Below are 114198 nucleotides of genomic sequence, written 5' to 3'. Positions count from 1 at the left end.
AAGCCGGGCACGCGGATCATGACGGTGCGGAATGGGACGTGCGGCGTGCAGACGGTGCTCTTGGAGCGCTCGCCGAAGCCGGTGGAGTGAGTTGTCATTCCGGGGCGTCGCGAAGCGACGAGCGCGGAATCCGTTCATCCGCCCGTTATGAGGCTCGATGGATTCTGGGCTCGCGCCCAAGAGGGCGCGCCCCGGAATGACGGAGCCAACCGGCAACCTTGCGTTCTCAAACGCGCGCGCGCGTGCTACACGCGTCTTGTCAGCACCCCAGCGAGCACCCGGTTTGGCGAAGGCAAAGCGAACTCTGAAATGGCAGCGCGATCCCGAAGGGATGCGGCTGCGCATTCTCGAAGCCGCCAAGCAGGAGTTTTCCGCCCATGGTCTCGCCGGTGCGCGGGTCGACCGCATTGCGGCCAAGGCCGGCGCCAACAAGCGCATGCTGTACTATCACGTCGGCAACAAGGACGAGCTCTACCTCGCGGTGCTCGAAGGCGCCTATGACAAGATCCGCAGCGAGGAGCGGGGGCTCGATCTCGAACATCTCGATCCGCCCGAGGCGATCAGACGCCTGATCGAGTTCACCTGGAATTACTTCCTTCGCAATCCCGAATTCCTGTCGCTGCTCCAGACCGAGAACCTCGCGCGCGCCAAGCACCTGAAGAAGTCGACCAAGGTCAAGTCGATGCACTCGCCCTTCGTCGAGATGATCCGCACCGTGGTGCGGCGGGGCGTCGAGTCCGGCGACTTCCAGGTCGCGGTCGACCCGGTGCAGCTCTATATCTCGATCGCGGCGCTCAGCTTCTTCTACCTCTCCAATTCGGCGACGCTCAGCGTCATCTTCGGCCGCGATCTGCTGGACAAGAAGGCCAAGGACGAGCGACTGGCGCACATGGTGGGCCTCGTGCTGGCTGCGCTGACGGGACAGTCCGTGGCCTTGTTCGAGATCGCGAAGGCGCCGAAGTCGCGCGCTGCGGTGCCGCAGACGGCTTAGCCAAGCTCCTCGCTGTCATTGCCCGCGAAGGCGGGCAATCCAGTATTCCCGAGACGCCGGCGGTTTACGGAGAAGCCGCGGCGTACTGGATTCCCCGCTTTCGCGGGGAATGACACTGAGGTGGGGCGGTCTCGTGCCCCGGACGCAGCGCAGCACGCAAGTGATGCGCTGCTGAGCCGGGGCCCATGTCACTATCGAGTACGCCGCCGCTGGGTCCCGGCTCAGCGCAGCAACGCTTCGCATCGCAGCGCGTCCGGGACATGGAGGCGATAGTCCCGTCCCCCCAACAGCCCGCACCCCCGGCGCAAAACGTCACAGGGAAAGCTCTGGACAGTATTTATCCAACGGGTTAATTTCTCCCCACAACGAAGAAGACTGCCGGGAGTGAAAATTGGCCGAGCCGAAGCCGCAAAACGCCGTTTCCAAGGTGCTGAATGCAGCCTGGGTTCGGCCGTTCTTGTTCCTGGTCTTCATCGTTGTCGCCTGGGATCTGGCCATCCGGCTGTTCAGGATCCCCGCCTACCAGATCCCGTCGCCGCTCGATGTCGTTGCCGTGCTGCGGACCGAGTGGCCGGAACTGCTGCGGCAGTCCTGGCCGACGACCTATGCGACCGTCTGCGGCTTCCTGCTGTCGGCGCTGTTCGGCATTCCCGTCGCGATGCTGATCGCGGGTTCGAAGACGGTGGAGAGCTATGTCTATCCGCTGCTGGTGTTCTCCCAATCCGTACCGAAGATCGCGATCGCGCCGCTGTTCGTGGTCTGGTTTGGCTTCGGCATCATTCCGAAGGTGATTTCCGCGTTCCTGCTCGGCTTCTTTCCCGTGGTCGTCTCGGCCGTGCAGGGCTTCAAATCGGTCGACCCGGACATGGTCGATCTCGCCCGTGCCATGCAGGGCAGCCGTTTTCAGGTATTCCGCGCGGTGAACCTGCCGCATGCGCTGCCGGCGATCTTCTCCGGCCTCAAGGTTTCGGTGACGCTCGCCGTGGTCGGCGCTGTCGTCGGCGAGTTCGTCGGCTCCAATTCCGGCATCGGCTACGTCATGCAGCGCTCGATCGGCACGTTCGACCTGCCGACGATGTTCGCGGCGCTCGTCATCCTCGCGCTGCTCGGCGTGGTCCTGTTCTGGATCGTCGACCGGGTCGAGAAGCTGGTCATTCCCTGGCATGTCAGCCAGCGCGAGGACGTGATCTTTGCATCCTGACTAGGACAACGAACGGCCACCAACGGCCGACGTAACAGACGGCAAGGGAGAGAAGCGATGAAGCGGTTGATCGGGGCTGTCTCAGCGGTGCTGATGGTTCTTGCGGCCATGCCGGCGCAGGCGGCCGACAAGGTTGTGCTGATGTTGAACTGGTACGTCTATGGCGAGCACGCGCCGTTCTATTACGGCAAGGCCAAGGGCATCTATGCGGCCGAGGGCATCGAGCTCGAGATCCAGGAAGGCCGCGGGTCGGCCGCCACCACGCAGGCCGTCGCGGCGAAGACCGCCGATTTCGGCTATGTCGACGTTCCCACCATGATGCGCGCCGCGATCAAGGGCGCGCCGGTGATTGCGACCGGCGTGCTGCTGCAGACCTCGCCGATGTCCGCGATGGGCTTCGCCGACAAGAACATCAGGAAGCCCGAAGACATCAAGGGCAAGACGGTGGCGATCACGCCGGCGGATTCCATGACCCAGATCTGGCCGCTGTTCCTGAAGAAGACCGGCCTGAAGGAGAGCGACTTCCAGACGGTGGCCGGCGACGGCCAGACCAAGCTCAACGCCGTCATCAACGGCCAGGCTGATCTGCTGCTCGGCTACGTCATGGACCAGTCGATGAAGATCAAGGACGCCACCGGCAAGGACGTTTATCCGATCAAGTTCGCCGACTACGGCATCAACATGGTCTCCTCCGGCGTCATCGCCAACACCGACTACCTGAAGGCCAATGCCGACCTCGTCCGCCGCTTCATGTCGGCGACCACGAAAGCGGTCGAAGCCGCCGAGAAGGAGCCGAAGGCGGCGGCGCAATCGATCCTCGATGCCAACCCCAAGGGCGGCAAGATCGACACGCTGACGCAAGGTTTCGAGCTGACCATTCCGCTCTATCGGACCGCGGACACCAAGGGCAAGCGTCCCTTCCAGGTCACCGACCAGAACATGACGGACTCGGTCAATCTGATGGTCGAATATGGCGGTCTCGACGCCAAGGCCAAGGACAACCCGAAGTCCTTCTACACCAACGATTATCTGCCGAAGAGCGGCTCGTGAAAGCAAAAACCGCCGTCATTCCGGGGCGCCCGAAGGGCGAACCCGGAATCTCGAGATTCCGGGTTCGATGCTTCCGCATCGCCCCGGAATGACGGTTCACACTCAGTGGGCTTGATTGAATGAACTTAGCAGCAATGGCGGCATCTGACGCGCAGCCTGCCGCGCATCTGAGACTGGTGAGCGACCGGGCGGGCGATGCATCAGGCATCAAGCTGTCCGGCGTGTCGAAGACCTATCGGACCCGCGACGGCGACGTGCCGTCGCTGCGGCCGCTCGATTTCCACATCAATGACGGCGAGTTCTTCGTCGTGGTCGGCCCAAGCGGCTGTGGCAAGTCGACCTTGCTCAAGCTGATCTCGGGATTGCTGGCGCCGACATCGGGCGAGATCCTGGTCGAGGGCGAGAAGGTGACGGCGCCGCACGGCAATGTCGGCATCGTGTTCCAGAACGCGCTGCTGCTGCCATGGCGCAACATCCTCAACAACGTGATGCTGCCGATCGACATGAAGCGGCTGCCGCGGCCGCAATATCTCGATCGCGCCAAAGCGCTCTTAAGACTGGTTGGGCTCGAAGGCTTCGAGAAGAAGCTGCCCTGGCAGCTCTCCGGTGGCATGCAGCAGCGCGCTTCGATCTGCCGCGCGCTGGTGCATGATCCCAAGATCATGCTGATGGACGAGCCGTTCGGTGCGCTCGATGCGTTGACGCGCGAGCGCATGAATGTCGAATTGATGCGGATCCAGCGCGAGACCAGGAAGACGGTGCTGCTGATCACGCATTCGATTCCCGAGGCGGTGTTCCTCGCCGACCGCGTTCTGGTCATGACCGAGCGCCCCGGTGCGGTGGCCGCGATCTACGACGTGCCGCTGCCGCGCCCGCGCTCGCTCGACGCGATGGCCGATCCTGTGTTTACCGAGCTCGTGCAGCGCATCCGCAAGCACTTCTTCTCGCAAGGTACGTTGGATTAGGCGATGCGACTGGTTTGGGCTGCAACCGCGACGACGGTGCGCTCCCTCCCCCGCCTGCGGGGGAGGGTTAGGGAGAGGGTGTCTCCGCTGGAAAGACTCCCCCAGAGGATAGAACCCTCACCCGGCAATTCGTGCCGACCTCTCCCGCAAGCGGGAGAGGTGCACCGCATCCGCGGCCAGCTTTGTGGGACCAACTAGCACCATGTCCCCCCGCCTGAAGCTGCGAGACATCGCCTTGTTCGAACGTCCCGTGCAGTTCGCGCGGCCGTTCCGTTTCGGCGCGGTGACCATCAGCGCGACGCCGCAGCTGTTCGTGCGGGCCGAGATCGAGGTCGAGGGCAGGGGTGTTGCGGTCGGTGCCAGCGCCGAGCTGCTGGTGCCGAAATGGTTCGACAAGCGGCCGGAGCTGTCGCCGGAGCAGACGGTCGATGGGCTGCGACGGTCGCTGGAGATCGCGCGTGGGCTCTATCTGGCGCGCACCGGCTACCAGACCGCGTTCGATCTGCATGCCTCCTGCATCGGGGCCCAGGTGGCAACCTGCGCGAAGAAGAACATTCCGTCGCTCGCCGCCGCCTATGGCCCGGCGGAGATCGACAAGGCGATCCTCGATGCTCTGCTGCGCGGCGTCGAGGCCAGCTTCTTCGACGGCATGGCTGCGAACATCGCCGGCATCGATGCCCGGCTTTCTCCTGACCTGAGCGAGAGGGACATCAGGACGTTTCTCTCCGGCCGGATGCCGCTGCAGCGCGTTGCCATCAGGCATACGGTCGGCCTTGATGATGTCGTTGAGGGCGAGGGCGGCGTTGCCGATCCGCGCGGGAACGCTGGTGCACGCTACTTCAAGCTCAAGCTGTCGGGCGATCCCGTAGCCGATGCCGCGCGCCTGGTGCGGATCGGCAAGGAGCTCGATACGCTCGGTCGCGACACCAGGGTAACGCTCGACGCCAACGAGCAATATGCCGACCTCGCCGTGCTACAGGCGCTGATGGACCAGCTCGATCACGATCCCGCATTGCGCCCGATCGCTTCGCGCCTGCTCTATGTCGAGCAGCCGATGCCGCGCGACATCACGCGGCAATCGCCGCTCGGCTCGCTCCGCGCCCGTGATTTTATCATCGACGAAGCCGACGATTCCTACGATGCTTTTCCGGCGGCCCGGGCCCTCGGCTATCGCGGCATCTCATCGAAGTCCTGCAAGGGCCTCTACAAATCCATCATCAATGCCACGCGCGCCGCAAGATGGAGCGCGGAAGGCGAAGCGTTCTTCATCACCGGCGAGGACCTCACCTGCCAGGCAGGGCTTGCCGTGCAGCAGGACCTCGCACTCGGCGCCTTCATCGGCGTCACCCATGCCGAGCGCAACGGCCACCACTATGTCGACGGCTTTGGCGAGACGCCGGCCGCGGAAGCACAAGCCTTCGCGGCCGCGCATCCCGATCTCTATTCCGATGCCGGACAAGGCATCCGCCTTTGCATTCACGACGGCGATCTCCTGACGGGATCGCTTCATGCTGCGGGCTTTGCGACCTCGGTCCATCCGGACTGGTCGGCGCTTCGCCCGCTCCAACAGCCAAAATCACTTCAGGAGTATCTGGCATGTCCACCCAACGCCTCGGCCTCATCATGAACGGCGTTACCGGCCGCATGGGGCTCAACCAGCACCTGATCCGCTCGATCGTCGCGATCCGCGACCAGGGCGGCGTCCGCCTGAAGAACGGCGATCGCGTGATGCCCGATCCGATCCTGGTCGGCCGCAGCGCCGAGAAGGTCGAGGCGCTCGCCAAGCGCTTCAACATCACGCGCTGGACCACCGATCTCGATGCCGCGCTCGCGGACAAGAATGACACCATGTTCTTCGATGCCGCGACCACGCAGGCGCGGCCGGGACTTCTGACCCAGGCCGTCAATGCCGGCAAGCACGTCTATTGCGAGAAGCCGATCGCGACGAATCTCGAGGAAGCCGTCGAGGTCGTCAAGCTCGCCAACGCCAAGGGCGTCAAGCACGGCACGGTGCAGGACAAGCTGTTCCTGCCCGGCTTGAAGAAGATCGCCTTCCTGCGCGATTCCGGCTTCTTCGGCCGCATCCTGTCGGTGCGCGGCGAGTTCGGCTATTGGGTGTTCGAGGGCGGCTGGCAGGAGGCGCAGCGGCCGTCCTGGAACTATCGCAGCGAGGACGGCGGTGGCATCATCCTCGACATGGTCTGCCACTGGCGCTACGTGCTCGACAACCTCTTCGGCAACGTCCAGAGCGTGGTCTGCATCGGCAACACCGATATCCCCGAGCGCTTTGACGAGCAGGGCAAGAAATACAAGGCGACGGCCGACGATTCCGCCTACGCGACCTTCCAGCTCGAAGGCGGCGTCATCGCGCACATCAACATGTCCTGGGTGACGCGCGTCTATCGCGACGACCTCGTCACGTTCCAGGTCGACGGCACCCACGGCTCGGCGGTCGCGGGCCTCACCGACTGCATGATCCAGGCGCGGCAGGCGACCCCGAGGCCGGTGTGGAATCCGGACGAGAAGCGGCTGCACGATTTCTACGGCGACTGGCAGAAGCTGCCCGACAACGTCAGCTATGACAACGGCTTTAAGGAGCAGTGGGAGATGTTCATCCGCCATGTCTACGAGGATGCGCCCTACAAGTTCACGTTGCTCGAAGGCGCCAAGGGCGTGCAGCTCGCCGAATGCGCGCTGAAGAGCTGGAAGGAGCGGCGCTGGATCGATGTCGCCCCGATCAAGGCGTGAGCTCTGCTGGAAATGGCCCCGATGTCTGCCAATCCGTCATTGCGAGGAGCGAAGCGACGAAGCAATCCAGACTGTTGCCGCGGAGGCATTCTGGATTGTTTCGCTTCGCTCGCAATGACGGGGAGAGGTTTGAAATCATGAACAAGCCCGTCCAACCCATGTCGTCATTGTCGCTCAAGCTGCCGAAGGCCGATCGATCGATCGAGACCTACCGGCTGGCGGCCTCGCGCACGTTCCCGGAGAAGCTCGAGGGACCGCTGAATCGCATCGCCTTCTCCGCTGTGCACACGGTGGCCGATCCCTTCGCGGACAACGATCCCTGGCTCTCGGTTGCTGTCGACTGGGACAAGACCATCGCCTTCCGCGAGCACGTCTGGGACCTCGGCCTCGGTGTTGCCGAAGCCATGGACACCGCGCAGCGCGGCATGGGACTGGACTGGCCGACCTCGCTGGAGCTGATCACGCGCTCGGTCGGTGCCGCCAAGCGTCGCAATGCGCTGGTGTTCTCGGGTGCTGGCACCGACCATCTCGCGGTCGAGGACGCCAAGAGCCTTGACGACGTCATTCGCGCCTATGAGGAGCAGATCTCGGCGGTCGAGAAGGTCGGCGGCCGCATCATCCTGATGGCGTCGCGCGCGCTGGCGAAACTCGGCCGCAATGCCGACGATTACGCAAAAGTTTATGACCGCGTGCTGTCGCAGGTCCGCGAGCCCGTGATCATCCACTGGCTCGGCGACATGTTCGATCCGGCGTTGACGGGCTATTGGGGCACCAAAGACCTCGACAAGGCGATGGACATTTCGGTCGCCATTATCAACGGCAACGCAGCCAAGGTCGACGGCGTCAAGGTTTCGCTGCTCGACAAGCAGCGCGAGATCGATATGCGCCGGCGCCTCGACAAGCGCATCAGGATGTATACCGGCGACGACTTCAATTACGCGGAGCTGATCGCCGGCGACGAGCAGGGGTTTTCGCATGCGCTGCTGGGCATCTTCGATGCGATCGCGCCGGCGGCGTCCTATGCGCTGTCGCGGCTGGCGGCCGGTGACGAGGCCGGCTTCCACGAGGTGCTCGGCCCGACGGTGCCGTTGTCGCGCCACATCTTCAAGGCGCCGACGCGCTTCTACAAGACGGGCGTCGTGTTCATGGCCTATCTCAACGGCCATCAGGATCATTTCACCATGGTCGGGGGACAGGAGAGCACGCGCTCCACGCTGCATCTGGCCGAGCTGTTTCGTCTCGCCGACAAGGCCGGCCTGCTCGCCAATCCCGAACTCGCGACGCGGCGGATGAAAACCGTGCTCGCCACTCACGGTATCGAATCCTGATGCGCGACTTCTCGTCCGATCACCGCTGGCTGTCGCTGAACACGGCGACGGTCCGCAAGCAGGGTGACCTCGCCGCGATCATCGATGCCTGTGCGAAGCACGGCATCCGTGCCATCGATCCCTGGCGTGACCAGGTCGCTGCCGTCGGCCTCGATCGCGCCGCGCGCGCGGTGCGCGAGGCTGGCCTCGATCTGTCGGGTTATTGCCGCGGCGGCATGTTCACCTCGGACGCATCGCGCCGGGGCGAGGTGCGCGACGACAACAGGCGCTGCGTCGACGAAGCCAAGGCGCTGGGCGCGCCGTGCATCGTGCTGGTCGTCGGCGGCCTGCCGCAATATTCGCGGCCGGGCAGCGAGGCCTCGAAGGATCTCGTGGCGGCGCGTGGGCAGGTCGAGGAAGCGCTGGCCGACATGCTCGACTACGCCAGGCAGGCGAAGCTGCCGCTGGCGATCGAGCCGTTGCATCCGGCCTATGCGGCGGACCGGGCCTGCGTGAACACGACCAAGCAGGCGCTCGATATCTGTGACCGGCTCGACCCTGATCGCACCGGCATGCTCGGCGTCGCGCTCGACGTCTATCACATCTGGTGGGACCCGGAGCTGATGGGCCAGATCGTGCGCGCCGGCCAGGATCGCCTGCTCGCGTTCCATGTCTGTGACTGGTTGGTGCCGACGAAAGACATTCTCAACGACCGCGGCATGATGGGCGACGGCGTCATCGACATCAAATCGGTGCGTCAAGCGGTCGAAGCGCAGGGCTTTGCCGGCTATTCCGAGATCGAGATCTTCTCCAACGATTGGTGGGGCAAGCCGATGGACGAGGTGCTGCGCACCTGCATCGCGCGGCACAAGACGGTGGTGTAGTCACAGGTCCGCTGGCCTCGCGGGCTTAGGGACATTGTTGGACTTGCTGGTGCGGGGACGGATCTGTCCTCGTTAGACCCCCGGTGTTGAATAGCCGCCTGGTTCCCGCACGTTTCCGATGTCGCGCACCGCCCAGGAGTGATAGGATGGGGCAATCACGAAGGTCAAAATGAGGGAGGGAATCATGACGAACTTGGCGCCTTCCACGAGCTTCGACCTCAGAGACGAAATTACTGCGGCTTATGTCGCCTGGGATTCGGCGTTCAACAAAGCCGACTCTAAAGCGGTTGCCGCAGCCTATGTTTCGAACGCTAAAGTACTACCACCAACGCATCAGGTCATATCGGGTCCGGAAGAAATCGAAAATTTCTTCGCTGGACTGTTTTCAGGCGGCTTCACCGATCACAAACTAACGATCATGGACGCGGGTGGAGACGAGAAGGTCGTCTTCAGTACGGCAAAATGGACGGCCGACGGCAGGGGATCGGATGGGAGCCGTCAAAGCGTCGGCGGCCTTGCTGCCCATGTGTTCGAGCGTCAAGCGGACGGCTCACTGAAGCTGAGGTTACATACCTTCAACTGAGCTCGCCGTCCAATCGCTGGGCGCCGCGCGAGGAGACTTCGCGTGGATATAGCGGAATGGCTTCGCGGTCTTGGGCTGGAGCGCTACACTCAGGCTTTCCAGGACGCCGAAGTCACGCCTGATGTCCTGCAAGAGCTGACTGAAGCCGATCTGCGAGAGCTTGGCTTGCCGCTCGGCCCGCGGAAGACGGTGCTGAAAGCGATTCAAGCGCGCTCATCATCGATTGCTGCCGCCCTCATTGGTGCTGGTGAACCAGCTGGACAGGTAAGGCCGTTACTACCGTCAGAGGCGGACCGTCGGCAGCTAACAGTCATGTTCGTCGACTTGGTCGGTTCGACCGCCCTCGCCTCGGGACGCGACCCCGAGGAGGTGCGTGAGTTCATGCAGGCCTACCACAACACCGTGGCGGGTGAGATCGCTCGGTTCGAAGGCCACATAGCCAAATTCCTGGGTGACGGCGTTCTCGCGTATTTCGGTTGGCCGCGGGCGCATGAAGATGAGGCGGAGCGTGCCATCCGGGCTGGACTTCGGGTGACGAAGGCGGTCGCGTCCCTGACGGGCCCGGGCGGCTTAGCGCTTGCCGCTCGCGTCGGCATTGCAACTGGTCTGGTCGTGGTCGGTGAACTGGTCGGCGAGGGAGAGGCTCGCGAGCGCGCTGTGATCGGTGAGACGCCGAACCTGGCCGCACGCCTGCAGGGGCTGGCCGAGCCCGGCGACGTCGTGATTGCCGAGTCAACGCGCCGCCTACTCGGCGAGGCTTTCATGTACCGCGACCTCGGCACGGTGCCTCTCAAGGGCTTTCCCGGACCGGTACAGGCCTGGCTCGTCACTGGGGAGGGCGAAGCCGAGAGCCGTTTCGACGCCCAGCACGGTATGGCCACGACCGCGCTGATTGGACGAGACCAAGAACTTGCGTTGCTCTTGGACCGGTGGGAGCGCGCAAAGGAGCGAGAGGGACAGATCGTGCTGCTCGGCGGCGAAGCAGGGATTGGCAAGTCACGACTCGTGCGGGCCCTGCGCGATCACCTCGCAGGTGCGCCGCATACGCCGCTGAGCCATTTCTGTTCGCCATTCCATGCCAACACTGCGTTGTACCCGGTTATTGGCCTTCTTGAACGGGCGGCGGGAATAAGACGGGAAGATGCTCCCGAAGAACAGCTAGATAAGCTCGAAGCCATGCTCGCTCTTGCGACAAGCGACGTGCATGAGAGCGCACCGGTTCTTGCCGACCTCTTGGCAGTTCCAGCAGGTGGGAGATACCCGCCACTCGCGCTCAGTCCACACCAGAAGAAAGAGCGAACGTTCCAAGCCCTGCTGGAGCAGATCCAAGGCCTGTCGGCAAGGCAGCCGCTTCTTGCCATATACGAGGATGTCCACTGGGCAGATCCTACCATGCTCGAATTCCTCGACCGGGCTGTTGACGAAGTGCAGGGTCTTCCGATTCTGATGATTATTACCTTCCGGCCGGAGTTCCTTTCGCGCTGGACAGGCCATGGACACGTGACGGCGCTTTCTTTGAGCCGACTCGGCCGGAGGCAAGGGGCGGCTGTGGTCGATCGGGTCACGGGCGGCAAAATGCTTCCACAAGAGGTGCTTGAGCAGATCTTGGCCAAAACCGATGGCGTGCCGCTATTTGTCGAGGAGCTCACCAAGGCCGTCATTGAGTCCGGACTGCTCAAAGACCACGGCAGCCACTATGAGTTGATAGGTCCGTTGCCGCCGCTGGCGATCCCGACGACACTGCAGGATTCGTTGATGGCGCGCCTCGATCGGTTGGCGCCGGTCAAGGAGGTCGCCCAGATCGCAGCTTGCATTGGGCGCGAATTTGGGCACGACCTTCTGCGATCAGTTACAGCGCTCGACGAGCATGCGCTGCAGCGTGCTCTCAATGAGCTATTAACAGCCGAGCTCATATTCCGGCGTGGAGCACCTCCGGATATTGGCTACAGCTTCAAACACGCGCTGGTCCAAGATATCGCGCATGAGAGCCTCTTAAAGGGCAAACGGCAGCAGATCCATGCCCGCATCGCTGCAGCTCTGGAAGAACACTATCCTGCCCGTGCGGAGGCGGAGCCGGAAACGATTGCTTCGCACTTTACGCAGGGTGGGTTGGCGGGAAAGGCAGTCGGCTATTGGCTGCGGGCCGGCCGGATTGCAGCGGAACGTTCCGCCAATCTCGAAGCGATCACTCATCTCACAAGGGGACTGGAGGCACTGAAGTCCAGTCCACAAGGACCCGAGCGCGATCGCCAGGAACTCGCGCTGCAAACGGCGATCGGAGGTCCGCTGATCGCTATTCACGGATACACGGCTCCGCAATTGGGCACTGCCTTCAGCAGGGCTCACGCGCTCTGTTATGAACTCGATGACACGGGTGCCTTGTTCGCTACTCTTAGCGGGAAGTTTATTTTCCACTTCGTGCGCGGCGACTTTGGTGCCATGCAGATCCTTGTTGCCGAGGCGCAACGCGCCGCCGAGCGGACCGGCGACACGGCGCTTGATCTAGCTGCACATCGTATGGCGGCGCTCACCGCCATGCATGCCGGCGACTTTCTTACGGCTCGCTCGGAGTTCGAAATGATCTTGAGTCGTTATCAGCCGGACACGCATCGGCCGCCGCCAGTTCACTATGTACATGACCCGAAGGCGTCCGCATTACCCTATTTGGCAATTGTGCTTTGGATGCTTGGCTACCCCGAACAGGCCCAGAGGACCAGCCGCGCGGCGTTTGAATACGCTGCGGAGCTGAATCAGACGAACCTTACCGCGCACGTGCAGGTCTATGGCGGAGCGGGGCCTGCGGAGCTGATGGGCGACACGGCGGCTGTGCATGCGCACGCCGATGCAATCATCGATCTCGCCGATCAGCACAGCTTGAACTATTGGCGCTTGAGCGGCCTCATCCTGCGGGGTTGGGCGATGGCAAAAGAAGGTAACGTGCAGGGCGGCCTGCCGCTCATGCGCCTCAGTCTGAACGAGCGAGCCAGGCTCGGAGCCAGTTGGTACCAGGTCCGTTACTTGTGGATGCTCGCGGCAATGTACCGCCAGTTGGGCGACGACGAAAACGGGCTGGCCACCCTCGCGGAAGCGAAGGCCATTGCTGCGCGCAACGAAGAACATATTTGGGAGGCGGAGCTTGCATGCATCGACGGCGAACTGCGTCGTATTGGCGGTGCTTCAGCTGAGGAGGCCGAGAATTGTTTGCAAGCTGCGCTCATAATTGCTCAACGCCAAAGCGCGAAATCCTTCGAATTGCGTGCGGCCATGAGTCTGGCTCGGCTCTGGCGCGACCAGGGCCGGGTGGCCGACGCGCGGGGCCTCCTTGGTTCCGTTTATGGCTGGTTTACGGAAGGTTTTGAAACAGCAGACCTTCGTTCCGCCAAGGCGCTGATGCAGGAACTTGCTGAGGTCTGATTCCTTCTCGTCGTCGCCCACGATGGCGCATCAACATTGACCTCAAACCCCGGCTTATCAATCGCCAATTCAATCTGCGAAGCTGTGGCAATACGAATGCGATTTTCTTACTTCCCACATTCCAATGCCATTAACTCGAAGGAGATGGAGCAGTCTCAAGCGATCACGAACACAAATGATGCTCGGCGGGAGACGAGGTCCGCCGCGGAAGGAGGAATGAGACTGTCGTTTGCATCAGCGCCACACTTCTCGCAGGGAGCTCCGACTCGAGCATGCATGTTCTCGTCTTGCTCTGGGGCAGGAGGTAACGTCACCCGCGTCGTTCGGCCACTGCACAGCGAGAACGCGATGCTGTCTCTTAGGGGCTTGCGACCTGTTGCAGCGTGTTGAAGCGCGCCTTCTGCTCGCTGCTCAGCGTGGCATAGAACTCGTCCAGGGCGGGTTCGACCAGCTTGGCGGCCGTCAGCATGGCCTCGAGCCGGTGCTGCATCGCCTCCAGCCGTCCGACGGGCGTCAGCGGCACGTCGTTCGGACAGGCCGCCTGCAGGCCCGCAACGCCCTTGGCCGTCGCTTCGCTCAGACGGTCGAGCGCCTCCTTCTGTTTGCCTGCGGGGTGGAGCACAGCCTCGACCCTCTGGATCGGCAACTGCGTTAGGCTGAACTTCGGATCGCCGCAGCCCTCGGCACTGGCTTCCTGCGGCTGCGATGATCGCTCGCCGACATTGGGGCCGAGCGCACTGAAGCGGGCCTGCTGTTCGTCACTGAGCGAGTTGTAGAAATTCTCCAGTGCCGGTCGCACGATCTTGACGGCTTCCAGCGTCGCGCTGATGCGGTTCATCATCGCGCGCAAGCGGCCAGGGGGTGTCAATGCATAGGTCTCAGCGCAGGAGTCCTTGAACACGCCGGCAGCGTTGGCGGCTGCGATCTTCAACTCGTCGAGCAGTGCGCGTTGCTCCGGCGTCGGCTGCACCGCGCGCGCGATATCGGCAAGCGGCCAGGCGGTCACGCCCTTGTCCGGTGCGCCGCACAATTGCTGGAGCGTTTGTCGGCTCACGCTGGCGCGTGGACGCGCGCGGTCGCCGCGGGCTTGCGGATAGTCATACGGGTTGGTGCTGGCATAGGCGGAGTAGGGGCTATCACCACCCCAGAACACGGTATCGACGAAATCGTCGTAGGCGTAGGCCCAATAGCCGGGCTCGTAGGCATAGGACCAGAACGTGTAGTTGAAAATGTCAGAATAAGCGTAAGGCCAGAACACGGGCCCAAGCCAGGCCACGAACACCGCGGGATGGCGATGTCGCCAGGCCTGCCGGGGAGCCCAGCCGCTCTGGCGGGTGGTGAGGGCCGCCTGGGCTTGCGCAGGGGCCTGCTCGCGGAAGCGCTCGGCAAACCGCCCGCGCTGGGCGGCCTGGGCAGCGGCCGCAACAGCTGGCGCCCGCCCGGCGGGAGCTTGCAGTCCAAGCTGCTGCTGACGCGCCAGGTCACTTTGTTGAGCGCGCTGTTCACGCTGAAGCAAGCGATTCTGCGTCTGGAGCGTCCGTTGCTGCTCGCGCAACGCCCGCGCGCCTTCCGGTTTCTGCGACTGGAGTTGCTGCACGCGCTGCTGCAGGCGATCGATGCGGGTCTGGCGCTCCGTCGTCTGGCGCGACAGCATCTCGCGCTGCCGCTGCTGCACCATCTGCTCGCGCTGCTGGACTTGCTGCTGGCGCTGTTGCGCGCGCGGTTCGATCTGATCTCGCCGCGACATCCGCTCGCTCGCGGCCGGCGGTCCGCTGGGCCGGGAGGGGGCGGCGATGTGCGGCGTCGGCCGGGGCGCCATGGCCGGACGTTGCGGTGCTGCCGGCGTCCGATGGAGTTCAGGTCGCGGCGCCGACACGTGCGGAGCTGCCCGCGGTGGCGGTGCAGCGGAATGTGGGGTCGGGCGCGGTGGCGGTGAGGCGATGCGCGGCGCAGGATGTGGCGCCATAGCCGGCCGCTGCGGGCTGGCCGGGGGATGGAATGCCGGCGCGGCGGGACGTGCCATGGCAGGCGGCGCAGCCGGACGGGACATGGCAGGTGGCGCAGCCGGACGGGCCATGGCCGGTGGTGCTGCTGGCTGAGGTGCCGGCGCTGCGGCTGGACCCGGTGGCCCGCCCCTTCCATGTCCATGGCCATGTCCCTGGCCGGGTCCTTGGGCGAGCGCGCCGACGCTCGGCGCCAGCATCGAGATACCAACTAAAACGGCCGTAAGGCAAACGCCACGCGGAAGCATGATCCTAGCTCCCAGCTCGTAATCGCCCACGACGTTTCAACGCGCAGATTGCGGAATCGTTCGTTGCTGGCGGCGGCCGGCATGCGATCTTCGGACGCAGGCAGTCTCAGGAGAAGTCCTGCGTCAGGATGGTGGCGAGCCGCTCCAGCGCCCAGTCGACCTGGTCGCTTGTGATCACCAGCGGCGGAGCGATCCGGATCGTTTGCTCATGGGTATCCTTGGCGAGGATGCCCTTGCCCCGAAGCGCCTCGCAGTAGCGGCGCGCGCGGCCGGCCTCGGGATGCAGCTCGACCGCCAGCATCAGGCCGCGCCCGCGCACTTCGCGGATCGTGTTGGCGCGGATGTCTTTCAAGCCTTCGAGAAAGCGCATGCCCTGCCTGGCCGCGTTCTCGATCATGCCTTCCTCGACCAGCACGCGCATCGCGGCGCGCGCCACTGCGCAGGCAAGCGGGTTGCCGCCGAAGGTCGAACCGTGCTGCCCGGGCCTCAATGTCCCGAGCACGTCGTTGTTCGAGAGCACGGCCGACACCGGATAGAAGCCGCCGGACAGGGCCTTGCCGAGCAGCGTCACGTCGGCCTCGATTCCCTCGTGCTGCTCGGCGAGCAGCTTGCCGGTGCGGCCGAGGCCGGTCTGGATCTCGTCGAGCACGAGCATCACGTTGTTGTCGGTGCAGAGCTGGCGCACCTCGGTGAAATAACCGGCTGGAGGAATGATGACGCCGGCTTCGCCCTGGATAGGCTCGACCAGAAAGGCGACGGTGTTTGGGGTGATTGCGTCTTGCAATGCCGCGGCGTCGCCGAAAGGGATGATCCTGAAACCCGGCGCGAACGGCCCGAAATGTGTGCGTGTCTCGGGGTCGGTCGAAAAGCCGACGATGGCAAGCGTGCGACCGTGGAAATTGTTGGCGCAGACGATGATCTCGGCCGCACCATCCGGCACGCCTTTCACCTCATAGCCCCATTTGCGCACCGCCTTGATCGCGCTTTCGACTGCCTCGGCGCCGCTGTTCATCGGCAGCACCTTGTGGGAGCCGGTGAGCGCGGCGATCTCTTCGTAGAACAGGGCGAGCTGGTCGTTGTGGAAGGCGCGCGAGGTGAGTGTCAGCCTGTGCGCCTGTTCGACCATTGCCGCCAGGATCTTGGGGTGGCAGTGGCCCTGGCTGACCGCCGAATAAGCCGAGAGGCAATCGAGATAGCGGTTGCCTTCGGTATCCCAGACCCAGACACCTTCGCCGCGCGACAGAACGACCCCGATCGGCTCGTAATTATGGGCGCCAAAGCGTGCTTCTGTCGCGACGAAATCAATGATCGACGAGCTCATCTGTCGTCACTCCATTGCTGCGCGGCGGCGTCCGCCGACTAGTCCGGAGCCGTCAACTCTGATGTGGGTGTCAGCCAACCGTCTTGGAAGCCTGCCTGCGCCCGATGGCGGGGCCCGGCCTGATTTGGCTGAAATGTCAGATGGTTCTGCGGAACCACAGGGCCTCGTTCGCCAACCCGGGCTCTACTGTGCATGGGGTTGTTTTGGCGTTTTTGTTTTGGAGGCCTCAGCCGATCGCGCACGGCACGCTCAAAAAGCCGCGAAATCGCACCCGGCCGCCCCGCACCGGCTTGCCGCTCACAGCATAGTTCGGGAAACGCGCCAGGAAGCGTGAGATCGCGATCGCCCCTTCCAGCCGCGCCAGCGCCATGCCGGCGCATTGATGCGCGCCGGTGGCGAAGGCGAGATGCCGGTTCGGCGCGCGCGCGATATCGAAGCTCTCGGGGTCGGGAAACTGCGCGGGATCGCGGTTGGCCGCGCCAATGCACAGCGTCACCGACGTGCCGGCCTCGAGCACGACGCCGCCAAGCTCGACCCGCTCGGTGGTCATGCGATTGCCGAGCTGGTTGGAGCTCTCGTAGCGCAGCATCTCCTCGACCGCGGTCCTGATCATGTCGGGGTTGTCGATCAGCCGCTGCTTCTGGTCCGTATGCTGGTCCAGCGCCACGAGGCCGTTGCCGATCAGGTTGGTGGTGGTCTCGTGGCCGGCATTGAGCAGGAAGATGCAGTTGTGCAGCAGCTCGTTCTCGGTCAGCCGCTCGCCGTTCTCCTCACCCTGGATCAGGCGCGTCAGCACGTCTCGCTCGGGATTGCCGGGCTTGGCGCGCCGTCGCGCGACCAGCGTTTCGAGATAGGCCAAAAAATCTTGCACCGCCTTGTTGCCGCGCGCAGCCGCGTCGGGCGACACCACGGGTTCGAGCGCGCCGAGGATCGCCAGCGACCAGTCGCGCAGCGGCCCGCGCTCGTCATGGGGGACGTCGAGCAGATTGCCGATCACCTCGATCGGGATGGACGCGGCGAAATCCTCGATCAGCTCGCATTGTCCCTTGGCCGCGATGGCGTCGAGCAGACCGTCGACAAGCCTGATGAGATCGCCCTCCATGCCGGCGATCGCCCGCGGCGACAGCGCGCCCATGATCAGGCGGCGCACGCGGGTGTGCGACGGCGGATCGTTGAACACGAGGCTGGTGGTGTGATGCTCGTAGAGCGGGGTGTCGCCGTATTTCGGCGCGAACTCACGCTTCTTGTCCGAGCTGAACGATTTGGTGTTCTTGTAGGTGGTGACGAGATCGTCATAGCGGGTCAGAAACACGGTGCCGCTGCGCAGGCGCTTGACCGGCTCGTTCTCCCGCAGTGCACGATAGGTCGGATAGGGGTTGTCGTAGAACTCGGGGGTCAGCTTCTGGAGATCGAAGCTTGCCGCCAGCTCCTTCGCATTTGCGTTCATCCCGTTATACTCGCCGGTTAAAGCCGTTATGCCGTTTTTGTTGTTCTGATCGGCGCATGCATGCGTCTACAGTCTGCGCACCTTGCTAGCCGACCGGACAGGAAAATGCACGCCCACGCTGACGCTGCCGACACGGCCCCGACTTGGCCCGACGATATTTTCGCGGCCTTGCAACGCTTCGACGTCCGGCAGGTGCCTTACGTGCCCGATGCAGGCCATGCGAAGCTGATCAATCGCGTGCTGACCTCATCCACGATGCGCGGCATTCCCCTGACCACGGAGGAGGAGGGCGTGGCGCTGCTTGCGGGCGCCTGGGCCGGCGGACAGCGCGGCGTGCTGCTGATGCAGTCGAGCGGCGTCGGCAATTGCATCAACATGCTGTCGCTGATCCCGATCCTGCGCTTTCCCTTCCTCACGCTGGTGACGATGCGCGGCGAGTGGGGCGAGTTCAATCCCTGGCAGGTGCCGATGGGATCGACCACCCAGGGCGTGTTCGAGCTCTCGGGCGTCCAGGTGCTGCGTGCCTCGAACGCGGCCGAGGTGCCGGCGGTGCTCGAGGCCGCTGCATCGCAAGCCTACAACGCGCTGACGCCCACCGCCGTCCTTCTGTCGCAGCGCCTGATCGGCGCCAAGGTTTTCACCAAATGAGCAAGGCCAATCTCCTCGACCGCCGTCAGGTGGTCTCCACGCTGCTCGCGAACCGCAAGGACGTTGTCGCGATCGGCGGCCTCGGTGCCTCCACCAACGACATGTGCGCGGCCGGCGATCACGCCCGCAACTTTTACCTCTGGGGCGGCATGGGCGGCGCGGCGATGATTGGCCTCGGCCTCGCACTGGCGCAGCCGACACTGCCGGTATTGGTCATCACCGGCGACGGCGAGATGCTGATGGGCATGGGCAGCCTTGCCACTATCGGCCTGCAGAAGCCGTCCAACCTCTCGATCGCGGTGCTCGACAATGAGGCCTATGGCGAGACCGGCGGCCAGACCAGCCACACCTCGGCCGCCGCCGATCTCGTCGGCGTCGCCCGCGCCTGCGGCATCAACGACAGCCGGGCTGTCACGACCATGGCCGAGGTCGAGGTCTTCGCCAAAGCCGTCCATGACGTCTCGGTCGGGCCGCGCTTTGCCAATGTGAAGATCGACAGCGCCGGCCTGGAGCGGATTTTGCCGACCCGGGACGGGACTTACATCCTCAACCGGATTCGCGGCGACCTCGGCTTCCAGCCGATCTAGGACGGGGCTTTCCGCCTCATCCGGCGCCAAGGTCCTGCACGCGGCCCGTGCAGACGGGCCAATTTGCACTGAATTTACAACGCACTTAGGTTGCGCTGCAATATAATGCTTGACTTCTGCGTGGGTGAGTGCTTACTCACCCAGCATGAGCTCATTGCGTATGACGAGCGACCTGAGGCGTCAATTGATCCTCGGTGCCGCGAAGCGCTGCTTTGCCCGACATGGCTACACCGGCACCACGACGAAGAGCGTGGCGGCCGCCGCTGCCATTTCCGAGGCGCTGCTGTTCAAGCATTTCCCCTCCAAGGCGGCGCTCTACGCCGAAATTCTCAGCGACGAATGCGAAGCGGATCCGGCGTTCATCGAGCTGCTCGAGCGGGAGCCCTCGACCGCCACGCTGGTCGAGGTGATCCGCAGGATGGTCGCGCATTTCCTGCGCATTGCTGATGGTCCCGATCAGGAAGAGGCGCAGCGCCTGCGACTGATGGCCACGAGCCATCTGGATGACGGCGAATTCGCGCGTTTGCTATATGCCAAGATCGAGACACTGATTGGGGCGGCTTTTGTCGGCTCGCTTGAGCGTGCCGTGGCCGCCGGGGATGCGCGGCCCTACGCTGGCGATCCGCTCAACCTGTTCTGGTTTGCGCATCATGCGGTGATGACCGCGGCGCTGACCAGGCTGCCGGCCACGCCTTGTCTCGCTTACGGCAAGGCGAACGACCTCGAGCGGCAGCTGTGTGAGTTTCTCCTGAGGGGTATCGGACTTAACGACGCCGCAATTGCTTCGCATCTGGGCCACGATCAGGCCGCGGATGCCGGCAAGGCGGCGATTGCAGAAAGTGCATGAAATGAACATCGTAACCGAGCACAAGATTTCGGGCGAACCGATCGACACCAAGGCTCCCAAGCGTCCGGTCCGTCCGGTGCTGTGGTTCATCATCGTCGGCACGCTGCTCGCCGCGCTGGTCGGTGGCCTCGTCTGGTTCAACTATTTCCGCGGCCAGATGATCAAGCAGTTCTTCGCCAACAACAAGCCGCCGCCGACAGCCGTCAGCGCGGCGGAAGCGAAGTCCGAGGTAGTGCCGAACCTGCTCACCGCGGTGGGCAGCCTCGTCGCCGTGCACCAGGTCGACGTCAGTGCCGACGTCAACGGCCGCGTCACCGAGATCAAGTTCCAGCCGGGCACGCGTGTCGAGGCCGGCACGCCCCTGGTGCAGCTGTTCGATGCGCCGGAGCAGGGCGACCTCGCCAACTACAAGGCCCAGGCGACCGTCGCGCAGCTGTCGCTCGACCGTGCCAAGCAGCTGGCCTCGCGCCAGTTCGGCCCGCAGGCGACCGTCGATCAGGCGCAGGCTGCCTACGACCAGGCGCAGGCGGGCATCGCCAAGACCGAGGCGCTGATCTCGCAAAAGCTGGTTCGCGCACCGTTCGCCGGCGATCTCGGCGTCCGCAAGGTCGAGGTCGGTCAATACCTGACGGCAGGTACGGCGATCGTATCGCTGACCGATCTGTCGGAGCTGTGGGCCAACTTCACGGTGACCGAAAAGGATTCCGGCAACCTCAAGGTCGGCCAGACCGTCCGGCTCAAGGTCGACGCCTATCCGGGCCGTACCTTCGAAGGCAAGATCACCACGATCGAGCCGCAGATCGCGGCCGACACCCGCAACATCCGCGTGCAGGCGACGATCGCCAATCCCGAGAAGATCCTCAAGCCCGGCATGTTCGTGACCACCACGGTGGTGCTGCCGGACAAGCCGGCCGTGATCACCGTTCCGGAGACTGCGGTCGACTACACGCTGTATGGCGACTCGGTGTTCGTGATCACCGAGAAGAAGGAAGAGGATGGCAAGACCAGCCTCTCCGCGGTGCGGACCTTCGTGCAGACCGGCAACCGGGTCGAAGGTCGCGTCGAAATCATCAAGGGCCTGAAGGCTGGCGACAAGGTCGTCGCCGTCGGCCAGCTCAAGCTGCAATCCGGCGCGGCGGTGTCGATTTCGACCGACCCGGCTCCGCAGATCCCGGCGCAGCCGCCGCGCTACTGATCATGACATTCAAGTGATCCGGCTTGGCCGGATCACTTCTCTTGAGACAAAGAAATCGAGATCGCCGCGATGGCCTTTACCGATATTTTCATCAAGCGCCCGGTTCTGTCGGTCGTCGTCAGCCTGCTGATCCTGCTGATCGGCCTGCGCGCGGCGATGGTGCTGCCGATCCGGCAATATCCCAAGCTGTCGAACACGGTCATCAACATCACGACCGTCTATCCGGGCGCATCCGCGGACCTGATCCAGGGCTTCATCACGACGCCGATCGAGCAGGCGGTCGCCTCCGCCGAAGGCGTCGACTACATCACCTCGTCCTCGGTGCTCGGCACCTCGACGATCCAGGTCTACATCAAGCTGAACTTCGATCCGAACCAGGCGCTCACCGAGGTGCTGGCGAAGACGAATTCGGTCAAATATCTGATCCCGAAGGAATCCAACGACCCGATCGTCACCAAGACCACGGGCCAGACCACGGCCGTGATGTATCTCGGCTTCTCGTCCGAGGAGCTGTCGGGCTCGGCGATCTCGGATTATCTGACGCGTGTGGTGCAGCCGGTGCTGTCGACCGTCGATGGCGTCGCCTCCGCCGACATTCTCGGCGGGCAGACCTTCGCGATGCGGCTGTGGCTCGATCCCGAGAAGATGGCCGGTCGCAATGTGTCGCCAGCGGACGTGGCTGCGGCGATCCAAGCCAACAACTTCCAGTCTGCGGCGGGTCAGGCCAAGGGCTATCTGATCGTCTCGAACGTCTCGACGAACACGGGTCTGACCAACGTCGATCAGTTCAAGAAGATGATCGTCAAGGCCAAGGACGGCGGCTTCGTGCGGATGGAGGACATCGCCACGGTCGAACTTGCCGCCCAAAGCACGGATGCGAGCGTCGCCTTCAACGGCGAGCACGCGATCTTCATCGGCGTGCAGGCCACCCCGCAAGGAAACCCGCTGACGCTGGTCAAGGGCGTGCGGGCACTGTTCCCGGAGCTCGAACGCAATCTGCCGCCGTCGATGAAGATGAAGGTCGCCTACGACTCGACCAAGTTCATCCAATCCTCGATCGAAGAGGTGGAGAAGACGCTGGGCGAAGCCGTGATCATCGTGATCGTGGTCATCTTCCTGTTCCTGGCCTCGCTGCGGTCGGTCATCATTCCCGTCGTCACGATTCCCTTGTCGATGATCGGCGTCTGCACGCTGATGCTGGCGCTGGGATTCAGCTTCAACCTCCTGACGCTGCTGGCGATGGTGCTGGCGATCGGCCTCGTGGTCGACGACGCCATCGTCGTGGTGGAGAACATCCATCGCCATCTGGAGGAGGGCAAGACGCCGGTCCAGGCGTCACTGCAAGGCGCCCGCGAGATCGTCGGTCCGGTGATCTCGATGACCATCACGCTCGCCGCCGTGTACGCGCCGATCGGCTTCCTTGGCGGCCTCACCGGTTCGCTGTTCCGCGAATTCGCCTTCACGCTGGCGGGCTCGGTGATCGTGTCGGGCGTGATCGCGCTGACCTTGTCACCGATGATGTGCTCGGTGCTCCTGAAGAACACCGAAGAGGGCCGCTTCGCCAAGCTCGTCAACAGGGTGTTCGGCGCGCTGACGCGCTGGTACGGCCGCAGGCTCGACCGCTCGCTCGACTACAAGGCGATCACCGGCCTGTTCGCTGTGACCATCCTCGGGCTCGTCGGCTTCCTCTACATGCACACGTCGAAGGAGCTGGCGCCGGAGGAAGATCAGGGCATCGTGTTCGCGGTGACCAAGGCGCCTAAATACGCCAATATCGATTATGTCGATTTCTACGGCGAGAAACTCGACGAGAAATTCCAGCAGTTCCCCGAGACCGATCTGCGCTTCGTGCTGAACGGCATCAACGGCCCGCAAGGCGGCATCGCCGGCATGCTGCTCAAGCCCTGGGACGAGCGTAAGCGCTCCTCGATCCAGCTGAAGCCGCTGGTGCAGGCCGAGCTCTCCAAGATCGAGGGCGTGCAGGCCTTCGCGTTCAACCTGCCGCCGCTGCCGGGCGGGCCGGGCGGCCTGCCGGTGCAGATGGTGATCAACTCCACCGCCGGGTTCCAGACGGTCTATGAGCAGATGGAGAAGCTGAAGGACGCTGCGCGCAAGAGCGGCATGTTCATCGTCTCCGACAGCGATCTCAACTTCAACCAGCCGAATGTGAAGGTAACGATCGACCGCAGCAAGGCGCAGGATCTCGGCATCAACATGCAGAACCTCGGTGCCACGCTCGCTGTGCTGCTCGGCGGCAATTACGTCAACCGTTTCAATCTCGAGGGGCGGTCCTACCAGGTGATCCCGCAGGTGCCGCGCGCCAAGCGACTGTCGCCGGAATCGCTCGGCGGTTACTACGTAACGACCAATACCGGCCAGCAGCTTCCGCTTTCGACGGTGGTGTCGATCCAGACCAAGACCGACCCGAATTCGCTGACGCATTACAATCAGCTCAATTCGGCGACGTTCTCGGCGGTGCCGATGCCCGGTGTGACCGTCGGCGCGGCGGTCGACTTCCTCGAAAGCGAGGCCAAGAAGCTGCCGCAGGGCTTCAGCCACGACTATCTGGCGGACTCCAGGCAATACGTTCAGGAAGGCAACCAGCTCGCGATCACCTTCGGCTTCGCGCTGATCATCATCTTCCTGGTGCTGGCAGCGCAATTCGAGAGCTTGCGCGATCCGCTGGTGATCATGATCTCAGTGCCTATGGCGATCGTCGGCGCGCTGATCCCGCTGTTCTTTGGCGCCGCGACCATGAACATCTACACCCAGGTCGGCCTGCTGACCCTGGTCGGCCTGATCACCAAACACGGCATCCTGATGGTGGAATTCGCCAACGAGCTCCAGGTCAACGAGCGGCTCGACCGCCGCTCGGCCATCGAAATGTCGGCCCGCATCCGCCTGCGGCCGATCCTGATGACGACGGCCGCCATGGTGACCGGCCTGATCCCGCTCCTGACTGCGACCGGCGCGGGCGCGGCCAGCCGCTTCTCGATCGGTCTGGTCGTCGTGGCCGGCATGTCGATCGGCACGCTGTTCACCCTGTTCGTGCTGCCGGCGGTGTACGTGGTGCTCGCGACCGACCACCGCGCGGCGGCCGATTCCGATCGAAACAAGCAGATCAACGAGCTCGATCTCGGCGCCGAGGCCCTGCGGCCGACCTGAGACGGCTCGCACGCGAACCAGAGGGCTGCAGCGGCTAAAACCGTTGCCGCCCTTTTTTCGTTGTGCCACGGCATCGGCCGTTCGGCGCCGCAGCCGCGGGGCCTTCTCGCGCCTGCGAAAGACAAGGCCCGTCCTTCTTGCTAGGTTCCGCGGGATGAGCCTTTCCCTCCATCCCGACATCCCACAAGCCAGGACGCTGCCGGGCGCGGCTCAAGCTGGCGCTGTCTCCGGCACGGCTGCGGGACGGGGGATCAGGATGCGGCTTTTCACCAAATATGTTGCGCTGTTCGTGGCTGTCGCACTGCTGGCCAACGGCCTGTTCGAGGTCTTCTTCTATTATCGTGAGCACAAGGCTTCGCTGATCGGCTCCCATCGAGCCGCGGCACTGGACTATGTTCGTCGAGCTTCCGGTCGAGGAGGGCTATGCTTCGTCGAGCAGCGGACCTCCCAACTGCGGCAATCGCTCAACACCATGATATCGTCTTGAAGCAGCACCATCGACGTGAACACCGAGCCCGGTGTATTTACCGAATTCATCATCACCCTGCCGCGCGCGATGGCGGCGGGCGGCACGTCCGGAGGCAAGTCGTGAACGTTTACATCCTGGTCGTCGACGACGAGCCCGACGTCGAGGCGCTGTTCCGGCAGCAGTTCCGGCGCGAGTTGCGCGCAGGCCGCTTCCAGATGGAGTTCGCCACCTCCGCGCCCGATGCGCTCAAGCGCGCCGCCGAGGTTCGCGCCCCCTCGTTGATCCTGATCCTGTCCGACATTAACATGCCCGGCATGAGCGGGCTGGACATGCTGCCGAAGGTGCGTGCCGCGCACCCGGACGTTCCCGTCATCATGATCACGGCCTATGGCGATGCCGAGACGCGGCGGAAGGCGATCGAGCGCGGCGCCGTCGGGCTGCTCACCAAGCCTATCGACTTTGCCTTGCTGCGACAGGAAATCGACACGAGGCTCGAGCAAGCCGCATGAGCACGACCCTCCTCTTCGTCGACGACGAGCCGGATCTCGAGGCGCTGGTCCTGCAAAAATTCCGCAGGCGGATCCGCGACGGAGAGGTGACCATCATTTTTGCCCGCGACGGTCTCGAGGCACTGGCTGCGCTCGAGCAGCACCCGCAGGTCGACATGGTGGTTTCGGACATCAACATGCCCCGGATGGACGGGCTGTCGCTGCTGACGAAGCTCCAGGAGGCCGAGGACAAGAAGTCGACCATCATCGTCTCCGCCTATGGCGACATGAGCAACATTCGAACCGCCATGAACCGCGGCGCGTTCGACTTCCTGACCAAGCCGATCGACTTCGCCGATCTGGAAGCCACGATCGGCAAGACCATCCGGCACATCGAGATGCTGCGCGAGGTGCGGCGACGGCAGATGGAAGCCGAGCGCGCCCATGCCGCGCTGTCGCGTCATTTCTCGCCCGAGCTGGCCAAGCGTCTGGCCGCCAGCGGCGAGGGCGAGGGAATCGAAGTGCAGTGGCGAGATGTCGCCACCATTTTCACCGACATTACGGGCTTCACCTCGCTGGTCGAGACCGCCCCGCCCGAGGCATTGGGCAAGCTGCTCAACGAGTATGTCGGCGGCATGACCGAAATCGTCTTCGCGCATGAGGGGACGGTCGCAAAGATCATTGGCGATGCGATCCAGGTGCTCTTCAACGCGCCAGGGGATCAGCCGGATTATGCCACGCGAGCGGTCGCCTGCGCCCACGCGCTCGATGCCTGGGCGCAGGAGTTCCGCGCGCGGCAACGTGCGACGGGCATTACATTTGGTGCGACCCGCATCGGCATTCACGCCGGGCCGGCGCTGGTCGGTAATTTCGGCGGCAACCGCTACTTCGACTACACCGCGTATGGGGATTCCATCAACATCGCGGCGCGGCTGGAGGCCGCCAACAAGCATCTGGGGACGCGCATCTGCGTCAGCGCCAGCGTCGCCGAGGCGGCTGAGAATTTTCAAGGGCGCCCTGTGGGTGAGCTGATGCTGCGCGGACGCAGCGAGCCGTTGCGCGCGTTCGAGCCGTTGCCGCCGGAAAAATATCAGGCGCCGGAAACCGCGCTGTATGCGGAGGCTTTCGCCAAGATGGCGGCCGGCGACGCCGCGGCCATGCCCGCCTTTGCCGCGCTGGTCGGCATGCATGCCGACGATTCCCTGGCCGGCTTTCACCTGAGGCGCCTGCTCAACGGCGCCAAGGGCATTCGCATGCAGCTTGAATAGGAGTACGTCATGATCCGCGATTTCCCCTCCGGCAATTACCGCTTCATTCCGTCGGTGTTTCAATATTCCGCAGGTGCAGCCGCGGATGACGGTTACGAAATCGAACGCGTCCGCTTCGATCGTCTGGTGCCGCTCGCAGAAGGGTTCGCGCTGGCGGCGAAGTTCATCCAGGAAGCAGGGCGTCCGCTGACGGCGTTCTGTGCCTGCGAGCTGCGCTCACCGGCGGCCTTCAGCGAGGAGGGCTTTCGCGCGTTCAACCTGCACTATGTGAAGACGCTGTCCGAATGGGGCATCTTCGACGGCACCACCAATCCCGTGGCGCGCAGCAATGTTTGTCCCGAGATCGAGCCGCCGTCCGAACCATCGTTCTATGCATTCTCGTTCACGCGGCCGACCCGCTCCAAGGCCCCGTCTTTCGTCATCGCCGGCGGCGCCGAGGCGCGCGAGGGCAGCGGGACCTATGTCGAGCGCACGGTGCGTTATCGCGATCTCAGCCCGGATGGCCTGCGCGAGAAGGTGCGCTTTACCACCTCGCAGATGGAGACCCGGATGGCGGCGTTCGGTTTTGGATGGAAGGACACCACCGGCGTCCAGGCCTATTCCGTCCACGACTTTCATCACGCGCTGGCCGACGAGCTGGTTCGGCGCGGCGCGCTGCGCTCCGGCCTGACCTGGCATTTCGCCCGGCCTCCGGTGGTCGATCTCGAATATGAGATGGATTGCCGCCGCGTGATGCGGGAAGCCGTGATCTGAGATCCTCATCCTGGTGGCGGCCGTCAGGCCGCGTCTTCCAGGATGGCCGAGGCGACAACGGGGCCTTCATGGTTCGAGACGCGCGCGAAGGGCGCGCTCCTCACCATGAGGAACGACTACCGCTGCCTCGGGTCGAGCGCATCGCGCAGGCCGTCGCCGAGCAGGTTCAGCGACAACACCACAAGGAAGATCGCAAGTCCGGGCCAGATCGCCATCCACGGCGCCTGCGTCAGGAAGCGTTGCGCGGCGTTGAGCATGCTGCCCCAGGACGGTGCCGGTGGTTGCTGGCCGAGGCCGAGGAACGACAGCGCAGCTTCGGCGATGATGGCGGCGGCGATCGAGAGCGTCGCCTGCACCAGCAGCGCGGGCAGGATGTTCGGCAGGATATGCGAGAGCGCGATCCGCCACGGCGGATTGCCGAGCGCGCGCGCCGCCTCGACATAATCCTCGGCCTTGACCACGAGGACCTGACCGCGGGTCAGGCGGATGAAGATCGGGGTTGCCGAAATGCCGATCGCAATCATGGCATTGCCGAGGCTCGGCCCGAGGAACGCCGCCAGCGCGATCGCCAGGATCAGGAACGGGCACGCCAGCATCGCATCCGTAACCCGGCTGATCAGCGCGTCGAGGAAGCCGCCGCGATAACCGGCGAGGAGGCCGAGCGGAACGCCGATGCCGAGCGCAATCGCAACCGAGATGAGGCCCGCCAGCAGCGAGGCGCGCGCGCCGTAGACGATGCGGCTGAGGATGTCGCGGCCGAGCTCGTCGGTGCCGAACCAGTGCGCCGCATTGGGCGGCTTGCGTACCAGGCTCCAGCTCGTCGCGATGGGATCATAGGGCACGATGAGCGGGGCCAGCACGGCGAGCAGGATGAACATCGTGAGCACGATGAGCCCGAACACCGCCGCCTTGCGCTTGAACAGGCGCCGGCGCGCGCGGCGGGCCGGGCTGTCCAGCTCGTCGGCGTGCGTAAGTGGGCTCGGCAGCGCGGCGTCGGTCATGAATCTAGCCCCGAAGCCTTGGATTGACGAGAATGTAGGCGATGTCGGCCACGAGGTTCAGCGTGATGTAGATCGTGGCGGTCACCAGCACCACGCCCTGCACCACGGCATAATCGCGGTTGAAAACGGCATCCACGATCAGCTTGCCGAAGCCGGGAATGGAGAAGATCTGCTCGGTCAGGACGGCGCCGGACAGCAGTGTGCCGAGCTCGAGCGCGCCGAGGGTGATGACAGGGGTCAGCGCATTGCGCATGGCGTGCTTGAGGATCACCGAGCGCTCCAACAATCCCTTGGCGCGCGCAGTGCGGACGTAATCGCTTTCCAGCACCTGAAGCATGGCGCTGCGCGTATGCCGCATCAGGACCGCGGCAATCGCATTGCCGAGCACGAAGGCCGGCATGATGGTGACAGCCAGGCTGGCGCGCCAGTTCTCGGTGAGCGGCACGTAGCCGGACGCCGGCAGCCAGCCGAGCTCGATCGAGAACAGGAAGATCAGCATGATCCCGAGCCAGAAGTTCGGCGTCGAGATGCCCCACAGCGCAAACAGGTTCGCGCAATAGTCCCAGGCCGACCCCTTCTTCACGGCGGCGACGATGCCGGCGGGAATGCCGATCAGGAAGGCGATCAAGATCGCCATCGAGCCCAGCTGCAGCGTCACCGGCAGCTTCTGCGCGATCAGCTCGCGCACCGGCATCTTGTTGCGCAGCGACTCGCCGAAATCGCCCGAGAGCACGCCCTTGATCCAGTAGACGTACTGCACCGGCACGGGCTGATCGAGCCGGTACTGGCGGCGGATCTGCTCGATCACCGCGGGGTCGCGCTCTTCGCCCGCCATGACCAGCGCGGGATCGCCCGGCAGCAATTGCTGCAGCGAGAAGATCAGCACCGAGACGAAGAACAGCGTCGGCACGATCTGCGCAAGGCGGCGGGCGAGGAAGTTCAGCATGGTCGCACCTGTGTCCCGGGCGCGGCGCAACATGCAATGTTGCGCCGCTGAACCGGGACCCAGCTGCCACGGTTCGTCGTCGCCGTGGGTCCCGGCTCTGCGGAGCAGCGCTTCCGCGCTGCGCCGCGTCCGGGACACGGACTGAGCTTCAGATCGATCACTTCAGCTTCAGCCCGATCACGCGCACGAGGCCGTCGGGCATCTGCTTGTAGCCTTCGAGCCTGGTCGTATGCGCGATGATGATGCGGCGGTGGTAGAGGTAGAGCAGCGGCTCCTCCTCCTGCACCAGTCTGGCGAGCGTCTCGTAGCTCGCCTTGCGCTTGGCGGGATCGGTGACCAACCGCGCATCCTCCAGCGCCTTGTCGGCCTGCGGATTATTCCACCCGCCGTAGTTCTGCGGCGCGCCATTGTGCAGGAACACGAAAGTGTTCCCATCCGGATCGACGCGGCCGCTCCAGGCGAGCATGTAGGCCTGGTAGTCGCCGGTCTCGGCCTGCTTCAGCCCGGTTGCGAATTCGGTGAGGCGTATCTTCATGTCGAACCCGGCTTCCGCCGCCATGGACTGGATCACCTGCGCCGGTGTCTCGGTCTCCGCGCCCTTGGGCACCAGGAAATCGACGCTCACCGGCGGTGTCACGCCGGCTTCCTTCAGAAGCGCCTTGGCCTTCTCGACGTTGCGGGGACGGATCGGAAGCGATTTCTGATAATAGGGGTGATCAGGGTTGACCCATTGATTGCCGACCTGAAACTCGCCGTTGAACACGACCTGGTTGATCGCCTCGCGGTCGATGGCGAGGTCGAGCGCCTGGCGCACCTTGGCGGATTGGCTGAGCGGTCCCTTGGCCTTGTCCTTGCCGATGTTGAGCGTGACGCCCTGATAGCCGAGCTCGATGGCGGTCGCGACCTTCAGACGCGAGTCGGCGCGCACCTCCTTCAGATCAGTGGCGAGCACCCGCTCGATCAGGTCGAGGCCGCCGGATTTCAGGTTCGCCAGCCGCACGGTGGCATCGACGATCGGCTGGAACACGATCTTGTCGATGAAGACGTTGTCCTTGTTCCAGTAGCCCGCGAACTTCTCGAACACGATGCGGTCCTGCTGCACGCGCTCGACGAATTTGTAGGGGCCGGCGCAGACCGGACGCAGGCCGAACTTGTCGCCGGCCTCTTTCGCCGCCTTCGGCGACATCATCATCCCGGCACGGTCGGTGAGCTGGGCGAGCAGCGGCGAGAACGGCGACTTCAGCACCAGCTTGACGGTGAGGGGATCCATGACCTCGATGTGATCGACCGAGGCCAGCTCCGGCTTGCGAAACGAGCCGGGGAACGTCAGATGGCGTTCCAGCGAGAACTTTGCAGCCTCGGCATCGAGCGGCTCGCCGTCGTGGAATTTCACGCCGGGACGCAGCTTGATGACGAGGCCCTTGCCGTCGTCGACGGTCTCGCTCGACAGCGCAAGCTGCGGCACGATGTTGAGCTTCTCGTCGATGTCGAACAGCTTGTCGCAGAAGGCGGAGAACACGATGCGGCCGACATAGGTGCGCGCCATCGTCGGATCGAGGATATCGGGATCCTCGGCGAGGCCGATGCGAAGCGTGGTCTGAGCCTGCACGGCTCCGATCGACACCAGGAGGGCGGCGGCCGTTGCGGCCAAGCGTAACATCTTCATCGGACAATCCCCATTGCTTCGGCTATTTCGTTGTGGATACGGCGTCTTGTATACCAACCCCGGTGAAGCTCCCGCCTTCCGTCTTTTGGCTGAAGGCCGCGACCAATTTTGCAAGCGCCGGCGAAAATCCGCCCGCTACCGGCAGAATGGCATCGGCAGACGGCAGCTCTGCCGTGCGGTGACAGGCGGTGGCGTGGCCGGTGCCGTCCGCCACGAGCTTCGGCGCCTCGCTCCGGCAACGCTCGATCACGAACGGGCAGCGGGTGTGGAAGCGGCAGCCGGCCGGAGGATTGAGCGCGCTCGGGATCTCGCCCTCCAGCAGGACCGTCGTTCGTTTCGCCTTCGGCTGTGGCAGCGGGATCGCGGACAGCAGCGCGCGACTATAGGGGTGGTGCGGCGCGGCGAACAGCGCGTCGGCTTCCGCCGTCTCGACGATCTGGCCGAGATTCATCACCGCCACATGGTCGGCGATGTGCTTGACCACGGCGAGGTCGTGCGAGACGAAGATGTAAGCGAGGCTGAGCCGGTCCTGCAGCTCGCGCAGCAGGTTGAGGATCTGCGCGCGGATCGAGACGTCGAGCGCCGAGACCGGCTCGTCGCAGATGATCAGCTTCGGCTCGACCGCGAGCGCACGGGCGATGGCGATGCGCTGGCGCTGGCCGCCCGAGAATTCGTGCGGATAGCGCCGGGCCAGTCGTGGTTCCAGCCCGACCAGCCGCAGCAGCTCGGCGACGCGCGCGCGGCGCTGTGCCGGCGGCACGAGATCGTGCAGCGCCAGCGGTTCGGTCAGGATCTGGCCGACCGTCATGCGCGGATTGAGCGAGGCGTAGGGGTCCTGGAAGATGATCTGCGCCTCGCGGCGGAAGGCGCGCAAGCCGCCGGCGTCGAGCGCGAGCAGGTCGCGGCCATTGAAGCGCACCGTGCCCGCATCCGGCTCGATCAGCCGCAGCACAAGACGGCTGACGGTGGATTTGCCGCAACCGGATTCGCCGACCAGCGCCAGCGTCTTGCCGGCCTCGAGCGAGAAGGAAACACCATCGACCGCCTTGACATGCGCCAGCGGCCGGCCGAACAGCGAGCGCTGGGCGACGAAATGCTTGACCAGGCCGTTGACTTCGAGGAGAGAGCTCATTGCTTCTGCACCCCGCAAGTACCGATCTCGTGTCCCGGGCGCGGCGCAGCACGAAGTGTTGCGACGCTGAACCGGGACCCAGATTGCCGCCACATGGGCCCCGGTTCAGCAGCGCACCACCGCGCTGCGCTCGTGCTGCGCTGCGCCCGGGGCACGAGAAGGGAGAACGAGACCATCACGCCACCAAACCTTCGAGCGGCGCGCGGATGCAGCGCGAGAGGTGGCCGGGGCTGACTTCGACCAATGGCGGCGGCGCGTGGGCGCAGGCGTCCAGCACGAACGGGCAGCGCGCCGCGAAGCGGCAGCCTGCCGGCGGCTGCGCCATGTTCGGCACCATGCCTTCGATCGTCGCAAGCTGCGCGGCGCGATGGTCGAGCCGCGGGATCGAGCCGAGCAGGCCTACTGTGTAAGGATGCTGCGGGGCGGAGAACAAGTCGTCCACCGGTGCGCGCTCGACGATCTCTCCGGCATACATCACCGCGACCTCGTCGCAGACTTCGGCGACGACGCCGAGATCGTGGGTGATCAGGATGATGGCGGCGCCGCTGGCCTCCTTCAGCTCGCGCATCAGCTCCAGGATCTGGGCCTGCAGGGTGACGTCGAGCGCCGTGGTCGGCTCATCGGCGATCAAGAGGTGCGGATCGCAGGCCAGCGCCATCGCGATCATCACGCGCTGGCGCATGCCGCCGGACAGCTTGTGCGGATATTCGTCGATGCGCCGTTCGGGCGAGGGGATGTGAACGCGGCGCAACAGCTCGATCGTCCGCTCGCGCGCGCTGCGACGTGAGCCGCCGCGATGGCGCAAGATGGTCTCGATGATCTGGTCGCCGATCGTGAAGCTCGGATTGAGCGAGGTCATCGGCTCCTGGAAGATCATCGCGAGCCGGTTGCCGCGCAGGTCGCGCAGGGTCTGATCCGGCATCTGCAACAGGTCGAACCCGTCGAAGCGGATCGCGCCGGATATTTCCGCGCTTTGCTTCGGCAAGAGGCCCATGATCGCCAGCGACGTAACGCTCTTGCCGCAGCCGGACTCGCCGACGAGGCCAAGCGTCGCGCCGTTGGCAACGCTGAGATCGACGCTGTCGACCGCGTGGGTGATGCGGCCGTCGTCGCCGTGGAAACGGATGCGCAGGTCGCTGATCTCGATAAGAGGGCTCGCGTTCATGAGCGTCTTGCGCGGCTTGCGGCGATGCTGGCGTCGATGACGCTGCGATCGGTGTTGCCGGCCGGGTTCTTTCGCGTCGGCATGGAGGGCCGGAAGTGCACCCAGAGCTCGTGGCTGACGCGTTCGAGCCGCTCGAGCTCGCCGAGCGGGTCGGGATGATCGTCGGCGCGAATGTCCAGCGCCGGCCATTCCTCCTCGCCGTGGATTAGCAGCGCGGCGGACTGCTTGCCGCGCTTGTCGCCGCCGGCGGCCTCCCCTGCGCGCATCGCCGCGAGCAGGCGGCGCGGGAAGGGCAGGCTGTCGTTGGCAAGATAGGTCTTTGCCGTTTCGGCGAGCACGTCGGCGCCTGCGAGCATGTTGCCCGCGATCGAGAAGTCGCTGCCTGCGACGTGCCCGCACCAGTCGATGCAATCGCGCCCTGTATGCGCGGCGATCTCGCCGCTGGCATCCATGATGTGGACCTGGCGGCTTTCGCGGCCGTCGTCGGTCGCGAGCAGGGTGGCGAGCACGTCGTGCGCGTTCAAACCTTCGCGCAGCAGCTTGACGCCGTCGATGCCGTAATAGGGGTTGACGAAGGCCTGCGTTGCGATGGCGCCGACGCCGGCGGCAATGTACGGAACCCGCGCGCCGACGGCGAAGAAGCGGGTCGCGACCGCGATGCCGAACTGGCCGGTGGCAGGATCTCGCGCGATGATCGACCAAGTCATGTGCTGCCTATCAGCGCCCCGCCGCGTAACCTTGCATGCCGCGCGGATTGGCGGCGGCGCGCCGGCGCGGACCGACACGCGAGGCCGCGGTGAGGCGGCCTTCGGACCAGTCGGGGCCGACCTCGACGATGTGTCCGCGCTCGCGCAGATTCTCGATCGTCGCCTTGGGCACGCGGTTCTCGACCACGAGCACGCCGGGGCGCGCGGTGCGTGGCCAGAACGAGATCGGGAAATGCTCGGAGTGCCAGGCCGGTGCGTCGATCGCCTCCTGGAGATTGAGATTGCAATGGACGTGTCGCAGGAAGAACTGCGTGATCCACTGATCCTGCTGATCACCGCCGGGCGAGCCCCAGGCGAGGTAAGGCTCGCCGTCGCGCAGTGCCATGGTCGGCGACAGCGTCGTGCGCGGCCGCTTGCCGGGCGCAAGCGCCGCCGGATGGTCCTCCTCCAGCCAGAACATCTGAGCGCGGCTGCCGAGGCAAAAGCCGAGCTCCGGAATGATCGGCGAGGATTGCAGCCAGCCGCCCGACGGCGTCGAGGACACCATATTGCCGGCCTTGTCGATGATATCGAAATGCACGGTGTCGCCGCGCACCTCGCCGAAGCGCCCGACGGTCGGCTCGCCGGCACCGAGCGCGCCGACGGCCTCGCGCTGACCCTCGGCGCGGCGCAGCTTGACGACGCCGCCAAAGCCCTCCACCGCGCCGGGGCGGAAGTCGAGCGAGGCGCGGTCGGTAACCAGCTTGCGGCGTTCGTCGTTGTAGGCGTCCGACAGCAGCGTCGTGATCGGGATCTCGTTGAACTTAGGGTCGCCGTAGAATTTTTCGCGATCGGCAAATGCAAGCTTGGCGCATTCGATCTGCAGATGGATGAACTCAGGCCCGGTCGGGTCGAGCCCATCGAGCGCAAAGCCCTTCAGGAGCGCGAGCTGTTGCAGCGTCACCGGGCCCTGGCTCCAGACGCCGGCCTTGCAGACGGTGTAGCGGCCATAATCGTAGGTGAGCGGCGCCTCGATCGTCGGCTGCCAGCGCGCCATGTCGTCGGCGGAAAGCACGCCGCGATGCGGCGAGCCGCTGACGTCCATCACGTCCTGGGTCCGGCAGAACCTGTCGATGGCCTCGGCGACGAAGCCTTGCGACCAGGCTTTGCGCGCCCGCTCGATCTCGGCGTCGCGGCCACCGCCGCCGCTTTCCGCTTCGCTGAGGATCCGGGCGTAGGTCGCGGCCAGCGTCTTGTTGGTGAACAGCGTGCCGGGCTTCGGCACCTCGCCGTTCGGCAGGTAGACGGCGGCGGAGGTCGGCCAGTGCTTGCGGAACAATTGCTCGACGGTCTGGATCGTGGCGCAGGCGCGCTCCACCAGGGGGTAGCCGTCGCGCGCATAGGAGATCGCAGGCTCCAGCACGTCGCGCACGCGCATCGTGCCGTAGTCGCGCAAGAGCATCATCCAGGATTCGAACGTGCCGGGGACACAGGCCGCGAGCAGGCCGGTGCCTGGCACCATATCGAGGCCCTCGCTCCTGTAGTGCGCGATGGTGGCGCGTGCCGGCGCCGGGCCCTGGCCGCAGATCACCTCGGTGCGGCCGCGCTTCACATCGTGCACGATGACGGGCACGTCGCCGCCGGGGCCGTTCAGATGCGGCTCGACCACCTGGAGCGTGAAGGCGGTGGCGACGCCGGCGTCGAAGGCGTTGCCGCCCTTTTCGAGGATGGCCATGCCGATGGCGGTCGCGATCCAGTGCGTGGTGGCGACGACCCCGAACGTTCCCTCGATCTCGGGGCGCGTCGTAAAGGGATCGGGATTGACGTTGCTGGCCATGGGCTACCTCATCTGCGGCGCGCGCAATTGATCACAGGGGCAGGCCGTCGCCAAATGCGCAGGCTGCATGGCACGCGCGCGTCACGCCGGGACCGGCGCGGTGTTGACCGCATGGCAGGCGACGCCGCCGATCAGTTCCGGGGCCTCCTTGCGGCAGAGCTCGAACGCCAGCGGGCAGCGCGGATTGAAGGCGCAGCCGGAGGGCGGGTTGATCGGGTTCGGAATCTCTCCCTTCACCGGAATACGCTGGCGGCCGCTCATGGCAAGGTCGGGCACGGCGCCCAGCAGCATCTTGGTGTAGGGCATGCGCGGATTGGCAAACAGCTCGCGCCCCTCCGCGATCTCGACGATGCGGCCGAGATACATCACGCCGACGCGGCTCGCCATGTGGCGGACCACGGCGAGGTTGTGGCTGATGAACATGTAGGTCAGGCCGAACTTGTCCTGGAGGTCGCGCATCAGGTTGAGGATCTGCGCCTGCACCGAGACGTCGAGCGCGGAGGTCGGCTCGTCGCAGACGATGAACTCGGCATCCGAGGCAAGCGCCCGCGCAATCGCGATCCGCTGGCGCTGGCCGCCGGAGAATTCGTGCGGAAACTTCAGCCGGTCGTCGGGATGCAGGCCGACCAGGGTGAGCAGCTCGGCGACGCGGGCCTGGATGTCGCGCTCGCCCTGGATCAGGTCGAAGGCGCGGATCGGCTCGGAGATGATGGCGTCGACGCGGAAGCGCGGGTTCAGGCTCGCATAGGGATCCTGGAAGATCATCTGGATGCGGCGGCGCAGCTTTCGCCGCGCTGGCGCCTGCCGCGGATCAGTCATCGAGACGCCGTCGATCAGGACGTCGCCCGCGCTCGGCGGCAGCAGCCCCACGACCATCCGTGCCACCGTGGTCTTGCCCGATCCGGATTCGCCGACCAGCGCAAAGGTCTCACCCTTCCTGATGTCGAAGGTGACGTGATCGACCGCCTTGAGATATTCGAGGTGTCCGCCTTCGAGCACCCGGTTGAGCCAGGGTTTCGAGACGTCGAACACCCGGCGCAGATTTGTGGCCTGAACAAAGGGGGCGCTCATGCCGCGCTCTCCGCCGGCACGTTGTCGTAGAGGTGGCAGGCGACCGATTGCGCGCCGCGCGGCTGCGGCTCCGGCCGCTCGACCCGGCAGCGGTCGAAGGCGAAGGCGCAGCGCGGATTGAACGAACAGCCGCGCGGGATCGCCGAAAGGCGCGGCATCGAACCGGGGATCTGCTGGAGGCGCTTGTCGTCGCCGGCCAGCGTCGGGATCGCGCCCATCAAGCCCTTGGCGTAGGGGTGCAGCGGATTTCTGACGACATCCTGCACCGGACCGATCTCGGCGACACGGCCGGCATACATCACCGCGACGCGGTCCGAGGTCTCCGCGATCACGCCCATGTCGTGCGTCACCAGCATCACGGCGGTGCCGTGGTCGCGCCCGAGCCGCTTGATCAGTGAGATGATCTGCGCCTGCACGGAGACGTCGAGCGCGGTGGTCGGCTCGTCGGCGATGATCAGCTCGGGCTCGGCGCAGATCGCGAGCGCGATCACGACGCGCTGACGCATGCCGCCGGAGAATTCGTGCGGATAGCCGTCGATGCGCCTGTCCGGCGCGGGAATGCCGACCTCGGCGAGCAGCTCGATGGCGCGGCGGCGGGCGGCGGATTCGGACAGGTCCAGGTGGGTCCTGATCGTCTCGATGATCTGGTCGCCGACCCGGTAGAGCGGATTGAGCGAGGTGAGCGGGTCCTGGAAGATCATGCCGATCCGCTTGCCCCGGATGCGGCGTATCTGTTCCGGCGGCAGGTGGTCGATGCGCTGGCCGGCGAGCCGAATCTCGCCGCCGGCGATGCGGCCGGGGGGATCGATCAGCCCGATCACGGCGAGGCCGGTGACGGATTTGCCGGCGCCGGATTCGCCGACCACGCCCAGCACCTCGCCCTTGGCGATGTCGAAGGAGACGCCGTCGATAGCGCGCAGCGTGCCGCGGCGGGAGGCGAACTCCACCTGGAGGTTGCGCACGGAGAGAATGGGTTCGGTCATGACCGAGGCGTACTCATCGAAGTGTTGCTCATCGGAGTTTCGGATTGAGCGCGTCGCGCAGCCAGTCGCCGAGCAAATTGATCGACAGGATCAGGCCGGCCAGCGCCAGGCCCGGGAAGGCGACGATCCACCATTCGCCCGCGAACAGGTAATTGTTGCCGATGCGGATCAGCGTGCCGAGCGAGGGCATCGTGTCGGGCAGGCCGACGCCGAGGAAGGACAGCGTCGCCTCGGTGATGATGGCGAGCGCCAGGTTGATGGTGGCGATGACGAGGATCGGGCCCATGGTGTTGGGCAGCACGTGGCGCAGCATGATCTTCGGTGCGGGCAGGCCGATCAGCTGCGCGGCAGCCACGTAGTCCTTGTTCTTCTCGACCATCACGGAGCCGCGCACCGTTCGGGCATACCCCACCCAGAAACTCAGGCCAATCGAGATCACCAGCACCACAAGCATGCTGGTGGCATCCAGCCGGTTGCCGAAGATGGACTTGGCGATGCCGTTGACCAGCAGCGCGATCAGGATGGCGGGAAAGGTGAGCTGCACGTCGGCGATCCGCATGATCACGCCGTCAACCGCGCCGCCGAAATAGCCGGCGATCAGGCCGAGCGCGATGCCGAGCGCGCCGGCGAAGATCACGCCGGCGACGCCCACCATGAGCGAGATGCGCATCCCGTAGAGGATGGCGGAAAACACGTCACGGCCCTGCTCGTCGGTGCCGAGCAGGAACGGGCTCTGGCCGTCGGCGGTCCACAGCGGCGAGATGCGCGAGTTCATCAACTGGAGCTGCGCCGGATCGAACGGGTTCTGCACCGCGAGGGCGGATGCAAAGATCGCGAGCAGGAAGAACAGCATGGTAATGGCCGCCGCCACCATGGTCAGCTTGGAACGGCGGAACGAATAGAAGATGTCGCTGTCGAGCGCGCGGCTCAGCCAGCTGCGGCCGGCCTGGGCGGGCGGCGCGCTCTGCTTGTCGGGATTGGAGGCGACTGCGTCGGACATGCAGGGCTGCCTTATGAGGCGCGGCCGACGGTCGCGCGGAGGCGCGGATCGACCACGGTGTAGAGGATGTCGACCACCAGATTGATGGTGACGAAGATTAGCGAAACCATCAGCAGGTAGGCGGCCATGATCGGGATGTCGACGTTTTGCACGGCCTGCACGAACAGAAGTCCCATGCCCGGCCATTGGAACACGGTTTCGGTGATGATCGAAAATGCAATAACCGAGCCAAACTGAAGTCCGGCCACCGTGATCACGGGAATCAGCGTGTTCTTCAGCGCGTGGCCGAAATGGATGGCACGGGTGGTCAATCCCCGGGCGCGAGCGAAGCGGATATAGTCGGTTCGCAGCACCTCCAGCATCTCCGCGCGCACCAGCCGCATGATCAAAGTCATCTGGAACAGGCCGAGGGTGATCGAGGGCATGATCAACGCCTTCAGTCCCGACAGCGTGAGCAGGCCCGTGCTCCACCAGCCGAGCTTGACCACCTCGCCGCGACCGAACGAGGGCAACCAGCCGAGTGTCACGGCGAACAGATAGATCAGCAGAATGCCGATCAGGAAAGTCGGCAACGAGATGCCTATCAGCGAAACCGCCTGGAACAGCTTGGCCAGCACGGTGTCGCGCCTGAGCGCCGAATAGACCCCCATCAGAATCCCGAACACCATTGCAAAGACGGTGGCGCAGATCGCAAGTTCCAGCGTGGCGGGCATCCGCTCCATCAACAGCGTGGAGACCGGCTGGCGGAACTGATAGGAGACGCCGAACTTGAACTGCGCGGCATCGGCGAAGTAGCGCACGAACTGCACCGGCACGGGATCGTCGAGGCCGAGCGATTTACGTACGATTTCGCGTTCGGCCGCCGATGTGTCGATCGAGACGATCTGGTTGACGGGGTCGCCGGCGAAACGGAACATCGAGAAGGCGATGATGCCCACGGCGAACATGACGCCGATGGCCTGAACGGCGCGGCGAAGCGTGAAAGCAAGCATGCCTTCCACTATCCTTGAGTGTGCGTGCGGCCGACGACTTTGTCAGCCGGAAAAAGGAAAGGTCCCGGACGCCTGATGCGCCGGGACCTCGTATTCAGCTGACGCTATTCCTTCTTGGTCGCCCAGTGGAACATGACCAGGTTGTCGGCGCGCTGCGGCAGGTTGACCTTTTTCGATACGCCCCAGGCCAGTGCCTGCTGATGCAGCGGAATGTAGGCCCAGTCCTTGATGCTGATGTCGTAGGCCTGCTTGATCAGCTGGTTGCGCTTGGCGGTGTCGGTCTCGACCAGCACCTTGTCGGTGATGGCGTCGAACTCCTTGTTGCAATAGCCGCCGAGATTGGCCTCGCCACGCGAGGATTTCGCATCGTCGCGGCAGCCCATGATGTCGTACAGCACGTTGTGCGAGTCCATCGTGCTCGGCGTCCAGCCCAAGAGGTAGAACGAAGTCTGGTAGCCGCCTTGCTTGAGCACCTTGGCGAAGTACTGCGCCTTCGGCTGCGCCAAAAGATTGATCTTGACGCCGATGCGGGCGAGCATGCCGACGACCGCCTGGCAGATCGCCGCGTCGTTGACGTAGCGATCGTTCGGGCAATCCATCGTGACCTCGAAGCCGTCGGGATAACCCGCTTCGGTCAGGAGCTTCTTGGCGCCGTCAGGGTCGAATTTCGGTCGCGTGAATTCCTTGGACAGCACGAACAGTTCCGGCGCGATCATCAGGGCCGACGGCGTCGACAGCCCGCGCATCACGCGCGTCTTGATCAACTCGATGTCGATCGCCTTGTAGAAGGCTTCGCGAACGCGGGCGTCCTTGAACGGATTCTTGCCCTTGATGTTGGAGTAGAGCAACTCGTCACGGGTCTGGTCGAAACCGATGAAGATGGTGCGAAGCTCAGGTCCCTTCAGCACCTGGGCGTTCGGGCTGGAATCGACACGGGAGATGTCCTGGATCGGCACGGGTTCGATGACATCGACTTCGCCCGAGAGCAGTGCGGCGACGCGGGTGGCGTCGGAGGAAATCGGGGTGAAGACGATCTCCTTCAGGTTACCTTCCATCTTGCCCCAGTAATTGGGATTGGCCTTGAACACGGTCTTCACGCCGGGCTGATGGCTGTCGATGATGAAGGGACCGGTGCCGTTCTCGTTGAGTGAGGCGTAGCTCGGCGTGGTCGCCGCCACCGGCGTCGGATCGACGACGTTGTTCTCTTCGGCCCACTTCTTGTTCATGATGTACCAGACATCCCACGAATTATGCAGGATGGGATTGGGCGAGGGTAGGACGAAGTCGACGGTGTAGTCGTCGACCTTGATGACCTTGACGTCGGGCGCGAGGCGGGTCTGCATGTTGGACCCCTTCTTGCGGACGCGATCGGCGGAGAACAGCACGTCGTCGGCGGTGAAGGGATTGCCGTTGTGGAATTTCACGCCCTTGCGCAAATGGAAGCGCCAGCGGGTCGGCTCGGGAGTTTCCCAGCTCTCCGCCAGCGCCGGAATGATCTTGAGGTCCTTGTCGCGCGCGGTGAGGCCTTGGTAGACGTGACCGAGATGCGCGTGGGTCGTGCTCTCGTTGAGCGTGTAGGGATCGAGGGACTTCAGGTCACCCTGGTTGGCATAACGGAGCGTCTGGCTCGATGCCGGCGTGACCGCCAACGCAAGCGTACCGGCGAGCGTCGCCGCAAACAGACTTCGACCTAATGACATTCTTGACCCTCTCCACTGCCATGCCGATGATTTTTGATTGTTCGGCGGGGCTGATTGATCCATGTTGCCCAGAGTTCTCGACCGGTGCAAGCGCCATTCCAGCAAGGATCGCGCCAAGTTGCGCCGCTGTGCAGCAATGCAGACCATGCCGCCCGGCATGGAAGATCGCCCCTTTCGACTTTGGTTGACCATATCGGCGGGTTGCGGGACGGGGCGCGCCGCGCCTGCATCAGGTCGCTTGCGTCGCACCACAACTCGCGGCGATACTCCGCCAGGCCGCTCGAATCTCAATCTGGAGGGGACATGAAGGTAAACATCGAAATCGACTGCACCCCCCTCGAGGCCCGCCAGTTCTTCGGTCTGCCCGACGTAGGGCCGATGCAAACGGCAGTGATGGACAAGCTGCAGCAGCAGGTGCTCAGCAACATCGAGAAGGTCTCGCCGGAGTCGCTGATCCAGAGCTGGTTCACGTTCGATCCGAAGATCGCCGAGCGGTTTCAGGATATGTTCGTCACGATGGCCGGCCTCGGCGGCACGCGTAGCAGCGACAAGAAAAAATAGTGTCACCCGGGCAGGAGGGGGCGCTGGAGAGAGGCCGGCTTCGTCCGCCGGGTCTCGGCCTGTTGCTCGCCGAAGCCCGTGGCCTGCTCGAACTCAATGCAAGCCTCTTGCTGTCGCCGCTCCTGATGCGGGCGCCGAGTGGCGACGGCCATCCGGTGCTGGCGCTGCCAGGCTTTCTCGCCAGCGACCTCTCGATGGCGCCGATGCGGCGCTATCTCAGCGAGCTCGGCTATGAAGCACATGCCTGGCGGATGGGCCGCAATCTCGGCGGCCTCGGGCGGATGCGGGACGCGCTGCGCGCCCGGCTTGCCGAGATTCATGCAGCGAGCGGGCGCAAGGTCAGCCTGGTCGGATGGAGTCTCGGCGGCGTCTATGCCCGCGATCTTTCGCTTTGGGCGCCCGATATGGTTCGCTACGTCATCACGCTCGGCAGCCCTTTCGCCAATGACGTGCGGGCGACCAACGCCACGCGGCTCTACGAGGCGCTGTCGGGCGAGCGGGTCGAGGATTTTGCCGAAGCGCGCGCGGCGATCGCCGGCGATCTGCCGGTGCCGACAACCTCCATCTATTCGCGGGCCGACGGTGTGGTTAACTGGCGGACCTGCTTGTTGCGTCCCTCCGACCGCGCCGAGAATATTGAAGTGCTCCTGGCGAGCCATATCGGGCTCGGGGTGAATCCGGCGGCGCTGTGGGCGGTGGCCGACCGGCTGGCTCAACCGGAGGGGGAGTTCTCGCCATTTGACCGGGCAGGGCCGTTTGCCATTGCATATCCCCCGCCGGAACAGGCAATATCGGCCTGACGAGAAGCGCCGGCTAAGGCGCCCGTCCAATCTCTGCGGGAGGGAACTATGGCTGACGGTAAGAAGCTGTCGTCGCTGGACGCGTCGTTTCTCTATCTGGAAACGCCGGAAATGCCGATGCATGTCGGAAGCATGGCGATCTTTCGCCTGCCCGACGACTACAAGGGCGACTTCTTCGAAGACTTCAAGGCGATGATCGTCTCGCGGCTGCACATCGCGCCGATCCTGAAGGCGCGGCTGGAGAAGGCGCCGCTCGACATCGACCATCCCTCATGGGTCGAGGACGATCAGTTCGACATCGACCGTCACATCTTCCGGGCCAGCCTGCCGCAGCCGCGCGACCGCGCCACGCTGGAGCGCATCGTCGGCTGGGCCCATGCCAAGCTCCTGAACCGCGCCCGGCCGCTCTGGGAGTTCTACGTGTTCGAGGGCATGAAGGACAACGAGGTCGGGCTCTATTCCAAGATGCACCATGCCGCGATCGACGGCGGCGCCGGCGCGGCGCTGACCAGCATGATCTACGATATCTCGCCGATCCCGCGGAAGATCGAGCCGCCGGCGGCGGGATCCAAACCCGGCCAGGAGCCGCGCGACATCGCCGCCAACCTGCTGGATTCCTATCAGCAATTGTTCAGCCAGTCGCTCGACGCCTCGGCGGCGAAGAAGCTGCAATTGCCGCGCACCGGCAAGAGCGATATCGGCTCGATCCTGTTCGACAACGCGATGTACCAGATCGAAAGCGCAGTGCGCTTTGCCGGCAACATCCCGACCGTGCTCAAGAGCGTGTCCGACGTGCTCGCGAAGGTCGCCGATCCCAGATCGCGCGAAAGCCTTGTCAGCATGGTGTCGCCGCCGACCATGCTCAACAAGAGCATCTCCTCGGAGCGCAGCTTTGCCGGCGTGTCGATCCCGCTGTCGCGGGCGAAGGCGCTGGCCAAGCAGGCCGGCGGCAAGCTCAACGACGTCGTGCTGGCGCTCGCCTCGGGCGTGGTCCGCCGCTATCTCCTGCAATATGGCACGCTGCCGGCGAAATCGCTGACGGCGGCGGTGCCGATCTCGCTGCGCGAGGAGGGCAACACCGAGGCCAACAACCAGGTGTTCGGCATGATCTGTGCGATCGCGACCAACGTCGACGATCCCAAGGCGCGGCTCGAGGCCATCATCGCGCAATCGACCAAATCCAAGGAGATGTCGCATCCCCTGCGCGCGCTGATGCCGCAGGTCTCCAACATCTCGATGCTGGGCGCGCCGATCATGGTGCAGATCCTGGCCTTGCTCTACAGCCGCTCGAACCTCTCGGACGTGCTGCCGCCGGCCGCCAACATCACGGTGTCGAACGTGCCGGGACCGCGGCAGACGCTCTATGCCGCGGGCGCCGAGCTGCTGCACATCTTCCCGGTGTCGATCTCGACGCACGGGCAGGCGCTCAACATCACCGTGCAGAGCTACCGCGACCAGCTCGATTTCGGCTTCATCGTCGGCGCCAACATCGTTCCGCATGTGCAGGTGATGTGCGACATGCTGCCGGAGGAATTCGCCGCACTGGAAGCGGCCTACGCGCCTCCGGCGGCGGACATCAAGGGCGCTGCGGAATAGGGAACTTGTGATGATCGAAATGCCACCACTTCAGTTCGCGACGACGAACGGAATCCGCATGGGCTATTACGAGGCGGGCCCGGCCGACGACAAGCCGCCGGTCGTGCTGTGCCACGGCTGGCCCGAGCTCGCGTTTTCCTGGCGCCACCAGATCAAGGCGCTGAGTGAGGCCGGCATCCGGGTGATCGCCCCGGACCAGCGCGGCTATGGCGCGACCGACCGGCCCGAGCCGGTCGAGGACTATGACATGGAGCATTTGACCGGCGATCTCGTCGGTCTGCTCGATCATCTCAGCATCGACAAGGCGATCTTCGTCGGTCACGACTGGGGCGGCTTCGTCGTCTGGCAGATGCCTTTGCGGCACCCCTCGCGCGTCGCTGGCGTGGTCGGGGTCAACACCCCGCATTGGGACCGCGCGCCGATCGATCCCATCGCGCTGTTTCGCCAGCGCTTCGGCGATCAGATGTATATCGTCCAGTTCCAGGATCCTGCGCGCGAGCCGGACAAGATCTTCGGCAGCCGGGTCGAGCAGACCTTCGATGCCTTCATGCGCAAGCCGGCCACGCGCCCTCCGGGTGCGCCCGAGGAACAGCCGATTGCCGGTATTGGTGCTTCGCCCCGCATCAACCTGGCGTTCCCGCAGATGATCGCGAATTACGACGCCAGACATGATCCGCGCACGCCGATCCTGTCGGCCGAGGAGAAGAAGGTGTTCGTCGACACCTTCACGAAGACCGGCTTCACCGGCGGCATCAACTGGTATCGCAACTTCACGCGCAATTGGCAGCGGGCGAAGGGACTGGATCATCACGTCCACGTGCCGTCATTGATGATCATGGCCGAGAACGACGCGGTGCTGCCGCCGTCTGCGGCGGACGGCATGGAGAATCTGATCGGCGATCTCGAGAAGTATCTGGTGAAGGACAGCGGCCACTGGACGCAGCAGGAGAAGCCGGAGGAGGTCAGCGCCAAGCTGATCGAATGGCGTAGAAGGCGGTTTGGGTGAGGATCCGGTCGTCCACGTAAGTCAGACGTCATTCCGGGTCCGATGCTGCGCATCACCCCGGAATGACGGCAAGAGGGGGAAGCGTAGTTAAATGTCATCCACGAATCGTCTGGAGCCGATCCCGCATCCGCCGACCAAGCCCGTGGTCGGCAACATGCTGTCGCTGGATTCGGCTGCGCCCGTGCAGCACCTGACAAGGCTCGCCAAGGAGCTCGGCCCGATCTTCTGGCTCGACATGATGGGCTCGCCGATCGTGGTTGTCTCCGGCCACGATCTCGTCGACGAGCTTTCCGATGAGAAGCGCTTCGACAAGACGGTGCGCGGCGCGCTGCGGCGCGTGCGCGCGGTCGGCGGCGATGGCCTGTTCACGGCCGATACCAAGGAGCCGAACTGGAGCAAGGCGCACAACATCCTGCTTCAGCCGTTCGGCAACCGCGCCATGCAGTCCTATCACGGCAGCATGGTCGATATCGCCGAACAGCTGGTCCAGAAATGGGAGCGGCTCAACGCCGACGACGAGATCGACGTCGTGCACGACATGACCGCGCTGACGCTGGACACGATCGGCCTGTGCGGATTCGACTATCGCTTCAATTCGTTCTATCGGCGCGACTACCATCCCTTCGTCGAGTCGCTGGTGCGCTCGCTCGAAACCATCATGATGACGCGCGGCTTGCCGTTCGAGCAGCTCTGGATGCAGAAGCGGCGCAAGACGCTGGCCGAAGACGTCGCCTTCATGAACAAGATGGTCGACCAGATCATTGCCGAACGGCGCAAGAGCGCAGAGGCCATCGACGACAAGAAGGACATGCTCGCCGCGATGATGACCGGCGTCGACAGGGCGACCGGCGAGCAGCTCGACGACGTCAACATCCGTTACCAGATCAACACGTTTCTGATTGCGGGCCACGAGACCACCAGCGGCCTGTTGTCGTACACGCTCTATGCGCTGCTCAAGCACCCGGACATCCTCAAGAAGGCCTATGACGAGGTCGATCGCGTTTTCGGCCCCGACGTCAATGCGAAGCCGACCTATCAGCAGGTGACGCAGCTCACCTACATCACGCAGATCCTGAAGGAGGCGCTGCGGCTTTGGCCGCCGGCGCCGGCCTATGGCATCTCGCCGCTGAACGACGAGACGATCGGCGGCAGGTACAAGCTTCGGAAGGGCACCTTCACCACGATCCTGGTGACCGCCCTGCATCGCGATCCCTCCGTCTGGGGTCCGAATCCCGATGCCTTCGATCCCGAGAATTTCAGCCGTGAGGCGGAAGCGAAGCGCCCGATCAATGCCTGGAAGCCGTTCGGCAACGGCCAGCGCGCCTGCATCGGCCGCGGCTTCGCCATGCACGAGGCCGCGCTTGCGCTCGGCATGATCCTGCAGCGCTTCAAGCTGATCGATCACCAGCGCTACCAGATGCATCTGAAGGAGACACTGACGATCAAGCCGGAGGGCTTCAAGATCAAGGTGCGTCCGCGCGCCGATCGCGAGCGCGGTGCCTATGGCGGACCGATTGCGGCCGCCGGTTCGGCGCCGAAGGCCCCGCGCCGGCCGACGGCCCGGCCCGGCCACAACACGCCGATGCTGGTGCTCTATGGCTCCAATCTCGGCACCGCCGAGGAGCTCGCGACGCGCATGGCCGACCTTGCGGAGATCAACGGCTTTGCCGTGCATCTCGGCCCGCTCGACGATTACGTCGGCAAGCTGCCGCAGGAGGGCGGCGTGCTGATCATCTGCGCCTCCTACAACGGCGCGCCGCCCGACAATGCGACGCAGTTCGTCAAATGGCTTGGCGGCGATTTGCCGAAGGATGCCTTCGCCGGCGTGCGCTACGCCGTGTTCGGTTGCGGCAACAGCGACTGGGCCGCGACCTATCAATCGGTGCCGCGCCTGATCGACGAGCAATTGTCGAAGCATGGCGCCCGTGCGGTCTATCCGCGCGGCGAAGGCGATGCGCGCAGCGATCTCGATGGCCAGTTCCAGAAATGGTTCCCCGCCGCCGCCCAGGTCGCGACCAAGGAATTCGGCATCGACTGGAATTTCACCCGCACCGCGGAGGACGATCCGCTCTATGCGATCGAGCCGGTCGCGGTCACCGCCGTCAACACTATCGTTGCCCAGGGCGGCGCGGTGGCGATGAAGGTGCTCGCCAACGACGAGCTTCAGAACAAGAGCGGGCCCGATCCGTCCGAGCGCTCGACGCGCCACATCGAGGTGCAGCTGCCGGCCAACGTTAGTTACCGGGTCGGCGATCACCTCAGTGTCGTCCCGCGCAATGATCCGACGCTGGTGGATTCGGTGGCCCGTCGCTTCGGGTTCCTCCCGGCCGACCAGATCAGGCTGCAGGTTGCCGAGGGGCGCCGCGCCCAATTGCCGGTCGGCGAGGCCGTGTCGGTCGGCCGCCTGCTCAGCGAGTTCGTCGAGCTGCAGCAGGTCGCAACCCGCAAGCAGATCCAGATCATGGCCGAGCACACCCGCTGCCCGGTCACCAAGCCGAAGCTGCTGGCCTTCGTCGGCGAGGAGACCGAGCCGCTCGAGCGTTACCGCGCCGAGATTTTCGCCAAGCGCAAATCGGTGTTCGACCTGTTGCTCGAATATCCGGCCTGCGAATTGCCGTTCCACGTCTATCTGGAGATGCTCTCGCTGCTGGCACCGCGCTATTATTCGATCTCGTCCTCGCCATCGGTCGATCCCGCGCGTTGCAGCATCACGGTCGGCGTGGTCGAAGGGCTGGCCGCCTCCGGGCGTGGGGTCTACAAGGGCATCTGCTCGAACTATCTCGCCAATCGCCGCGTCGGCGACGTCGTCTACGCCACCGTGCGTGAAACCAAGGCCGGCTTCCGGCTTCCCGAGGATCCGTCGGCGCCGATCATCATGATCGGCCCGGGCACGGGCCTCGCGCCGTTCCGCGGCTTCCTCCAGGAACGCGCCGCGCGCAAGGCCAAGGGCGCGACGCTTGGGCCATCCATGCTGTTCTTCGGCTGCCGCCATCCCGACCAGGATTTTCTCTACGCCGACGAGCTGAAGGCGCTGGCCGCAAGCGGCATCACCGAGCTGTTCACGGCGTTCTCGCGCGCCGAGGGACCGAAGACATATGTGCAGCACGTGCTGGCCGCACAGAAGGACAAGGTCTGGCCGCTGGTCGAGCAGGGCGCGATCATCTATGTCTGCGGCGACGGCGGCAAGATGGAGCCCGACGTCAAGGCGGCGTTGGTCGCAATCCACCGCGAGAAGAGCGGCGGTGACGCGGCCGCCAGTGCCCGCTGGATCGAGGCGATGGGCACGAACAACCGCTATGTGCTCGACGTCTGGGCGGGTGGGTGATTGTTCGTCCGATCGTGCTAAACGTCGGGGATGATTCCCTGGGAAAAGATCGACACCGCCAGGATTCCCGGTTCCGACGAGGAGCTCCGGCTGATGCGGCGGGGCAAGGAATTCTCGATCAAGCTCGGCACCAACGAGCTGATGAACAATCGCTTGTCCGGTTCGGAAGCCGCGCTCGCAACGCTCGCGGCGAAGCAGATCGAGAAGGTCAAGAAGCCCGTCGTCCTGATCGGCGGCCTCGGCATGGGCTTTACGCTTCGTGCGGCGCTCACCGTGCTTGGGCCCAAGGCGAAGATCGTGGTGTCCGAACTGGTGCCGGCGGTGGTGGCCTGGGCGAAAGGTCCGATGGCGGAGGTCTTCGGCGACAGCCTCGATGATGTCAGAGTGAATATCCGGGAAATCGACGTCGGCGAAATCATCCGCGCGCAGCGGTCGGCCTTCGACGCCATTCTCCTCGACGTCGACAATGGGCCGGAAGGGCTGACCCGCAAGGGCAATGACGCGCTCTACAGCACGAGCGGGCTCTCGGCAGCGAAGACGGCGCTGCGCCCGGGCGGCGTGCTCGCGGTCTGGTCGTCGGGACCCAACCCCGCCTTCACCAGGCGTCTCCGCACCGCCGGCTTCGACGTGAACGAAGTCAATGTCCGCGCCACCGGGCGAGGCGGTGGCGCGCGCCATGTAATCTGGATCGCGAAGAAGAGTTAAGCGGCCTGCGCGGCCGCGCCATGGGCGTGCTTGTCGATGGCGTCGATGATCTCCGGCCAGAACCGCATCGGCAGCGCGTGGCCCATGCCTTCGATCATCAACAATTTGGCGTTCGGGATTGACGCCGCCGTGTCCTTGCCGCCTTCGGGGCGGACCAGCGGATCGACGGTGCCGTGAATGACCAGTGTCGGTGTCATCACCGCGTGCAGCCGCTCCTTCCGGCTGCCGGACGCCAGCACGGCGCGGAGCTGACGGCCGACGCCGGCCGGATTGAGTCCGCGCGCGAACACGCGCTCGGCACGCTCGGGGTCGAGCGCTTCCTCCTCCGGAAAATGTCCGGCGCGCAACACCTTCCAGGTCTGGCCATAACGGACGATGAACTCCTCCTTGCTGCGCGGCGGCGGCGCCATCAGCATTGCGGCGGCTTCGCGCGACGGCGGCGGGATGCGCGGATTGCCTGTGGTCGACATGATCGATGTCAACGAACGGACGCGGTGCGGAAACGACAGCACCACCTCCTGGGCGATCATGCCGCCCATGGACGCGCCGACCAGATGCGCCGACTTGATGTCGAGCGCATCCATCAAGGCGACCGTGTCCTTCGCCATGTCGATCAGCTTGTAGGTCGCGGCGACGGGAATCCTGAGGAAGCGCAGCTTCAGCAGCTCGAGCGGCGTCAGGCGCTTGCCGCCGGTGAGATGGCTCGACTTGCCGATATCGCGATTGTCGAAACGGATCACGCGGAAACCCCGCGCGGCAAGCTGCTCGCAGAACGCATCGTCCCAGTGGATCATCTGCGCTCCCAAACCCATGATCAGCAGCAGCGGTTCGGCATTGTCGTTGCCAAAGATCTCGTAGCAGATGTCGATGCCGTTGGCGCGGACGGTCTGGGGCGGCTGATGGGTGGTCACGGATCCCTCCTGCTGATCGGTGTTGTATCGCACGGTTTCCCGCCGCAAAGAAGCGGCGCGCCGAGCAGCGAGTGCGCTTGCCGGTTGACCGGCACCGCGCAACGGTGTGGTATGGCGGGAAAAGAAGGGCATCGCAGCTCTCGATTTCAGGAGGACGCCGATGACCGACAAGACCAACGACCCCGTTGCCACGTGGCAGAAGATGGTCGGCGAGATGGAGAAGGGGTTCAACTCTTTCGCCAACCAGGCCATGTCGTCGCCGGAATTTTCACAGGCGATGAACCGCGCCGGCGGAGTTGCTGCAGGTGCTCAGAAGCAGCTCGGCGAACTCATGGAGAAATATCTCGTTACGATGAACCTGCCGAGCCGGGAGCAGGTCACTGGTCTTGCGGAACGGCTCCAGTCGGTCGAGGCGCAGATCGGCGAGATCAAGGCGATGCTGAGCCAGATGGCGGCGAATTCCGGCATCACGCAAGGCTTCGATAGCACCCCGCGGCCGCCTCGGACGAAGCGCCCGCCTTCCGAGCCCGGAGAGCCGACATGAACGGGCCGGCGGGACTTGATCTCGCGTCCATCCCGGAGCGGATCCAGACCGAGGTGCAGCGCGCCATCCAGCGCAGCATCAAGGGCGTTGAATATTTCTCGACCTCGGGCCCTTCGCTCGGCTCGACGCCGAAGGACGTGCTGCATTCGCGCGGCACCATGAACCTTTATCACTACCGGCCGATGTCGGACGAGATCTACCGGGTGCCGGTGCTGATCGTGATGGCGACCACCAATCGCGGCTACATCCTCGACCTCGTCCCCGGGCAGAGCTTCATCGAGTTCCTGCTCAAGCGCGGTTTCGACGTCTACATGCTCGACTGGAGCGCGCCGCGGCCGGAGGAGAAGAGCCTGCGGATGGAGGACTATGTCCTCGACTTCATCCCGGACTGCGTCCGCCGTGTGCAGGCCGATTCCGGTGAGCAGGACGTCTCCGTCATCGGCTATTGCTTCGGTGGCGTGCTGTCGCTGCTGTACGGCTCGATCCACAAGGACGGGCCGATGAAGAACCTGATCTGCTTCACCACGCCGATCGACTTCCGCGAGATGAAGTTGTTCTCGAACTTCTCCGACCGTCGTTATTTCGACGTCGACCGTCTCGTCGACAGCGTCGGCAACGTGCCGCCGGAAATGATCCTGTCTTCGTTCGAGATGCTGCGCCCGGCCTCGCGCACGGTGAGCCAGATCCAGCTCTGGGAGAACATCTGGAACGACGAGTTCGTCAAATCCTACCGCATGTTTGATCGCTGGGCGACCGACACGCTGCCGCTGGCCGGCGAATATTTCCGCACCATCACCAAGGACCTGATGTGGGACAACAAGCTGTTCAACGACGCCATGTCGGTCGGCGGCCGTGCGGCGAAGCTCGAGAACATCAAGGTGCCGATCCTGCATGCGGTCGCCGAGCACGACCACATCGTGCCGTATGAGGCCGCCAAGCACCTGATCGCGAAGATCGGATCTGCGGACAAGGAAGAGGTGATCCTGAAAGGCGGTCACGTCTCGCTGGTCGCGGGCGCCAACGCCGTGAAGCGGCTATGGCCGAAACTGGATTCCTGGCTGGGAAAGAGATCGATATGAGCGAGCAACGTTCCTATCCGCGTCACGTCAAGACGGACGCCGGCGATATCGAGATTCGTCTGATGGCGCCCGCGGACGAGGCCGCGGTGCTCGCCTTCGGCAAGGGTCTGCCAACCCACGATTTGCTGTTCCTGCCCCGCAATATCAGCGAGCCGAAGGTGCTGTCGGCCTGGGTCAAGGAGATCGAGCGGGGCGCGATCACGAGCCTGCTCGCGGTCAGGGACGGCAAGGTCGTCGGCTGCGGCACGCTGGTGCGCGATCCCCATTCCTGGTCGCCCCATGTTGGCGAGATCCGGATGGTGGTCTCGCTCGAAGTGCGCGGGAAGGGAGTGGGGCGGGCGCTGTCGCAGGAGACCTTTGCGCTCGCACTCGGGGCGGGCCTGGAAAAGCTCTCGGTCCAGATGACGGTCGACCAGCAGGCGGCGATCGCCGTGTTCGAGAGCCTCGGCTTCAAGGCCGAAGCGCTGCTGCGGGACCACGTTCGGGACGTCGACGGCAAGACCCATGACATCGTCGTGCTCGGTCACAACATCGCGCAGGTCCAGGCCCAGATGGAGGCCTATGGGCTGCCGGGGGCGGTGCAGCACTAGGGATCGCCAAAAGGCGGTCGATAGGGGTCGAGTGGCCAAGGAGGCATCAGGATGCCTCTTATTCAGCTTCATCACCATTTCGTGATATCGCAGTGCAATATGGATGTTGCATCGCACAATTAATTATGCCATATAGGTCGTGCCCCGGGCCAATGCGGACGGGGTGAGCCCATAGCTCAGAGCAATGAGGATGGAGAGAACCCCATGACCACTGAAACCAACACCGCTTTCGAGGGCTTCAAGGACGCTTTCAAGAACATCCAGAATCTGGAAGTTCCCGAGGCTGCCCGCGAGTTCGTCAAGAAGACCGCCAACACCGCCAAGGACCGTGCTGCCGAGGCTTTCGCAGGCTCCGAGCGCGTGACCGCCGCCGTCGAGAACGCGGTGACCGAATCCGTCGCTGAAGCCGGCAAGATCAGCCGCAACATCCAGCAGGCGATCTACGACGACGCCGAGGCGTTCCTCTCGAGCATCGACAAGCTCGCGTCCGCCAAGTCGTTCAGCGAGGCCGTCGAGATCCAGTCGGGCCTGCTCCGCTCGCGCGGCGAAGTGTTCGTCTCGCGTGCCAAGGCGACCGCCGACTATTTCGGCAAGCTCGCTGCCAATGGTGCGAAGTCCGCGCAGGACAATTTTGCCAAGGTCTACAACAAGACCGCCTGATCTGGCGCCTGAGCAGAAACTGAATTTGAGGCCCGCTTCGGCGGGCCTTTTGTTTCTTGCGCAGCAGCCGCCATCGTCTCCGCCGTCATTGCGAGGAGCCCTTGCGACGAAGCAATCCAGAGTCGTTCCACGGAAAGATTCTGGATTGCTTCGCTTCGCTCGCAATGACGAGTACTGTGACGCAGTGATGACTCCACCCGCCACCTTCACCTTCGACAGCCCCGGCGACGCCGAACGCGCGGCCGAGCTGCGCCGCGTCAAGGCGCTGGCGACGCTGGTGCTTGCCTCGACGCTTGCGCTCTTCATCGTGGCAAAATGGCTCCTGCCGGTGCATCCGTTGTTCGGCTTCATCGCCGCCTTCGCGGAAGCCGCGACCATCGGCGGCCTCGCCGACTGGTATGCCGTGGTTGCCCTGTTCAAGCGGCCGCTCGGCCTGCCGATCCCGCATACCGCCATCATCCAGAGCAACCAGGCGCGCATCGCGGACAAGCTCGGCGAGTTCATCCAGGTGCATTTCCTCGAGGCCGGTCCCGTCGAGGCCAAGCTGAAGGAAATCGATTTCGGCTCCTTCGTTGCCGACTGGCTGCGCGACCGCAAGCGCAGCGATGATCTGGCTCGCTTCGCGCTCCGCCTGTTGCCCGAGGCCTTCTCGGCGACGGAGACCTCAGGCTTGATGACCTTCATCATCCGCCGCATGTCATCGCAGCTCCAGGCGATCGACCTTGCGCCGCTTGCCGCCGGTACGCTGCGCGGCTTCGTGGCGGAGGGACGCCACCAGATCCTGTTCGACGATCTCCTGCGGGTGATGCACGAGACGCTGAATCAGAAAGAGACGATGGCGATGATCCGCGAGAAGGTGCGCGCGGAATTGCCGACCCTGCTCAGGCTCTACCGTGCCGACAAGTTTCTGGTGAACAAGATCGTCGCGTCCGCCACCGCGTTCTTCAACGAGGTGCGCAGCGATGCCAAGCATCCGTTCCGCAGCGAGTTCGATCGCATGGTGCTGAGCTTCGTCGACCGGCTCGGCACCGATCAGGCCTATATCGACCGCATCGCCGGTTTGAAGCGTGACCTGCTGGCGCGGCCCGAGCTCGCCGAACTTGCCCGCACGGTCTGGGCCAATACACGCTCGTTCATCGAGCGCAGCGCGAGCGGCGAAACGCAGGTGCTGCAGCATCATCTCGCCGGCATGTTCGTCGCGGCAGGCGAAGCGCTTGCCGGCGATGCCGAGCTGCGCGGCGAGATCAACAAGGGCCTGGTGACGGTGTTGCGCAGCTTCATTGCCGATCAGAAGAGCGGCGTATCGATCTTCATCTCCGATCAGGTCAAGGCATGGGATATGGCGCAGCTGATTTCGCTGATCGAAATCAATATCGGTCGCGATCTGCAATACATCCGCTTCAACGGCTCGCTGATCGGCGGCCTCGCCGGCTTGGCGCTCTACTCCGTAGAATTCCTGCTCCGATGGCTGTGACTTTTGCGTCACGGCTTCCGGCATTAGCACACAAGCCTATTGTCGCCTGAGGTCTGCCCGGCTTCAATGCCGGGAACCGGCTGCGCAGCTGATTCATGTTGCAGTGCGGAACGATCAAGAAGCCGGAGAGTTGGAATTCAGATTTGCCGGCCTCATCCCGGCGTCCTTTATCCAGTTCTTCCCAGGGGAAACATTGATGACCGCTACTGCCCAGACGCTGCGTCCGCCGTCCCGCACCCTGATGTTTCTGGAGGGACGCGCGATCCACGAGTTCGGCGCATTCCTCGGCGCACTTCCGCTGCTGAGCCTCGCGCCGCGCGGCGATGGGCACCCCGTGCTGGTGTTGCCGGGCCTCGTGGCTTCGGACGCGTCCACACGCGCGCTACGTTCGTTTCTGACCAGCAAGGGCTACGCGGTGAGCGGTTGGCGCCAGGGCCGCAATTACGGCCTGCGCGACGGCGTGCAGCACGCGATGGTCGATCTGGTCGAGGAGCTCAGCGAAACGCACGGCCGCAAGCTCAGTCTGGTCGGCTGGAGCCTCGGCGGCCTCTATGCCCGTCAGCTCGCCAAGATGATGCCCGACCGCGTGCGCCAGGTGATTACGCTCGGCAGCCCCTTCGCCGGCAATCCCCGCTCCACCAATGCCTGGCGCGTCTATGAATGGGCCAGCGGACGGAAGGCCGATGAGGTCGATCCGCGGTTTGGCGGCGAGCTTGCCGTGCCGCCGCCGGTGCCGACCACCGCCATCTTCAGCCGCACCGACGGCGTCTGCGCCTGGCAGGGCTGCATGGAGAAAACGGGAGCGCAGACCGAGAGCATCGAGGTCGAGAGCAGCCATTGCGGCATGGGCCATCATCCGGCCGTGGTCTATGCAGTGGCCGATCGCCTCGCGCAAAAGGAAGGCCAATGGCGTCCGTTCGATCGCAGCGGCTGGCGCAGTGTGGTCTATCCCGATCCGCATCGGTAGTCGGGCCTGCATGGTTCGAGACGCGCGGCTTTGCCGCGCTCCTCACCACGAGGGTCGAAATAAGTGATGCCGCGCAAAGACGGGCAGACCTCATCCTGAGGAGGCGCGAAAGCGCCGTCTCGAAGGATCGAGCCCGGCTCCCTGCTTCGATGGTCGCCCCGTCCATTGTCGCGCCGGCGCCAAACGCGCTATGCCTGCCGCATGGCGCATCCGCTCTCCCGCATCATCGACCAGCTCAAGCGTGAACCGTCGCGCACCGGCTCCATCGTCATCACCGTGTTCGGCGATGCCATCGTGCCGCGCGGCGGCGTGGTGTGGCTCGGCACGCTGCTGAAATTCTTCGAGGGTCTGGACATCGACAGTGGGGTTGTCCGCACCGCGATGTCTCGGCTTGCGGCCGACGGCTGGCTCACCCGGGAGAAGGTCGGCCGCAACAGTTTCTATCGACTTGCCGACAAGGGACGCCAGACATTCGAAGCCGCCACGCGCCACATCTACGACCCGCCGCCGTCGGACTGGACCGGGCGCTTCGAGCTGCTGCTGATCGGCAACGGCGAGGATCGTGACGTCTCGCGCGAGGCGCTTCGCAACGCCGGCTTCGGCAGTCCGTTGCCGGGGGTGTGGGTTGCGCCATCGGGCCTGCCGGTGCCGGATGAAGCTGCGGGCGCCATCCGGCTCGAAGTCTCGGCGGAGGATGACAGCGGCCGCCGCCTCCTCAGCGCGAGCTGGCCGCTGCAGCGCACTGCGGACGCCTATCTGAAATTCATGAAGACGTTCGAGCCGCTGCGCGCCGCGATTGCGCGCGGCACGGAGCTGTCCGAGGCCGACGCCTTCACCGCGCGCATCCTGCTGATCCACTATTATCGCCGTGTCGTGCTGCGCGATCCGCTGCTGCCTGAAAGCCTGTTGCCGGCGGATTGGCCGGGCAGGGCGGCCCGCGAGCTTTGCGGCGAAATCTATCGCGCGTTGCTCGCTCCGTCCGAGCAATGGCTCGATGGTCATGGAACCAATGAAAAGGGGCCATTGCCGCCGGCGCGAAAACTCCTGGAACGGAGGTTCGAAGCCTGACCTTTATGTTACAGAAATATCTTGCATGAGATAGTTCTTGTTATATATTGCCTCTCAATCAAATGGGAGGATGCGCATGTATACTCAGGCGCTGAACACGGTCGAGACCGACGACCGCGGTCTTGAGGATGCGGCCAAGGCTGCGCAATTCCAGGCCCGCATCGACGCCGAGGAGCGGATCGAGCCGAACGACTGGATGCCGGCAGCCTATCGCAAGACGCTCACCCGCCAGATCTCCCAGCACGCCCATTCCGAAGTCGTCGGCATGCTGCCGGAAGGCAACTGGATCACGCGCGCGCCGACCCTGCGCCGCAAGGCCGCGCTGCTCGCCAAGGTGCAGGACGAGTGCGGCCACGGCCTCTATCTCTACGCCGCTGCCGAGACGCTTGGCGCCTCGCGCGAAGAGCTGGTCGACGCGATGCTCGCCGGCAAAGCCAAGTACTCCTCGATCTTCAATTATCCGACGCTGACCTGGGCCGATATCGGCACCATCGGCTGGCTTGTCGACGGCGCCGCGATCATGAACCAGATCCCGCTGTGCCGCTGCTCCTACGGCCCCTATGCGCGCGCGATGATCAGGGTCTGCAAGGAGGAGTCCTTCCACCAGCGCCAGGGCTACGAGATCATGCTGACGCTGTGCCGGGGCTCGGACGAGCAGAAGGCGATGGCGCAGGACGCGCTGAATAGATGGTGGTGGCCGGTGCTGATGATGTTCGGCCCGCCCGATGCGGCGAGCCAGCACAGCGACACCTCGACGAGGTGGAAGATCAAACGCTTCTCCAATGACGAGCTGCGCCAGAAATTCGTCGATGCCACCGTTCCGCAGGCGCAGTATCTCGGCCTCACCATTCCAGATCCCGGCATGACGCAGGATGCCGAAGGACACTGGCGCTACAGCGAGATCGACTGGGCCGAATTCAAGCAGGTGCTCGCCGGCAACGGCCCCTGCAATCGTGACCGCATCGCCGCGCGCCGCAAGGCCCATGCGGAGGGCGCCTGGGTGCGTGAGGCGGCCGCAGCCTATGCGGCGAAGCGCGCGCAACGCCAGACCGCGCAAGCCGCGGAATAGGGAGACCAATATGGCCACGCCGAACACGCCGCTGTGGGAAGTCTTCATTCGCAGCCGCAACGGGCTCGCGCACAAGCATGTCGGCTCGTTGCATGCGAGCGACGCCACCATGGCCCTGCAAGCCGCCCGCGACATCTACACCCGCCGCGGCGAAGGCCTGTCGATCTGGGTCGTGCCGTCGAGCGCCATCACCGCGAGCGATCCCGCCGAGAAGGGCATGATGTTCGAGCCGGCGGAATCGAAGATCTATCGCCACCCCACATTCTACGAGGTGCCCGAGGAAGTGGGGCATATGTAGCGCTCTCTCCCCTCATGGTGAGGAGCGCGAAGCGCGTCTCGAACCATGAAGGCCCGTGAACTGCAGCCATCCTTCGAGACGGCGCTGCGCGCCTCATCAGGGTGAGGTCGGAACAAGTGGCAAGATGGATAGGACAGATGCCCGTCGCCAACATCCAGGTTTCAGAAACGCCGCTGGTGCTCTACACGCTGCGCCGCGCCGACGATGCGCTGATCCTCGGCCATCGGCTGTCGGAATGGTGCGGACATGCGCCGATGCTGGAAGAGGACATGGCGCTCTCCAACATCGCGCTCGACCTGATCGGCCAGGCGCGCGAGCTCTACAGCTATGCCGCCAAGGTCGAAGGCAAGGACAACGACGAGGACAAGCTCGCTTACTTGCGTGACGTCAGGCAGTACCGCAATCTGCTGCTGGTCGAGCAGCCCAACGGCGATTTCGCCCAGACCTTGGTGCGGCAGTTCTTCTATTCCGCGTTCGCCGACCTCTCCTGGCGCGCGATGATGACCTCGCGCGATGCGACGTTGGCCGCAATCGCCGCCAAGTCGGAGAAGGAGAGCGCCTACCATCTTCGCCACGCCTCGGAGTGGCTCATCCGGCTCGGCGACGGCACCGATGAGAGCCACGCCCGCGCGCAAGCCGCAATCGATCACCTCTGGGCTTTCACGGGCGAGATGTTTGATGTGGACGAAGGCGAGCGCGCCCTGATCCATGCCGGTATCGCCATTGATCCCGGGCTATTGCGCGGCCGCTGGCTGCAGACGATCTCCGATGTCGTCAGCGAAGCCACGCTCGTCCTGCCGCAGAACAACTGGATGCAGCAGGGCGGCCGTACGGGCCGGCACAGCGAACATCTAGGCCATCTCCTCTCCGAGCTGCAATCGATGCAGCGCACCTTCCCGGGGCTAACATGGTGAGCGCGCTGGAGCGCGATAGCGAGCTGCGCACGCGCGCCTGGGCCGCGGCGGCGAGCGTGGTCGACCCGGAGATTCCGGTCTTGACCATCGCCGATCTCGGCGTGCTCCGTGAGATCGTTCTCGACGGCGACCAGGTCGAAGTCAGAATCACCCCGACTTACTCGGGTTGTCCGGCGATGAACATGATCGCGCTGGAGATCGAGCTGGCGCTGGAGCGCGCCGGTTTCCGTCATCCGAAGGTGCGAACCGTGCTGTCGCCGGCGTGGACCACCGACTGGATGAGCGAGGACGGTCGCCAGAAGCTGCGTGCCTACGGCATCGCGCCGCCGCAAGCGTCGAGCTCGCGCCGCGCGCTGTTCGGCGCGCAGGCCGTGGCCTGCCCGCAATGCGGCTCTGAGAACACCGAGCTGCTCTCGGAATTCGGCTCGACCTCCTGCAAGGCGCTGTGGCGCTGCAAGTCCTGCCGCGAACCTTTTGACTATTTCAAGTGTCATTGATCATGTCAGCAGCCGCACCACGCTTCCATCGCCTGGCCGTCAGCGACCTCCGCCGCGAGGCGTCCGACGCCGTTTCGATGACCTTCGCCATTCCCGGCGAGCTCGCTCGCGATTACGCCTTCACGCCCGGCCAGTACCTCACGCTCCGCACCACGCTGGACGGAGAGGAGGTGCGCCGCTCCTATTCGATCTGTTCCGGCCCTGACGAAGGCGAGATCCGCATCGCCGTGAAGAAGGTCGACGGCGGCGCGTTTTCGAGCTGGGCAGCCGAGGATCTCAAATGCGGCGACGAGCTCGACGTGATGACGCCGACCGGCCGCTTCGGCGTGGTTCCCCCGGCAGACCAGGCGCGCATTCATGTCGGCTTCGCCGCAGGCTCCGGCATCACCCCGATCCTGTCGATCGTGAAGGGCGTGCTCGCGCGCGAGCCGGACAGCCGCTTCTTCCTGTTCTACGGTAACCGCACCACCGACAACATCATGTTCCTCGAAGCGCTCGAGGAGCTCAAGGACCGCTTCATCGATCGGCTCTCGCTGTTCCATGTCATCTCCGGCGAGGAGCAGGACATCCCGATCCTGCATGGCCGGCTCGACGGCGACAAGGTGAGGGTGTTGCTGCGCTCGCTGGTGCCGGCCGCAAGCGTCGATCATGTCTATATCTGCGGGCCCCTTGGCATGAGCGAGGACATCGAGGCCACCTGCCGCGCGCTCGGCATCGTGCAGGACCGCATCCACGTCGAGCGCTTCGTTTCCGAATTCGGCGGCAAGCCGCGGCCGAAGAAGGAGGTTGCTCCCGACGCGCCGCCGAAGGCGATCGCCTCGCTGATCATCGACGGCAAGCGCCGCGAGGTGCCGGTGGCCGAGGACGAGGCGATCCTCGATGCCGCGCTGCGCGCCGGCGTCGATCTGCCCTTTGCCTGCAAGGGCGGCATGTGCTCGACCTGCCGCGCCAAGCTGGTCGAGGGCGAAGCCCCGATGGACATCAACTATTCGCTGGAGCCGTGGGAGCTCAAGGCGGGCTTTGTCCTGACCTGCCAGGCCAAGCCGTCATCGGAGCGCGTCGTGGTCGATTATGACCATGTCTGAGCGGGCGCATCAGACGCCAGCGATGCAAATGCGTCGCATTATTTGACAGTTTTGGCCAACCAGCAGAACATCATATGCAAGCATTTGACCGGGAGAGGCGCGTGAACCTCAAAGCCGCTTTGTCGCCTGACAATGTTGCCCGCGCCTGCGCCGACGCGATGTGGGCGGAGGACGACGCCTCCAAGGGACTCGGCATGGAGATCGTCGAGATCGGTCCGGGCTTTGCGACGCTCGCGATGACGGTGCGGCCGGACATGGTCAACGGCCAGCGCATCGCCCATGGCGGCTTCATCTTCACGCTCGCCGATTCCGCCTTCGCCTTTGCCTGCAATTCGCACAATGACCGCGTCGTTGCGGCGCAGGGACAGATCACCTTCATCAAGCCGGGCAGGCTCGGGGATCGCCTCGTCGCGAAGGCGCGTGAGATTACGCGCAGCGGGCGCTCCGGCATCTATGACGTGCGCGTCACTGTCGGCGACTCCGTCATTGCGGAATTCCGCGGACATTCACGCGTCATTCCCGGAACCTGGCTGCCGACCCAGGAACCGTAAGCCCAATAAGACAATAAAAAAGAAAACCGATGATGTGGGGAAACGAAGATGAACCTGACGAGGCTCAAGCAAGGTGGCAACGCCTATAGTCCCGAGATGGACGCGCATGAGCGTGCCTCGCGCGACGAGATCATGGCACTGCAGACGCAGCGGCTGGCCTGGTCGTTGAAGCATGCCTACGACAACGTCGCGCATTATCGCAAGGCCTTCGACAAGGCCGGCGTGCACCCGTCCGATTTCCGGGAACTATCCGATCTCGCGAAATTTCCGTTCACGGTAAAGACCGATCTGCGAGACAATTATCCGTTCAACATGTTTGCCGTGCCGCGCGAGAAGCTGGTGCGCGTGCATGCCTCCTCCGGCACGACGGGCAAGCCGATCGTGGTTGGTTATACGCAAGCCGATATCGACACCTGGTCCGAGGTGATGGCGCGTTCGATCCGCGCCGCCGGCGGCCGCACCGGCATGATCATCCACAACGCCTACGGCTATGGCCTCTTCACCGGCGGGTTAGGGGTGCATTACGGCGCCGAGAAGCTCGGCTGCACCGTGGTGCCGATCTCCGGCGGCATGACCGAGCGGCAGGTGCAGCTCATCAACGATTTCCGGCCCGACATCATTACGGTGACGCCGAGCTACATGCTGGCGATCCTCGACGAGTTCAAGCGCCAGAAGCTCGATCCGCGCCAGTGCTCGCTCAAGGTTGGCATCTTCGGCGCCGAGCCCTGGACCAACGCCATGCGCGGCGAGATCGAGGACGCCTTCGACATGGACGCGACCGACATCTATGGCCTCTCCGAGGTGATAGGCCCCGGCGTCGCGCAGGAATGCATCGAGACCAAGGACGGCCTGCACATCTGGGAGGATCATTTCTACCCCGAGGTGATCGACCCCGAGACCGGCGCGGTGCTGCCCGACGGCGAGAAGGGCGAGCTGGTCTTCACCTCGCTCACCAAGGAGGCGTTCCCGGTGATCCGCTATCGCACCCGCGACCTGACGCGGCTTCTTCCCGGCACGGCACGCCCCGGCATGCGCCGCATGGAGAAGGTGACCGGGCGCTCCGACGACATGATCATCCTGCGCGGCGTCAATTTGTTCCCGACCCAGATCGAGGAGGTGCTGCTCGCGACCGATTGGTGCGGCGGCCACTTCATTCTGGAGCTGACCCGCGAAGGCCGGATGGACGAGCTCACCATCATCGCCGAGGCGCGGCCGGAGAGCTGGGACGGCCGGGGTCTCGTCGACCACGCCGACCGTATCTCCACCCACATCAAGAACACGATCGGGATCAGCTCGAAGGTGAAGGTGGTCGCGCCGGCCACGCTGGAGCGCTCGCTCGGCAAGGCCAAGCGGCTCTACGACAAGCGGCCCAAGGACTAAGTCTCGCCCCTCATGGCGAGCAGGCGCGTTGGCGCCGTCTCGAACCATCCAGGCCCGGCTCGCGCTGCGGGCCTTCATCCTTCGAGACGCCTGCTTCGCAGGCTCTTCAGGATGAAGGGAGGCGGTTGACTCGCCCGGCCCCAAAGGCGACAAGGCCCGCGAGAAATCGCGGGCCTTTTATGTCGTCACTAGATGCCAAATCCGTCGAAGCGCGCTGCGTGCGCCTCAATGCCAAGGCTGAAAACGCCGCCGCGCTTGCGCCGATGGTCGAGCGTCACGCGCTGACGCGCGGTCCGAACGATCTCCTGATCGAGGTGAAGGCTGCCGCCGTCAACCCATCCGACGTGAAGGCCGCGACCGGGCTGATGCCCTATGCGGTGTTCCCGCGCACGCCGGGCCGCGATTATGCCGGCATCGTCATCGACGGGCCGGCCGGCACGGTCGGCCGCGAGGTGTTCGGCTCCTCCGGCGATCTCGGCATCCGCCGCGACGGCACCCATGCCAGCCATCTCGTCGTCGAAGCCGATGCCGTGGTGGAGAAGCCGGAGACGGTGTCGTGGGAGGAGGCCGCCGGCATCGGCGTTCCCTTCGTCACCGCGATGGAAGGCTTTCGCCGCGCGGGCTTGCCGAAGAAGGGCGATACCGTGCTGGTGTTCGGCGTCAACGGCAAGGTCGGCCAGGCCGCGGTGCAGATCGCGACCTGGCAGGGCGCAAGCGTCATCGGCGTGGTCCGCAAGGCGGAGGCCTATGAAGGCCACGCCAATGCGTCGATCGAGGTGATCGATGCCTCCGCGACCGACGTTGCCGCGCGCGTGCGCGAATTCACCGGCGGCAAGGGCGCCGACATCGTCTTCAACACGGTGGGCGATCCCTATTTCGAGGCGGCGCACAAGTCGCTCGCCTTGCGCGGTCGCCAGATCCTGATCGCCGCGATCGAGCGCATCGTGCAGTTCAACATCCTCGAATTCTATCGCGGCCAGCACACCTATGTCGGCATCGACACGCTCGGCCTGTCCTCGGCGGCCACCGGCGCGGTGCTGCGCGACCTCGGCCCGGGCTTTGCGAGCGGCCACCTCAAACCGTTTCCGATCAAGGCGAATGCCGTCTATCCGCTCGAGCGCGCCAAGGAGGCCTATGTCGCGGTCGCCGGCTCTTCGCGCGACCGGGTGATCCTGAAGCCGTAATCATGGAATCGTCCGCCCTCGTCATCCTCGCCGGCCTCGGCATCGGTCTCGTCTACGGCGCCGTGGGTCTGCTCAGCGGCTTCTGCCTGATGAGCAGCATGCGCGGCTGGCTGGCCGAGGGAGACGGACGGCTGGTGCGGACCTATGCACTGGCGATCGCGGTGGCAATCGCCGCGAGCCAGTTCCTCGCCGGCAGCGGCATGGTCGATCTCGGCAAGACGATCTACCTGCAACCATCCCTCTCGGCGCCGGTGCTGTTCCTCGGCGGCCTGCTGTTCGGTTACGGCATGGTGCTGTCGAACGGCTGCGGCTCGCGCGCGCTGGTGCTGCTCGGCCGCGGCAATCTCCGCTCGTTCGTCGTCGTGATCGTGCTCGCCATCGCCGCCCAGATGACGCTCAAGGGCCTGATCGCGCCGGCGCGCATCGCGCTGGTTCAGGCATCGCAAACGACAGTCAACCCGAACTCGCTGCCGTCCTTGCTGGCGACGCTCGGTCTGACGGAATCGCTCTCGCGTGTGGTTGCCACCGTGCTGATCGTGCTTGCATTGATCCTGTTCGCTTTCGCACACCCTGGGTTCCGCCGCTCGGCAGGCCAGATCGCAGCGGGGATCATCGTTGGCCTCCTCGTCGCCGGGGGCTGGTACGTGACCGGCCATCTCGGCGCCGACGACTTCAATCCGATCCCGGTGACCTCCCTGACATTCATCGCGCCGATCGCCGATAGCCTGCAATATGCCATGCTATCGACCGGCCTGACGCTGAACTTCGGCATCGCCACGGTTGCCGGCGTCTTCGCCGGCAGCCTGGCGACGGCGCTCGCAACGCGCCGCTTCAAGCTCGAAGGCTATTCCTCGCCGCGCCACATGCTGCGCTCGGGCAGCGGCGCCGCACTGATGGGGATCGGCGGCGTGATGGCGTTCGGCTGTTCGATCGGGCAGGGGCTCACCGGCGTATCGACGCTCGCACTGGGCTCGTTCGTCGCGCTCGCCGGCATCCTGCTCGGCACGACGGCGGGCTTGCGCGGAGCGCTGCGGGTTCAGCCGGCCCAGAGCGCCGAAGCGGGCTCGACGGCCGCTTGAGCTAATCCGCCGCCTTCGTCACGATGCGGATCTCCGACGTCAGTGTCCGGTGCACCGGGCACTTGTCGGCGATCTCCATCAGCTTCTTGCGTTGCTCGGCATCGAGCGCGCCGTCGATTGTGATGTCGCGTTCGATCTGGTCGAGCATGCCCTCGCGGGTCTCGCATTCTTCGCAGTCTCTTGCGTAGATCTTGGAATGCTTCAGCGTGACGGTGACGCGGTCGAGCGGCAGCGACTTGCGGTCGGCATAGAGGCGCATGGTCATGGAGGTGCAGGCACCGAGGCCGGCAAGCAGGAAGTCGTAGGGCCCGGGGCCCGCGTCCTCGCCGCCGGCCGCGACCGGCTCGTCCGCCACAAGCCGATGCGGGCCGACGGTGATGATCTGGTTGAACTTGCTCTTGCGGGTCTCCTGCACCACGACCTGCCGCGGCGCCTCGGGCAGATCCATCGCCTTCGCGGGCTTTGCGGTGTCGATGTAGCGGCCCGCCCAGGCCGCGATCACGTCGGCCGCGTAGAGCGCGTCGGCGGGCTTGCTCAGCAGATGATCGGCGTGATCGAGCGAGACGAAGCTCTTGGGATGCTTCGCCGCAACGAAGATCTTCGTCGCGTTGTCGATACCGACGGTGTCGTCGACAGGCGAGTGCATCACCAGCAGCGCCTTGTGCAGGCCGGTGATATCGCTCATCAGCTCGTGCTCGGCGATGTCCTCGAGGAATTCGCGCCTGATCCGGAACGGACGTCCAGCAAGCGAGACCTCGACCTCGCCCTCGGCGCGGATGTCATCGAGATGCGCTTTGAAGAGGCCGGTTACGTGCGCCGGGTCGGATGGCGCCGCGATGGTCGCGACGGCCCTGGCTTCCGGGATCTGTCCGGCGGCCGCAAGGATCGCGGCGCCGCCGAGGCTGTGCCCGATCAGGACCGCCGGCGCCTTGCGGACGCTGCGCAGATGGTCGGCGGCGCGGACGAGATCGGCGACGTTGGAGGAGAACGTGGAGTTGGCGAAATCGCCTTCGCTGGAGCCGAGCCCGGTGAAGTCGAAGCGCAGCACCGCGACGCCCTTGGCGGCGAGCGCGACTGAGATGCGCTTGGCCGCCAGCGTATCCTTGCCGCAGGTGAAGCAGTGCGCGAACAGCGCGTAGGCCGCGGGCTCGCCGTCCGGCAATTCCAGCGCGGCCGCAAGCTGATGGCCGCCTTCGCCCGTGAATTGAAAGCGCTCCGTCGGCATGGCTTCCCTCGTTCCAATCTGAACTCTAATCGTCCGAATAGCGCTGCTCGGCCCAGGGATCGCCGCGGTTATGATAGCCCCGGACCTCCCAGAAGCCCGGCGCGTCCTCGGTCAGGAATTCGATGGCCTGGAGCCATTTCGCGCTCTTCCAGAAATACAGATGCGGCACGACCAGCCGCACCGGGCCGCCGTGCTCCTCCGTCAGCGGCTGGCCGGACCAGCTATGGGCGAGCAGGGCATCCTCGGCGGCAAAGTCTTCCAGCGCGAGGTTGGTGGTGTAGCCGTCATAGGAATGCAGCGTCACGAAGCGTGCATCCTCGCGCGGCTGGCAGGCCGCGAGCAACTCTCGCGTGGCGAGCCCTTCCCACTCGTTGTCGTAGCGCGACCAGGTGGTGACGCAATGGATGTCGGAGGTGAACCGGGCCTGCTTCTGGGCCGCGAACTCCGCAAAAGTCCAGAACACGGGGGTCTCGATTGCACCGTAGACGTCGAGCCGCCAGCGCTCACGCGAAATTGGCGGCGTGACGCCGAGATCGAGCACCGGCCAATCCTTGGTGAGATGCTGGCCCGGCGGCAGGCGCTGGTCTTCCGGCCGTGCGATCTTGCCGGTGAGGAAGCGGCCCTCGCGCGCCCACTTCTCCTTGGTGCGGGTCAGCTTGCTGTCGGGCGGCTCGTTGTCGTCAGCCATGGCCGTCCAGCCTCTCCGTACCCGTGTTGGAAAGACTTACATCGCCTTTCCCAGCAGAAATGGCAACTGGCGGGGGCCTCGCACCGTGCCTTGCGACCAGGTCACCGTGCCTGCCGGATCGAGCCGGAAGTCCGGAATGCGCTTCAGCCATTCCTCCAGCGCAACCTGCATCTCCATACGCGCCAGGTTGGAACCGACGCAGCGGTGGATGCCGAGGCCGAAGGCGGCATGGCGGTTTTCGCGGCGGTCGATCACGACTTTGTCGGCATCCGGAAACACCTTGGGATCGCGGTTGGCGGCCGGGAAAGACAACAGCACCATGTTGCCCGCCTTGACCGGACAACCCGAGATCGTCGTGTCCTTGACCACCTCGCGGGCCATCGTCACCGGCGAATAGGCGCGCAGCAGCTCCTCCACCGCGATCGGCATCAGGCCCGGCTCGGCGATCAGCCGCTCACGGTCGGCCGGCGTCTTCGCCAGATGCCAGAGCGAGGAGCCGATCGCGCTCCAGGTGGTGTCGATGCCGGCGATCAGCAGCAGGCGCAGCGAGCCAAGGACGTGGGAGTCTTCGAGCGGATTGCCCTCCTTGTCCCTGGCGTTCATCAGGTAGGAGATGAGATCGTCGGTCGGGTTGTTCTTGCGCTGCTCGATGTGCGCGCCGAAATAGGCGCTCATCTCCTGCACGGCCTGGAGCAGCTTGCTCTCGTCCTTGATGCCGAGCTCGAGCACCATGTGGATCCAGTTGATGAAGAGATCGCTGTCGCTCTCGGGGATGCCCAGCATGTGCGCAATCGCCCGAACGGGAACGTACTTGCTGTAGCGCGCGGCGGCATCGACCTTGCCGTCGGCGATGAACCCGTCGATCAGCTCATTGCAGATCGCGCGCATCCGCGGTTCCAGCTTCTTCATCGCGTCCGGCGTGAACGGCGGCAGCAGCAGCTGCTTGGCCGGCTTGTGCACGGGCGGGTCGGAGGTGATCGGCGGAGCTGCATTCCTGGCGACTTCGGGCCGGACGTCACGCACGATGATGCGGCGCGAGGAGAAATGCTCGGTGTCGTTGGCGATCTCGCGCACGGCTTCATAGGTCGTCGGCATGTAGCAGCCGAGGAAGCGCTTCGTGTGCACGACCGGGCTTGCGGCGCGCATCTCCTCCCAAATCGGGAACGGGTCTTCCGTCCACTGCGGATCGGTGTGGTCGAAATCGTTGACCCAGTCGGTGACGGGCGGATGGGCGACAGGTTGGCTGACGTCGGACATGACGGGGAATCCTCGGGCTGGCGGTCGAATCGCGCGCGGGCACACAGGGAGCCTGCGCTACTCCTCGATCACATCGATTGCGATTTCCGGGCAATTGGCTTTGGCAAGCCAGGCCTTGTCTTCGAGTCCGGGCGGGACCGTGCCGTCGCCGGCTTCGTGCGCGTTGCCGAATTCGTCGAGCTCGAAGAGTTCCGGCGCGAGTGCTTTGCAGCGCGCGTGGCCCTGGCATTTTTCGGGATCGACGTGAACCCTCAGTCGCTCTGTCATGGCGGCATCCTTGGTCGTATGCGCGCGTGGCCCGCAGGGCGGCGCGTTCCTCATGTCACTTTTTTATCCGCGGCATTTACCGCCGGGCTTTAAGTTATATGCTATTACATTCGCGGCAGGCTTTCCCTGTCAAGGGCAAACTTGTAGGCTTGGCCACAACATGCGCTCCCAACTCGCCCGCAAGCCCGAAAACACCTACCATCATGGCGATCTTCGCGATGCTTTGATCAAGGCTGCGCTACGCGAGGCGGAGCGGGGCGGTGCCGAGGCGATCAGCATCAAGGCGTTGGCCAAGCAGCTTGGCGTCTCTCAGCCGGCGCCGTATCGTCACTTTGCCGATCGCGAGGCGCTGCTGGCGGCGGTGACGGCGGAGGCGTTCCGCCAGCTCAGCGCGATCCTGCGCGAGGCGATGGCCAAGCCGTCGAAGCAATCGAAGTTGTCGCTTCTGGCGCAGGCGACCCTGGATTTCGGCCTGCGCCGCAACGGCATCTACCGCCTGATGTTTGCCTCGCGCACCGTCTCATGCGCGGCCAAGGGCAGCGAGTTGCACGAGGCCACGCGCGAGACGTTCGCGCTCGTGATCGAGGCGCTGGAAGCGCCTGCGGTCGGCTATTTGCGCGAGCGGCAAGCGCTCAAGATCTGGGCGGCGTTGCACGGTGTCGTGATGCTGGCCGAGCAGGGCCTGTTCACCGGCGAGGCGGCCCATGCCACGCGCGAGGAGCTGGTCGAGGATTTCGTCAACGAGACGAAGGCCGCGCTCGCGCTCGCGATCAGGGCCGCACGGCGTCGAAAAGCGACGAGCGCCTAAAGCGCGATGCGATTAGGATGAGTCGTCATCGCGCTTTAGGTGGTTGTTTAAGCACGATCTTTTCGGAAAACCGCTACGCACTTTTCCGGGTCATGCTCTAGGCCTTCGCTCCCAACAGCACCATCAGTTTGTCGACGGCGCTGTCAGGCGTGGTGACGACGGGACGGCCGGTGGCTTCTGCGACCAGCGGTGCCGTCGCTGCGATGCTGAACTGCGCCAGCGCGATGACGTCGCAATCGCGCAGGTCCTTTGACGCTTCGACGATCAGGCGGTCGTGCGTGGTGCGGTCGCCGCGGTCGAGCGCCGCCAGCGCGCCCTCGGCAAGTTTCGGAACGACCTGGACCGAGGCCGGAAACTCCGGCGGCATCGAGGCCAGCGTCGGCGGGAAGGTGGAGAGCAGGCCGATGCGCCTGCCCATCGTCACCGCGCGCTCGATCATCGCTTCGTTCGGCTTGAGCACCGGCATCGGCGCCTGCGCGCGCGCGACCGCCTCGATGCAGGGGCCGAAGGCGGAACAAGTGAACAGGATTCCATCCGCTCCCGTCGCCGCTGCGTAATCGCCGAGCGCGAGGAAGCGCTCGGTCATGGCGTCGTCGAGCTTGCCGTCACGGGCCAGATCCGCAGACAGGCTGTCGTCAAGCAGGTTCATCAGCCGCGCCGCCGGCCACGCCTTCGAAAACGCGGCCTCGATCGGGGCGATGGAGTGCTTGAGGGCATGGATGAGGGCGATGCGAGGGGGCGTCGTCATGGAGTGTGACTATCTGGTTCCCGTGCCCCGGACGCAGCGCAGCACGAAGTGATGCGCTGCTGAGCCGGGGCCCATTGTGGTCGCTCGGTCCCGGCTCGGCGCAGCAGCGTTGCACGCTGCAGCGCGTCCGGGACACGAGTGCTGTCTACTTGAACGGGATGGCGTACATCAAGCCGCCCTTGCTCCAGAGGCCGTTGAGGCCGCGATCGAGCTTGAGGGGGCTGGTTTTGCCGACATTGCGCTCGTAGATCTCGCCGTAATTGCCGGTGGCCTTGATGGCGGTGACCAGCCATTTGTTGTCGAGCCCGAGCCGCGAGCCGAGATCGCCGGAGGCGCCGAGCAGGCGCTGGATCGCTGGAGTCTGCGACTTCGTCATCTCGTCGACATTGGCTTGGGTGACGCCGAGCTCCTCGGCCTCGATCAGGCCGTAATGCAGCCAGGTGATGATGTCACTCCAGACCTCGTCGCCGTTGCGAGTGAAGGGGCCGAGCGGCTCCTTGCTGATGGTCTGCGGCAGCACGACGTAATCGGTGGGGTTCGGCGCCGCAGTGGTCACCGCACCGGCGAGCGCGGAGGCATCCTGGGTCATCGCATCGCAGCGGCCGCCGAAGAAGGTCTGGTACATGGTGTCGACGCGGTCGAACACCAGCGGCTTCCAGTCGATGCCGTTGGCGCGGCCGTAATCGCCGAGCGTGACTTCATGCGTGGTGCCCTGAGCCACGCAGACCGTGGCGCCCTTGAGGTCCTTGATGTCCTTGACGCCCAGATCCTTCTTCACGACAAAGCCCTGGCCGTCGTAGAAGTTGATCGGGCCCTGCCGCAAGCCCAGCGTCGCACCGCGCAAATAAGTCTGTGTCGAGTTGCGGTAGAGCACGTCGATCTCGCCCGATTGCAGGGCGGTGAAGCGGTTCTGGGCGGTCAACGAAACGTATCGCACCTTGCTGGCGTCGCCGAGCACGCCGGCCGCGAGCGCGCGGCAATAATCGACGTCGAGACCCTTGTAATTGCCTTGCGAGTCCGGCGCGGAGAAGCCGGCAAAGCCGGCGCTGACGCCGCACACCAGCGTGCCGCGGCTCTTCACCGTGTCGAGCGTCGCGGCGGATGCGACTATTGTCGATGCGACGAGCGCACCCGCCGCGATAACCACTTTCCTCATCATGCTACTCCCCTTAGTGATTGACACTACGCAACACGTTGTCGACGGCCGTGCCGAGCTTGTCGACGATCAGGTCGATCTCGTCGGCGGAGGCGATGTAGGGCGGTGCCAGCAGCACGTGGTCACCGCGCACGCCGTCCACGGTGCCGCCGCCCGGATAGCAGCCGAGCCCAGCAGCAAAGGCTTCCGCCTTGATCCTCTGATGGAGCTTGAGCGCGGGATCGAACGAGGTGCGGCTGGCGCGATCGGCGACCAGCTCGATCGCCCAGAACAGGCCGCGGCCCCTGATATCGCCGACATGGCGGTGATTGCCGAGGCGCTCGATCAGCCGCTGCTCCAGCTGCTTGCCGCGCTCCCTCACGCGGTCGAGCAGGCGATCTTCGCGGATCACATCCTGCACCGCGAGCGCGGCCGCGCAGGCGAGGGGATGTGCCAGGTAAGTATGGCCGTGCAGGAAGGAGCCCGAGCCTGAGCGGATCGTGTCGATGATCTTGCCGCTCGCGAGCATCGCCCCGATCGGCTGGTAGCCTCCGCCGAGCCCCTTTGCGATCGCCTGGATGTCGGGCGCGACGCCTTCCTGCTCCCAGGCGTGCGTGGTGCCGGTGCGGCCCATGCCGCACATGACCTCGTCGAGGATGAGCAGCGCACCGTGCCTGTCGCAGATCTCGCGCACCGCTCTGAAGTAGCCGTCCGGTGCCGTCACCGCGCCGGCGGTGGCTCCGACGACCGGCTCGGCGAGGAACGCTGCGACGGTGTTGGGGCCGAGCCGCTGGAATTCGGTCTCCAGCTCGGCCGCCAGCCGTGCCACGAACTGCGCGTCCGACTCGCCATCGTGCTTCTCGTGATAGGCGAAGGCCGGTGTCACGTGGCTGAAGGCGCCGGAGAGCAGCGGCGCGTAAGGCGCACGCCGCCAGGCATTGCCCCCAGCGGCGAGCGCGCCGAGCGTGTTGCCGTGGTAGCTCTGACGCCGCGCGATGAAATGCTGCCGCTGCGGCTCGTCGCGCTCGATAAAATATTGCCGCGCGAGCTTGATGCTCGCCTCGATCGCCTCGGATCCGCCGCTGACGAAATAGGCATAGGCGAGACCGCCGGGCTCGTGCCCGACCAGCGTTTCGGCGAGGGCTTCGGCGGGCTCGGACGAAAAGAACGCGGTATGCGCATAGGCTAAGGTCGAGGCCTGTTTCGCCATCGCCGCGATCACGCGCGGATGCTGATGGCCGAGGCACGAGACGGCCGCCCCGCCGGAGGCGTCGATCACGCGCCGCCCGTCCTCGGCGAAAAGATAGACGCCTTCGCCGCCGATCGCCTTGGGCGGCGTCTCGCGCAGCGAGCGGTGCAGCACGCGGCTGATGCGGGCGGCCATGGTCAACCTTTCTCTGAAACGTAGATGGAGGCAGCAGCGAGCCGCGCCTCGGTAGTCTCCAGGCGCTTCTTCGCGGCGACGCCGCCGAGCGAGAACGTCACGGCAGCCAGCGATTGCGCGATCGCGATCGCGCCGGTGAGGCTGGGGAAGAAGCCGGGAGAGGAGGCCGCCTCGAACAGCAGCACGTGGTCGGCGCCCTCGGCCATCGGCGCGGAAAGGCTGTCCGCGATCGCGATCAGTGTCGCGCCGCCGCGATAGGCGGCCTGTGCGACGCCGACGCTCGCATGGGTATAGGGCAGAAAGCCGACGACGATGACGGCCTCGCCGGGCCGGAAGGCGCCGAGGTCGAGATCGTCGGGGCCGGATGTGCCGATGAGTTGCACCTGCTCGGGCCGGAATAACCTCAGTTCATAGTTCAGCAATTCCGCAACGCTGCGGCAGCTCCGGTAGCCCGCGATCCAGATACGCTTGGCCTCGTGCAGCGCACGGGCCGCCTCCGCAATCGGCTGGGCCGGGATCCGCGGAAGCCCGGCGGCCTCGGCCTCGAGCTTGTCGGTGACGAGCGCGACGTCGGCGTTCGGGCCGGACCGGCGGCCTCTGGCACGGCCGGAGAAGGGAGAGGTCGGCGATGGTCGCCGTGCCTCGGTCAGCGCCGCGCGCAATTCGTCCCAGCCCGAATAGCCGATCGCCTTGGCAAGGCGCGTGAACGCGGCGGGGTCGGCGCCGGCCTCCGCCGCGAGGTCGCGCATCGAACGGGTGGTGGCGTCGTAATCGTTGGCGGCGACGAAGCGCCCGACCTCCTGCAGTCGCATCGGGAGCGATGGCAATGCAATGCGCAGTTCGCTCAGGGGCGAGGATTTCGCGGGCTCGGCCATGAAACATTTGTTGCATGAATTTTACATCGGTGCAACAGTTGACGTGCGCTGCCGGAAACGTCGCTCTCGAGAAGGATTTTTGCGCTGTGACCACGGACGCCCGGAGACCGCCGCCGCGCCGCCTGTTCGGCGCATGGGGACGCCGCGAGCTGCAAGGCCTGCTCTGGCAGGTGCTGGTGGTCGGGATCGCGGTCGCGGTTATCGGCTTCCTCTGGTCCAACACCGTCACCAACCTCACGGCGCGCCGCATCACGACCGGCTTTGCCTTCCTCGGCCGCGAGGCCGGCATGCCGATCGCCGACAGCCTGTTCGCCTACAATCCGAAAGACACGTATCTCTGGGCCTTCGTCGTCGGCGTCGGCAACACCTTGCGCGTCGCCGTGATTGGGATTGTGCTCGCGACGGTCCTGGGCACGCTGATCGGCATCTCGCGCTTGTCGGCCAACTGGCTGCTGTCACGACTTGCCGCCGTCTATGTCGAAACGCTCCGCGACATCCCGCTGCTGCTGCAACTCCTGTTCTGGTACGTCCTGATGCAGGCGCTGCCGGCCGCGCGCGCGGCATGGCGGCCGATCGAGGGCGTGTTCCTGTCCAATCGCGGGCTGATCCTGCCGGCAATTCCGATTGGCCCGCTGCAGCTTTGGGTGCTCGGCGCCGCGTTGCTCGGATGTGCCGCGTTCTATCTCGTCAGAAGGCAGCTTATCGCGCAGCAATTGCGCGACGGCAAGCCGCGGCCGGGCTGGCCGTTCGCGCTTGCCCTGATCGTCGGACTTCCGGTGCTGGTGTCGGTGCTGCTCGGGGTGTCCTGGACCATCGAATGGCCGGAGCTGCGCGGCTTCAATTTCGTCGGCGGGCTGACGCTCGCTCCGGAATATTTCGCGCTGCTGATTGCGCTCGTGACCTACACCTCGGCCTTCATCGCCGAGATCGTGCGCAGCGGCATCCAGTCCGTGCCGCGCGGGCAATGGGACGCCGCCAACGCACTGGGCCTGCGCCGCAGCTTCATGCTGCGGCAGATCATCCTGCCGCAGGCGCTGCGTGTCATCGTGCCGCCGATGACGAGCCAATATCTCAACCTGACCAAGAATTCCTCGCTTGCGGTGGCGATCGGCTACCAGGACGTGGTCTCGATCGCCAACACCACGTTGAACCAGACCGGCCAGGCGATCGAAGCCATCGCGCTGATCATGGCGGTGTTCCTGACGATCAGCCTCTCCATCAGTTTCTTCATGAACTGGTACAATGCGCGCATCGCACTGGTGGAGCGCTGACGATGACGGCGATCGCCGATGTTCCGGAGGCACCGCGCGCCGCCCGCCGTCCGCAGATCGGAAACCCCGTGCTGCGCTGGCTGCGCGCCAATCTGTTCTCGTCGATTCCGAACGGCATTTTGTCGGTCGTGCTGCTGGCGCTTCTCGCCAAGGGAATCTTCAGCTTCGTGCAGTGGGGTATCGCGAATGCAGTGTGGCTGACGCCTGCGAACGATTCCAGCGCCTGCCGCGCGGCGCGCGGCGTCGGCGCCTGTTGGGCGATCATTCCGGAAAAGTACCGCTTCATCCTGTTCGGGACCTATCCGTTCGACGAGCAGTGGCGGCCGGCGCTGTCGGTGCTGCTGTTCATCGCGCTGTTCTATCTCTCGAGCCGCCGCGCTCTGTGGCGGCGCGAGCTCGTCCTGGTCTGGATCGGAGCGCTCGCGCTGATCAGCGTGTTGATGTGGGGCGGGGTGCTCGGGCTATCCTTCGTCTCGCAGGATCGCTGGGGCGGTCTGCCGGTGACGTTGATTCTGGCGACCTTCGGCCTTGCATTCGGCTTTCCGCTCGGCATCCTCGTCGCGCTCGGCCGGCGCTCCAAGCTGCCTGCGATCCGCTCGCTCAGCGTGCTCTATGTCGAGCTGATCCGCGGCGTGCCGCTGGTGAGCCTGCTGTTCATGGCGAGCGTGATGTTCCCGCTATTCATGCCCAGCGGCTTCAACATCGACAAGCTCTTGCGCGCGCAGATCGCGATCATCCTGTTCGCGGGCGCCTATCTCGCCGAGGTCATCCGCGGCGGCCTGCAGGCCGTGCCCCGCGGGCAATACGAGGCTGCCGAGGCACTCGGGCTGTCCTACTGGCGCAAGCACCGGCTGATCATCCTGCCGCAGGCTATCCGCCACGTCATCCCGCCGCTGGTCAACACCTTCATCGCCTTCTTCAAGGACACCAGCCTGGTGCTGATCATCGGCATCTTCGACCTGCTGACGACGGCGAAGACCGCGATCATCGATCCCGCCTGGCAGCAATTTTCGGTCGAGGTCTACATCTTCGTGGCCGCGATCTACTTCGTCTTCTGTTTCGCGATGTCGCGCTACAGTCGCAGCCTGGAGGCGCCGACAACGCCAAAGTGACGGTTTCTCGTTTGGTGCCGCTTGTTTGCGCTTGCGCAGATTGCCGATCTTGACCTCTAATACCAGAGGTTGCTCCTGCGGTCGATTTGGCGAGGCTGTCATGCGCGTGGCCGTTTTGCGGCAATTCACCGCCGCCCAGATCTGCGTCCTGATCTTCACAACCACTCTCGGCGTGTCATCGTGCGCCGCGGAGGGGTTACGGCGCTATCGCGCGCCGATCGGTGAGAGTTCGATTTCGGGAATTTCGTCGGGCGCGTTCATGGCCGTTCAGTTCGGCACGGCATGGTCGTCGGTGATCAAGGGCGTCGGCGTGGTCGCAGGCGGCCCTTACTGGTGCGCAAAGGCGGACGCGTTTGATGCCGTCACCTGGTACTGGGGGCCGATCCGGCGGGCCACGGGTGCATGCATGAAAGGGCCGGCGTCGGATCTGAATCCGAAGGATTTTACGGCAAAGGCCGACGCGAAGGCCGCAGCGGGCGAGATCGACCCTCTCAGCAATGTCGGCAGGCAGAAGATCTATCTCTTTCACGGCTACAATGACGCGATCGTCGACAAGGCCGCGACCGATGCGGCCGCCGATTTCTATCGCCACTATCTGGGAGATGCCAATCGCGGCAACTTGTTCTATCAGGCCACGCTCGGCGCGGGCCACTCGTTCGTCGTGGCGAAACAGGGCGCACCCGGGCTCAACGACTGCAAGGCCAACACGGCGCCCTATATCGACCAATGCGGCTATGACCAGGCCGGCGTCATCCTGCAGCATATTTACGGCCGCCTGAATCCGCCCAATGCCGCGCAGCTTGCAGGTTCAGTGAAGAGCTTTGATCAATCGATCTATACCACGCCGCATCTGCCCGACGCGTTGAGCATGGGCGATACCGGCTATGTGTTCGTACCCAGGGATTGCGAGCAGGGCAGTCCGTGTCGCGTCCACGTCGCGCTCCACGGATGCAAGCAGGACGTCGCCGATATCGGACGCAAATTCGTGGATGAGGCCGGCTACAATGAGTGGGCGGACACGAACCGCATGATCATTCTCTATCCGCAGACCAAGACCAGCCCATACTGGCCAAGCAATCCGCAGGCCTGTTGGGATTGGTGGAGTTACGTCAACCATCAGGATAGCTACGTGACGAAGTCCGGATCGCAAATCAAGGCGATCAAGGCGATGCTGGATGCGCTCACGGCCGCTGCCGCGGCGCCTGCCGGCGTGACCGCGCCCTCGCTATCGGCACCGCAGTCGCTCACGGTGATCGATACGTCGGATAGCGGCGCTGACCTGGCCTGGTCTCCAGGAGACGACGGAACAATCTACCGGGTTTCGCGTGCGGGACCCGATGGTGCGTTCCAAGCGGTTGGCGACGTAACAGGCGCGAGCTTTGGGGATTCCGGTCTGACGCCGCAAACAACATATCGATGGCGTGTCTCGGTCATTCTGAACGGGGCGGTGGGCCCGAGCTCCGAGGAGGCGACCGGCACCACGCGATCGACGCCTCCTCGCTGCGATAATCCCGGCTCCTGCCCGATCGCCAAATAGCGAACCGAGCAACCGTCCCAGCCTGGAGGCGACCAGCGGGAGGTGAGGTCTCGTGTCCCGGCTCTGCGACGCAGCGCTGGCGCGCTGCCCCTTGTCCGGGACACGAGAGTGAGGCTAGTTCTTCACCTTCGGATCGATCGGCGTGGTACCGCGCAGGCCCAGAATATCCTCCAGCACCTTTGCGCCGGCGATCACTTGCGCATCCGCGCGCGGTGCGCCGACCACCTGCACGCCGACCGGCAGGCCGGACGCCGTGAAGCCGCACGGCAGCGACAGCGAGGGGCAGCAGGCCAGCGTGATGGCGTAGACGATGCCGAGCCACTCGACGTAATTGTCGAATCTCCTGCCGGCACATTCGGCGACATAGCGGTGCTCGATCGGGAAGGGCGGCACGATCGTGGTGGGTGTCAGCAGCAGATCGTAGGTCTTGAAGAATTCGACCGCCCGCGCGGTCATGCCGACGCGCTGCGCCTCGGCGCGCGCGAGCTGATCGACGGTGAGCTTGAGGCCTTCCTCGATGTTCCAGATCACCTCGGGCTTGAGCATGTCGCGCTTCGTGCGCAGCAGGTTGGCCTTGGTGATCGCGAAATCGAACGCGCGCAGCACGTGGAAGCATTCATGCGCCTCGCGCCAGTCCGGATGCGCTTCCTCGACGATGGCGCCGGCCTCGGCAAAGCGTTCCGCCGCTTTCCGCGTGATCGCCTTCACCTCGGGGTCGACAGGCGTGATGCCGAGATCTGGCGAATAGGCGATGCGCTTCGGCCTCTTGCCCGATTGTGCCGCCGACAGGAACGAGATCGCGGGCGCCGGCAGCGACAGCGGATCGTCCGCATAGTCGCCGCTCATGGCATCCAGCAGCAGGGCGAGATCCTCGACGTTGCGTGCCATCGGACCCTGCACGCCGAGATTGCGATCGATGCCCGCCTTCGGCGTATGCGCGACCCGGCCGATGCTCGGCCGCATGCCGACGACGCCACAGAAGGCGGCGGGGCTGCGCAAGCTTCCGCCCATGTCCGAGCCCTGGGCGAGCCAGGCCATGCCGGTGGCCAGGGCCACCGCCGCGCCGCCGGAGGAGCCTGCCGCGGATTTCGTCGTATCCCAGGGATTGAGCGTCGCGCCGAACACCTCGTTGAAGGTGTTGGCGCCGGCGCCGAATTCCGGCGTGTTGGATTTGGCGTAGACCACCGCGCCGTTGGCCTCGAGGTTCTCGACCATGAGGTCCGACTTGGCGGGAATGTTGTCCCTGAAGATCGGCGAGCCCTGCGTGTTCAACACGCCTGCAACGTCGGTCAGATCCTTGATCGGGACCGGCAGGCCGGCGAGCAACCCTCGCGCGCCCGCGGGTTTGCGCATCAAGGCCTTGGCGCTGTCGCGCGCGCGATCGAAACACAATGTCGGCAGTGCATTGACCTTGCCGTCGACTTCACTGATGCGCTTCTCCAGCACGTCCAGCAGCTCGAGCGGCGAGACGTCGCCGGAGCGCAGCTCATCGACGACGGCACATGCGGTTTTCCGGATCAGGTCTTCACTAGGCAATTGTCTTGCTCCTTTGTAACCGAGTATTCCGTCATTGCGAGCGCAGCGAAGCAATCCAGACCGTCTCCGCGGGGGCATTCCTGGATTGCTTCGCCGCGCTCGCATTGACGGTGTGTGGTGCTGGCAGCGGCACGCGTCAACTAACCCCAGCCGGCGCTGATGCCGCCGTCCACCGTGTAGATCACGCCCGACGTATAGCCGGCGCGGTCCGAGGCCAGGAACGCCATGAGGTCGCCGATCTCGCGCGCATGCGCGGGACGGCCGAGCGGCAGGCTCTTCTGGAATTCCTTGTAGCGGCTCTCGTCGCCGAACTGCTGCTTCGCCCGCGTCTTCAGCAGCGTGACGTGGCGATCGGTGCCGACAGGGCCCGGATTGATGCCGACCACGCGGATGTTGTCGGCGAGACTTTTTCCGCCGAGCGCGCGGGTGAAGGCCATCAGCGCGGCATTGCCGGCGCTGCCGCAGATGTAATTGGCGTCGAACTTCTCGCCGGCCGCGCCGATGTCGTTGACGATGACGCCACCGCCCTTGGCCTTCATCTGCGCATAGATAAGCCGCGTGAGGTTGATATAGCCGAACACCTTCAATTCCCAGGCGTGGCGCCAGGTGGCCTCGTCGATCTTGTCGATCGAGCCGCCGGGGATGTCGCCGGCATTGTTGACGAGCACGTCGATGTCCGCGGCTTCCCTGGCGAGCCGCGCCACGTCTTCTTCCTTGCGCAGGTCCACAATGCTCGTTGCGGCATCGATCTGGTGGGCGGAACGCAAGCGCTCTGCCAGCACCTTGAGCTGGTCGCCGCTGCGGGCGGCGAGCAGGAGATGTGCGCCTTCCTCGGCAAACGCCTCGGCCGCGGCAGCGCCAATGCCCTTGGACGCGCCCGTGATCAGGACGCGCTTGCCACGCAGATGCAGATCCATGAGTTTACTCGCAGGATAGGAACAGGATCAAACCAGTAGGCGCTTGGTCGCGCCATGGTCAACATTGCAGTGCAGCGTTGCACTGCCGACGCGTTTGGTCCATTGCAGTGCGGTCAAAAGGCGGCGGCTGCCGGACCAACCAAGGACGTTCTCGATGAGCAAGAAACAATACCGGATCGCGGTCATTCCCGGCGACGGCATCGGCAAGGAAGTGATGCCTGAGGGCCTGCGCGTGCTGGAGGCGGCGGCGAAGAAGCACGGCGTCTCCGTGCATTTCGACCATTTCGACTTCGCGTCCTGGGACTATTACGAGAAGCACGGCCAGATGATGCCGGATGACTGGAAGGAGAAGATCGGCAAGCACGATGCGATTTATTTCGGTGCGGTCGGCTGGCCGGCCAAGATTCCGGACCACGTCTCGCTGTGGGGCTCGCTGATCAAGTTCCGGAGGGAGTTCGATCAATATGTGAACCTGCGCCCGGTGCGGCTGATGCCCGGCGTGCCGTCGCCCCTGGCGGGCCGCAAGCCCGGCGATATCGATTTCTGGGTGGTGCGCGAGAACACCGAAGGGGAATATTCCTCGGTCGGCGGCCGCATGTTCCCCGATACCGACCGCGAGTTCGTGACGCAGCAGACGGTGATGACCCGCACCGGCGTCGATCGCATCCTGAAATTCGCCTTCGAGCTCGCGCAGTCGCGGCCGAAAAAGCACCTGACCTCGGCGACCAAGTCCAACGGCATCTCCATCACCATGCCCTATTGGGACGAGCGCGTGGAGGCGATGGCCAAGAAATATCCGGGCGTGAAGTGGGACAAGTACCACATCGACATCCTGACCGCGAACTTCGTGCTGCACCCGGACTGGTTCGACGTCGTGGTCGGCTCCAATCTGTTCGGCGATATCCTCTCCGACCTCGGCCCGGCCTGCACCGGCACCATCGGCATCGCGCCGTCAGGCAACATCAACCCCGAGGGCGACTTCCCCTCGGTGTTCGAGCCGGTGCACGGCTCGGCGCCTGATATTGCGGGGCAGGGGATTGCGAACCCGATCGGCGCGATCTGGTCCGGCGCGATGATGCTGGAGCATCTCGGCGAGAAGGAAGCCGGCAAGTCGATTGTCGAGGCGATCGAACGCACGCTGGCCGAACGCACGCTACGCACCAAGGATCTCGGCGGCAACGCCGACACCACGGCGTGCGGCAAGGCCGTTGCGGAGATGGTGGATTAAGGCTCGCTCGCGCAAGCAACTCCAGGGTGGTCCCTGCGAACGCAGGGACCATAACCCCAGGCGGCGCGCGCTTCAGGCGCGCTTGTCCGGGACGACAGCGGTGTTTTGGGCGCGCCCTACACGTACGACTTCCGCCTGGGATCGAAGATCGGCGGATAGTCGTTGTCGTCGAGCAGGTCGAGAAATGGATCCAGTCCCTCGGATTTGATCAGCGCGAGCTCTCGATCGGAAATCAGGTTCACGGTCAAAATCTCGACCGGATCGCCCGCGATTTCCAGCGCTTCGGCGATCTGCTTGTCGGGACCGATGATCGGCGTGAGAAACAGGAAGGTCTGGAAGTCGGTTCCTGCGACCGGGGGCCACGGCAATGCGACGCGGTGGCCGAACCCGAACCAGGTCGTGTCGATGAACGGCAGATTGGCCAGCCAGCGCAGATTGTCGCGGACGTCCGGCGTCGGCTCGCGGACATACCACATCAGTTCGGCCCGCAGTTTTGCATCCCCGCTCACCCCCGGCATCCGCTGCTGGCTCATGCCATTGGTCAGCAGAACGTAACCCTCGTCAGAACCCTCCTGGCACACCGGCACGAAATCGCGGCCGAAGGCGTGGATGTCGATGCGGCGTTCCGCGCTGTCCGTGAAGCTGTGCTCGGGCTCGCCAAGCTCGCTCTCGTAGATGGCAAGCCGATGCCGGTAGAGGTCGACGGCGGGTGACGGATCGGTGGAGCCCGATACGAGCTTTGCGAGACGGGAGAGCATGTGAACCTCTGGAGCGGATACGAGTCGGGATACCCGCGTTGTCGCAAGGCAACGGGGGCCGGTTCAAATCCGCTTCAAGAGCTGCGCCTTAGTCCATCTTCTTGCGCAATTGTGCATCAGACCGGAGCTATTCGAGCGATGCGCGGCGTTTCCGATCAGCTTGCGATCTTCTCGATCGCCGCCTGATCCAGCCCGAACTTCTTCCCGGACTCGAGGATCTCCTGCCAGGTGGTCGGATCGACCGGAATGCCTTCGGCGAGGCGCTTCTGCTTGGTCTCGCGCTCGGGTTCGCCCGCGATTCTGACCTTGTCGACGCCGGGAGCGGGCGGCGAGCCGGTGTGCCAGGCGACGAAGCTCTCGACTTCGCGTGCGAGGTTTTCGCCGGTGCCGAGCTTGCCGGGATCGATCACGATCGAGAGCATGCCGTTGAGCACGTTGTACTTGCCGTCGGACGGGCCCTTGACCACCTGCCCGCCGGAGAGCGCGCCGCCGAGGATTTCGCAGACCAGCGCGAGCCCCGAGCCCTTGTGCTCGCCGAAGGGAAGGATGGCGCCGTACGGCGGGATCACGGTGTAGCGCGGATTGACGGTGGGCTTGCCCTCATGGTCGATGATGGTGCCGGGCTCGAGCTCGACGCCCTTGTTGTGGGCGACGCGGGTCTTGCCCTGCGCGATCCTGCTGGTGGCGAAGTCGAGCACGATCGGGTCCTTGCCCGTGCGCGGGATGCCGACGCAGAACGGGTTGGTGCCGTGGCGCGCGTCGCTGCCGCCCCAGGGGGCCACGATCGGCCGCGAGATCACGTTGACGAAGTGGATCGAGACCAAGCCATGGTCGATGCACTGCTCGGCCCAATGGCCGATGCGGCCGATGTGGTGCGAGTTGGAAAGGCCGACCAGGCAGACGCCGTTTTTCTTGGCGCGCTCGGCCGCCAGCTCCATCGCCTCATGCCCGATCACCTGGCCATAGCCGGTGAGGCCGTCGAGGGTGAGAAGGGGGCCGGTGTCGAGCACGATCTTGACGTGCTGGTTCACGGCGAGGCCGCCATTGGTGACGCTCTGGACATAGCGCGGGATCATGCCGACGCCGTGCGAGTCGTGGCCCTTGAGATTGGCTTCGACGAGATTGGTGGCCACGAGCTCGGCCTCGCGGTCGGAGGAGCCGCCGGCCTTGACGATGGCGTGGATGGCACGGGTGAGCGGCTCAGCCTTGATGGTGCGGTAGTCGGCCATTGTTGTTGCTCTTATCCCTTCACGATCCGGCGGCAGTGCTCCCACGCCGCATGAATGAGGTTCTCGCTCGCTTCCGGCGTGCGGAAGGCGGAATGCGCCGACAGCGTCACGTTCGGCAGCTTGGTCAGCGGATGATCGCCGGGCAGGGGCTCGGTGTTGAAGACGTCGAGGCCGGCATGGCGGATATGGCCCGACTTCAGCGCCTCGATCATGGCGGCTTCGTCGACGATCGCGGCGCGCGCGGTGTTGACCAGGATGACGCCGGGCTTCATTTTTCCGATCTTCTCGCGCGTGATCATGCCGCGCGTCTCGTCGTTGAGCAGCAGATGCAGCGACACCACGTCGCTCCTCGCCAGCACCGTGTCGAGATCGGTGAATTCGACGCCGGGGCAGCTCTTCGGCGAGCGATTCCAGGCAATTACCTTCATCCCGCTGCCGGACGCAATGCGCGCGACCTCCGCGGCGATGCCGCCGAAGCCGATCAGCCCGAGCGTCTTGCCGGTGAGCTGCATGCCGTCCTCGCGCAGCCAGTTGCCGGCGCGCATCTCGCGGTCCATCATCGCGATGACGCGGGCCGACGCCCACATCAGCGCAATCGCGGATTCGGCGACCGCGGTGTCGCCGTAGCCCTTGATCAGATGCACGGAGATGCCGAGCTCGGCGAGCTCCTCCGGGTTCATATAGCTGCGTGCGCCGGTGCCGAGGAACACGACGTGCTTCAGCCCGGCGCATTTCCTGGCGACCGCGGTCGGCAGCGCGGTGTGGTCGACGATCGCGATCTCGGCACCGTCGAGGATTTCAGGGTATTGCTCCGGCTTGATGTCGGGGTCCCGGTGGATCCGCACCTTGGGATCGCCGGGCTGCTCCAGCCGCTCCGTGATCACGGCGAGGGCTTCGTTGGCGTCGACGAAAACTCCGCGCATGGCTCTCTCCGATCAGGACGCGACGCCGGCGATCGCCAGCACGGTATGCATGAGGACGTTGGTACCTGCGGCGCAGTCGCCTTGCGTGGCGTCCTCCAGCTCGTTGTGGCTGATGCCGTCCTTGCAGGGCACGAACACCATCGCGGCGGGCATCACGGTGTTGAGGTTGCAGGCGTCGTGGCCGGCGCCGGAGGTGATGCGGCGCGAGGAGTAACCGAGCGTCTTCGCCGCGCTCTCGACCGCTGCGATCAGCTTGGGGTCGAAATGCGTCGGCGGCTTGCGCCAGACCAGATCGATCTTCACCTCGACCTTGCGGCGTGCGGCGATCTCGGCGATGGCGGCGCGCAGATCGCGGTCGAGCGCGTCCATGATCGCGCCGTCCGCGCTGCGGCAATCCATGGTGAAGGCGATCTCGCCGGGAATGACGTTGCGCGAGGGGTTGGCGATCACGGCCTCGCCGATGGTGCCGACCGCGTTCGGCCCGTGCTTCTTGGCGATGGCTTCCATCGCCAGCACGATCTCCGATAGCGTCGCCAGCGCATCGCGGCGCAGCGGCATCGGGGTCGAGCCCGCATGGCTCTCGAAGCCGGAAATCTTGCCGTCGTACCACAGCACGCCCTGGCCGGAATCGACGACGCCGATGGTCTTGCCTTCGGCCTCCAGGATCGGGCCCTGCTCAATGTGCAATTCGACGAAGCAGCCGAGCTTCTGGAAGCCCACCGGTTTGTCGCCGCGATAGCCGATGCTGTCGAGCGCCTGGCCGACGGTGGTGCCCTCGGCATCCTTGCGCGACAAAATGTCGTCGGTGGTGAAGTCGCCGACGTAAGCCGCGGAGGCCATCATTGCAGGCGCGAAGCGCGAGCCTTCCTCATTGGTCCAGTTGACGACGCAGATCGGTGCGTCGGTCTCGATACCGGCATCGTTCAGCGTACGGATCACTTCCAGCGCGCCGAGCGTACCCAGAATGCCGTCATACTTGCCGCCGGTCGGCTGTGTGTCGAGATGCGAGCCGATGCCCACCGGCAGTTTCGACATGTCGCGGCCCTTGCGCAGGCCGAATTGCGATCCGAGCGCATCGGTGTACACCTCGAGGCCTGCCTCCTCGCAGGCCTTGCGGAACCAGTCGCGCACCTGCTTGTCTTCGGCACTCAGCGTCAGCCGCCGTACGCCGCCCTTGGCCGTCGCGCCGAATTGCGCGGTCTCATGGATGGAGCCCCACAGGCGGGCGGAATCGATTTGCAGATTGGTGACGGCTCGGCTCATGCGGTCAGTCTCTCAGTTGTCATTCCGGGACGGCTCGAAGAGCCGAACCCGGAATCTCGAGATTCCGGGTCTGGTGCTGCGCACCATCCCGGAATGACGTTGAAGGTTGTCCGGCGCCTTTTTCAATGACGCGCCTGCGCGGGCGCGTCAACCGCGAGGCTGCTCTGCGCAATTTGCCGTGCAAGCTCGGCGACGCGCTCCACGGCAACGACGTCGGGCGAGGCGAGCCAGCTTGCGGTGAAGGTCAGCGGCGCGATCGCCAGATCGGTGTCGAGCAGTTGCAGCCGCCCGTCGGCGAGCTCGCTCTCGACGATGGCGTCGGGAATCACGGCGACGCCCAGTCCCTCGACCGCCATATGGATGACGGTGGCGAGCGAGGCGGATGCATGCAGGCGGATCGGCGGCAGCTCCGGCCGGTCGAACACCTCGCGCACCACCTCATAAGGCTTGGTCTTGCGCGGGAAGGTGATGATCGGAAACCGCGCGAGGTCGGCCGGCGTCACCGGGCCCTTGCCGAGCCCGAGCGAGGGACTTGCGAGAAAGCCGATCGGATAATCGGCGAGCACGCGATTGTGCACGCCGGAGGCGGACAGCGGTCCCACCACGAACGCAAGCTCGATCTCCTGCGCTAGCAGGCGCGCGGTGAGGTTCGGCGTGATGTCGACCTCGATCTCCAGCGACAGGTTCGGATAGACCTGGTTGACGCTCTTCACGAGGCGCGGCAGCCAGGTGTGCACGATGGTCTCGGCGACGCCGAGCCGCATCACGCCGCGCATCGCCGAGGCATCGCCGATCTCCGCCATCATCTGGGCGCGCAGCCCGATCAGCTTCTCCGCATAGACCATCATCTGCCGGCCGCTCGGGGTCGGTGAGGCCACGCGATGATCGCGGTTGAGCAGCTTCACGCCCATCTCGCGCTCGAGCTGGGCGATGCGCTGGGAGATCGCCGGCTGGGTGGTGTTGAGCCGTTGGGCGGCGCCGCGGAAGCTGCCGAGCTTCACCACCCAGAGGAACGTCTCGATCGACCTGAAGTCCAGCATGGAAGGGTTTTCCCAGTCGATAAATTAATTTTATCGAGATTGATTAGAAACGACGATTAGACTTTATAGCACGCTTGGTGTTGGCTTGTCTTTGTCGAGTTTATAGGCAGGTCGATCGCATGACTGTTTTGGTGGCAGCGCAGCAAACTGAAACGCCCGACACGCTCCCGAGCCGCAAGGCCCGGCTTGCTTACCGCGAGGGGCTGGTCGCCTCCACCGCCGGCGTCGCCCCCGGCTTCGTCCAGGGCAATCTGGCGATCCTGCCGGCCGACTATGCCGGCGCCTTTCACCGCTTCTGTCAGCTCAATCCCAAGCCGTGCCCGATCATCGGCATGTCCGATGTCGGCAGCCCTTTCATCCCGGCGCTCGGCGCCGACCTCGACATCCGCACCGACGTGCCGCGCTACCGCGTCTGGCGCGACGGCGAGATCGTCGACGAGCCGATTGATGTGACCAAGTATTGGCGCGACGACCTCGTCACCTTCGTGCTCGGCTGCTCGTTCTCGTTCGAAGAGGCGCTGCTCGACGAGGGCATGCCGATCCGCCACATCGAGCAGAACGTGCGCGTGCCGATGTACCGTACTAACATTCCTTGCGGCGAGGCCGGGCCATTCGCAGGTCCCATGGTGGTGTCGATGCGTCCGTTCAAGCCGGCGGACGCGATCCGTGCGGTGCAGATCACCTCGCGCTATCCCGCCGTGCACGGCGCGCCCGTGCATCTCGGCCATCCGCATCTGATCGGCATCAAGGACATTTCCAAGCCCGACTACGGCGATCCGGTGCCCGTCGCTGACGACGAGATACCGGTGTTCTGGGCCTGTGGTGTGACGCCGCAATCGGTCATCAACGCCGCCAAGCTTCCGTTCGCGATCACGCATTCGCCCGGCCTGATGCTGGTGACGGATCTCAAGAACAGGACCATGGCTGTGATTTAACGGGCAGCATCTGCTGCTTCTTCGAGCTTTACCGCATCCATCAATCGCTTCATTCGATCAACCGAAATTCAGTCACAGGGGACTCTGCCATGACGATCACTCGCCGCGACGTGTTGTTAGGTGCCACCGCCACCGCTGCACTGGTGCCGCTCGCTGCACGCGCCCAGACGTCGGAAGTCGTGATCGGCGTGATCTATCCGTTCTCCGGCGGCAGCGCGCAGCAGGGCGTCGACGCCCAGAAGGCCTACGAGACCGCGCTCGAGGTCATTAACAAGGACACCGATTTCGACCTGCCGCTGGCCAAGGGCGAAGGCCTGCCGGGCCTCGGCGGCGCGAAGATCCGCCTCGTCTTCGCCGACCACCAGGCCGATCCGCAGAAGGGTCGCGCCGAGGCCGAGCGCCTGATCACGCAGGAGAAGGTCAGCGCCATCATCGGCACCTATCAGAGCGCGGTCGCCGTCACCGTCAGCCAGATCTGCGAGCGCTACCAGGTCCCGTTCGTCTCCGCTGACAATTCCTCGCCGAGCCTGCATCGCCGCGGCCTGAAATACTATTTCCGCGCCGCGCCGCACGACGAGATGTACTCGGCCGCCATGTTCGACTTCTTCGATGCCATGAAGAAGAAGGGCACCAAGATCGAGACGCTGTCGCTGTTCCACGAGGACACCATCTTCGGCACCGATTCCGGCAACGCCCAGGCCAAGATCGCCGGCGAGCGCGGCTACAAGATCGTCACCGACATCAAGTATCGCGCCAACTCGCCCTCGCTCTCGGCCGAGGTGCAGCAGCTCAAGTCTGCCAACGCCGATGTGCTGATGCCCTCGAGCTACACCACCGACGGCATCCTCTTGGTCAAGACCATGGCCGAGCTCGGCTATAAGCCGAATGCGATCGTGGCGCAGGACGCCGGCTTCTCCGAGAAGGCGCTCTATGATGCCGTCGGCGACAAGCTCGAAGGCGTGATCTCGCGCGGCACGTTCTCGCTCGACCTCGCGCAGAAGCGCCCGATGGTCGGCAAGATCAACGATATGTTCAAGGCGAAGTCGGGCAAGGACTTCAATGATCTCACCTCGCGCCAGTTCATGGGCCTGATCATCCTCGCCGACGCCATCAGCCGCGCCAAGTCGACGGACGGCGAGAAGATCCGCGACGCGCTGGCTGCGACCGACATCCCGGGCGAGCAGACCATCATGCCCTGGAAACGCGTCAAGTTCGACGAGATGGGCCAGAACAACGACGCCGACCCGGTGCTGCTGCAATATATCGGCGGCAAGTTCGTCACCATCTTCCCGCCGCAGGCTGCGATCGCCGAGGCGGTCTGGCCGATGAAGTAAGGCGCTGCGGGAGCAGGGGAGCACATCGCGATCGTCGCGCGAGCCTCGTCATTGCGAGGAGCGAAGCGACGAAGCAATCCAGGCAGTCTCCGCGGGTGAGATGCTGGATTGCTTCGCTTTGCTCGCAATGACGGAGCAAACGGTGACTTTTCGAACGGGGGACGACTTTTGACAGCCCAAGCCATTATCCAGAGTCTTGCGAGCGGCCTGCTCATGGGGCTGCTCTACGGATTGATCGCGGTCGGCCTCGCGCTGATCTTCGGCCTGATGGACGTCACGAACTTCGCTCATGGCGAGTTTCTGATGATCGCGATGTATCTGTCCTTCTTCCTGTTCGCGTTCTTCGCCATCGACCCCTTGCTGTCCGCGCCATTGGTCGCTGCCGCGCTCTTCATCTTCGGAGCGGTGATCTACTTGCTCATTGTGCGTTTCGCCATGCGGGCCAAGGCCAATGCCGGCATGGTGCAGATCTTCACCACCTTCGGCCTGGCCATCGTCATGCGCGGCCTTGCGCAATACTTCTTCACCCCTGATTATCGCAGCATTCCGCAGTCCTGGCTCGGCGGTAAGACCATCTCGATTGCCGGCATCTTCCTGCCGGAGCCGCAGCTGGTCGGCGCGCTGGTCTCGATCGCGGCCTTCGCCGGCCTCTATTTCTTCATCCATCGCACCGATTTCGGTCGTGCGATCGAAGCCACCCGCGAAGATCCCGGCGCGGTCGCGCTGGTCGGCATCGACAAGAACCGTGTCTTCGCCTTCGGCTGGGGCCTCGGCGCCGCGCTGGTCGGCCTCGCCGGCGCGATCATGGCGAGCTTCTTCTACATCTATCCTGATGTCGGCGCGTCCTTTGCCCTGATCGCCTATGTCACCGTGGCGCTCGGCGGCTTCGGCAGCGTGTTCGGCGCTTTTGCCGGCGGCATCATCGTCGGCCTCGTCGAAGCCACCACCGCCCTGGTGCTGCCGCCAGCGCTGAAGTCGGTCGGCATCTACGCGGTCTATCTGCTGGTCGTCTTCATCCGGCCGCGCGGCCTGTTCGGATCGATCTGATGGACAAGGATTTTGCAGCGCGGCGCCGCCGCGACCTCATCATCGCCGCGGCGCTCGCCGCCATCGCCGCGCTGACGCCATTGTTCGTGAAGGACGTCGTTGTCCAGAACATCCTGATCCTGACGCTGATGTATGCGGGTCTGTCGCAGAGCTGGAACATCCTGTCCGGCTATTGCGGACAGATATCGCTCGGGCACGCGCTGTATTTCGGCCTGGGTGCCTACACCACCGAGCTGCTGTTCACCAAGTTCGGCGTTCTGCCCTGGTTCGGCATGCTGGCGGGCGGCGTGGTGTCGGCGCTGATCGCGATGGGGCTCGGCTATCCCTTCTTCCGCCTGCGCGGCCATTACTTCGTGATCGCCACCATCGTCATCGCCGAGATCGGCTTGCTGCTGTTCCACAATTGGGAATGGGCCGGCGCCGCGATGGGCATTACCATTCCGATCCGCGGCGACAGCTGGCTGAAATTCCAGTTCCTGCGCACCAAGTTGCCGTATTTCTACTTTGCGCTCGCGCTGTGCTGCCTCGCCTGGTTCGTGACCTGGTGGCTGGAAAACTCCAAATGGGGATTCTGGTGGCGCGCGGTGAAGGACAATCCGGACGCGGCCGAGAGCCTTGGTGTCGACGTGTTCAATTCCAAGATGGGCGCGGCCGCGGTCTCCGCCTTCCTGGTTGCCGTCGGCGGCAGCTTCTACGCCCAGTTCGTCTCCTACATCGATCCCGAAAGCGTCATGGGCTTCCAGTTCTCGCTGCTGATGGCGTTGCCGGCCGTGCTCGGCGGCATCGGCACCCTGTGGGGGCCGGTGCTCGGGGCCGCCATCCTGATCCCGCTGACCGAGCTGACGCGCTTCAAGTTCGGCGGCTCGGGGCGCGGTGTCGATCTCATCGTCTACGGCACGCTGATCGTCCTGATCTCGCTGGCCCTGCCGCGGGGGCTGCTCAGCCTGTTTTCACGCCCGAAGAAGACGGGAGCCACGCGATGACCGCGCTCCTTGAAACCCGTGGCGTGTGGCAGCGTTTCGGCGGCCTCGTCGCCAACAGCGACGTCTCGATCTCGGTCGGGCGCGGCGAGATCGTCGGCCTGATCGGCCCCAACGGCGCCGGCAAGTCGACGCTTTTCAATCTCATCGCCGGCGTGTTGCCGCCGACGCAAGGCTCGATTCTATTCGACGGCGAGGACGTCACCCACATGCCGGCAGCCGCGCGCTGCCAGCGCGGCATCGGGCGCACCTTCCAGGTGGTCAAGAGCTTCGAGACCATGACCGTCGTCGACAACGTCATCGTCGGTGCGCTGGTGCGCAACACGGTCATGCGCGAGGCGCGCCGCAAGGCGCACGAGGTGCTGGAGTTCACCGGCCTTGCCGCGCGCGCCGACGTGCTGGCGAGCGACCTCGTGCCGGCCGAGAAGCGGCGCCTTGAAGTCGCCCGCGCGCTCGCGACCGAGCCGAAGCTGCTGCTGCTCGACGAAGTCCTAACCGGCCTCACGCCGACCGAGGCGCAGACCGGCGTCGCGCTGGTGCGCAAGGTGCGCGATGCCGGCATCACCGTCTTGATGGTGGAGCACGTCATGGAGATCGTGATGCCATTGGTCGACCGCGCCATCGTGCTCGACCTCGGCAAGGTGCTGGTCGAGGGCAAGCCTTCGGACGTCGTCCGCGATCCCAAGGTGATCAAGGCATATCTGGGAGATCGTCATGCTGTCGGTGCGTGAAGTCACGACCGCCTATCAGGGCCTGGTCGCGATCTCCGCGGTCTCGATCGAGGTCCAGAAGGGCGAGATCGTCTGCGTCGCCGGTGCCAACGGTGCCGGCAAGTCGACGCTGCTGAAATCCATCGCCGGCGCCGAGCGCCCGCGCTCGGGCAGCGTGACGTTCGACGGCAAGCAGATCAACGGCATGGCGCAGCACCACATCACGGCGGCCGGCATCGCCTATGTACCGGAGAACCGCCGGCTGTTTCCGCGCCTGTCGGTGCGCGACAATCTGCGTCTCGGCAGCTATCTCTACCGTGGCGAAGCCAACCGCGAAGAGCCGCTCGATCTCGTCTTCACGCTGTTTCCGCGTCTGTCCGAACGCCTGGAGCAGCGCGCCGAAACGCTCTCCGGCGGCGAGCAGCAGATGCTCGCGATCGGCCGCGCGCTGATGACGCGTCCTCGGCTCTTGATGTTGGACGAGCCCTCGCAAGGCATCATGCCAAAACTCGTCGACGAGATTTTCCAGGCGGTGAAGCGCATCCGCGACGCCGGCATGACCGTCCTCATCGTCGAGCAGCGCATGGCCGAGTGCCTGGAGATCGCCGACCGCGCCTACATCCTGCAGACCGGCCGCGTGCTGATGCAGGGCGCAGCAAGCGAGATCAAGGGCAATCCGGACGTACGAAAGGCGTATCTGGGATTGTAGCTTTCTGGACTGCCGCCGCAATCTCCGCCGTCATCCTGAGGTGCGCGCTCTTCGCGCGCCTCGAAGGATGGGCCGCGAGCGCCCGGAGCCCATCCTTCGAGGCTTCACCTTGCGATGCAGCGCATCGCAAGGCTCGCGCCTCAGGATGACGGCGGAGTCTACGGCTCAATGCCCATGCTCCGGCAGCGTCAGCCCGAACACTTTCACCAGATCCTTCACCTGCTCCGGCGAGAGATACCGCGGGTTCATCCCGCGCAGCAGCAGGTACAGCTTCGCCGTCTCCTCCAGCTCCTCGGTCGCGAACACCGCGGCTTCCAGCGTGTCGCCCGCGACGACAGGGCCGTGATTGGCGAGCAGCACCGATGAGTATTTCCCCGCCAGTCCCTTGATCGCGTCGGCCACAGCGGGATCGCCCGGGCGATAATAGGGCACGAGTGCGGTGGCGCCGCATTTCATCAGGTAATAGGCCGTCATCGGCGGCAGCGCGGCGCGCGGGTCAATTTCGGGCAGCATCGACAGCGCGACCGAATGGGTGGAGTGCAGGTGCACGATCGCGCGCGCGCTGCCGCGCGTGTCGTAGAGCGCATTGTGCAGCGGAACTTCCTTGGTCGGCGCATCGCCAGAGACCAGCCGGCCCTGATCGTCCAGCCGCGACAGCCTTGCCGGATCGAGGAAGCCGAGCGAGGCGTTGGTCGGCGTCACCAGCCAGCCGCCGCCGTCCAGCCTGACGCTGATATTGCCCGAGGAGCCCGGCGTCAGCCCGCGCTCGAACAGGGACCGTCCGAAGCGGCAGATGTCCTCGCGCAGCCGCGTCTCGTGGCTGTTTTCAGTCCTCATGGCCGTCATGTCCGCTTGTCTCACGCTTTGGCAGCGCGGCCAAGCCGTGATATCGGTTCGCCGAGCCGCCGCAAAGGCCGGCCGTCCAGGAAACGTTCGCAAGGATCAGTTGCATATGTCCGCCTCCACGTCTCAGAATCAGCGCATCGCCGTGATCGGGCTCGGCTCGATGGGGTATGGCATGGCGACCTCGCTGAAGCGCGCCGGCCATGCGGTCACTGGCTGTGACGTCTCGGCTGACGCAGTGGCGCGCTTCGTGACGGATGGCGGGGCGGGAGCAAAGACCCCGGCTGAGGCCGCCAAGGACGCCGACATCGTCGTCAGCGTCGTGGTCAATGCCGCGCAGACCGAGGCGATCCTGTTCGGCAAGGATGGAGCCGCCGAGTCCATGCCGAAGGGCAGCGTGTTCGTCTCCTCCGCCACCATGGATCCGGATGTGGCGCGCCGCCTTGCCAAGCAGCTGGAGGCGACGGGCCGGCTTTATCTGGACGCGCCAATCTCCGGTGGGGCGCAGCGTGCTGCGCAGGGCGAATTGACGATCCTCGCCTCCGGCAGTCCCGCCGCGTTTGCGAAAGCGCGGCCCGCGCTCGATGCCATGGCCGCGAAACTCTATGAGCTCGGCGATGCAGCAGGGCAGGGCGCTGCCTTCAAGATGATCAACCAGCTGCTCGCCGGCGTGCACATCGCCGCCGCCAGCGAAGCCATGGCGTTCGCGGCCAAGCAGGGCCTCGACATCCGCAAGGTCTACGAGGTGATCACGGCCTCCGCCGGCAATTCCTGGATGTTCGAGAACCGCATGCCGCATGTGCTCGACGGCGATTACTCGCCGCGCAGCGCGGTCGAGATCTTCGTCAAGGATCTCGGTATCATCCAGGACATGGCGCGCAGTGCCCGCTTCCCGGTGCCGGTCTCCGCTGCCGCACTCCAGATGTTTCTGATGACATCAGCCGCCGGCATGGGCCGCGACGATGACGCGTCTGTGGCCCGCATGTATGCGCAGGTGACTGGCGTGAAGCTGCCCGGCGACAAGTAAGCAAGAGGACTCCGATGCCGCGTTTTGCCGCCAACCTCTCGATGATGTTCACCGAGGTGCCGTTCCTCGATCGTTTCGATGCCGCTGCGCAAGCCGGCTTCACCGCGGTCGAGTATCTCTTCCCGTACGAGCATCCCGCCGAGGCGGTTGGCGAGCGGCTCAAGCGCAACGGCCTGACCCAGGCGCTGTTCAATCTGCCGCCGGGCGACTGGAATGCCGGCGAGAAGGGCTTTGCGGCGCTCCCCGCGCGGTTCAACGATCTCAAGGCGAGCCTGGAGACGGCGCTGCCCTATGCCAAGGCGACCGGCGTCAAGCGCCTGCACCTGATGGCCGGCATCGCCAATCGCGGCGAACGCGTCGCGATCGAGGCCTTCTACAAATCGGTGGCATGGGCCGCGGAGTTCTTCGCCCCCCACGGCATCGACGTCGTGATCGAGCCGATCAATGCCCGCAACGTGCCGGGCTATTTCCTCAACGATTTCGGATTCGCCCGCGACCTGATCCAGGAGCTGAGGCTTGCGAACCTCAAGCTCCAGTTCGACATCTATCACTGCCAGATCATTCATGGCGACGTCACCATGCGGCTGCGCGAGATGATGCCGATCATCGGCCACATCCAGATCGCCAGCATCCCCTCGCGCAACGAGCCCGACGGCGAGGAGCTGAACTATCCGTTCCTGTTCGCAGAGCTCGACCGCCTCGGCTATGCCGGCTTCGTCGGCTGCGAGTACAATCCGCGCGGCAAGACTACGGACGGCCTTGCCTGGTTCAAGCCTTACGCCGGAGTGAAGCCGTGACACTTGCAGCAAAGATTTCTCTTGGCTGCATCGCCGACGATTACACCGGCGCCTCCGACCTCGCCAACACGCTGACGCGTGCGGGCCTGCGCACGGTGCAGACCATCGGTGTGCCCTCGGATGATCTCGCGTTGCCCGAGGTCGACGCCGTCGTGGTGTCGCTGAAGAGCCGCTCGATCGAGGCCGGCCTTGCCGTCTCGCGCTCGCGCGCGGCGGACAAATGGCTGCGCAGCCGTGGCGCGGGCCACGTGCTGTTCAAGATCTGCTCGACTTTCGATTCCACCGACGCGGGCAATATCGGCCCGGTGATGGACGCCTTGCGTGCCGATAGCGGCGAAGGTGCCGTTCTGGTGACGCCGGCCTTCCCGGAGACCGGCCGCACCGTCTATCAGGGCAATCTCTTTGTCGGCGCCGTGCCGCTCAACGAGAGCCCGCTGAAGGACCATCCGCTCAACCCGATGCATGATTCCAACCTGGTGCGCGTGCTGGCGCGTCAGAGCAGGACGCAGATCGGCCTCGTCGACCTCGCCACCGTCACGCGCGGCGCGGAGGCCGTGCGGGCGCGGCTGGCCGAACTCGCCGGCAAGGGTATCGGCGCTGCCATCATCGACGCCGTGTTCGACCGCGACCTCGAAACCATCGGTCTCGTGGCCGGCGAACATCGCCTGTCGGTCGGGGCCTCCGGCATCGGCCTTGGGCTCGCGCGCGCGCTGGTGTCGACGGGCAAGGTCAAGCCCGGTGCCGCGAGCAGCGAGTCCGCAGCTGCCGTCGGCGGGCCGGCAGCGTGTCTTGCTGGAAGCTGCTCGCAGGCCACGCTTCAGCAGATCGCGAATGCCGAACGCATCATGCCGGTGCTCCATCTCGACCAGGACCGTATTATTACGGGAGCAAACGAAGCCGAACGCGCGCTCGACTGGGCGAGGCCGCGACTTGCCGACGGCCCGGTGCTGATCGCCTCGAGCGCGAAGCCCGAAGACGTCGCCGCATTGCAAGCCCGCCACGGGCGCGATGCCGCGGGCCATGCCATCGAGCAGGCCATGGCCGATATCGCGGAAAACCTCGTGAAAGCAGGCGTCCGGCGGCTCATCGTCGCCGGCGGCGAGACGTCCGGCGCGGTCGTCGACCGCCTCGAAATCCCGGGCTTCCTCGTCGGCGCGGAGATCGCCGCGGGCGTCCCGGTGCTGCGTGCCGTTGGCGCCGCAGCAGGCGAGATGCTGCTCGCGTTGAAGTCCGGAAACTTCGGCGGCCCGGAGTTTTTCGCGGATGCGCTTAGGCTCATGCGCTGAGCGCGGGGCGTTCTTAGGCGCCTGTTCATTTCTTTCGACTTCCGTGCTTGCGCGGAGTCGCAGTTAACATCTTTCGCAGACGGTCTGCTGTCTGATGTCGGCGCTCTCCCCTTTGTTTGATTCCTTAGAGTTCCCGACGCGCGCCCGCGCCAGCACAACGAGACCCGATTATGTTTGCCAAGCTTTCCATCCGCGCCAAGATCATCAGCGTCGTGGCGTTCCTGCTGGTCGCGATGACCGGCATGGGCCTGCTCGCCGTCACGAAGATGCGGACGATGAACGCCAACACTCTCGACATCACCACCAACTGGATGCCGAGCGTCAAGGCGATCGGCGACCTGCGGGCCGCAGTCATCACGTATCGGAACGTGGTGCGCCAGCACATGCTGGCCGAAGCTTTGGACGACAAGCTCGCGGTGGAGAAGACCGCCGCCACCGTGACCGACGCGCTCGCCAAGACGCGCAGCAAGTATGAGGCCATGATCAGCTCCCCGGAAGAGCGCGCGCTCTACAGCCAGTGGTCCAAGCTGTGGGACGATTACAAGAAAGGCACCGAGGAGGTGATGGCCTTGTCGCGCAAGGAGGCCGGCAAGATGCCGCGCGAGGCGCAGGAGCTCAACTCCAAGACGGTCAACAAGATCGGGCTTCAGGCGGATGAGGTCCTGAACAAGGACATCGAGCTCAACACCAGGGGTGGCGAACAGGCCGCTCAGGATGCCGCCGACAGCTATTCCTCTGCCTTCATGCTGGTTTCGGTCATTCTCGGCGCCGCCGTCCTGATCGGCATCGGTCTCAGCTTCTATCTGGTCCGCGATGTCTCGAGCGGCATCAATTCCATCACACAGCCGATGCAGGCGCTGGGCCGGGGCGACCTTTCGGCCGAGGTGCCGCATCGCGGCGAGAAGACGGAGATCGGCGCGATGGCCGACGTGCTCCAGATCTTCAAGGAGGCGTTGATCGCCAAGAAGGCCGCGGACGAGGCTGCGGCCGCGGATGCCGAGGCCAAGATCGAGCGCGGCCGCCGCGTCGACGACATCACCCGCGAATTCGAAGCCATGATCGGCGAGATCGTCCAGACCGTGTCGTCGGCTTCGACCCAGCTCGAGGCCTCCGCCTCGACGCTGACGTCGACTGCCGACCGCTCTCAGAGACTGGCGACGACGGTGGCTGGAGCTTCGGAAGAAGCCTCGACCAACGTGCAATCGGTGGCCTCGGCCACCGAGGAGATGGCCTCGTCGGTCGGCGAGATCAGCCGTCAGGTGCAGGAATCGGCGCGGATGGCGGGCGATGCCGTCGGCCAGGCGCGCGCCACCACCGAGCGCGTCAGCGAGCTGTCGAAGGCTGCCGCCCGGATCGGCGACGTGGTCGAGCTGATCAACACCATCGCGGGCCAGACCAATCTGCTCGCGCTGAACGCCACAATCGAGGCGGCGCGAGCGGGCGAAGCTGGCCGCGGTTTCGCGGTGGTGGCCTCCGAGGTGAAGGCGCTCGCCGAGCAGACCGCGAAGGCGACCGGCGAGATCGGCCAGCAGATCTCCGGCATCCAGGCGGCGACCAACGATTCGGTCGGCGCCATCAAGGAGATCTCCTCGACCATCGAGCGCCTCTCGGAGATCTCCTCGGCGATTGCGGCCGCGGTGGAAGAGCAGGGCGCGGCGACGCAGGAGATCGCCCGCAATGTGCAGCAGGCCGCGCAGGGCACCCAGCAGGTCTCCTCCAACATCACCGACGTGCAGCGTGGCGCGACCGAGACCGGAACGGCATCGTCGCAGGTGCTGTCGGCGGCGCAAATGCTGTCAAACGACTCGGGCCGGCTGAAGAACGAGGTCAGCAAGTTCCTGACCAACGTCCGCGCGGCGTAAAGTCTTTGTCCGATCGAGCGACGAGCGGCGCCACATAGCACCGCTCGTTTCGTCTTGCCGGTAGCATGATGTCGCTCGCGGCGGAGCTCTTCTGAGATCGTCCGTAGTGTTACGGGCGCGACGTTTCATCGATGGTTAAATCGGATTTACGATAGTTGGCAGAGGGCAGGCTCATGCCGGGCGCGTCCCGATTCGAATGACTTTTTACTGAATTCGGTCTTTGGGGAGCCCCGATGCGCAAGAATTTTCCGGTCACGACGGTCGAATATCCCGTCAGTGACGAGACGCTGATCGTTTCGCGGACCGATCTCAAGGGCAAGCTCACCTACTTCAACGAGGACTTCATTGCCGCCGCCGGCTTCACGTCGGCGGAACTCATGGGCCAGCCGCACAACATCGTTCGTCATCCCGACATGCCGCCGGAGGCGTTCGACAACCTCTGGGACACGCTGAAGGCCGGCAAGCCCTGGCTCGGCGCGGTGAAGAACCGTCGCAAGAACGGCGACTTCTACTGGGTGCTGGCGACGGCCTCTGCGATCCGCGAAAACGGCGAGGTCAAGGGATATACGTCGATCCGCACAAAACTGCCGGCCGACCAGCGCAAGCTCGCCGAAGAGGTCTATTCTGCGATCCGCGAGAAGAAGCCGCATGGCTATCGCATTGACGCCGGCATCATCCGCCGCCGCTCGTGGCTGGACCGCTTCAGCGTCTTCACCGGGACGCTGAAGGCGCGCCTCTTCACGACGATGGCGCTCCAGGCGCTGTTCATGCTTGCGCTCGGCATCGGCGGCGCGCTCGCCGCCGGCGGTTCGGCCAGCCTGATTCTGGCGGCGCTGGCCGTCGTCGGCGTCGCCATCGTCGGTTTCGCCGGCGTCACGACCATGCGCGCGATCCGGAGACCGATGCAGCAACTCAACGATACTTTGCTGAACCTCGTCCAGGACAAGCTCGACAGCCGCATCGTGATCGAGCGCGACGACGAGATCGGCGAAGCGCTGCGCAACCTCCAGACAGTGCAGACCATCATCCGCTTCAGCCGCGACGAGGTGCAGGCGGTTCAGCGCCGTGCCGAGGCGCAGCGCAAATCCGACATGACCAAGCTCGCAACCGGCTTCGAGGCCGCGATCGGCGAAATCGTCGAGACGGTGTCGTCGGCCGCAACCGAGCTCGAGGCTTCGGCCTCGACGCTGTCCTCGACCGCGGGTCGGGCGCAGGAATTGGCGACGGCGGTCGCAACCGGCTCGGAAGCAGCCTCCACCAATGTCCACTCGGTGGCGTCGGCCGCCGAAGAGATGTCGTCCTCGGTGCGCGAGATCGGCCGCCAGGTGCAGGACTCCTCCCGGATCGCGAGCGAAGCGGTCAGCCAGGCCCATGCCACGACCGAGCGCGTCAGCGAATTGTCGCGGGCCGCATCGCGGATCGGCGACGTCGTCGAGCTCATCAATGCGATCGCCGGCCAGACCAATCTGCTGGCCCTCAACGCCACGATCGAGGCGGCACGTGCGGGCGAGGCCGGACGCGGCTTCGCTGTGGTGGCCTCCGAGGTCAAGGCGCTCGCCGAGCAGACGGCCAAGGCCACCGGCGAGATCGGCCAGCAGGTCGGCGGCATTCAGGCGGCGACCCAGGATTCGGTCACCGCCATCGGCGACATCAGCGGCACCATCGCGCGTCTGTCGGAGATCGCTTCGGCGATTGCGGCAGCCGTGGAGCAGCAGGGCGCGGCAACCCGGGAGATCGCCCGCAACGTTCAGCAGGCCGCCCAAGGCACCCAGCAGGTCTCGTCGAATGTGGGCGACGTCCAGCGCGGTGCCTCCGAAACCGGCTCGGCGTCTTCACAGGTGCTCTCGGCGGCGCAGATGCTGTCGCGCGATTCCAACCGTCTCAAGCTCGAGGTCGGCAAGTTCCTGAGCTCCGTCCGCGCCGCCTGAGGCGGATGGCGCAGGGGGCCGAGATCGGTGCCCCGGACGCAGCGCGGCAGTCCCGGCGATGCGCAGCATCGTCCGGTGTGATGCGCCGCAGCTACGCCACCCGCCACTCCGGCACCCCGTCGGCAGCCACCGTGATCTCGCCGAGCGAGCCGACCGGCGTGCGATCCATGTTGAGCAGATGGGCCAGCGTCGCGCTGTCGCGCGCCGGAATCCGCGCCAGCGTTCGCCGGTCGTGCTCGGTGCGCAGCATGACGACGCCGTGCTCGACCTCGCCGCTGCGGCCATAGAGCACCGTGAAACTCTCCACCTTGCCTTTGCCCGAGGCCTCGTCGACGAACTCCGGCACCGCGCGCTTGTTGCGGTCGGCCTCGCCTTGCACGCTGGTCTCCTGCGCCAGCGCCGCGTGCGGCGGCGCCTTCGCGACCACCAGTGCGTGATGCTTGGTGACGAAGCCGCCCTGGCCATAGAGCAGGCCGAGCCTGGCGCCATCGCGCAGCCGCCGCACCATCGCGCAGGCCGCATGCGTCATGTAGGTGTTGAGCGGCGCGCCGAAGAAGGTGAGCCCGCCGGTCACGGTCGGCTGCACGTCGGCGGAAAGCCCGAGCGTCCGCCGCGCCATCTTGGGCACGCAAGGGAAGCAGCTGTAGAGCTCGATCGCGTCGAACGTCTTGCCGTCGCCGCCGGCAAGGTCCATCACGGCTTGCAGCACCGCGTTCTGCGGATGGCTTTCGTAGAACTGGTCGCGCAACAGATAATCGCGCGGCTCCTCCGCCGAGGCGCCGCCGAGCGGATAGACCAGTCGGTCCTCCGCGATCCCGGCCGCACGGGCCTTGGCAAGGCTGGTGAGCAGCAGCGCGCCGCCCATGTTGACGCTGGGATTGGCGACCATCAGCTTGTTGTAGGGCCAGGCGATCAGGCGATTGTCCGCGGTCGGTGTCGTGATCTCCTCCGGCGCATAGCGCCGCTTCAGCCAGGCATTGGGATTTTGCGCGGCGGCTTGCGAATAGCGCGACCACAGCACGCCGGACTCGGCCATCGCCTCGCGCGGCGTCTGGCCCCAATGTGCGGAGGAGGCGGCCTCGTAGAACGGATAGACCGTGACGGGTCGGAACACGCCGAGCTTCACCGCCAGCGGCTTCTGGAACGCCGCGCCGCGCTTGGGCTCCTCGACGTCATGGGCGAACGGGGTCCATGGCAGCTTGACGCCGGCACGTTCCGCCTTGGTCGCGGTCGACTGCGCTTCCGCGCCGCAGACCGCGGCGACCGTGCACTCGCCGCGCGCGATGCGCTTGGCGGCTTCGTGGATGTAGCGGATCGGGCTCTCGCCGCCGACCGGGCCGTAATAGCAATGCGCGGGCGTGACGCCGAGGCGCTGCGCCAACAGCTGCTCGGGATCGCGATAGCGCCAGCTCAGGAAGTTGACGACATCGAGCGACTGCACCTCGCCAAGCAGTTTTGCACCGGCGTCCGCCTCCGCGCGCCGCAGCGCCTGTTCGAGCAGATCGAGCGGTTCGAGGCCTTCAGTGATCTCCTTCGGGCGATCGACGATCTCGCCGACGCCGACGATGACGGGGATGAGGTCAGGGGGAACAGTCGTCATTGTTCTGCTGCTTCACTCTCTCAAATATCTCCGACCTCATCCTGAGGAGCCTGCGAAGCAGGCGTCTCGAAGGATGGGCCGCGGGCTCTCATGGTTCGAGACGGCGCTTGCGCGCCTCCTCACCATGAGGGTCTACACCTACTCCGCCACCAGCGCATTCATGTGCTCGACCGCTTCGGCGAACTCTTCCTTGAACTCCTGCACCACGGCGCCGGCGGACTTGACGCTGTCGATCAGGCCGACGCCCTGGCCGACGAAATAGCTGACGAGATCGCGCGCCCGTGCGTTGCCGCTCGCTGCGGCACGGTCGATCGAATTGAAGGCGTCGCGGCTAAGGATGCTTTGCAGCGGCATCGGCAGCGCGCCCGGGCTGTCCGGCGCGCGGTCCCAGGCGTCGGTCCAGACCGAGCGGAGCTGCCGCGCCGGCTTGCCGGTGCGGCCCTTGGAGCGCACGGCGTCGCGCGAGGACGCCGCGATCATCTTCTCGCGGAATATCTCGCTGGTCTCGGATTCGACGGTCGCCAGCCACACCGAGCCGGTCCAGGCGCCGGCCGCGCCCATCGCCATGCAGGCCGCCATCTGCCGGCCCGTCATGATGCCGCCGGCCGCCAGCACCGGCACGTCGCGGATCTTTCTGATCGCCTTGATCACCTCGGGCACCAGCACCATGGTCGAGACCTCGCCGCAATGGCCGCCGGCCTCGGTGCCCTGCACCACGAGAATGTCGACACCTGCCGCGACCTGGCGCAGCGCGTGCTCCTTGGCGCCGACGAGCGCTGCGACCGGCACCCCGTGTGTCTTGCCCATCTCGATCATCGCCTTGGGCGGCACGCCCAGCGCGTTGGCGATCAGGCGGATCGGATGATTGAAGGAAACTTCGAGCAGCTGCAGCGCGGTTTTTCCGTCGAACGGCTGCGGTTGATCGGCTGCGACCTCCGTGGTCGTGAGCTCGATGTCGTATTTCTTCAGCAGATCGCGCGTGTAGTTGCGATGCTCCTGCGGCACGCGAGCCTCCAGGCTCTTCCAGGTGACGTCCTTCTCGCCCGCGGTCGAGATGTTCTCGGGGATCAGCACGTCGATGCCGTAGGGCTTGCCGTCGATGTGATCGTCGATCCATTTCAGCTCGCGTTCGAGCGTATCGGGGGTGTGCACGGTGGCACCCAGCACGCCGAAGCCGCCGGCGCGGCTGACGGCGGCGACGACGTCGCGGCAATGGCTGAAGGCCAGCAGCGGGAACTCGATTCCCAGCATGTCGCAGATCGGCGATTTCATGGCTCTCTCCCGGCGGCGTCGGCGTTTTCGTTGTTTTCGCTGGCAAAGCAAAGTGACGCGAGCCGATCGATGACATGCCGGATTCGGCGAGGCATCTTGTGCGTAGACGTCGCGCTCGTCCCGCAGGCCGTTGCGTCCCGGATGAGGCCGGTCATTCCGGGGCTCGCGTCAGCGAGAACCCGGAATCCATTTTTCGGAGCATTCCTGGCGGAGCGATGGATTCCGGGCTCGCCCTGCGGGCGCCCCGGAATGACGGGGAGGGAGCCTGCCATGACGAAACGTGAAGTTGCCCGGTTCGGGAATGCATTCGGCGCCCTTGTCATTCGGCATTCGCGGTCTAATTAATGCAGACGCATCTTTCCGCCGGAGCCCCGCATGACCGACGCCCCCGCCTACGTGCCGCCCAAAGTCTGGACCTGGAACAAGGAGAATGGCGGGCAGTTCGCCAGCATCAACCGCCCGATCGCCGGCCCAACTCACGACAAGGAGCTGCCGGTCGGCAAGCATCCGCTTCAGCTCTATTCGCTGGCCACCCCGAACGGGGTGAAGGCCACGGTGATGCTGGAGGAGCTTTTGGCGCTCGGCCACAAGGGCGCCGAATACGACGCCTGGCTGATCAGGATCGGCAATGGCGACCAGTTCGGCAGCGGTTTTGTCGACATCAACCCGAACTCGAAGATCCCCGCCCTGATGGACCGCTCGGGTCCGGAGCCGATCCGGGTGTTCGAATCCGGCTCGATCCTGTTCTATCTCGCCGAGAAGTTCGGCGCCTTCCTGCCGAAGGACATCAAGACCCGCACCGAGGCGATGTCCTGGCTGTTCTGGCAGATGGGCAGCGCGCCCTATCTCGGCGGCGGCTTCGGCCATTTCTACGCCTACGCGCCGTTCAAGATCGAATACGCCATCGATCGTTTCGCGATGGAGACCAAGCGCCAGCTCGACGTGCTCGATCGGCGCCTTGCCGACAACGAATATCTCGCGGGCAAGGAATACACGATCGCCGACATGGCGGTGTGGCCCTGGTACGGTGCGCTCGCCAAGGGGCTGGTCTATGGCGCCGGCGAATTCCTGTCGGTGCAGGACTACAAGAACGTGCAGCGCTGGACCGACCAGATCGCCCAGCGTCCCGCCGTGAAGCGCGGCCGCATGGTCAACCGCGTCTCGGGCGACCCCGCCAGCCAGCTCCACGAGCGCCACGACGCCAGCGATTTCGAGACCAAAACCCAGGACAAGATCGAGGCCGCGACGACTGCGTAACGCCGCGCGCGGATGTGCGTAGGGTGGGCGAAGCGACTTGTCCGCCGTAGCTCGAAGAGAAGGCGGAAGCGTGCCCACCACCTCTCGCGTTGGCCGCGACGGTGGGCACGGCACGCGAAGTGCGCGCCTTTGCCCACCCTACGGCATCTCGTCGATCACGCCATGCTCAGCTCGTGACGTCCCACCACCATCCAATGCACCTCGTCCGGACCGTCCGCAAAGCGCAGGTGCCGCACGTCCTGATACATCTCCGCGAGCGGGGTCCAGTGCGAGATGCCGGTGGCGCCGTGCATCTGGATCGCCTGGTCGATGATCTTGCAGGCGCGCTCCGGCACCATGGCCTTGACCATGGAGACCCAGACGCGGGCCTCCTTGTTGCCGAGCACGTCCATCGCCTTGGCGGCCTTCAGCACCATCAGCCGCATCGCCTCGATCTCGCAGCGCGCCTGGGCGATGATCTGCATGTTGCCGCCGAGATGGGCGATCTTCTTGCCGAAGGCCTCGCGGGTGAGGCCGCGCTGCACCATCAGATCGAGCGCCTTCTCGGCCTTGCCGATGGTGCGCATGCAGTGATGGATGCGGCCCGGGCCGAGACGGAGCTGCGAGATCTCGAAGCCGCGGCCTTCGCCGAGCAGCATGTTCTCCTTCGGGACGCGCACATTGTTGAAGCGCATGTGCATGTGGCCGCGTGGGGCGTGGTCCTGCCCAAACACGTACATCGGGCCGAGCACCTCGACGCCCGGCGTGTCGCGCGGCACCAGGATCTGCGACTGCTGCTTGCTCGGCGCGGCATCCGGATTGGTCTTCACCATCACGATGAGGATCTTGCAGCGGGGGTCGCCGAGACCGGAGATGTAGTATTTCTCGCCGTTGATGACCCATTCGTCGCCGACCAGCTTTGCGGTGGTCGAGATGTTCTTGGCGTCGGAGGAGGCGACGTTCGGCTCGGTCATGACATAGGCCGAACGGATCTCGCCGTTGAGCAGCGGCTTCAGCCACTTCTCCTTCTGCTCCTTGGTGCCGACGCGCTCCAGCACCTCCATGTTGCCGGTGTCGGGCGCCGAGCAGTTCATCGTCTCTGACGCCAGCGGGCTCTTGCCGAGTTCGGCGGCGATATAGGCGTAGTCGAGGTTCTTCAGGCCCTGGCCGGTCTCGTCATCGGGCAGGAAGAAGTTCCAGAGGCCTTCCTGCTTGGCCTTGTTCTTGGCCTTCTCCAGCACCTCGAGCTGCTTCGGCGTGAAGCTCCAGCGGTCCTCCTTGCCTTCGCCCGCCTTGGCGAACTCGATCGACATCGGCTCCACGGTGTCGCGGATGAATTTCCTGACATGATCGTAGAGCGGTCGGACCTGCTCCGACATCCGCAAGTCGTTGAGCTCGTCGCCGGGATTGAGGGTGTAGTTGGTGGTGCGGGGAATGTAGGTGTGTTTTGTCATTGTTCCTCCCGGGGACGCAGAGATTGTTCTGGGCGCAAGAATAGTCGCGGCGCGGCCAAAGTGCGAGCGCGCATTTTTTCGCGCCGAGCCCTGCCACGCGATGGAATATCGCGAGGGCGTTTGAAATGTTGTTTGAACGGGGGCGGCGCGAGTGGGCTGGAGCGCCGTCAGATCCCCAGGACTCCGTCAATGCGAGCGCAGCGACTTGTCCGCCGAAGCCTTCGGCGAAGGCGGAAGCAATCCAGAATCTTACCTCGGCGGCAGTCTGGATTGCTTCGTCGCAAGAGCTCCTCGCAATGACGAGGAGAGTCCGGTCGGCCTCACGCCGGCATCCGATGCATCGCGCAGATCTTGTTGCCGTCGAGATCGCGCAAGTAAGCCAGATACAGCTTGCCGCCAGGGCCCTGACGCACGCCGGGCGGATCCTCGATCGACTTCCCGCCGGCCGCAATGCCGGCTGCGTGCCAGGCGTCGACCTGCTCCGGGGAATTGGCGGCGAAGCCGATCGTGCCGCCGTTCGCGCAGGTCGCCGGCTCGCCGTTGATCGGCTTCGACACCGAGAACACGCCGGTCTTGGTGATGTAGAAGATGCGATGGCCGTCGACCCTGGCCGGCCGGACCTCGAGCGTGCTCAGCAGATTGTCGTAGAACGTCTTGGCCTTGTCGAGATCGTTGGTGCCGATCATGACGTGTGAGAACATGTGCCCATTCCCTTCTGCGCTTTTGAAATCAGATGCCGCGGGGTGGGCAAAGCGCAGCGTACCCACCATGGCATCCGGAAATGCTAATGGTGGGCACGGCGCAAGCGCGCCTTTGCCCACCCTACGAAATCTCAATACGCCGTATAGCCGCCGTCGATCACGAACGTATCGGCGGTGTGATACGACGAGGCCTTGCTCATCAGATATACCGCGATGCCGCCGAAATCGCTCGGCTCGCCGAAACGGCGCTGCGGAATGCGGGGCATCACGTTGGCGACGAACTTGTCGTTGGCCATGAGACCGGATGTCATGTCGCTCTTGATCCAGCCGGGCAGGATCGCGTTCGCGGTGACGCCGTGGCGGGCGAGCTCGACGCCGAGCGCGCGAACCAGCGCGTTGATCGCAGCCTTGGTCGCGGCGTAATGCTCGTTGCGCGCGGTGCCGAAGATCGAGGCGAGACTCGATGTCGCAACCAGCCGGCCGAAGGCATCGCCGGCATTGGCGCGCTCGGTCATGTGCCTTGCCGCGGCCTGGAAGGCGTGGAACACGCCGTCGAGATTGGTCGCGAACATCGTGCGCCATTCCTCCTCGGTGCGCTCGATGAACGAGCGCCGGCCGCCGCCGCCGATGCCGGCATTGGCGAAGCAGCCGTCGACCCGGCCAAAAATGTCGAGCGTCGCCTTCATCGCTGCGTTCACCGAGGCCGGGTCGGTGACGTCGCAAACGCGGGTGTCGACCTTGCCGGGGAGCCCGGCCATGCTCGCGGCAGCCACCTTGTTCTTGTCGGGATTGCGGCCCCAGATCGAGACGTTGCAGCCTTGGGCCGCGAGCGCCTGCGCGATGCCGAGGCCGATGCCGCCATTGCCGCCGGTGATCACGGCGACGCGGCCGGTGAGGTCGAAAATAGACATGGCGCGTTTCCTGTTTTTTGGTCTGCGGCCAACCAGCCGCTGCGCGCAAGATTGCTTGCTATGCTCGGATCACCATGGACAAGACCGCGCCAAAAATCAAATATGCGCCCCGGCAAAACGAATTCCGGGCTGCGAAACTGGCGCAGGCCTCAACTGACGAGGAAACCATGCAGTTCAAACACGTCACGCTCGATTTCGATGGTTCGGTCGCAATCCTCAAGCTCGACCATCAGGAGGTGATGAACGCGGTCTCCGTGGACATGCTGGGCGGCCTTGCCGAAGCGCTCGATACGATCGAGGAGAAGAAGGACGAGGTGCGCTGCGTGGTGCTGACCGGCGCAGGCCGCGCCTTCTGCACCGGCGCCAATCTGCAAGGGCGCAACAGCCAGTCGAAGAAGACCAAGGCCGGCCTGACGCTGGAGACCGGCTTTCACCCCTTCCTGCGCCGCATCCGCAATCTGCATTGCCCGATCGTCACCGCGGTCAACGGCCCGGCGGCGGGCGCCGGCATGAGCTTCGCGCTGCTCGGCGACATGATCTTGTGCGCGCGTTCCTCCTATTTCCTTCAGGCGTTCCGGCGCATCGGCCTCGTGCCGGATTGCGGCTCGACCTGGCTGCTGCCGCGCCTCGTCGGCCGCGCGCGTTCGATCGAATTGTCGCTGATGGGCGAACGGCTGCCGGCCGAGAAGGCGCTGGAATGGGGCCTCGTCAATCGCGTCTATGACGACGGCGTGCTGATGGAGGAGGCGATGAAGCTCGCGCGCGAGCTCGCCAGCGGGCCGACGGTCGCGCTGTCGCTGATCCGCAAGCTCTATTGGGACAGCCCGGAAAATTCCTTCGAGGATCAGCTCAACCTCGAATTCCAGTGCCAGCTTCGCGCCGGCGACACCCAGGATTTCCGCGAGGGCGTCGGCGCGTTCCTGGAGAAGCGGCCCGCGCAGTTCAAAGGCAAATGATCGAGGCCGAGCTTTCACGCAGCGTCAGGCGCTGGTGCAAGGGCGCGACCGGCACGACCTGCGCGGCCAAATTGTCGGGCGGCGCCAGCCAGGAAACCTGGCGCTTCGACATCACCCATCCCGATGGCGTGATCGGCGCGATCCTGCGGCGCTCGCCGAAGGGTTATGGCGCAGCGCCGACGCGCGCGGCGGGCCTTGCCGCCGAGGCGCAGCTGATGCAGCTCGCTTTCGAGGCCGGCGTGCCGTCGCCGCGCGTGATGCACGTGCTGGTGCCGGAGGACGACCTCGGCACCGGCTTCATCATGCAAAGGGTCGAAGGCGAGACCATCGCGCGCAAGATTCTTCGCGATGACGAGTTTGCCGCGGCGCGGCCGCATCTGGCGCGGCAGATCGGCGGCATTCTCGCTGCCCTGCATCGATTGCCGAAGGACAAGTTGCCCGAGCTGCGCAGCAGGTCGGCGACGCAGGAGATTGCCGAGTTCGAGCGCGACTATCGCAGCCTGAACTGGCCCAAGCCCGTGTTCGAGCTGGCGCTGCGCTGGCTGCGCGACCACGATCCCGGCCCATCCGCCGAGACCACGCTGGTGCACGGCGATTTCCGCAACGGCAATCTCATCATCGGCGCCGACGGCGTGCGCGCCGTGCTGGACTGGGAGCTGGCCCATCTCGGCGATCCCATGGAGGACCTCGGCTGGGTCTGCGTCAATTCCTGGCGTTTCGGCGAGATCGACAGGCCCGTCGGCGGCTTCGGCTCGCGCGAGGAGCTGTTTGCAGGCTATGAGTCGGCGGGCCGCAAGGTCGACCCCGAACGCGTCAAGTTCTGGGAGGTGATGGGCACACTGCGCTGGGGCATCATGTGCGGCGGCATGATGCAGCGGTTCCGCGAGGGGCCCGACCATTCGATGGAGCGCGCCATGATCGGCCGCCGCGCCTCCGAAACCGAGATCGATCTGTTGCGGCTCCTGGCGCCGCGCGGGAGCTGACACATGCAGGACGAGCCGACCCCGATCGAGCTGACCAAGTCGGTCGCCGATTTCCTCCGCAGCGACATCACGCCGCTGATCTCCGGCCACCAGGCCTTCAAGCTGCGCGTTGCCATCAACATCCTCGATCTCGTGACGCGGCAGCTGACGCGGGAAGAGGGCAGCGATGCTGCGGAAGTCGAGCGGTTGCGTGCGCTGCTCGGTAGGGACGGCTCGGTCATGGAGCTGAACCGCGCACTCGCCGAGCGAATAGCGAAAGGCGAGATTGATCTGGCAACGCCAGGCCTCGCCGAGCATCTGTGGGCGACCACGATGGACAAGCTCGCCGTCGATCAGCCGAACTACGCGTCCTACAAAAGGGAGCTAGAGCGGGGTGGGTAGGTCTCTCCGCCGTCATTGCGAGGAGCGCAGCGACGAAGCAATCCAGAGTGTTCCCGCAGAGGCAGCCTGGATTGCTTCGCTGCGCTCGCAATGACGGTGTTGAGGCAGGCGCGCCACTCTCTCCCGTCATTCCGGGGCGTCGCACAGCGACGAACCCGGAATCCATTCATCTGCGCGTTCTGCCGCCTAATGGATTCCGGGCTCGCGCCTGTCGGCGCGCCCCGGAATGACGAGCGGAGAGAAACGCGGTCACTTCCCCACCCATTTCGGCGGCCGCTTCTCCGAGAAGGCCTTCGGGCCCTCGATGTAATCCTGCGAGGCCACCATCGCCTGCACCGCCGGATAATCCCGCTGCTCCGCGATCGCCTGTTCCAGCGAGACGCCCAGCCCCTTCTGGATCGCCTGCTTGGACGCCCGGATCGACATCGGCGAGTTCTTGCCGATCATCTCGGCCCAGCGTAGCGCGGCGGAAAGCGCCTCGCCCTGCGGCACCACCTCGTTGACGAAGCCGAGCTCGAAACCTTCCCGGGCGCTGACATGGCGCGCGGTGAGGATCATGCCCATGGCGCGCTTGAGGCCGATCTGCCGCGGCAGCCGGTGCAGCCCGCCGGCGAGCGCGGCAAGGCCGACGCGCGGCTCTGGCAGGGCGAAGGTCGCGTTCTCCGAGGCGATGATGAGGTCGCAGGCAAGCGCGATCTCGAAGCCGCCGCCCATGGCGACGCCGTTCACCGCCGCGATGATCGGCTTGTCGCAGTCGAAGCGCGAGGTGAGGCCGGCAAAGCCGCCCTTGTCCCAGCCCCGTTTGCCGCCGGCCGCCTGCCATTTCAGATCGTTGCCGGCGCAGAACGCCTTGTCGCCGCTGCCGGTGACGATCGCGATCCACTGCTCGGGATCTCCTGAGAAATCGTCGAACACCTTTTGCAGCTCGAAATGCGCGTCGGTGTGCAGCGCGTTGTAGACCTCGGGCCGCGACAGCGTCACGATCGTGATCGGTCCCTTGCGTTCCACCTTGGAAAATTTCAGCTCCATCGCGCGCTCCCCGCATTTTCTCGTGAAGGAATGTTGGCGTCATACTACCGCGCCTCAGTGCATGGGCACCATCGAATTGCGCTGGTGCGCCTTGCGTAGCCGTCACGTCTCGCCTTGCTTGACTTGCACGCGCTCTTCTCCGCTTAATCGCGAGAAGCAAGAATGCGCCCAGCGCCTTAACGCAAAACGATAAAATCAATCCGGGAGAGAACCTGTGGATTTCTCATTGCCTGCCGATCTCGTCGCCTATCTCGGAGAGCTCGACCGCTTCATCGCACGCGAGATCAAGCCGCTGGAGGAAGCCGACGACAACATCCGCTTCTTCGATCATCGCCGCGAATGGGCACGCACCGATTTCGAGAACGGCGGCCTGCCGCGGCACGAATGGGAAGCGCTGCTGCGCAAGGCCAAGGATCTCGCCGATGCCGCCGGCCATCTGCGCTTTCCGGTGCCGAAGCAATATGGCGGCAAGGACGGCTCCAACCTGTGGATGGCCGTGATCCGCGAGCACTTCGCCGCCAAGGGCCTCGGCCTGCACAACGACCTCCAGAACGAGCACTCCATCGTCGGCAATTTCCCCCTCGTCACCATGCTCGACCGCTATGGCCGCGACGACCAGAAGGCGATGATCGACGGCTCGATCAAGGGCAAGTACCGCATCACCTTCGGCCTCACCGAGCCGCATCACGGCTCGGACGCCACCCACATGGAGACGCGCGCGGTACCGGCGACCCGCGACAACGTCAAGGGCTGGATCATCAACGGCGAGAAGATGTGGACCACCGGCATGCATGTCGCCACCCACTGCGCGCTGTTTGCACGCACGTCGGGCAATGACGGCGATGCCCGCGGCATCACGTGCTTCCTGGTGCCGGCCAAGAGCCACGGCGTCAAGGTCGAGGAGTACATGTGGACCTTCAACATGCCGACCGATCATCCGCGCGTCAGTTTCACCGACGTCTTCGTGCCGGAAGATGCGCTGTTCGGCGAGGTCGGCCGCGGCCTGTCGCTGGCGCAGTGCTTCGTGCACCAGAACCGCATCCGGCAGGCGGCGAGCTCGCTCGGCGCCGCCGTCTACTGCATCAACGAGAGCGTGAAGTACGCGCGCGAGCGAAAGCCGTTCGGCAGGGCGCTGGCGGAAAACCAGGCGATCCAGTTCCCGCTGGTCGAACTCGCCACGCAAGCCGAGATGCTGCGCCTGTTGATCCGCAAGACCGCCTGGGAGATGGATCAGCTCACCGAGGAGCAGATCGAGCGCACGCTCTCCGACCGCGTCTCGATGTGCAATTACTGGGCAAACCGCCTCTGCTGCGAATCCGCCGACCGCGCCATGCAGGTCCATGGCGGCATGGGCTATTCACGCCACAAGCCGTTCGAGCACATCTATCGCCATCATCGCCGCTACCGCATCACCGAGGGCAGCGAGGAGATCCAGATGCGCAAGGTGGCGGGATTCCTGTTCGGCTATATGGGGCCGGGGAAGCGCTAAGGCTTGCACCGCTCTCGTAGGGTGGGCAAAGCGCAAGCGTGCCCACCACTTCTGTCGCGATCATGAAAGAATGGTGGGCACGGTGCTTTGCGCCTTTGCCCACCCTACGAGACCGCGGATCAATTCACCCGCCGGTCCTTCCCCGCCCAGTACGGCTCGCGCAACTGCCGCCGCAGGATCTTGCCTGAGGGATTGCGCGGCAGCGCCGGCAGGAACTCCACGCTCTTCGGCGTCTTGTAGCCGGCGATGCGCGTCCGGGTGAAGTTGATGATGTCGGTGGCGCTCGCCTGCTTGCCCGGCTTCATCACCACGACCGCCTTCACCGCCTCGCCCCATTTGTCGTCGGGCACGCCGATCACGGCGGCCTCGGCGACATCAGGATGATCGCACAGCGCGCTCTCGACCTCGGCCGGGTAGATGTTCTCGCCGCCGGAGATGATCATGTCCTTGATGCGGTCGTGGATGTAGAGGTAGCCGTCCTCGTCCATGTAGCCGGCATCGCCGGTGCGCAGCCAGCCGTCACTGCGCAGCGTCGCGGCAGTGGCCTCCGGCAGGTTCCAGTAGCCCGCCATGTTGGAGCCCGAGCGCGTCGCGATCTCGCCGACCTGGCGCGGCGGCAACGGCTTGCCGTCAACGTCCAGGATAGCGATCTCGACGCCCGGCAGCGCCTTGCCGGCCGAGCGCATCCGCTCCAGCCCCTCGACGTGATCCTCCGGCGGCAGCGCGACGATGGTGCCCGTCGTCTCCGTCATCCCATACAGCTGCACGAAGCCGCATTTGAAGACCTCGATGCATTCCTTCAGCAGCGCCGCGGGAATCGGCGAGGCGCCGTACAGCATGTATTTCAGCCGCGAGAAATCCACCGTCCTGGCGCGCGGCTGCCGCACCACGAATTGCATCGCCGCCGGCACCATGAACAGTTTCGTGATGCCCGACTGCTCGAAGAAGTCCAGCACCTTGGTCGGATCGAACTCGCGTGCGATCACGCCGCGGACGCCGTGATAGAGTCCCATCACGCCCCAGCCCGAGCCGCCGATGTGGAACACCGGCATCGCCACCAGCGAGACGTCGTCGGTCGACCACCGGTTCCACTCCGGCTTGTCCTCGGCATTGCCGGATTGCACCAAATTGAGGAAGTTGGCGTGGCTCAGCATCGCGCCCTTCGGCTTGCCTGTCGTGCCCGACGTGTAGAGCTGGATCGCGATGTCCTTGGCATCGATCGGCACCTTCGGGTCGTCGCCGCTCTGCGCATCGCGCCAGGCCGCAAAGTCCTGCCATTCCGGCGCGCCGCCCTCGGTGGCGATGATGGTGCGCACGCCAGGAATCTGGTCCCTGATCTGGCGGACCTGCGTGATGAACTCCGGTCCGACGAATAGCACCGGCGCCTTGCAGTCTTCGACGATGAAGGCGACCTCGGGCCCGGCAAGCCGCCAGTTCACCGGCGCCATCACCACGCCGGCCTTCATCGCGCCCATCAAGAGCTCGAAATAGAGATCGCTGTTCTTGCCGAGATAGGCGATGCGGTCGCCGCGTCTGACGCCCATCGCAAGAAGCGCGTTGGCGACCTTGTTGGTCCTGATATCGAACTCGGCAAAGCTGGTGAGGCGGCCTTCGAACTCGTAGGCGATGGCATCGCCGCGGCTCTTCGCACGCTCGCGCACCATATCGGCGAGGTTCGCCAATGGCTGTGTGGACATGTTTCTCCCGTGACGTCTTGTTCTTATGCCCGGGAGTGTGGCGTCATCCGCGAGTAAAGACAATACGCGAGAAGGCAAGCTGTCGTCCCGGACAAGCGCGCCATAGGCGCGCGCAGATCCGGGACCCATAATCACAGGAAGTGGTTTGGCGAAGACTCGGAGTTACCGACTCGCGCGACACTGCTCCCTGTGGCTATGGGTCCCCGCGTTCGCGGGGACGACAGGTGAGGGCGGGGCGAAAGCGCTAGGCCCTTACATATGCGCGCACTCGCAACGCGTCCTCACCCCCGCTTCGCCCGGTCCTTCTCGTTCTGCGCCATGATGCTGTCGCGCGCGGTTTTCCAGTCGTCGTCGCTCCAGTCGCGGAGCTGGTAGAAATTGCCGCCCATCGCGAGCGCCTGGGCGCCGTCCATGGCGATGGTCTCGCCGTTGATCCAGTCGCAGCCGCCGGAGATCAGGAAAACGGCAAGGTTCTGCAATTCCTCCATGGTGCCGACGCGGCCCATCGGGTTCAATGCCCTGGTGCGCGCGCCGGCCTCGTCGCCGGGCTTGATGCGCTTGCTCATGCCCTCGGTCGGGATCTCGCCGGGCGCGATGGTGTTGAGGCGGATGCCGTAGCGGCCCCATTCGGTGGCGAGCGACATCGTCATGGCGTGGATCGCCGATTTGCTCATCGCCGACGGCACCACGTAAGGCGAGCCGTTGCGCACCCAGGTCACGGTGATC

The 114198-nt window shown here is 64.9% G+C and carries 102 protein-coding genes and 1 pseudogene (2 of these 103 cut by a window edge); 63 read left to right on the top strand and 40 right to left on the bottom strand.

The window, feature by feature from the left end; genetic code table 11:
- The 11 genes from D6B98_RS08200 to D6B98_RS08150 form a co-directional block, all read left to right on the top strand.
- Positions 1-90, top strand: partial view of a VOC family protein gene (locus tag D6B98_RS08200; RefSeq protein WP_126256499.1) — the 3' end only. It extends 759 nt beyond the left edge of the window; the window shows 90 of its 849 coding nt (coding positions 760-849); its start codon lies off the left edge, out of view; its stop codon occupies positions 88-90.
- Positions 91-283: 193 nt separating this feature from the next.
- Positions 284-991, top strand: coding sequence for a TetR/AcrR family transcriptional regulator (locus D6B98_RS08195; protein WP_205680463.1), 708 nt, complete (start codon positions 284-286; stop codon positions 989-991).
- A 391-nt stretch (positions 992-1382) separates the two neighbouring features.
- Positions 1383-2192, top strand: coding sequence for an ABC transporter permease (locus D6B98_RS08190; protein ID WP_126256497.1), 810 nt, complete (start codon positions 1383-1385; stop codon positions 2190-2192).
- 57 nt (positions 2193-2249) lie between these two features.
- On the top strand, positions 2250-3242 hold the full coding sequence (locus D6B98_RS08185) for an ABC transporter substrate-binding protein (RefSeq protein WP_126256496.1): 993 nt from the start codon (positions 2250-2252) through the stop codon (positions 3240-3242).
- Positions 3243-3361: 119 nt separating this feature from the next.
- The gene (locus D6B98_RS08180) at positions 3362-4207 is read left to right on the top strand and encodes an ABC transporter ATP-binding protein (protein ID WP_126256495.1); all 846 of its coding nucleotides are present in this window, start codon (positions 3362-3364) and stop codon (positions 4205-4207) included.
- Positions 4208-4409: 202 nt separating this feature from the next.
- Complete coding sequence (locus tag D6B98_RS08175) at positions 4410-5834, top strand: enolase-like domain-containing protein (RefSeq protein ID WP_126256494.1); 1425 nt, start codon at positions 4410-4412, stop codon at positions 5832-5834.
- Positions 5804-6955 (top strand): Gfo/Idh/MocA family protein, encoded by a 1152-nt coding sequence (locus tag D6B98_RS08170; RefSeq protein ID WP_126256493.1) that lies wholly within the window; start codon positions 5804-5806, stop codon positions 6953-6955. The genes D6B98_RS08175 and D6B98_RS08170 overlap by 31 nt, the downstream gene beginning before the upstream one ends.
- Positions 6956-7092: 137 nt before the next feature.
- Positions 7093-8283 carry a dihydrodipicolinate synthase family protein gene (locus D6B98_RS08165; protein WP_126256492.1) on the top strand — a complete coding sequence of 397 codons (1191 nt, stop codon included), beginning with the start codon at positions 7093-7095 and terminating at the stop codon, positions 8281-8283.
- Positions 8283-9146 (top strand): sugar phosphate isomerase/epimerase family protein, encoded by an 864-nt coding sequence (locus tag D6B98_RS08160; protein ID WP_126256491.1) that lies wholly within the window; start codon positions 8283-8285, stop codon positions 9144-9146. Before D6B98_RS08165 ends, D6B98_RS08160 begins: the two co-directional genes overlap by 1 nt.
- 184 nt (positions 9147-9330) lie before the next feature.
- On the top strand, positions 9331-9729 hold the full coding sequence (locus D6B98_RS08155) for a YybH family protein (protein WP_245481290.1): 399 nt from the start codon (positions 9331-9333) through the stop codon (positions 9727-9729).
- A 42-nt stretch (positions 9730-9771) separates the two neighbouring features.
- Positions 9772-13143, top strand: a complete 3372-nt coding sequence (locus tag D6B98_RS08150) for an adenylate/guanylate cyclase domain-containing protein (protein WP_126256489.1) — start codon at positions 9772-9774, stop codon at positions 13141-13143.
- A gap of 358 nt (positions 13144-13501) precedes the next feature.
- On the opposite strand, the gene D6B98_RS08145 is transcribed toward D6B98_RS08150, so the two are convergent.
- The 3 genes from D6B98_RS08145 to D6B98_RS08135 form a co-directional block, all read right to left on the bottom strand.
- On the bottom strand, positions 13502-14890 hold the full coding sequence (locus D6B98_RS08145) for a Spy/CpxP family protein refolding chaperone (protein ID WP_245481305.1): 1389 nt from the start codon (positions 14888-14890) through the stop codon (positions 13502-13504).
- A gap of 610 nt (positions 14891-15500) precedes the next feature.
- A complete protein-coding gene (rocD, locus tag D6B98_RS08140) occupies positions 15501-16715 on the bottom strand; it encodes an ornithine--oxo-acid transaminase (RefSeq protein WP_126256487.1) in 1215 nt (404 codons plus the stop codon).
- Between the two features lie 226 nt (positions 16716-16941).
- Positions 16942-18162, bottom strand: a complete 1221-nt coding sequence (locus tag D6B98_RS08135; protein WP_126256486.1) for a cytochrome P450 — start codon at positions 18160-18162, stop codon at positions 16942-16944.
- Positions 18163-18267: 105 nt separating this feature from the next.
- Between D6B98_RS08135 and D6B98_RS08130 the strand changes: the two genes are divergently transcribed.
- The 9 genes and pseudogenes from D6B98_RS08130 (at position 18268) to cnbZ (ending at position 27582) form a co-directional block, all read left to right on the top strand.
- Positions 18268-18810, top strand: coding sequence for a phosphonopyruvate decarboxylase (locus D6B98_RS08130; protein WP_164718467.1), 543 nt, complete (start codon positions 18268-18270; stop codon positions 18808-18810).
- Positions 18807-19397, top strand: coding sequence for a thiamine pyrophosphate-dependent enzyme (locus tag D6B98_RS08125; RefSeq protein WP_126256484.1), 591 nt, complete (start codon positions 18807-18809; stop codon positions 19395-19397). Before D6B98_RS08130 ends, D6B98_RS08125 begins: the two co-directional genes overlap by 4 nt.
- 160 nt (positions 19398-19557) lie before the next feature.
- Positions 19558-20244 carry a TetR/AcrR family transcriptional regulator gene (locus D6B98_RS08120; RefSeq protein WP_205680465.1) on the top strand — a complete coding sequence of 229 codons (687 nt, stop codon included), beginning with the start codon at positions 19558-19560 and terminating at the stop codon, positions 20242-20244.
- A 1-nt stretch (position 20245) separates the two neighbouring features.
- Positions 20246-21439, top strand: a complete 1194-nt coding sequence (locus D6B98_RS08115) for an efflux RND transporter periplasmic adaptor subunit (RefSeq protein ID WP_164718466.1) — start codon at positions 20246-20248, stop codon at positions 21437-21439.
- Positions 21440-21508: 69 nt separating this feature from the next.
- On the top strand, positions 21509-24604 hold the full coding sequence (locus D6B98_RS08110) for a MexW/MexI family multidrug efflux RND transporter permease subunit (protein WP_126256482.1): 3096 nt from the start codon (positions 21509-21511) through the stop codon (positions 24602-24604).
- Positions 24605-24758: 154 nt separating this feature from the next.
- Positions 24759-24968, top strand: a pseudogene (locus tag D6B98_RS41900) (HAMP domain-containing histidine kinase); the annotation flags it as partial.
- Positions 24969-25192: 224 nt separating this feature from the next.
- The gene (locus D6B98_RS08100; protein WP_126256481.1) at positions 25193-25582 is read left to right on the top strand and encodes a response regulator; all 390 of its coding nucleotides are present in this window, start codon (positions 25193-25195) and stop codon (positions 25580-25582) included.
- Positions 25579-26829 carry an adenylate/guanylate cyclase domain-containing protein gene (locus D6B98_RS08095; protein ID WP_126256480.1) on the top strand — a complete coding sequence of 417 codons (1251 nt, stop codon included), beginning with the start codon at positions 25579-25581 and terminating at the stop codon, positions 26827-26829. The genes D6B98_RS08100 and D6B98_RS08095 overlap by 4 nt, the downstream gene beginning before the upstream one ends.
- Positions 26830-26838: 9 nt before the next feature.
- A complete protein-coding gene (gene cnbZ / locus D6B98_RS08090) occupies positions 26839-27582 on the top strand; it encodes a 2-amino-5-chloromuconate deaminase CnbZ (protein ID WP_126256479.1) in 744 nt (247 codons plus the stop codon).
- Between the two features lie 116 nt (positions 27583-27698).
- On the opposite strand, the gene D6B98_RS08085 is transcribed toward cnbZ, so the two are convergent.
- From D6B98_RS08085 to D6B98_RS08030, 12 genes are all read right to left on the bottom strand, one after another.
- Positions 27699-28583, bottom strand: coding sequence for an ABC transporter permease (locus tag D6B98_RS08085; RefSeq protein WP_126256478.1), 885 nt, complete (start codon positions 28581-28583; stop codon positions 27699-27701).
- Positions 28584-28587: 4 nt separating this feature from the next.
- Positions 28588-29529 (bottom strand): ABC transporter permease, encoded by a 942-nt coding sequence (locus D6B98_RS08080; protein WP_126256477.1) that lies wholly within the window; start codon positions 29527-29529, stop codon positions 28588-28590.
- 157 nt (positions 29530-29686) lie between these two features.
- Positions 29687-31195 carry an ABC transporter substrate-binding protein gene (locus tag D6B98_RS08075; RefSeq protein WP_126256476.1) on the bottom strand — a complete coding sequence of 503 codons (1509 nt, stop codon included), beginning with the start codon at positions 31193-31195 and terminating at the stop codon, positions 29687-29689.
- Between the two features lie 22 nt (positions 31196-31217).
- Positions 31218-32327, bottom strand: a complete 1110-nt coding sequence (locus D6B98_RS08070) for an ABC transporter ATP-binding protein (RefSeq protein ID WP_126256475.1) — start codon at positions 32325-32327, stop codon at positions 31218-31220.
- 175 nt (positions 32328-32502) lie between these two features.
- On the bottom strand, positions 32503-33492 hold the full coding sequence (locus tag D6B98_RS08065) for an ABC transporter ATP-binding protein (RefSeq protein WP_126256474.1): 990 nt from the start codon (positions 33490-33492) through the stop codon (positions 32503-32505).
- A complete protein-coding gene (locus D6B98_RS08060; protein ID WP_126256473.1) occupies positions 33489-34199 on the bottom strand; it encodes a DUF1028 domain-containing protein in 711 nt (236 codons plus the stop codon). Before D6B98_RS08060 ends, D6B98_RS08065 begins: the two co-directional genes overlap by 4 nt.
- Positions 34200-34209: 10 nt before the next feature.
- On the bottom strand, positions 34210-36015 hold the full coding sequence (locus D6B98_RS08055; RefSeq protein ID WP_126256472.1) for a gamma-glutamyltransferase family protein: 1806 nt from the start codon (positions 36013-36015) through the stop codon (positions 34210-34212).
- 81 nt (positions 36016-36096) lie between these two features.
- Positions 36097-37086: an ABC transporter ATP-binding protein gene (locus D6B98_RS08050; RefSeq protein WP_126256471.1), complete on the bottom strand. Its 990-nt coding sequence runs from the start codon at positions 37084-37086 to the stop codon at positions 36097-36099.
- Positions 37083-38069, bottom strand: coding sequence for an ABC transporter ATP-binding protein (locus D6B98_RS08045; RefSeq protein ID WP_126256470.1), 987 nt, complete (start codon positions 38067-38069; stop codon positions 37083-37085). The genes D6B98_RS08050 and D6B98_RS08045 overlap by 4 nt, the downstream gene beginning before the upstream one ends.
- A gap of 28 nt (positions 38070-38097) precedes the next feature.
- Positions 38098-39069 carry an ABC transporter permease gene (locus tag D6B98_RS08040; protein ID WP_126256469.1) on the bottom strand — a complete coding sequence of 324 codons (972 nt, stop codon included), beginning with the start codon at positions 39067-39069 and terminating at the stop codon, positions 38098-38100.
- A gap of 11 nt (positions 39070-39080) precedes the next feature.
- Positions 39081-40061 carry an ABC transporter permease gene (locus D6B98_RS08035; RefSeq protein ID WP_126256468.1) on the bottom strand — a complete coding sequence of 327 codons (981 nt, stop codon included), beginning with the start codon at positions 40059-40061 and terminating at the stop codon, positions 39081-39083.
- 104 nt (positions 40062-40165) lie between these two features.
- A complete protein-coding gene (locus D6B98_RS08030; protein WP_126256467.1) occupies positions 40166-41761 on the bottom strand; it encodes an ABC transporter substrate-binding protein in 1596 nt (531 codons plus the stop codon).
- Between the two features lie 303 nt (positions 41762-42064).
- Between D6B98_RS08030 and D6B98_RS08025 the strand changes: the two genes are divergently transcribed.
- The 6 genes from D6B98_RS08025 (at position 42065) to D6B98_RS08000 (ending at position 49754) form a co-directional block, all read left to right on the top strand.
- Positions 42065-42322, top strand: coding sequence for a DUF6489 family protein (locus D6B98_RS08025; RefSeq protein WP_028135213.1), 258 nt, complete (start codon positions 42065-42067; stop codon positions 42320-42322).
- Positions 42322-43122: an esterase/lipase family protein gene (locus D6B98_RS08020; RefSeq protein ID WP_126256466.1), complete on the top strand. Its 801-nt coding sequence runs from the start codon at positions 42322-42324 to the stop codon at positions 43120-43122. The genes D6B98_RS08025 and D6B98_RS08020 overlap by 1 nt, the downstream gene beginning before the upstream one ends.
- Before the next feature lie 48 nt (positions 43123-43170).
- Complete coding sequence (locus D6B98_RS08015) at positions 43171-44718, top strand: WS/DGAT/MGAT family O-acyltransferase (protein WP_126256465.1); 1548 nt, start codon at positions 43171-43173, stop codon at positions 44716-44718.
- Positions 44719-44728: 10 nt separating this feature from the next.
- Entirely contained in the window at positions 44729-45724 is a 996-nt protein-coding gene (locus D6B98_RS08010) for an alpha/beta fold hydrolase (RefSeq protein ID WP_126256464.1), read from the top strand.
- 91 nt (positions 45725-45815) lie between these two features.
- The gene (locus D6B98_RS08005) at positions 45816-49049 is read left to right on the top strand and encodes a bifunctional cytochrome P450/NADPH--P450 reductase (protein ID WP_126256463.1); all 3234 of its coding nucleotides are present in this window, start codon (positions 45816-45818) and stop codon (positions 49047-49049) included.
- Between the two features lie 30 nt (positions 49050-49079).
- Positions 49080-49754, top strand: a complete 675-nt coding sequence (locus D6B98_RS08000; RefSeq protein WP_126256462.1) for a spermidine synthase family protein — start codon at positions 49080-49082, stop codon at positions 49752-49754.
- Here D6B98_RS08000 and D6B98_RS07995 read toward each other — a convergent pair.
- Entirely contained in the window at positions 49751-50665 is a 915-nt protein-coding gene (locus tag D6B98_RS07995) for an alpha/beta fold hydrolase (RefSeq protein WP_126256461.1), read from the bottom strand. The two genes, D6B98_RS08000 and D6B98_RS07995, sit on opposite strands and share 4 nt — an antisense overlap.
- Before the next feature lie 160 nt (positions 50666-50825).
- On the opposite strand from D6B98_RS07995, the gene D6B98_RS07990 reads away from it, so the two are divergent.
- The 16 genes from D6B98_RS07990 to D6B98_RS07915 all read left to right on the top strand — a co-directional run bounded on the left by D6B98_RS07990 (position 50826) and on the right by D6B98_RS07915 (position 65104).
- Positions 50826-51209, top strand: a complete 384-nt coding sequence (locus D6B98_RS07990) for a hypothetical protein (protein ID WP_126256460.1) — start codon at positions 50826-50828, stop codon at positions 51207-51209.
- Entirely contained in the window at positions 51206-52288 is a 1083-nt protein-coding gene (locus tag D6B98_RS07985) for a PHA/PHB synthase family protein (protein ID WP_126256459.1), read from the top strand. Before D6B98_RS07990 ends, D6B98_RS07985 begins: the two co-directional genes overlap by 4 nt.
- Positions 52285-52878 carry a GNAT family N-acetyltransferase gene (locus D6B98_RS07980; RefSeq protein WP_164718465.1) on the top strand — a complete coding sequence of 198 codons (594 nt, stop codon included), beginning with the start codon at positions 52285-52287 and terminating at the stop codon, positions 52876-52878. Before D6B98_RS07985 ends, D6B98_RS07980 begins: the two co-directional genes overlap by 4 nt.
- Positions 52879-53082: 204 nt before the next feature.
- Positions 53083-53538: a phasin gene (locus D6B98_RS07975; protein ID WP_126256457.1), complete on the top strand. Its 456-nt coding sequence runs from the start codon at positions 53083-53085 to the stop codon at positions 53536-53538.
- Between the two features lie 187 nt (positions 53539-53725).
- A complete protein-coding gene (locus tag D6B98_RS07970; protein WP_126256456.1) occupies positions 53726-55012 on the top strand; it encodes a DUF445 domain-containing protein in 1287 nt (428 codons plus the stop codon).
- Between the two features lie 196 nt (positions 55013-55208).
- The gene (locus D6B98_RS07965; RefSeq protein ID WP_126256455.1) at positions 55209-55979 is read left to right on the top strand and encodes an esterase/lipase family protein; all 771 of its coding nucleotides are present in this window, start codon (positions 55209-55211) and stop codon (positions 55977-55979) included.
- A 201-nt stretch (positions 55980-56180) separates the two neighbouring features.
- A complete protein-coding gene (gene paaX, locus D6B98_RS07960; protein WP_126256454.1) occupies positions 56181-57047 on the top strand; it encodes a phenylacetic acid degradation operon negative regulatory protein PaaX in 867 nt (288 codons plus the stop codon).
- A gap of 76 nt (positions 57048-57123) precedes the next feature.
- Positions 57124-58116: a 1,2-phenylacetyl-CoA epoxidase subunit PaaA gene (paaA, locus tag D6B98_RS07955; protein ID WP_164718464.1), complete on the top strand. Its 993-nt coding sequence runs from the start codon at positions 57124-57126 to the stop codon at positions 58114-58116.
- A 10-nt stretch (positions 58117-58126) separates the two neighbouring features.
- Complete coding sequence (paaB, locus tag D6B98_RS07950) at positions 58127-58414, top strand: 1,2-phenylacetyl-CoA epoxidase subunit PaaB (protein WP_015687593.1); 288 nt, start codon at positions 58127-58129, stop codon at positions 58412-58414.
- A gap of 137 nt (positions 58415-58551) precedes the next feature.
- Positions 58552-59328 carry a 1,2-phenylacetyl-CoA epoxidase subunit PaaC gene (gene paaC / locus D6B98_RS07945; RefSeq protein WP_126256452.1) on the top strand — a complete coding sequence of 259 codons (777 nt, stop codon included), beginning with the start codon at positions 58552-58554 and terminating at the stop codon, positions 59326-59328.
- Positions 59322-59825 carry a 1,2-phenylacetyl-CoA epoxidase subunit PaaD gene (gene paaD, locus D6B98_RS07940; RefSeq protein ID WP_126256451.1) on the top strand — a complete coding sequence of 168 codons (504 nt, stop codon included), beginning with the start codon at positions 59322-59324 and terminating at the stop codon, positions 59823-59825. Before paaC ends, paaD begins: the two co-directional genes overlap by 7 nt.
- 2 nt (positions 59826-59827) lie before the next feature.
- On the top strand, positions 59828-60910 hold the full coding sequence (gene paaE, locus D6B98_RS07935; protein ID WP_126256450.1) for a 1,2-phenylacetyl-CoA epoxidase subunit PaaE: 1083 nt from the start codon (positions 59828-59830) through the stop codon (positions 60908-60910).
- 101 nt (positions 60911-61011) lie between these two features.
- Positions 61012-61461 (top strand): hydroxyphenylacetyl-CoA thioesterase PaaI, encoded by a 450-nt coding sequence (gene paaI, locus D6B98_RS07930; protein ID WP_164718463.1) that lies wholly within the window; start codon positions 61012-61014, stop codon positions 61459-61461.
- A 48-nt stretch (positions 61462-61509) separates the two neighbouring features.
- Complete coding sequence (gene paaK, locus D6B98_RS07925; protein ID WP_126256448.1) at positions 61510-62841, top strand: phenylacetate--CoA ligase PaaK; 1332 nt, start codon at positions 61510-61512, stop codon at positions 62839-62841.
- A 179-nt stretch (positions 62842-63020) separates the two neighbouring features.
- Positions 63021-64025 carry a quinone oxidoreductase family protein gene (locus D6B98_RS07920; protein WP_126256447.1) on the top strand — a complete coding sequence of 335 codons (1005 nt, stop codon included), beginning with the start codon at positions 63021-63023 and terminating at the stop codon, positions 64023-64025.
- A gap of 2 nt (positions 64026-64027) precedes the next feature.
- Positions 64028-65104 (top strand): YeeE/YedE family protein, encoded by a 1077-nt coding sequence (locus D6B98_RS07915; RefSeq protein WP_126256446.1) that lies wholly within the window; start codon positions 64028-64030, stop codon positions 65102-65104.
- A 1-nt stretch (position 65105) separates the two neighbouring features.
- Here D6B98_RS07915 and D6B98_RS07910 read toward each other — a convergent pair whose 3' ends face one another.
- From D6B98_RS07910 to D6B98_RS07895, 4 genes are read right to left on the bottom strand one after another with little or no spacing between them, the layout of a single operon-like run.
- A complete protein-coding gene (locus D6B98_RS07910) occupies positions 65106-66329 on the bottom strand; it encodes a bifunctional alpha/beta hydrolase/OsmC family protein (RefSeq protein WP_126256445.1) in 1224 nt (407 codons plus the stop codon).
- A gap of 25 nt (positions 66330-66354) precedes the next feature.
- Positions 66355-67017 carry a sulfite oxidase-like oxidoreductase gene (locus D6B98_RS07905; protein ID WP_126256444.1) on the bottom strand — a complete coding sequence of 221 codons (663 nt, stop codon included), beginning with the start codon at positions 67015-67017 and terminating at the stop codon, positions 66355-66357.
- Between the two features lie 36 nt (positions 67018-67053).
- Positions 67054-68274 (bottom strand): cytochrome P450, encoded by a 1221-nt coding sequence (locus D6B98_RS07900; protein WP_126256443.1) that lies wholly within the window; start codon positions 68272-68274, stop codon positions 67054-67056.
- A 57-nt stretch (positions 68275-68331) separates the two neighbouring features.
- The gene (locus D6B98_RS07895; protein ID WP_126256754.1) at positions 68332-68541 is read right to left on the bottom strand and encodes a ferredoxin; all 210 of its coding nucleotides are present in this window, start codon (positions 68539-68541) and stop codon (positions 68332-68334) included.
- Between the two features lie 160 nt (positions 68542-68701).
- Here D6B98_RS07895 and D6B98_RS07890 point away from each other — a divergent pair, with 160 nt between their 5' ends.
- Positions 68702-69349, top strand: coding sequence for a TetR/AcrR family transcriptional regulator (locus tag D6B98_RS07890; protein ID WP_126256442.1), 648 nt, complete (start codon positions 68702-68704; stop codon positions 69347-69349).
- A gap of 97 nt (positions 69350-69446) precedes the next feature.
- Here D6B98_RS07890 and D6B98_RS07885 read toward each other — a convergent pair whose 3' ends face one another.
- The 4 genes from D6B98_RS07885 to D6B98_RS07870 form a co-directional block, all read right to left on the bottom strand.
- A complete protein-coding gene (locus D6B98_RS07885; protein ID WP_126256441.1) occupies positions 69447-70097 on the bottom strand; it encodes an aspartate/glutamate racemase family protein in 651 nt (216 codons plus the stop codon).
- 145 nt (positions 70098-70242) lie between these two features.
- Positions 70243-71256, bottom strand: coding sequence for an amino acid ABC transporter substrate-binding protein (locus D6B98_RS07880; RefSeq protein WP_126256440.1), 1014 nt, complete (start codon positions 71254-71256; stop codon positions 70243-70245).
- 10 nt (positions 71257-71266) lie between these two features.
- Positions 71267-72616: an aspartate aminotransferase family protein gene (locus D6B98_RS07875; protein ID WP_126256439.1), complete on the bottom strand. Its 1350-nt coding sequence runs from the start codon at positions 72614-72616 to the stop codon at positions 71267-71269.
- A gap of 2 nt (positions 72617-72618) precedes the next feature.
- On the bottom strand, positions 72619-73491 hold the full coding sequence (locus D6B98_RS07870; protein WP_126256438.1) for a MurR/RpiR family transcriptional regulator: 873 nt from the start codon (positions 73489-73491) through the stop codon (positions 72619-72621).
- Between the two features lie 86 nt (positions 73492-73577).
- Here D6B98_RS07870 and D6B98_RS07865 point away from each other — a divergent pair, with 86 nt between their 5' ends.
- The 3 genes from D6B98_RS07865 to D6B98_RS07855 are packed head-to-tail and all read left to right on the top strand — an operon-like array spanning position 73578 to position 77411.
- The gene (locus D6B98_RS07865; protein ID WP_126256437.1) at positions 73578-74762 is read left to right on the top strand and encodes an amino acid ABC transporter permease; all 1185 of its coding nucleotides are present in this window, start codon (positions 73578-73580) and stop codon (positions 74760-74762) included.
- Between the two features lie 2 nt (positions 74763-74764).
- Positions 74765-75874 carry an amino acid ABC transporter permease gene (locus D6B98_RS07860; RefSeq protein ID WP_126256436.1) on the top strand — a complete coding sequence of 370 codons (1110 nt, stop codon included), beginning with the start codon at positions 74765-74767 and terminating at the stop codon, positions 75872-75874.
- 40 nt (positions 75875-75914) lie between these two features.
- Entirely contained in the window at positions 75915-77411 is a 1497-nt protein-coding gene (locus D6B98_RS07855) for an extracellular catalytic domain type 2 short-chain-length polyhydroxyalkanoate depolymerase (RefSeq protein WP_126256435.1), read from the top strand.
- 114 nt (positions 77412-77525) lie between these two features.
- Here D6B98_RS07855 and D6B98_RS07850 read toward each other — a convergent pair whose 3' ends face one another.
- Positions 77526-78947 carry an amidase gene (locus D6B98_RS07850; protein ID WP_126256434.1) on the bottom strand — a complete coding sequence of 474 codons (1422 nt, stop codon included), beginning with the start codon at positions 78945-78947 and terminating at the stop codon, positions 77526-77528.
- 140 nt (positions 78948-79087) lie between these two features.
- Positions 79088-79864 (bottom strand): SDR family oxidoreductase, encoded by a 777-nt coding sequence (locus D6B98_RS07845; RefSeq protein ID WP_126256433.1) that lies wholly within the window; start codon positions 79862-79864, stop codon positions 79088-79090.
- Between the two features lie 154 nt (positions 79865-80018).
- On the opposite strand from D6B98_RS07845, the gene D6B98_RS07840 reads away from it, so the two are divergent.
- The gene (locus tag D6B98_RS07840; RefSeq protein ID WP_126256432.1) at positions 80019-81092 is read left to right on the top strand and encodes a tartrate dehydrogenase; all 1074 of its coding nucleotides are present in this window, start codon (positions 80019-80021) and stop codon (positions 81090-81092) included.
- Positions 81093-81208: 116 nt separating this feature from the next.
- Here D6B98_RS07840 and D6B98_RS07835 read toward each other — a convergent pair whose 3' ends face one another.
- The 5 genes from D6B98_RS07835 to D6B98_RS07815 form a co-directional block, all read right to left on the bottom strand.
- The gene (locus tag D6B98_RS07835) at positions 81209-81850 is read right to left on the bottom strand and encodes a suppressor of fused domain protein (RefSeq protein ID WP_126256431.1); all 642 of its coding nucleotides are present in this window, start codon (positions 81848-81850) and stop codon (positions 81209-81211) included.
- Positions 81851-82005: 155 nt separating this feature from the next.
- A complete protein-coding gene (locus D6B98_RS07830; RefSeq protein WP_126256430.1) occupies positions 82006-83079 on the bottom strand; it encodes a malate/lactate/ureidoglycolate dehydrogenase in 1074 nt (357 codons plus the stop codon).
- 11 nt (positions 83080-83090) lie between these two features.
- Complete coding sequence (locus tag D6B98_RS07825) at positions 83091-84002, bottom strand: NAD(P)-dependent oxidoreductase (protein WP_126256429.1); 912 nt, start codon at positions 84000-84002, stop codon at positions 83091-83093.
- 12 nt (positions 84003-84014) lie between these two features.
- Positions 84015-85265, bottom strand: a complete 1251-nt coding sequence (locus D6B98_RS07820; RefSeq protein WP_126256428.1) for a Zn-dependent hydrolase — start codon at positions 85263-85265, stop codon at positions 84015-84017.
- A gap of 122 nt (positions 85266-85387) precedes the next feature.
- The gene (locus D6B98_RS07815; RefSeq protein ID WP_126256427.1) at positions 85388-86305 is read right to left on the bottom strand and encodes a LysR family transcriptional regulator; all 918 of its coding nucleotides are present in this window, start codon (positions 86303-86305) and stop codon (positions 85388-85390) included.
- Between the two features lie 119 nt (positions 86306-86424).
- Between D6B98_RS07815 and D6B98_RS07810 the strand changes: the two genes are divergently transcribed.
- The 6 genes from D6B98_RS07810 to D6B98_RS07785 all read left to right on the top strand — a co-directional run bounded on the left by D6B98_RS07810 (position 86425) and on the right by D6B98_RS07785 (position 92020).
- A complete protein-coding gene (locus tag D6B98_RS07810) occupies positions 86425-87240 on the top strand; it encodes a putative hydro-lyase (protein ID WP_126256426.1) in 816 nt (271 codons plus the stop codon).
- An 89-nt stretch (positions 87241-87329) separates the two neighbouring features.
- Positions 87330-88574 carry an ABC transporter substrate-binding protein gene (locus D6B98_RS07805; protein ID WP_126256425.1) on the top strand — a complete coding sequence of 415 codons (1245 nt, stop codon included), beginning with the start codon at positions 87330-87332 and terminating at the stop codon, positions 88572-88574.
- Between the two features lie 168 nt (positions 88575-88742).
- Positions 88743-89621, top strand: a complete 879-nt coding sequence (locus D6B98_RS07800) for a branched-chain amino acid ABC transporter permease (RefSeq protein ID WP_126256424.1) — start codon at positions 88743-88745, stop codon at positions 89619-89621.
- A complete protein-coding gene (locus tag D6B98_RS07795) occupies positions 89621-90604 on the top strand; it encodes a branched-chain amino acid ABC transporter permease (protein ID WP_126256423.1) in 984 nt (327 codons plus the stop codon). The genes D6B98_RS07800 and D6B98_RS07795 overlap by 1 nt, the downstream gene beginning before the upstream one ends.
- Positions 90601-91332 carry an ABC transporter ATP-binding protein gene (locus D6B98_RS07790; RefSeq protein WP_126256422.1) on the top strand — a complete coding sequence of 244 codons (732 nt, stop codon included), beginning with the start codon at positions 90601-90603 and terminating at the stop codon, positions 91330-91332. Before D6B98_RS07795 ends, D6B98_RS07790 begins: the two co-directional genes overlap by 4 nt.
- Entirely contained in the window at positions 91316-92020 is a 705-nt protein-coding gene (locus tag D6B98_RS07785) for an ABC transporter ATP-binding protein (protein WP_126256421.1), read from the top strand. The genes D6B98_RS07790 and D6B98_RS07785 overlap by 17 nt, the downstream gene beginning before the upstream one ends.
- Before the next feature lie 165 nt (positions 92021-92185).
- Here the strand turns inward: D6B98_RS07785 and otnC are convergent, their stop codons facing one another.
- The gene (gene otnC / locus D6B98_RS07780; RefSeq protein ID WP_164718461.1) at positions 92186-92866 is read right to left on the bottom strand and encodes a 3-oxo-tetronate 4-phosphate decarboxylase; all 681 of its coding nucleotides are present in this window, start codon (positions 92864-92866) and stop codon (positions 92186-92188) included.
- Between otnC and ltnD the strand changes: the two genes are divergently transcribed.
- From ltnD to D6B98_RS07755, 5 genes are all read left to right on the top strand, one after another.
- On the top strand, positions 92814-93890 hold the full coding sequence (gene ltnD, locus D6B98_RS07775) for an L-threonate dehydrogenase (protein ID WP_349644812.1): 1077 nt from the start codon (positions 92814-92816) through the stop codon (positions 93888-93890). The two genes, otnC and ltnD, sit on opposite strands and share 53 nt — an antisense overlap.
- A 14-nt stretch (positions 93891-93904) precedes the next feature.
- The gene (otnI, locus tag D6B98_RS07770) at positions 93905-94687 is read left to right on the top strand and encodes a 2-oxo-tetronate isomerase (RefSeq protein ID WP_126256418.1); all 783 of its coding nucleotides are present in this window, start codon (positions 93905-93907) and stop codon (positions 94685-94687) included.
- The gene (otnK, locus tag D6B98_RS07765) at positions 94684-95973 is read left to right on the top strand and encodes a 3-oxo-tetronate kinase (RefSeq protein ID WP_126256417.1); all 1290 of its coding nucleotides are present in this window, start codon (positions 94684-94686) and stop codon (positions 95971-95973) included. The genes otnI and otnK overlap by 4 nt, the downstream gene beginning before the upstream one ends.
- Positions 95974-96143: 170 nt before the next feature.
- A complete protein-coding gene (locus D6B98_RS07760) occupies positions 96144-97835 on the top strand; it encodes a methyl-accepting chemotaxis protein (protein ID WP_126256416.1) in 1692 nt (563 codons plus the stop codon).
- Between the two features lie 233 nt (positions 97836-98068).
- Complete coding sequence (locus D6B98_RS07755) at positions 98069-99763, top strand: methyl-accepting chemotaxis protein (protein ID WP_126256415.1); 1695 nt, start codon at positions 98069-98071, stop codon at positions 99761-99763.
- Positions 99764-99854: 91 nt separating this feature from the next.
- Here the strand turns inward: D6B98_RS07755 and D6B98_RS07750 are convergent, their stop codons facing one another.
- Positions 99855-101363: an acetyl-CoA acetyltransferase gene (locus tag D6B98_RS07750; protein WP_126256414.1), complete on the bottom strand. Its 1509-nt coding sequence runs from the start codon at positions 101361-101363 to the stop codon at positions 99855-99857.
- A 138-nt stretch (positions 101364-101501) separates the two neighbouring features.
- Entirely contained in the window at positions 101502-102635 is a 1134-nt protein-coding gene (locus D6B98_RS07745) for a nitronate monooxygenase (protein ID WP_126256413.1), read from the bottom strand.
- A gap of 375 nt (positions 102636-103010) precedes the next feature.
- Here D6B98_RS07745 and yghU point away from each other — a divergent pair, with 375 nt between their 5' ends.
- On the top strand, positions 103011-103892 hold the full coding sequence (gene yghU / locus D6B98_RS07740) for a glutathione-dependent disulfide-bond oxidoreductase (protein WP_126256412.1): 882 nt from the start codon (positions 103011-103013) through the stop codon (positions 103890-103892).
- Positions 103893-104047: 155 nt separating this feature from the next.
- Here the strand turns inward: yghU and D6B98_RS07735 are convergent, their stop codons facing one another.
- The 3 genes from D6B98_RS07735 to D6B98_RS07725 all read right to left on the bottom strand — a co-directional run bounded on the left by D6B98_RS07735 (position 104048) and on the right by D6B98_RS07725 (position 106937).
- A complete protein-coding gene (locus D6B98_RS07735) occupies positions 104048-105325 on the bottom strand; it encodes an acyl-CoA dehydrogenase family protein (RefSeq protein ID WP_126256411.1) in 1278 nt (425 codons plus the stop codon).
- 320 nt (positions 105326-105645) lie between these two features.
- The gene (locus tag D6B98_RS07730; RefSeq protein WP_164718460.1) at positions 105646-106026 is read right to left on the bottom strand and encodes a VOC family protein; all 381 of its coding nucleotides are present in this window, start codon (positions 106024-106026) and stop codon (positions 105646-105648) included.
- 131 nt (positions 106027-106157) lie between these two features.
- Positions 106158-106937 (bottom strand): SDR family NAD(P)-dependent oxidoreductase, encoded by a 780-nt coding sequence (locus D6B98_RS07725; protein ID WP_126256409.1) that lies wholly within the window; start codon positions 106935-106937, stop codon positions 106158-106160.
- A 167-nt stretch (positions 106938-107104) separates the two neighbouring features.
- On the opposite strand from D6B98_RS07725, the gene D6B98_RS07720 reads away from it, so the two are divergent.
- Genes D6B98_RS07720 through D6B98_RS07710 form a run of 3 tightly spaced genes read left to right on the top strand, consistent with a single transcriptional unit; the run spans position 107105 to position 109257 of the window.
- Entirely contained in the window at positions 107105-107893 is a 789-nt protein-coding gene (locus D6B98_RS07720) for an enoyl-CoA hydratase/isomerase (protein ID WP_126256408.1), read from the top strand.
- Positions 107890-108876, top strand: a complete 987-nt coding sequence (locus D6B98_RS07715; protein ID WP_126256407.1) for a phosphotransferase family protein — start codon at positions 107890-107892, stop codon at positions 108874-108876. The genes D6B98_RS07720 and D6B98_RS07715 overlap by 4 nt, the downstream gene beginning before the upstream one ends.
- A 3-nt stretch (positions 108877-108879) precedes the next feature.
- Complete coding sequence (locus D6B98_RS07710; protein ID WP_126256406.1) at positions 108880-109257, top strand: DUF6285 domain-containing protein; 378 nt, start codon at positions 108880-108882, stop codon at positions 109255-109257.
- 249 nt (positions 109258-109506) lie between these two features.
- Here the strand turns inward: D6B98_RS07710 and D6B98_RS07705 are convergent, their stop codons facing one another.
- Positions 109507-110286, bottom strand: a complete 780-nt coding sequence (locus D6B98_RS07705) for an enoyl-CoA hydratase-related protein (RefSeq protein WP_126256405.1) — start codon at positions 110284-110286, stop codon at positions 109507-109509.
- Positions 110287-110500: 214 nt separating this feature from the next.
- Between D6B98_RS07705 and D6B98_RS07700 the strand changes: the two genes are divergently transcribed.
- A complete protein-coding gene (locus D6B98_RS07700) occupies positions 110501-111775 on the top strand; it encodes an acyl-CoA dehydrogenase family protein (protein WP_126256404.1) in 1275 nt (424 codons plus the stop codon).
- Between the two features lie 119 nt (positions 111776-111894).
- Here D6B98_RS07700 and D6B98_RS07695 read toward each other — a convergent pair whose 3' ends face one another.
- Positions 111895-113472 (bottom strand): fatty acid--CoA ligase, encoded by a 1578-nt coding sequence (locus tag D6B98_RS07695; protein ID WP_126256403.1) that lies wholly within the window; start codon positions 113470-113472, stop codon positions 111895-111897.
- 281 nt (positions 113473-113753) lie between these two features.
- On the bottom strand, positions 113754-114198 hold the 3' portion of the coding sequence (locus tag D6B98_RS07690) for an SDR family oxidoreductase (RefSeq protein WP_126256402.1). The gene runs 428 nt beyond the window's last position; 445 of the gene's 873 nt are visible here — the last part of the coding sequence; its start codon lies beyond the right edge, outside the window — the gene reads right to left on this strand; it ends in the stop codon at positions 113754-113756.

The sequence above is a fragment of the Bradyrhizobium sp. LVM 105 genome (assembly GCF_003957705.1).
Lineage (GTDB): Bacteria > Pseudomonadota > Alphaproteobacteria > Rhizobiales > Xanthobacteraceae > Bradyrhizobium > Bradyrhizobium frederickii.
This window is presented reverse-complemented; position numbering and strand designations above follow the sequence as displayed.

What these genes read in the sequence shown, in the direction of transcription:
- D6B98_RS07915 (WP_126256446.1), top strand. Translation starts at nt 64,028, where the DNA reads ATGGAATCGTCCGCCCTCGTCATCCTCGCCGGCCTCGGCATCGGTCTC.
- paaX (WP_126256454.1), top strand. Translation starts at nt 56,181, where the DNA reads ATGGCGCATCCGCTCTCCCGCATCATCGACCAGCTCAAGCGTGAACCG.
- yghU (WP_126256412.1), top strand. Translation starts at nt 103,011, where the DNA reads ATGACCGACGCCCCCGCCTACGTGCCGCCCAAAGTCTGGACCTGGAAC.
- D6B98_RS08120 (WP_205680465.1), top strand. Translation starts at nt 19,558, where the DNA reads ATGACGAGCGACCTGAGGCGTCAATTGATCCTCGGTGCCGCGAAGCGC.
- D6B98_RS08055 (WP_126256472.1), bottom strand. Translation starts at nt 36,015, where the DNA reads ATGGCCAGCAACGTCAATCCCGATCCCTTTACGACGCGCCCCGAGATC.
- D6B98_RS07755 (WP_126256415.1), top strand. Translation starts at nt 98,069, where the DNA reads ATGCGCAAGAATTTTCCGGTCACGACGGTCGAATATCCCGTCAGTGAC.
- D6B98_RS07985 (WP_126256459.1), top strand. Translation starts at nt 51,206, where the DNA reads ATGAACGGGCCGGCGGGACTTGATCTCGCGTCCATCCCGGAGCGGATC.
- D6B98_RS08155 (WP_245481290.1), top strand. Translation starts at nt 9,331, where the DNA reads ATGACGAACTTGGCGCCTTCCACGAGCTTCGACCTCAGAGACGAAATT.
- D6B98_RS08075 (WP_126256476.1), bottom strand. Translation starts at nt 31,195, where the DNA reads ATGAAGATGTTACGCTTGGCCGCAACGGCCGCCGCCCTCCTGGTGTCG.
- D6B98_RS07895 (WP_126256754.1), bottom strand. Translation starts at nt 68,541, where the DNA reads ATGACAGAGCGACTGAGGGTTCACGTCGATCCCGAAAAATGCCAGGGC.
- D6B98_RS08050 (WP_126256471.1), bottom strand. Translation starts at nt 37,086, where the DNA reads ATGAGCGCCCCCTTTGTTCAGGCCACAAATCTGCGCCGGGTGTTCGAC.
- D6B98_RS08040 (WP_126256469.1), bottom strand. Translation starts at nt 39,069, where the DNA reads ATGTCCGACGCAGTCGCCTCCAATCCCGACAAGCAGAGCGCGCCGCCC.
- D6B98_RS08085 (WP_126256478.1), bottom strand. Translation starts at nt 28,583, where the DNA reads ATGACCGACGCCGCGCTGCCGAGCCCACTTACGCACGCCGACGAGCTG.
- paaA (WP_164718464.1), top strand. Translation starts at nt 57,124, where the DNA reads ATGTATACTCAGGCGCTGAACACGGTCGAGACCGACGACCGCGGTCTT.
- D6B98_RS07820 (WP_126256428.1), bottom strand. Translation starts at nt 85,265, where the DNA reads ATGAGCCGAGCCGTCACCAATCTGCAAATCGATTCCGCCCGCCTGTGG.
- D6B98_RS07890 (WP_126256442.1), top strand. Translation starts at nt 68,702, where the DNA reads ATGCGCTCCCAACTCGCCCGCAAGCCCGAAAACACCTACCATCATGGC.
- D6B98_RS07730 (WP_164718460.1), bottom strand. Translation starts at nt 106,026, where the DNA reads ATGTTCTCACACGTCATGATCGGCACCAACGATCTCGACAAGGCCAAG.
- D6B98_RS07745 (WP_126256413.1), bottom strand. Translation starts at nt 102,635, where the DNA reads ATGAAATCGCCGATCTGCGACATGCTGGGAATCGAGTTCCCGCTGCTG.
- ltnD (WP_349644812.1), top strand. Translation starts at nt 92,814, where the DNA reads ATGTCCTCGCGCAGCCGCGTCTCGTGGCTGTTTTCAGTCCTCATGGCC.
- D6B98_RS07725 (WP_126256409.1), bottom strand. Translation starts at nt 106,937, where the DNA reads ATGTCTATTTTCGACCTCACCGGCCGCGTCGCCGTGATCACCGGCGGC.
- otnC (WP_164718461.1), bottom strand. Translation starts at nt 92,866, where the DNA reads ATGACGGCCATGAGGACTGAAAACAGCCACGAGACGCGGCTGCGCGAG.
- D6B98_RS07885 (WP_126256441.1), bottom strand. Translation starts at nt 70,097, where the DNA reads ATGACGACGCCCCCTCGCATCGCCCTCATCCATGCCCTCAAGCACTCC.
- D6B98_RS08095 (WP_126256480.1), top strand. Translation starts at nt 25,579, where the DNA reads ATGAGCACGACCCTCCTCTTCGTCGACGACGAGCCGGATCTCGAGGCG.
- D6B98_RS08145 (WP_245481305.1), bottom strand. Translation starts at nt 14,890, where the DNA reads ATGTCGCGGCGAGATCAGATCGAACCGCGCGCGCAACAGCGCCAGCAG.
- D6B98_RS08110 (WP_126256482.1), top strand. Translation starts at nt 21,509, where the DNA reads ATGGCCTTTACCGATATTTTCATCAAGCGCCCGGTTCTGTCGGTCGTC.
- D6B98_RS07825 (WP_126256429.1), bottom strand. Translation starts at nt 84,002, where the DNA reads ATGCGCGGAGTTTTCGTCGACGCCAACGAAGCCCTCGCCGTGATCACG.
- paaK (WP_126256448.1), top strand. Translation starts at nt 61,510, where the DNA reads ATGAACCTGACGAGGCTCAAGCAAGGTGGCAACGCCTATAGTCCCGAG.
- D6B98_RS07815 (WP_126256427.1), bottom strand. Translation starts at nt 86,305, where the DNA reads ATGCTGGACTTCAGGTCGATCGAGACGTTCCTCTGGGTGGTGAAGCTC.
- D6B98_RS07720 (WP_126256408.1), top strand. Translation starts at nt 107,105, where the DNA reads ATGCAGTTCAAACACGTCACGCTCGATTTCGATGGTTCGGTCGCAATC.
- cnbZ (WP_126256479.1), top strand. Translation starts at nt 26,839, where the DNA reads ATGATCCGCGATTTCCCCTCCGGCAATTACCGCTTCATTCCGTCGGTG.
- rocD (WP_126256487.1), bottom strand. Translation starts at nt 16,715, where the DNA reads ATGAGCTCGTCGATCATTGATTTCGTCGCGACAGAAGCACGCTTTGGC.
- D6B98_RS07860 (WP_126256436.1), top strand. Translation starts at nt 74,765, where the DNA reads ATGACGGCGATCGCCGATGTTCCGGAGGCACCGCGCGCCGCCCGCCGT.
- D6B98_RS08130 (WP_164718467.1), top strand. Translation starts at nt 18,268, where the DNA reads ATGCACGCCCACGCTGACGCTGCCGACACGGCCCCGACTTGGCCCGAC.
- otnI (WP_126256418.1), top strand. Translation starts at nt 93,905, where the DNA reads ATGCCGCGTTTTGCCGCCAACCTCTCGATGATGTTCACCGAGGTGCCG.
- D6B98_RS08065 (WP_126256474.1), bottom strand. Translation starts at nt 33,492, where the DNA reads ATGAACGCGAGCCCTCTTATCGAGATCAGCGACCTGCGCATCCGTTTC.
- D6B98_RS07900 (WP_126256443.1), bottom strand. Translation starts at nt 68,274, where the DNA reads ATGTCCGACGTCAGCCAACCTGTCGCCCATCCGCCCGTCACCGACTGG.
- D6B98_RS07880 (WP_126256440.1), bottom strand. Translation starts at nt 71,256, where the DNA reads ATGATGAGGAAAGTGGTTATCGCGGCGGGTGCGCTCGTCGCATCGACA.
- D6B98_RS07835 (WP_126256431.1), bottom strand. Translation starts at nt 81,850, where the DNA reads ATGCTCTCCCGTCTCGCAAAGCTCGTATCGGGCTCCACCGATCCGTCA.
- D6B98_RS07695 (WP_126256403.1), bottom strand. Translation starts at nt 113,472, where the DNA reads ATGTCCACACAGCCATTGGCGAACCTCGCCGATATGGTGCGCGAGCGT.
- D6B98_RS07990 (WP_126256460.1), top strand. Translation starts at nt 50,826, where the DNA reads ATGACCGACAAGACCAACGACCCCGTTGCCACGTGGCAGAAGATGGTC.
- paaB (WP_015687593.1), top strand. Translation starts at nt 58,127, where the DNA reads ATGGCCACGCCGAACACGCCGCTGTGGGAAGTCTTCATTCGCAGCCGC.
- D6B98_RS07980 (WP_164718465.1), top strand. Translation starts at nt 52,285, where the DNA reads ATGAGCGAGCAACGTTCCTATCCGCGTCACGTCAAGACGGACGCCGGC.
- D6B98_RS07705 (WP_126256405.1), bottom strand. Translation starts at nt 110,286, where the DNA reads ATGGAGCTGAAATTTTCCAAGGTGGAACGCAAGGGACCGATCACGATC.
- D6B98_RS08125 (WP_126256484.1), top strand. Translation starts at nt 18,807, where the DNA reads ATGAGCAAGGCCAATCTCCTCGACCGCCGTCAGGTGGTCTCCACGCTG.
- D6B98_RS08135 (WP_126256486.1), bottom strand. Translation starts at nt 18,162, where the DNA reads ATGAACGCAAATGCGAAGGAGCTGGCGGCAAGCTTCGATCTCCAGAAG.
- D6B98_RS08175 (WP_126256494.1), top strand. Translation starts at nt 4,410, where the DNA reads ATGTCCCCCCGCCTGAAGCTGCGAGACATCGCCTTGTTCGAACGTCCC.
- D6B98_RS08005 (WP_126256463.1), top strand. Translation starts at nt 45,816, where the DNA reads ATGTCATCCACGAATCGTCTGGAGCCGATCCCGCATCCGCCGACCAAG.
- D6B98_RS07845 (WP_126256433.1), bottom strand. Translation starts at nt 79,864, where the DNA reads ATGGATCTGCATCTGCGTGGCAAGCGCGTCCTGATCACGGGCGCGTCC.
- D6B98_RS07975 (WP_126256457.1), top strand. Translation starts at nt 53,083, where the DNA reads ATGACCACTGAAACCAACACCGCTTTCGAGGGCTTCAAGGACGCTTTC.
- D6B98_RS08010 (WP_126256464.1), top strand. Translation starts at nt 44,729, where the DNA reads ATGATCGAAATGCCACCACTTCAGTTCGCGACGACGAACGGAATCCGC.
- D6B98_RS07905 (WP_126256444.1), bottom strand. Translation starts at nt 67,017, where the DNA reads ATGGCTGACGACAACGAGCCGCCCGACAGCAAGCTGACCCGCACCAAG.
- D6B98_RS07970 (WP_126256456.1), top strand. Translation starts at nt 53,726, where the DNA reads ATGACTCCACCCGCCACCTTCACCTTCGACAGCCCCGGCGACGCCGAA.
- D6B98_RS08060 (WP_126256473.1), bottom strand. Translation starts at nt 34,199, where the DNA reads ATGACTTGGTCGATCATCGCGCGAGATCCTGCCACCGGCCAGTTCGGC.
- paaC (WP_126256452.1), top strand. Translation starts at nt 58,552, where the DNA reads ATGCCCGTCGCCAACATCCAGGTTTCAGAAACGCCGCTGGTGCTCTAC.
- paaE (WP_126256450.1), top strand. Translation starts at nt 59,828, where the DNA reads ATGTCAGCAGCCGCACCACGCTTCCATCGCCTGGCCGTCAGCGACCTC.
- D6B98_RS08170 (WP_126256493.1), top strand. Translation starts at nt 5,804, where the DNA reads ATGTCCACCCAACGCCTCGGCCTCATCATGAACGGCGTTACCGGCCGC.
- D6B98_RS07760 (WP_126256416.1), top strand. Translation starts at nt 96,144, where the DNA reads ATGTTTGCCAAGCTTTCCATCCGCGCCAAGATCATCAGCGTCGTGGCG.
- D6B98_RS08080 (WP_126256477.1), bottom strand. Translation starts at nt 29,529, where the DNA reads ATGCTGAACTTCCTCGCCCGCCGCCTTGCGCAGATCGTGCCGACGCTG.
- D6B98_RS08000 (WP_126256462.1), top strand. Translation starts at nt 49,080, where the DNA reads ATGATTCCCTGGGAAAAGATCGACACCGCCAGGATTCCCGGTTCCGAC.
- D6B98_RS08045 (WP_126256470.1), bottom strand. Translation starts at nt 38,069, where the DNA reads ATGACCGAACCCATTCTCTCCGTGCGCAACCTCCAGGTGGAGTTCGCC.
- D6B98_RS08025 (WP_028135213.1), top strand. Translation starts at nt 42,065, where the DNA reads ATGAAGGTAAACATCGAAATCGACTGCACCCCCCTCGAGGCCCGCCAG.
- D6B98_RS07715 (WP_126256407.1), top strand. Translation starts at nt 107,890, where the DNA reads ATGATCGAGGCCGAGCTTTCACGCAGCGTCAGGCGCTGGTGCAAGGGC.
- D6B98_RS08165 (WP_126256492.1), top strand. Translation starts at nt 7,093, where the DNA reads ATGAACAAGCCCGTCCAACCCATGTCGTCATTGTCGCTCAAGCTGCCG.
- D6B98_RS07910 (WP_126256445.1), bottom strand. Translation starts at nt 66,329, where the DNA reads ATGCCGACGGAGCGCTTTCAATTCACGGGCGAAGGCGGCCATCAGCTT.
- D6B98_RS07870 (WP_126256438.1), bottom strand. Translation starts at nt 73,491, where the DNA reads ATGGCCGAGCCCGCGAAATCCTCGCCCCTGAGCGAACTGCGCATTGCA.
- D6B98_RS07790 (WP_126256422.1), top strand. Translation starts at nt 90,601, where the DNA reads ATGACCGCGCTCCTTGAAACCCGTGGCGTGTGGCAGCGTTTCGGCGGC.
- D6B98_RS07750 (WP_126256414.1), bottom strand. Translation starts at nt 101,363, where the DNA reads ATGACGACTGTTCCCCCTGACCTCATCCCCGTCATCGTCGGCGTCGGC.
- D6B98_RS07830 (WP_126256430.1), bottom strand. Translation starts at nt 83,079, where the DNA reads ATGGCCGACTACCGCACCATCAAGGCTGAGCCGCTCACCCGTGCCATC.
- D6B98_RS08070 (WP_126256475.1), bottom strand. Translation starts at nt 32,327, where the DNA reads ATGAGCTCTCTCCTCGAAGTCAACGGCCTGGTCAAGCATTTCGTCGCC.
- D6B98_RS07710 (WP_126256406.1), top strand. Translation starts at nt 108,880, where the DNA reads ATGCAGGACGAGCCGACCCCGATCGAGCTGACCAAGTCGGTCGCCGAT.
- D6B98_RS07875 (WP_126256439.1), bottom strand. Translation starts at nt 72,616, where the DNA reads ATGGCCGCCCGCATCAGCCGCGTGCTGCACCGCTCGCTGCGCGAGACG.
- D6B98_RS08115 (WP_164718466.1), top strand. Translation starts at nt 20,246, where the DNA reads ATGAACATCGTAACCGAGCACAAGATTTCGGGCGAACCGATCGACACC.
- D6B98_RS07965 (WP_126256455.1), top strand. Translation starts at nt 55,209, where the DNA reads ATGACCGCTACTGCCCAGACGCTGCGTCCGCCGTCCCGCACCCTGATG.
- D6B98_RS07735 (WP_126256411.1), bottom strand. Translation starts at nt 105,325, where the DNA reads ATGACAAAACACACCTACATTCCCCGCACCACCAACTACACCCTCAAT.
- D6B98_RS07810 (WP_126256426.1), top strand. Translation starts at nt 86,425, where the DNA reads ATGACTGTTTTGGTGGCAGCGCAGCAAACTGAAACGCCCGACACGCTC.
- D6B98_RS07920 (WP_126256447.1), top strand. Translation starts at nt 63,021, where the DNA reads ATGTCGTCACTAGATGCCAAATCCGTCGAAGCGCGCTGCGTGCGCCTC.
- D6B98_RS07840 (WP_126256432.1), top strand. Translation starts at nt 80,019, where the DNA reads ATGAGCAAGAAACAATACCGGATCGCGGTCATTCCCGGCGACGGCATC.
- D6B98_RS08035 (WP_126256468.1), bottom strand. Translation starts at nt 40,061, where the DNA reads ATGCTTGCTTTCACGCTTCGCCGCGCCGTTCAGGCCATCGGCGTCATG.
- D6B98_RS07785 (WP_126256421.1), top strand. Translation starts at nt 91,316, where the DNA reads ATGCTGTCGGTGCGTGAAGTCACGACCGCCTATCAGGGCCTGGTCGCG.
- D6B98_RS08185 (WP_126256496.1), top strand. Translation starts at nt 2,250, where the DNA reads ATGAAGCGGTTGATCGGGGCTGTCTCAGCGGTGCTGATGGTTCTTGCG.
- D6B98_RS07805 (WP_126256425.1), top strand. Translation starts at nt 87,330, where the DNA reads ATGACGATCACTCGCCGCGACGTGTTGTTAGGTGCCACCGCCACCGCT.
- D6B98_RS08180 (WP_126256495.1), top strand. Translation starts at nt 3,362, where the DNA reads ATGAACTTAGCAGCAATGGCGGCATCTGACGCGCAGCCTGCCGCGCAT.
- D6B98_RS08160 (WP_126256491.1), top strand. Translation starts at nt 8,283, where the DNA reads ATGCGCGACTTCTCGTCCGATCACCGCTGGCTGTCGCTGAACACGGCG.
- D6B98_RS07795 (WP_126256423.1), top strand. Translation starts at nt 89,621, where the DNA reads ATGGACAAGGATTTTGCAGCGCGGCGCCGCCGCGACCTCATCATCGCC.
- paaD (WP_126256451.1), top strand. Translation starts at nt 59,322, where the DNA reads ATGGTGAGCGCGCTGGAGCGCGATAGCGAGCTGCGCACGCGCGCCTGG.
- D6B98_RS08015 (WP_126256465.1), top strand. Translation starts at nt 43,171, where the DNA reads ATGGCTGACGGTAAGAAGCTGTCGTCGCTGGACGCGTCGTTTCTCTAT.
- D6B98_RS08030 (WP_126256467.1), bottom strand. Translation starts at nt 41,761, where the DNA reads ATGTCATTAGGTCGAAGTCTGTTTGCGGCGACGCTCGCCGGTACGCTT.